This is a genomic window from Microbacterium sp. CFH 31415 (assembly GCF_022538185.1).
GTDB lineage: Bacteria > Actinomycetota > Actinomycetes > Actinomycetales > Microbacteriaceae > Microbacterium.
The window spans coordinates 1-110,980 of sequence record NZ_JAKYXC010000008.1; the positions used below are offsets into that span (position 1 = coordinate 1).

Genomic DNA, 110,980 nt, shown 5'->3' on the forward strand with positions numbered 1-110,980 from the left:
TCAAGGCGCAGCCGCTCGGCGGCGTGCGGCGAGCGCTGGCGATGGTGGCCGCGGCCGGACTCCCGGCCGTCGTGTCGAGCGCGCTCGACACCTCAGTCGGCCTCTCGATGGGGGCGGCCCTCGCCGCCGCACTGCCCGACCTCGACTACGACTGCGGGCTCGGCACGGCGTCGCTCTTCACAGCCGACGTGACCGAGCCCCCGCTCGTCCCGGTGGCCGGCGTCCTGCAGGTCGGGCGCGTGCAGCCCGACCCGGAGCTGCTCGCTCGTCACGAGGCATCCGCGGATCGACGCGACTGGTGGCTCGACCGACTCGCGCGCTGTCACGCCCTGCTCGTGGAGGGCGCCGGCTGAAACCCGGTTCTGCGACGCTCCCGAATCAGCCTTCGGAGGGCGCGATCAGCAGCTGTGCGACCCGGGCGAGCTCTTCGTTCGTCGCTTGGCGCAGCTCGGCCTGATCGGCTCCCGCCATAACCGACCGCACGGCGGCGCCCTCCCAGACGGTGAGCAGCAGGCGCGCCGCGTCGAGGGGCGGCAGCCGGAAGGCGAAGGACTCGGCGCGCCCGATGTCGTCGATGATCTGCGCGACGCTGCGGAGCATCTCGTCGGTCTGCGCCAGATAGGCGGCGGCGAGTGCGGGCGTGCGGAGCGCGTGGATGCGGATCTCGCTCAGGAGCAGGACCCCCAGGCGATCGTCGGCCGACATGTCCAGCACCTGCTGCACGATCTGCAGTGCGTTGGAGGGTACGTCGGCGAAGGCACCGTCACGCTCGAGTTCGGCGACGCGATCCCGTACAGCGGCGACGCGGCCGAGTGACACTCGTCCCGCCAACTCGAGGAAGAGCTCGTCCTTCGTCTCGAAGTTCGAGTAGAAGGCGCCGCGGGTGAAGCCTGCACGCTCGCAGACCGCTTCGACGGATGCCGCGTCGAGCCCCACTTCGGCGAAGACCTGGGCAGCGGCATCCAGCAGCTTCTGGCGCGTCGCCTCGCGGCGAGGCGACGTGACGCTCGTGTCGCTCAAGAGATCCTCCTTCGCCAGTCTCACACGCACTACTCAGTTTCAGGGCGCCGACCCGCTTTACGATACACTCATGTATCCGATACAGCGCTGTATCGACAGATCGTGAAATCGTCCGGAACGCGGAGGCGCTGTGTCCACCCTGTTGTATGCCCTCGGTCGCTGGTCCTACCGTCACCCGTGGCGGGTGCTGGTCGCATGGGTGCTGCTCCTCGGCCTCGCCGGTGGCGGGGCGGTCGCTTTCATGAAGGGCACCGACAACTCGTTCTCGATCCCCGGCACCGAGGCGCAGGAGGGCATACAGCTGCTCGACCGCAGCTTCCCCCAGGCGAGCGGCACGAGCGCCCAGCTGGTGATCGTCGCCGCCGACGGCGACACGGTCGCCGAGGCGCCCTACGACGGTGACATAGACGACACCGTCACGGCGCTGGAGGACATCGACGGCGTCATCGCGGTCACCGATCCCTTCAACGAGATGGTCACCGGGATGGTCTCCGACGACGAGTCGGCCGCGATCATCCGCCTCCAGTTCGATGGGCAGTCCACCGATGTCTCCGACGAGACGAAGGATGCGCTCACGCTGGTCGCCGACGATCTGCGCGACACGCTGCCCGAAGGCTCGCAGGTGGCGATGGGGGGCGACTTGTTCTCGACGTCCGTCCCGGCGCTCTCTCTCATCGAGGCCGTCGGCGTGCTCATTGCGCTGTTCGTGCTCATCGTCACCTTCCGCTCCTTCGCGGTCGCGTGGTTCCCGCTGATCTCCGCGATCATCGGCGTCGGGCTCGCGATCGCGCTCATCTACGTCTCCACGGCGTTCGCGTCGATCTCTTCGACCACCCCCATGCTCGCGATCATGCTCGGCCTCGCCGTCGGCATCGACTACGCGCTGTTCATCGTCGCGCGACATCAGGATCAGGTGCGCACCGGCGTCGAGCCGGAGGAGTCCGCCGCCCGCGCCACCGGCACCGCGGGCTCCGCGGTCGTGTTCGCCGGCGCCACCGTGCTCATCGCCCTCATCGGCCTGGGCTTCGCCGGCATCCCGTTCCTCACCACGATGGGCATCGCCGCGGCCGTGGCGGTCGCCATCGCCGTGGTCGTCGCCCTGACGCTCACGCCCGCGCTCCTCGGTTTCGCGAAGGGTCGCGTCGCGGGCTGGGGCCACGGCAAGTCTCGTGCGGGCGTCGCGCTGCCCGCGCGGCGCCGCTCGTCGAGCGCGGATGCCGACGCGGCGTCAGTAGAGGCGGGTGAAGAGGCCGTCGCCGAGGAACCCGACGCCGTTGCGCCCGTCGGCGCCGTGCCCGTCGGCGCCGCGCCGAAGAAGACCAACCGCTGGGTGATGCTCGTGACCAAGCATCCGGTGATCACCACTGTCGCGGTGATCGTGACGCTGGGTGTGATGGCGATCCCCGCCGCGAGCCTCGCGCTCGCGCTCCCCAACGCGGGTCAGCAGCCCCAGACGAGCCAGGCGCGTCAGGCGTACGACCTCACCGCCGAGCACTTCGGCGCGGGATCGAACGGACCCCTCATCATGACGGGCACCATCGTCACCTCGACCGATCCGCTCGGGCTGATGGCCGACCTCGCCGAGGAGATCGAGCAGGTGCCGGGTGTGAAGTCGATCGCCCTCTCAACCCCCAACGAGACGGCCGACACCGGGCTCATCCAGATCGTGCCCGAGACGGGTCCCGACGACCCGGCGACAGCAGAGCTCGTGCGCGAGCTGCGCGCGCTCGCGCCCGAGCTGGAGGAGGAGTACGGCGTGGACTTGAAGGTGACCGGCTTCACCGCCGTCGGCATCGACATCTCCGACCGCCTGGGTGCCGCGCTGCTGCCGTTCGGCATCTTCGTCGTCGGCCTTTCGCTGGTGCTCCTGATGATCGTGTTCCGGTCGATCTGGGTGCCGGTCAAGGCCGCGCTCGGCTATCTTCTCTCGGTGCTCGCCGCCTTCGGCGTCGTCGCTGCCGTCTTCGAGTGGGGCTGGGGCGCCGAACTTCTGCACGTCGATCGGACGGGCCCGGTGATCAGCTTCATGCCGATCATCCTCATGGGAGTGCTCTTCGGTCTCGCGATGGACTACGAGGTGTTCCTCGTCAGCCGCATGCGCGAGGACTACGTGCACGCGCGCAGGACCGCGTCCGGGCACGCCACCCGCAGCGATCGCGACATCGCACTCGGGGCCGTGCGCTCGGGCTTCTCGGCCTCCGCGCGCGTGGTGACGGCGGCGGCGGTCATCATGTTCGCCGTGTTCGCGGCCTTCGTGCCCGAGGGCGACTCGTCGATCAAGCCGATCGCCCTGGGTCTCGCCGTCGGCATCGCGGTCGACGCGTTCCTCGTGCGGATGACCCTCGTGCCGGCCGTCATGGCCCTGCTCGGCGATAAGGCATGGTGGATGCCGCGCTGGCTCGAGCGCATCCTCCCCCACTTCGACATCGAGGGCGAGGCCGTCGAACGAGAGCTCTCGCTCGCGGAGTGGCCCGAACCGCACACGACCGCCGCGGTCGTCGCGGAGGACCTCGCCGTGCGCGCCGAAGGGGTTGAGGACTCCGTCGCACTGTTCGACGGCGCGACGTTCCGGGTCGAGCCGGGCGGCACGCTCATCGCGACGGGCGACCCCCGTGCAGCCCGGGCGTTCGGGCTCGCGGTCGCCGGCCGAATCTCGCCGAACGACGGGCGCCTGCGCGTCGCCGGCCACCTGCTCCCCGAGCGGGCGGCCTGGGTGCGCGCCCACGTCGGCGTCGCGATCCTCGGCGGCTCCGACGACCCCGTGCGTGAGCTGCGCCGTGCGCTGAGCGGCCGCACCACCCTCGTGGTGATCGACGGCCTCGACACGCTCGACCCCGCCGACCGCGATCAGGCGGCAGCACTGCTGCGGGATGCCGAGGCCGCAGCACGAGCGCGGCCGGGCGCGGCATCCGCTCGCCTCACCCTCGTCGCGACCGCGAAGGCCGACGGCCCCGCGCTCGCCGTCCTGGCCGATGCACGCCGCTCCGACGTCAGCTCGCTGGCGCTGCGCACCGGCACTGCCCCTGCTTCCCCTTCCATCGCCGAGGTGACCGCATGACCCTCCACATCGAACGCGCGCGCTCGCGCCGGCCCGTCACGTGGCTGACGCTGATCGGCGTCCTGCTGCTGCCCGTCGTGATCGGGGGCGTGCTCGTCGCGGCGCTGTACAACCCCGTCGAACGACTCGACGGCCTGCAGGCTGCCATCGTGAACGAGGACGAACCCGTCACGATCGACGACCAGATCGTCCCCCTCGGTCGTCAGCTGACCGCCGGGCTCGTCGAAGGCTCCGAAGACCAGCCCAGCAACCTGACGTGGACGATCTCGAACGCGGATGACGCCGCCGAAGGCCTCGCCGACGGCACGTACGCGGCCGTCGTGACCATCCCCGAGAACTTCTCGACGGCCGCGACATCGACCCAGCCCGGCGAGACGCCGGAGCGCGCGACCATCGAGGTGCAGACGCCGCCCGACAGCCTGATCGTCGACGACGCCATCACGGCGCAGGTGACGACGGCCGCGGCATCCCTCATGGGAGAGCAGCTCTCGCAGGTCTACCTCGAGAACGTCTTCCTCGGCTTCACGACGCTCGGCGACCAGCTCGGCGAGGCCGCCTCGGGGGCGGCTCAGTTGGCCGACGGCGCATCGCAGGCGGCGGACGGCGCGACCCAGCTCGCCGGCGGCATGCCGCAGCTCGCGTCGGGCGCCAGTGGCCTGTCGTCCGGAGCCGGCGACCTGCAGAACGGGCTCGGGCAGATCGCGGGCGGCATCGGGGGCGCGGCCGGCGGTGCGCGCGACCTGGGTGCGGGGGTGAACGCGGGTGCGTCCGAGCTCGAGCAGACCGGGCTCGTTCCGGACCAGCTCACGCAGGTCGCCAGCGGGGCCGAGACCGCGACGAACGCGGCGGCGGGCTACGCCACGACGACGTTCACCGACCTGCAGGCGCTCGCGGCGACCTGCGACCCCACCGTGAACCCGCCCGGGTTCTGCGACCGCCTCGTCGCGGCCACCACCTCCGCCGGCACCGCCGCCGCGGTCCTCAACGGCGACGGCACACAGCAGAACCCCGGCGCTGTGAGTCTGACGACGTACACGGCCGATGGGCTCGCGCAGTTCGACACGCAGGCGACAGCCGAGCTCGCGAGCCAGTTCCGTGAGGTCGGTGCCGGCGCCGTAAGACTCGGCTCGGGACTCGACCAGCTCGCCGCCGCCACCTCGCAGTCGGCCGACGGCGCGGGTCAGCTCTCGTCGGGCGCCGCCCAGCTCGCGGGCGGCATCGGCCAGGCCGGCGAGGGGGCGGACTCGCTCGCCGACGGCGTGTCACAGCTCGCCGAGGGGACCACGACGCTCGCAGACGGCCTGGAGGAGGCATCCACCGCCCTTCCGTCGTACTCGGATGCGGAGGCATCGAGCCTCGCGGAGGTCGTCTCCAACCCGGTCGAGGCCGACGGCGTCGGCACGTCTCTGTTCGGCGCGTCGGCGATCCCGCTGCTGTCCACCCTCGCGCTGTGGTTCGGCGGACTCGCGACGTTCGTCGCGCTGCAGGCCGTGTCGCGGCGAGCGCTCACCGCACGCGAGCCGTCGGTGCTGCTGGCGCTGCGCGGGTTCGCTCCCGCGGCGGCGCTCGGGGCCGCCCAGGGCCTCCTGGTTGCCGGCGTCGTACAGCTCGCCGCGTCGTACGAGTGGAGCCAGTGGTGGGTGTTCGCCGGCGTGAGCGTCGTCGCGGGCATCGCCTTCGCGGCGGTCAACCAGGCGCTCGTCGCCGTCTTCGGCGGCGCCGGCCGCTGGATCTCGGCGCTCATCGGGGTGCTCGCCGTCGCGACCGGCGTCGTCTCCACCGTGCCGGGCGTGCTGGCGGACCTCGCCGCGCTCATGCCGACCTCCCCCGCGTACCAGGGGATGGTCGCCGCGCTCACCGACGCAGGGGGCATCGGCGCGGCGTTCGCCGGGCTGATCGTCTGGGCGCTGCTCGCGTTCGGAGCGACGATCCTCGCCGTCGCCCGCCGCCGCACGACGTCTGCCCGCGCCATCCTCGACGCCGCCCCGGTCACGGCGTAGGGCGCACGCCGGCCGCCCCGGCCCCGCGCTCTGGGGGCCGGGCCGGTGCTCGCGCTGTGCGTGGTCCGGCTCTGCGGGCCGGGCCGGTGCTCGCGCTGTGCGTGGTCGGGCCGGTGCTTGCGCTGTGCGTGGTCGGGCGCTGCGGGCCGGGCCCGCTTGCGCGTCTCGCCCCGCCGCGTGGCCTCAGCTCACCGCACGCACCTTGCTCTCCTGTCACGAAACGCCGCCTGCACCGACACATCGCGACAGGTGAACCCGGGCGGGCGAACGTCGCACGGCCGGCCGGCGACCCGCTGCGCGGCCTCAGCTCACCTGTCACGAAACGCCGCCTGCACCGACACATCGCGACAGGTGAGCACCGCTCCGGGCGCCGCTCCAACACCAGCCGCGGTAAGGCGGGGCGGGGACGAACGCCCGGCGGGCGCGCGGCGCGCACCGCGGGCGCACAGCGGGCGCGGTCGGCGGGCGGCGGTCAGCCGAGTGCGGTCAGCCCAGCCACGATCAGCCCAGCCGCGATCAGCCCAGCCGCGTCGGCCCGCAGGCTCAGCTCAGGCCGGAGTAGGCGTGGAGGCCCTTGAAGAACATGTTCACGATCGTGAAGTTGAACAGCACCGCGGTGAAGCCGATGATCGACAGCCAGGCCGATCGGGCGCCGCGCCAGCCGCGCGTCGCGCGCGCGTGGATGTAGCCGGCGTACAGCACCCAGATCACGAAGGTCCAGACTTCCTTGGTGTCGAAGCCCCAGTACCGGCCCCACGCGTCGTTCGCCCAGATCGAGCCGGCGATGAGCGTGAACGTCCAGAAGATGAACCCGAGGATCGCGAAGCGGTATGCGAGCGACTCCAGCGCCTCCGAGCCCGGAAGGGTGGCGAGGAATCGCGGCCCCGTCTTGACGGGCTGAGCGGATGCCTCGGCCGACGCCGCGAGGAGTGCGCGTCGCTCGCGCCGGGCCTGCATGAGCTGCATCACCGACAGGCCGAAGGCGAGGGCGAAGAGCGCGGTCGACAGCGTCGCCACGAACACGTGGATGACGAGCCACACCGACTTGAGCGGGTCGGCGAGCGGCGTGATCTCGACGTAGAAGGCCAGTGTCGAGGCCCCCAGCAGCACGACGGTGAGTCCGGTGATGAACGAGCCGAGGAACCGCAGGTCGTAGCGGATCAGCACCGCGAGATACACCGCGACGATGAGCATGGTGCCGGTGAGCGCGAACTCGTACATGTTCGACCACGGCACGCGTCCCGCCGCGATGCCGCGCGTGACGTCACCCGCCACGTGGAACAGGAGGCCGAGCACCGTCAGCGACGTGCCGATGCGCGCCCACACGAACCGCTTCCGGCGCCCCAGCGGGGCGTTGAGGTTCTCCTCCGCCGCCTTCTCCTGCGCGCGCAGCTCGCCGATCGAGCCGCCGGTCGCGATGCCGCCTGCCGCGACCATTTCGCGTTCGCGCACCTGCAGCCGGGCGTCCTTGGCGTCGACCGCGTCCGCCCCGCGGCGCGCGAGGTCGACAGCGTACGCGATGAAGGCGAGCGCGTAGATCGCGATCGCGGTCCACACCAGCAGCACCGACACGGAGTCGAGCGTGAGAGCGGAGGATTCAGGCATTGTCTCAGTCTACTTTCGGGGACGTCGGGGACTGCAGGCCGTCGAAGTGGCGCTGAGCGAACTGCGCCACCGCGGCATCGAGCGTCGGGTCCTCGCCGCGGGCGAGTCCCGCATACTCGAGGTGGAGCGACTCGCCTCGCGGCGTCGCCTTCACCCACATGCGGCGGCGCGGCACGAAGAGCGCGGCGAGCAGGCCCGCGGTCGCGAGCACCGCGAACACCAGCACCCACGTGGCCGCGGCATCCCGGTGGATCGACAGCGACACGTACCGCTTCACCGACTCGTCGTAGCCCTGCGCACCCTCGGGCGCCTCGTTCTCGAACGTGATGCTGCCGAGGCCGTCGGGGAGATCGGCGGTCTCGCCGGGGGCGAGCTCGATCGGCTCGACGTCGGTGCCGCGTCCCGCGAGCTGCGTCATCTCGGACGGGTCGAGGGTGTACACGGAGCGGGGGGTGCCATCGTCGATGCCGAGGTCGCCCACCCACACGTTGAGCGACACCACCGGGTTGACCAGCGCGGGGTAGGCCGACGCGAACGCACCCGTGTGCAGGGGCGCCTGGGTCGGGTAGAAGAAGCCCTGCAGCGCCATCTGGTCGGGCAGTCCGTCGGTGATCTTCACGACGCCCAGCGAGGTCATGTTGGTGTCCTGCGGGAGGAACGGCACCGACTCCGAGAAGACGATCTCACCGTCGGCGTCGCGCACGGTGAGCGTCGGCGCATAGCCGTTGCCCATCAGGTAGATGCGGTCGCCGCCCATGTCGAGCGGGTGGTTGACCCGCACCTCGCCGGCGACCGGCTCCTCGCCCGCGTACTGCGTGGTGAGGTTCGCGACGAAGTCTCCGGCCTGACCCTGGCCCTGCGCGCCGAGCGGCTGGTACGTGACGTCGAAGCGGTCGAGGGTCAGCGCGTACGGCTCGAGGGCTTCCTCGTCCACGAACCGACCCGGGTTGAAGGACGTGTAGTCGAGCATCGTGTTCACGAAGGTGCGTCCCTCGAGGATCACGGTCTGGCCGGTGTAGGTGAAGCCGCCGCCGAACCCGACCGCGAGCAGCACGCCGACCAGCGAGGCGTGGAAGACGAGGTTCCCGGTCTCGCGCAGGTAGCCGCGCTCGGCCGACACCGACAGCGTCGCACCGGAGTCGTAGCGCTCGACGCGGTACCCGGCCTTCTTCAGCTGCTGCTGCGCGGCTTCGATCGCGGACGTCGCGGCGGCCGCGGCATCCGCCCTGGAATCGAACTCGACGGTCTCGGAGCGATGCGCGTCCAGACGCGCGAGGCGTGCGGGCGTGCGGGGCGGCTTGGCGCGGAGGGCCTTCCAGTGGTGCTTGGTCCGCGGGATGACGCAGCCGATCAGCGAGATGAACAGCAGGATGTAGATCGCGGAGAACCACGGCGACGAGTACACGTCGAACATGCTGAGGTTGTCGAGCACCGGCGCGAGATCGGGGTTGTCGGCGAAGTACTGGGTGACGCCGTTGGGGTCGGCGCTGCGCTGCGGCACGAGCGAGCCGGGGACCGCGGCGATCGCGAGCAGGAGCAGCAGCACGAGCGCGGTGCGCATCGACGTGAGCTGGCGCCAGCCCCAGCGCAGCCAGCCGACCACGCCGAGTGCGGGCTGCGTGACGTCGGACGCCTCGGCCTCGGCGTGATCCGACGGCCGCAGCGGGTCGACCGTCGCCGTGGTGGATTCAGAGCGGGAGCGGGACATCGGCGAACACCCCCTGCAGGCCGGCCATGAGCTGGGTCCACACACCGGTCACCATCAGCACGCCGAGCACGATCAGCAGAGCTCCTCCGATCAGGTTCACGACGCGGATGTGCCGGCGCATGAAGGTCACCGAGCGCGTCGCCCACCCGAAGCCGAGGGTGAGGAGGATGAACGGGATGCCGAGGCCCAGCGAGTACGCCAGCCCCAGGGTCGCCGCGCGCGCGGCGGAGCCCGAGTCGAACGCCATCGCGAGGATCACGGCGAGCGTGGGGCCGATGCACGGCGCCCAGCCGATGCCGAGCGCGATGCCGAGCAGCGGGGCGCCGATGAGCCCGAGGCTGCCGCGCACCTGCGGCCGCGCGATGCGCTGAGCGAGGCCGAAGACGCCGATGAACACGAGTCCCATAGCGATGACCACGACCCCGAGCACGCGGGTGATGAGGTCGGCGTACTCGATGAAGAACCGGCCCAGCGTGCCGCCGAGCGTCGCGACGCTCACGAACACGAGTGTGAAGCCCGCGATGAACAGCAGCACACCGAGGAGGAGCTTGCCGCGCGTCGGGGCCTCCGGCTCGACATGCTCGGCCGTTCCTGTCAAACGGTCGGGAGAAACCGCCGCATTCTCGCCGGAATCGCCCGCAGCACTCGAAATCTCCCGACCGTTCGACAGCGAAGGCCCGCGAGCCCCCGCCGGCCGCGCGCTCACCGCGCCGCCGATGAAGCCGAGGTAGCCGGGGACGAGTGGCAGCACGCACGGCGAGAGGAACGACAGCAGCCCGGCGAGGATCGCGATCGGCACGGCGATGAACAGCGATCCGCCGGCGACCAGGTCGGCCGGGGTCACGACTCCTCCAGCGCGTCGCGCACGAGCGTCTGCAGGATCGAGGCGCTCTCGAGCTGCCCGATGATGCGCGCGGCGACACGACCCTGCTTGTCGAGCACGAGGGTGGTGGGCGTGGCGTTGATCGGCGTCTTGTCGGCGAACGCGAGCTTGATCGCGCCGTCCTGCGCGGCCATGAGGCTCGGGTAGGTGACGCCGTACTGCTCGGCGAACGCGGTCGCGGTCTCGGGGGCGTCGCTGGTGTTGATGCCGATGAACGAGACGTCGTCACCTTCGAACGACGCGTTCACCTCCTCGAGCGCCTCCGCCTCGGCCCGGCACGGGCCGCACGCGGCGTACCAGAAGTTCACCACCACCACGTCGCCGGCCACGTCGTCGCTTCCGAGGTTCTCGCCGGTCTCGGTCGTGCCGTCGAACACGACGGGCTCGGTGCGCTCGCCCTCGGGGATCTCGACGATCTGGAACCCGTTGGCCGCGATGAAGCCCTTGTTGTCGCCGGCGCGGTACTGCTCCGCGAGCGGATCGTTCGCGCAGGCGGCGAGCCCCCCGATCAGTCCGAAGACGAGCAGAGCGGATGCCACGCCCCGCGCTCGCCGGATGCCCGAGCGCTCACGCGCCGATGCCTGTGACCCCATCACACCGCTCCCACATCGACCGAGCCCGATAGCGACGCCGGCTCGGCGTACGCGGTCTCGGACCATTTGCCGTTCGTCATCTCGAAGCTCGTCACGCTCGACAGCGCGCAGCGTCGCGCGCGGGGATCGTGACGCAGCGGCAGCGAGGCGACCGCGAGATGCGTGATCCAGATCGGGAGCTGATGCGACACGATCACGACGTCGCCGGAGTCCGCGGCATCCCACGCCTCCGTCATCGCCTGATTCATGCGGCCCACGACGTCCGCGTACGGCTCGCCCCAGCTGGGGAGGGCCGGCTTGCGCAGGTGGCGCCAGTTCCAGGGGTTGAGGAGCGCGCGCGCCATGCGCCGCCCCTCGAAGACGTTGGTGGGCTCGATCACGCGCTCGTCGATGCGCGGCTCGAGGCTGAAGAGCTCGGTGAACGGCTCCGCCGACTCCTGCGTGCGCTGCAGCGGCGAGCACACGAGCGCGGCGACCGGACGATCGAGCGACTGGATGTACTCCGCCGCCTGCCGGGCCATGCCGCGGCCGTCCACGCTGAGGCCGTATCCCGGCAGTCGCCCGTAGAGCACGCGGCGGGGGTTGTGGACCTCCCCATGGCGCACGAGATGAAGGCGATCAGCGGGCACCCGTCCAGTCTACGTGGGCGCGTTCTGTGGGGCGGCTGAGCGTCAGTCCCGACGGGAGGAGGTCGACGAGGCGAGCTCGCGGGCGTCCTCCCGCTGCGCAGCGGACCGCCGGTCGCGGGATGCCTCGACCAGGGCACGGGTGCGCACGAAGACGAACCACGCGCCCGCCACCGCGACCACCGCGATCACGACGTACTGCAGGACGTCGACGTACTGCTCGACCACGTGCCACGACTCGCCGAGCAGGTAGCCGGAGAGCACGAAGATCGTGTTCCAGATGAGGCTTCCGGCCGCGGTGAGCAGGCCGAACCTCCATAGCGGCATGCGGGTCACGCCCGCCGGAATGGAGATGAGACTGCGGAAGATCGGGATCATGCGACCGAAGAAGACGGCCTTGCCGCCGTGACGCTGGAACCATGCGACGGTGCGGTCGATGTCCTCCGGGTGGAGCAGCGGCACGCGACCAGCGATGCGGCGGAGCCGGTCCACCCCGAGCCAGGCGCCCAAGCCGTAGAGCAGGAACGCCCCGGCGATCGAGCCGCCGGTGGTCCAGGCGAGTGCCTCGAACAGCGTGAAGGAGCCCGTGCTCGCTGCGAGCCCCGCCATGGGCAGCACGACCTCGCTCGGCAGCGGCGGGAACAGGTTCTCGAGTGCGATGGCCACTCCGGCGCCGGCCGGGCCGATCACGTCCATCAGCGAGACGGACCAGTCCAGAAGTGCGGAGAGCCAGGAGGAGTCGGACGAGGTTTCGGTCATCGGGGGCTTCGCTCTCGGTGATCGGATGCCGCGGCGAGGCCGGGCGGGACTCCTCCACGCTAGGCGCCCCACGTGTGCTCTTCCTGGGTGCTGGCCCCCGGATCCCGCTTCCGGTCAGCCCGTCGGCACTCCCGCCGCGGCGATGAACGCGCCCAGGAACCACGACGCGACGACGAGCGGGGCGGCGGCGAGCGGCACCCAGAAGGCGAGCCTGCGGAGCACGAGCAGCAGGATCGTGACGACCGCGGCCGCGAGCAGGAACACCCACGGCAGGGCGACCGCGGTGATCAGCCCCGCGCCGATCAGCTCCGAGCTGCAGTCGCGGACGCCGCAGGGGTCGGACGCCATCGCGAGGAAGAAGCCGAAGAACGACATCACCGCGGCGAGCAGGGCGAGCAGCACCAGGAGGATCGACGAGACGACGATGTCCCACACGCGCACCGGCCGGCGGGTCCGTGCGGGGTAGGTGGTCACGGCGCCATCCTAGGGCCCACGTACACTGGTTCCTCGTGAGTGAACGCGTCCTCGTCAACCAGCTCCTCGGCCTCGCCGACGGCCCCGTCTCCGTCTCCGGATGGGTCGAGACCGTCCGCGATCAGAAGAAGGTGCAGTTCGTCATCCTCCGGGATGAGACCGGCGCGGTTCAGCTGGTGAATCCCGCCACCCGTCCCGCCGAGGACGGGTCGGAGCAGGATGCCGGGGCCCTCGCTCTCACCGACCTCATCTCGAACCTGTCCACGGGCACGTTCCTCACGGTGCACGGCGAGCTCAAGCACGACGAGCGCGTGAAGCTCGGCGGCGTCGAGATCAAGATCGGCACGCTGGACATCGCCGCCGCGGCCCTGCCCGAGACGCCCATCGCCGCGGACTCGGGTCTCGACAAGCGCATGGACTGGCGGTTCCTCGACCTGCGCCAACGTCGCAACAACCTCATCTTCCGCGTGCAGACGACCCTCGAGCACGCCATGCGCAGCTACTGGATCGAGCGCGACTACATCGAGGTCCACTCCCCCAAGCTCATGGCCTCGGCATCCGAGTCCAATGCCGAGCTGTTCGAGGTCCCGTACTTCGAGGACAAGACCGCGTACCTCGCGCAGTCGCCCCAGTTCTTCAAGCAGATGGCGCAGGTCGCCGGCTTCGGAAAGATCTTCGAGATCGCGCCCGCCTTCCGCGCCGACCCCTCGTTCACGAGCCGCCACGCCACCGAGTTCACGTCGATCGACGCGGAGATCAGCTGGATCGACTCGCACGAGGACGTCGCGAGGATGCAGGAGGAGCTCCTGCAGACCGCGTTCCAGGCCGTCACGGACAAGCACGGCGCCGAGATCGAGGAGCTCTTCGGGCTCGAGGTGCAGGTGCCTGCGATCCCGTTCCCCCGGATCCCGCTCGCCGAGGCGCTCGAGATCGTGAAGAGCCGAGGCTACGAGGTGCCGCGCACCGACGGCGACCTCGACCCCGAAGGCGAGCGCCAGATCTCGGCCTACGTCGAGGAGACCTACGGCCATCAGTTCGTCTTCATCACCGACTACCACCCCGAGATCCGCGCGTTCTACCACATGCGCAATGAGGAGACCGGGCTCACCAAGAGCTACGACCTCCTCTTCAAGGGCGTCGAGATCACGACGGGCGCGCAGCGTGAGCACCGCGTCGACGTGCTGATCGAGCAGGCGAAGGAGAAGGGCCTCGAGCCCGAGCACCTCGAGTTCTACCTCGACTTCTTCCGGTACGGCGCTCCTCCCCACGGCGGCTTCGGCATGGGTCTCGCCCGCGTCATGATGCTGCTGCTCGGTCAGGACTCCATTCGCGAGGTCACGTACCTGTTCAGAGGGCCCACGCGCCTCGCCCCCTGACCGCGATCCAGACGAAGCACCCTGACCCTCTTCCGCGGCCCGACGCACCTCGCGCGCTGACAGCACCCGTCGGCGCCCGATCACGTCGCCGGATCAGGGGATCCTGATGCCGCGGCTCAACCGCCGAGCGCGGCGCGCAGCCGGTCGGGCGAGACGCGCCAGTGGCCGTGCAGCTCGCCGTCGATGAGCACGACCGGGATCTTCTCCCACCACTGGGCGTAGAGGGCGGGATCGTCGGCGATCGACAGCTCGTCGACCTCGACGGAGTCCTCGGGCAGGTCGGCGAGGACCGTCTCGACGACCTCCCGCGCGACGTCGCACAGGTGGCAGTCGGGCTTGCTGATCAGCGTGAGTGTGGTCACGGCGTGCTCATGCCTCGACGGGATACCCGGCTGCGATCCACTCGTCGGTGCCGCCGTCGACATTCGTGGCGTCGTACCCGCGGGCGGCGAGGGCTTCGACAACACGCCCCGACCGGCCGCCGACCTTGCAGATGACCGCGAAGGCACCGTCGGGAAGCTCATCGAGGTGCTCGCCGATCGTCGACATCGGCAGGTTGACCGCGCCGGGCACTCTTCCCCCTTCGAACTCCCAGGTCTCGCGCACGTCGATGACGGGCGTGCCGGGGTTCTCGCGCAGCTGGTGGACGGTGATCGACTGCATGGGCGGCCTCTCGGGGTAGCGGGGTGTCGGGCGCATACACGAAGCGCCCATCCGGAGACAGGCGCTTGGTGTCGATGCCGCTTACTTCTTGTTGCGGCGCTGGTGGCGAGTCTTGCGAAGCAGCTTGCGGTGCTTCTTCTTCGCCATGCGCTTGCGGCGCTTCTTGATGACTGAACCCACGGAAAACCTCACAATGTCGGGGTCTGGGCGCGACGCGTGCGCGCCCGGGAACGGGCAGATGCGGAAAATGCCTCGGGACAGTCTAGCCGACGTCGGCGATGGGCCGTTGCAGAGCCTCGGTGACCGCCGATTCGGGAACCCTGTAGCTGCGACCGAAGCGCACCGCAGGCAGCTCGCCCGAATGGACGAGGCGATAGACCGTCATCTTCGAGACGCGCATGAGCTCGGCGACCTCGGCGACGGTCAGGAAGCGCACGTCGGGCAGTTCCGCCATGTCGACCCTTTCCCCAGAGAGTGATCGGGGTTTTCCCCAGTTCTGAGCACACTCTAGAGCGCCGGAGGGACGCGTGTAAACCTGTGTGACTCGTGGTGATGCTGTGATCTTGCCCAGTCATTTCTCGGGGCGCTGCCGGGCGCGACGCTCGCGCACCTCGCGCGCGACCTGCCGCTCGATCCGGCGGGCGTCACGCAGCGCCTTCTCGGCCTGTCGCACCGCCTTGCGAGCCTCGCGGAACTTCTTGTCGTCGGCGATGTCGGCGTCGTCGAGACCGCCCCACGGTGCGCGCTCGGCACGACGGCCCTTCTCCACTTCGGCGATGTACGCCGCGACGCCGTCGAGGCTGCGGTCGAGGTTGAAGCTGAACGGGTCGGACTCGTCGAGGAAGACGCCGGCATCGATCGCCGCACGGAGGTCGGGGTAGGCGTCGGCGGTGATTAGCTGACGGAAGAGGGCGTCCTCCGCGCGGGTGATGTCGACGTCGGCGACGCCTCGTTCGCGCTGCACTCGCGCGTAGCCTGCGAGGACCATCCCCGTCCATCGTGCGTGGCCGGTGACCAGCAGCATGACCGACAGGCGCTCCTCATGCGTGAGCGGGGTCTCGGCGAGGGCGTGGAGGCCGGCATCCATCCATGCCGCGCTGTTGGGGGTCGTGGGCGAGCCGGTGATGGGCACGTCGAGCACCCACGGGTGCTCGAGGTAGCGCTGGACCTGCTCGCGATACAGCGCCTGCATGCGATCCCGCCACGTACCTGCGGTGCGGCTCGCAGCGGACGGCAGCCCCGTCGCCTCCTCCTGCATGAGCAGCACGAGGTCGTCCTTCGCGGTGACGTAGCGATACAGCGACATCGGCGTGTAGCCCAGCCGCGCGGCGACCGCCGCCATCGACACGGCGGCGAGCCCATCGGCATCCGCGATCTCGACGGCCGCCTCGACGATGCGCTCGACGCTCATCTCGCGCTTGGGGCCCCGCTGCGGGTTCGCTGCGACACCCCAGGCGAGCGCGACTCCGCGCGGGAGCTCGGTCTCGGCGGCGTCCGTCATGCCGTCAGTCTAGGACTGTTTATAGCGTAAACAGTGTGTTAGCGTCATAAACAGTTTCGGCCATACACAGTGGAGGTGTCGCATGACCCCCGAGATCAGCACTCCCGCCATCGACGTCCGCGGCGCACGAAAGGCGTTCGGTGCGCAGGTCGTCCTCGATGGACTCGACCTCGTCGTCCGCCGCGGCGAGGTCTTTGCACTGCTCGGACCCAACGGGGCGGGCAAGACGACGACGATCAACGTCCTCACCACCCTCACTCGCCCCGACGCGGGCGCTGTGGCGGTCGCCGGCATCGACGTCGTCCGCGATGCCGACGGCGTGAAGCGACGCATCAGCCTGACCGGTCAGGCCACCGCCGTGGACGATGTGCTGACGGGCATCGAGAATGTCACGATGCTCGGCCGGCTGTCAGGACTCTCGCACCGCCGCGCGCGGCGCCGGGCCGCGGAGCTGCTCGAGCGCTTCGACCTCGCCGACGCGGCGAGCAAGCGCGTGGGCGCCTACTCCGGTGGCATGCGGCGTCGGCTCGACCTGGCGCTGAGCTTCGTCGTCACCCCCGAGGTGCTCTTCCTCGACGAGCCCACCACGGGGCTCGACACGCGCAGCCGGCGCGAGCTGTGGGACGTGATCCGCTCGCTCGCCGACGCGGGCACGACGGTGTTCCTGACCACCCAGTACCTGGAGGAGGCCGACCAGCTCGCCGACCGCATCGCCGTGCTGAATGGGGGCCGCATCGTCGCCACCGGCACCGCCGCCCAGCTGAAGGCGCGCGTCGGCGGCGACACCGTCGAACTGCACGACTCCCACGGCGCCCGGCTGCGCGAGGTGCCGACCGACGGCACCGTCTCTGGCCTGCGCCGCGCGCTGGACGTGCTCGACGAAGCCGGCGCCGAGGGTGTCGTGACGCTACGGCGCCCGAGCCTCGACGACGTGTTCCTCGCCCTCACCTCACCCGACACCCGCCACACGGCGTCCGCAGCGAAGGAGATCGCATGACCACCCTGACCCTCTCCCCCGAGTCGCCCGCCCTGCGGCCCCGCATCGGCGGACTCGTCGCCGAGAGCGTGTTCGTCGGCCGCAGTCTGCGTCACTCCCTGCGCGACGGCGAGTCGCTCCTGATGGCGATCATGCTCCCCGTACTGCTGATGCTGCTGTTCACCTACGTGTTCGGCGGCGCCATCGACCCCACCGGCGGCTACGTCGACTACGTCGTGCCCGGGATCATCCTGCTGTGCGCCGGGTTCGGAGCATCCAGCACCGCCGTCTATGTCGCGAGCGACATGAAAGCGGGCATCATCGACCGGTTCCGCACCATGCCCGTGCGGGCGAGCGCCGTGCTGACCGGCCACGTCGTGGCGAGCCTGCTGCGCAACCTCGTCGCGACCGGGCTCGTCGTGTGCGTCGCGCTGCTCGTCGGATTCCGTCCGACCGCCGATGCGTGGGGGTGGGTGGGCGCGCTCGGGATGATCGCGCTGTGGATCCTCGCGATCACCTACCTGTTCGCGGCCCTCGGCCTCGCGTCGAAGAGCCCCGAGGGCGCCAACGCCTACGGGTTCATCATCCTGTTCCTGCCGTACCTGTCGAGCGCGTTCGTGCCGGTGGACTCGATGCCGCAGTGGTTGCAGTGGATCGCCGAGAACCAGCCGGTGACGCCGATCATCGAGACCATCCGGGGGCTGCTCATGGGCACCCCGATGAACGGTCAGGCGTGGTGGGGAGTCGGCTGGTGCGTGGCGATCCTGTTCGTGTCGTTCGCGTGGGGCGCCTGGCTGTTCCGCCGCAAGGCAGGGCGCCGCTGAGGCCCCGCCACCTCCGCCGTCAGCGGCCGGGGAGCTTCTTGAACGCGTTCTCGATCGCGTACTTGGCGGATGCCGCGGCACGTCCCACCACGTCGGCGGCATGCGCCGCCGAATCGGGCAGCGTCGAACCGGCGTACTGCGGGGCGTCGTCGTCTCCCAGAAAGGGGAGCAGCCAGTCGTCGACCTCGTCGAGAGGCTCGGCCGACAGACTGTAGTATCGGTGCTGTCCTTCCTCTCGCACTGAGACGAGGTGCGCCTCGCGCAGCACCTTGAGGTGCTTCGACACGGTGGGCTGGCTCGCCCCGAGCTCGTGCACGATGTGCGACACGCTCGTCCCCCGTTCTCCGGCGGCGGCGCGGTCGAGCAGCAGTCGCAGGATGTCGCGACGTGTGCCGTCCGCGATCACGTCGAAGATATCCGCCATGTGCTCAGATTAGTCAAGAGCCCCGCGGAGTACCATGACGGGAGTCTCGGCGAAGGGGGCGACATGGCGACTGACCCGGCAGGGTCGATCGTGCGCCGCGTGCCATCGGCGCTGAAGGCCGCGTGGGACCGCCTGCGCAATCTCACGACATCGTCGCCCGCGCGGTTCGCCGTCCTCGTCTTCGCCTCGCTCGTGCTGCTGTTCACGGCGCTGCTGTCGCTTCCTGCGGCGAGCGCCGATGGCCGTCGGCTGCCCCTCGCCGACGCCCTGTTCACGGCCGTCTCGACGATCTGCGTGACGGGACTCACGACGGTCGACATCGCCACGACGTTCTCGCCACTCGGCAAGGTCATCATCTTCGTCGGCGTCAACATCGGAGGCATGGGCGTGCTCACGCTCGCCTCGATTCTCGGCCTGGTGATCTCGAAGCGGCTCGGCCTGCGCGCCAAGCTCATCGCGGCGAGCGACTCGAACCCGCTGCGCTCGCACGGCGGGCCGGTGAACGAGGGCCAGACGGTGAGGCTCGGCGAGGTCGGCACACTGCTGCGCACGGTCGCTCTCTCGACGCTCCTCATCGAGGCGCTCGTCGCGATCGCCCTCTACCCCTCGCTCGTATTCGCGGGGATCCGGCCCCTCGAAGCCCTGTGGGAAGCGCCGTTCTACGCGGCGATGGCCTTCACGAACACCGGCTTCACCCCGAACCCAGGCGGCCTCGTGCCGTTCGCCGACGACTACTTCCTGCTCACAGTGCTCATGGCCGGTGTGTTCCTCGGCAGCATCGGCTTCCCCGTCATCTACGCACTGTGGAAGCACTACTGGCACGTGCGCCGCTGGCCCCTGCACACGAAGCTCACGATCATCACCACGGTGCTGCTGTTCTTCGCCGGTGCGGCGGCGTTCCTCGCGCTCGAGTACGGCAACCCCAAGACGTTCGGCTCGATGGACGCGTGGGACACGACGTTCCAGGCGTTCTTCCTGTCGGCGATGACCCGCTCGGGCGGGTTCGCCGTAGTCGACATCGGCGACCTATATGGCTCGTCGCTCATCGTGGGCTGCATGCTGATGTTCGTCGGCGGCGGATCGGCGTCCACCGCCGGCGGCATCAAGGTCACGACGCTCGCCGTGCTCGCGCTCGCGGTGTGGTCCGAGGCCAAGGGCCGCCAGTCCGTCGAGGCGTTCGGGCGCCGCATCCCGAGCGACGTCCAGCGCGTCGCGCTCTCCGTCGTCGCCTGGGGCGCCACGATCGTCGCCCTGTCGACGATCACCATCGCCCAGATCAGCCAGGCTCCGGTCTCCGACGTCCTCTTCGACGTCATCTCCGGGTTCGCGACCGTCGGCCTGTCGACCGGACTCACCGCCGAGCTCACCGACCCTGCGGTGTACGTCATGGCCCTGACGATCTTCATGGGGCGGATTGGTACAGTGACACTCGCCGCGGCGGTGGCCGCGACATCCCGTTCGCAGCTCTACTCGCTGCCGGTGGAAAGGCCGATCGTTGGTTGAGCGCATCAGGAGCGACGCACCGGTTCTGGTGATCGGACTCGGGCGATTCGGCGCCGCCTGTGCCGGCGAGCTCGACAGGCTCGACCGCGAGGTGCTCGCGATCGACGAGAACCTCGAGCTGGTGCAGAAGTGGTCCGAGCGCGTCACGCACACCGTGCAGGCCGACGCGCGCAATATCGAGGCGCTCAAACAGATCGGCGCGCAGGACTTCCAGGTGGCCGTGGTCGCCGTCGGCTCGTCGATCGAGGCATCCGTTCTCATCACCGCCAGCCTCGTCGACTTGAAAGTCCCCCAGATCTGGGCCAAGGCGGTGTCGCAGTCGCACGGCAAGATCCTCGCCCGCGTCGGCGCGAACCACGTCATCTACCCCGAGCGCGAGGCCGGCGAGCGCGTCGCCCACCTCGTGAGCGGCCGCATGCTCGACTTCATCCGCTTCGACGACGACTTCGTGCTGGCCAAGATGTACCCGCCGAAGTTCATTCGCGGGGTGGGTCTCAACGAGTCGGGCGTGCGCACCAAGTACAACGTGACGGTCGTGGGCGTGAAGAGTCCCGGCAAGCCGTTCCGCTACGCGGAGGCGAACACCGTGGTGACCAACCACGACCTCATCATCGTGTCGGGCACGAACTCCGACATCGAGCGCTTCGCCGCACTCGACCGCTAGCCGATGTCGCAGGCCGGGAGAATACTCGGGTGATGATCGAGAGAGCTGAAGCGGATGCCGCGGCCCGCCGCTGGATCGCGCGATACGTCACCGCGTGGAACAGCAACGACGAGGCCGACATCCGCAGCCTGTTCACCGACGACGCGCGATACCGGTACGAACCGTGGAGCCCGCTCATCGAGGGGTCCGACGCGATCGTCGCTTCGTGGCTCGAGCGCCGCGACGACCCCGGCACGTTCACCTTCGAAGGCGACGTCGCAGGCATCGATGGGCGAACGTTCTTCTACAGCGGCGTGACGCGTTACGACTCCGGCACCGTCTACAGCAACCTCTGGGTCGTCGCGCTCGCCGACGGACTCGAGCGGGCCGAGTCCTTCACCGAGTGGTGGATGGACCAGGCCGAGAAGAGCGGCGACTAAGAGCCGGCGGCGAGTCTCGATACGCGACTGCGCCGCACTCGACAACCGGTTGGGAGGGGCGCCTACGCGCCCGCGGCCAGCTCCTTGGCGCGGGCCAGGGCGGCGTCGGTCGCCCGGGCGAACACGTCGTCGAGCCGGGCATCGTGCAGCACCGCCACCGCACGCTCGGTCGTGCCCTTCGGGCTCGTCACGCGGCGGCGCAGCTCGGCGGGCTCCTCGTCGGAGGCCTCGAGCAGCGCGGCGGCGCCGATGAACGTCTGCTCGGCCATGAGCCGGGCGTCCGCATCGGAGAAGCCCTTGCCGATCGCGGCCTTGGTGAACTCCTCGACCACCAGGAAGAAGTAGGCGGGCCCCGAGCCCGAGATGGTCGAGAGCGCGTCGATCTGCCCCTCCGGAACCTCCACGACGGTGCCGACCGTCTCGAACAACCGCCGGACGACCGCGACGGCGTCGGCCGCCGCGTGCGTTCCGGCCGCCAGCCCCGTCACCCCCCGCCCGACCAGCGACGGCGTGTTCGGCATCGCGCGCAGCACCGCCACGTCGTCGCCGAGCAGTGACTCGAACGTCGCGATCGGGACGCCCGCGACGAGGCTCACGACGATCGTGCCCGCGCGCAGGCTCGGGGCGATCTCTCGCAGCAGGTCGGGCACCATGGCGGGCTTGACGCCGATGAGCACGATGTCGGCAGCGGACGCAGCATCCGTGTTGCCCGTCGGCTGCGCCTCGAGCGCGATGCTGGTCACACCCGTGAGGCCCTCGAGCTCGGCAGCCTTGGCGGCCGAGCGATTCGTCGCGGTCACACCGCCCGCCGCGAGTCCCGAGCGCACGAGCCCGCGGAGGATCGCGCCGCCCATCGAGCCGGCGCCGAGGATCGCGATCGGAGGAAGGGCAGGGGTGTCGGTCATTGCGCCATCCTACGAGCGTGGGGCGCGGCATCCGCTTGGCTTCAGTCTTGACTTATATAAGTGCCTATGCAAATATGGCCTTGTGCACGCACTCGACGTCCTGGGAGACCCGGTGCGCCGCCGCCTGCTCGAGCTGCTGGCGGGCGGCGAACGCAGCGCGGGCGACCTCGGCGAGGTCGTGCAGCGCGAGTTCGGCATCTCGCAGCCGGCCGTGTCGCAGCACCTCCGGGTGCTGCGGGAATCGGGGTTCGCGACCGTGCGGCCCGACGGCACCCGTCGCCTCTACGCGATCGACCCTGCCCCGCTCGAAGCAGCGGACGGCTGGTTCGATCCGTTCCGCCGGATGTGGCAGCCGAAGCTCGATGCGCTCGGCACCGAGCTCGCGCGCGGGCGGCGGGCGCGACGCCAGACGGCGCATCTTCCCGCCGCCGACCGCGAGGCAGCCGGAGACGACGGCGACAGCAGCAGCAACGATGACGAGGAGAACTGACATGGTGGACGTCAACGCCCAGATCGGTGCGGTCGACCGCGCCCTGCGCACGACCGAGCTCGACGGCCAGGAGGCGCATGTCCAGTCGCTCGCGCAGACGTATCCGTCGCCGATCGACGACGTGTGGGATGCCGTCACCACCGGCGAGCGCATCGCGCGCTGGTTCGCGCCCGTCGAGGGCGATCTGCGCCTCGGCGGCCGGTACCAGGTGGTCGGCAACGCAGGCGGTGAGGTGCTCGCCTGCACTCCTCCGCACGACGGCGTCGCGTCGTACCGCGTCACCTGGGAGTACGGCGGCGGCATCTCGTGGCTCGAGATCGGCCTCACGAGCCTCGGCGACGACGGCACGCACGTGATGCTCACCCACACCGCGAAGACCGAGGGAATCCCGCCCGGCTTCTGGGAGATGTACGGCCCCGGCGCCACCGGGGTCGGCTGGGACATGGGTCTCCTCGGGCTGTCACTGCACCTCACAGGCGGCGAGCGCATCGCGCCGGACGAGGCCGAGGCATGGCAGGTGAGCGACGAGGGCAAGCGCTTCTCGCGCGCCGCCGCCGACGGCTGGGCCAGGGCGCACATCGCCGACGGCGGGGATGCGGATGCCGCGGCCACCGCTGCGACGAACACCTACCTCTTCTATACCGGGCAGACCGCCGACGAGACGCCGGAGGCCTGAGCCGCGGCGACCGCCGCGCACTGAACATGAAAGTCGGTTCACCCGTAGGTCGGGCGGGGCTATAGTCGAGTCAGCGGGGGCGGGGCGTCCCCGGTGCGACAGCGGAGGACCCGATCATGACCCTCTTCGACGGCATCACGCAGCGCGTCATCGAGACGCCGCGGCTGAACGTCAGCATCCTCGAGCGGGAGGGCGACAGCGATACCACGCCCGGCGACCGCACGGTCATCCTCATCCACGGCAACGTCTCGTCGTCGCTGTTCTGGCAGGAGCTCATGCAGGACCTGCCGAGCGATCTGCGGGTGATCGCGATCGACCTGCGCGGCTTCGGCGGCTCCGAGCACGCCCCGATCGACGCGACGCGCGGTGTGCGCGACTTCAGCGACGACGTGCATGCGACCCTCGAGGCCCTCGGCATCGGCCGCGCGCACTTCGTCGGCTGGTCCATGGGCGGCGGGGTGATCATGCAGTACGCGCTCGACCACGGCGCCCTCAGCCTCACGCTGGAGTCCCCCGTCTCACCGTTCGGCGTCGGGCCCACGCGCCGCGACGGTTCGCGGCTCACCGACGACGACGCGGGCTGCGGCGGGGGCGGGACCAACCCGGACTTCGTGCAGCGCATCATCGACCACGACGAGACGGACGAGGCTGCGACCTCGCCGCGCAGCGTGTTCCGCGCGAGCTATGTGGCGCCCGGATTCACCTCCGAGCACGAGGACGTGTGGGTGACGTCGATGCTGTCGACCTCGACCGCGACCGGCAACTACCCGGGCGACAGCACGACGAGCGAGAACTGGCCCGGGTTCGCACCCGGCACCATTGGCGTCCTCAACACGATGGCACCGAAGTACTTCGACGTGTCGGGCATCGTCGACCTCGCCGAGAAGCCTCCGATCCTGTGGGTGCACGGCCTCCTCGACGCGATCGTGTCCGACGCCTCGCTGTACGACTTCAACAACCTCGGCAAGCTCGGCATCGTGCCGGGGTGGCCGGGCGACGAGGTCGCACCCCCGCAGCCAATGGTGTCGCAGATGCGCGACGTGCTGGCTCGCTACTCGGATGCCGGCGGCGAGGTGACCGAGCTCGCCCTCGAGAACGTGGGCCACACCGCGCACCTCGAGCGTCCCGCCGAGTTCCGCCACGCGCTGCTGACCGTCATCGGCTACGTCGGACCGTCCGTCCACCCATCGCCGCCGACGGAGGCGATCATCATCCGCTCCTCCGACTGAGGCGTCGTCAACCCGGCGGACGCACCACGGCGGCATCCGTAGACTCATCGCATGAGTGCTTCCGGCGGCGGCAAGGCGATCATCGCGGCGTTCCTGGCGAACATGGGCATCGCCCTCGCGAAGTTCATCGCATGGTTCATCTCGGGCTCGGCGTCGATGCTCGCCGAGGCGATCCACTCGGTCGCCGACTCGGGTAACCAGCTCCTCCTGCTGCTCGGCGGGCGGCGCGCCAAGCGCGCGGCCGATCGCGAGCACCCGTTCGGCTACGGGCGCGAGCGCTACGTCTACGCCTTCGTCGTATCGATCATCCTGTTCTCGGTCGGAGGCCTGTTCTCGATCTACGAGGGCATCGAGAAGCTCACCCATCCGCACGAGGTCACCAACTACTGGGTGCCGATCGTGGTGCTCGTGATCGCGATCGTGCTCGAGTCGTTCTCGCTGCGCACGGCGATCAAGGAGAGCAACCTCGTGCGCGGTCCGCGCCAGTCGTGGGTGTCGTTCGTTCGGCACTCGAAGGCTCCCGAGCTGCCCGTCGTGCTGCTCGAAGACGTCGGCGCCCTCACCGGACTCGCGTTCGCCCTGTTCGGCGTCGGCATGACGGCCATCACGCACAACCCGCTCTTCGACGCACTGGGCACGCTCATGATCGGCACGCTGCTCATCATCATCGCCATCGTCCTCGGCATCGAGACCAAGAGCCTCCTCGTGGGCGAGGGCGCGACCACCGCCGACCACGACCGCATCGTCACAGCGATCCTCGAGGGCCACGAGATCGAGAAGCTCATCCACATCAAGACGCTCTACCTCGGGCCCGACGAGCTGCTCGTCGCGGCCAAGCTCGGGTTCGCGTCCGACAAGCCGCTCGCCTCGGTCGCCGCCGACATCGACCGCATCGAGACCCGCGTGCGCGAAGCGGTGCCCACGGCCCGCGTTCTCTACTTCGAGCCCGACATCTACCGTCCGGGCGACGATCCCACTCCCCCGACGTCGGACTTCGTCATCCGCTCGGCCGACTGAGCGATGGAGTACTGCCTCTTCACCGAGCCGCAGCAGGGTGCGACCTACGACGACCAGCTCGCATTCGCGCAGGCCGGCGAGCGTCTCGGATTCGACGGGTTCTTCCGCTCCGACCACTATCTGCACATGGGCGCCGGCGATCCGCTGCCAGGCCCGACCGACGCATGGACGACCCTGGCGGGGCTCGCGCGGGAGACGTCGCGCATCCGTCTCGGCACGCTGGTGTCGTCGGTCACCTACCGGCAGCCGGGCATCCTCGCGATCCTGGTCGCGCAGGTCGACGCGATGTCGGGCGGACGAGTCGAGCTCGGGCTCGGCACCGGCTGGTTCGAGCGCGAGCACCGGGCGTACGGCATCCCGTTCCCCGCCAAGCGGTTCGACCTGCTCGAGGAGCAGCTCGCGATCGTCGCGGGTCTGTGGCGCACCCCGGTCGAGGAGACATTCTCGTTCTCGGGGAGACACTACGAGCTGACGGATGCTCCGCCCCTGCCCCGCCCGGTGCAGGAGCGGATCCCGCTGATCGTGGGCGGCGCCGGCCCCCGACGCACGCCCGAGCTCGCTGCCCGGTTCGCCACGGAGTTCAACATCGGGTTCCGTCCCGAGCACGAGATCGCCGAGCGCTTCGCGGGGGTGCGCGCCGCGTGCGAGCGCATCGGCCGTGACCCCGGCACGCTGAAGCTCTCCGTCGCGCTGCCGACGCTGGCCGCGGCATCCGCTCCAGAGCTCGACCGCAGGGCGGCGAACATCGGTCGCACGGTGGACCAGCTGCGGGGCGGCACCGACATCGTCGGCTCGCGGGACGAGATCGTCGCCAAGGTCGAGCGGATCGCCGCGCTCGGCGCCGATCGCCTCTACCTGCAGCTGATGGACCTGCAGGACGTCGACCAGGTCGAGTACCTCGGGCAGGACGTGCTGCCGCATCTCCCCCGCTGAGTCAGTCCCGCGTCACCGGCAGGCGGTACGACGGGAGACCGCGCCTGCGCACGAGCCACTCCGCGACCACCAGGTTCGGCAGCCAGCAGAGGAAGGGCACCGCCGCGTATGCGTTCGCGAACGCCGTGCCCATGTCGACGGACTGCCCGAGCAGCATCGGGGACATCATGAGAAGCGGCAGCCATAGCCGCAGCGTCACGCCCGCGTACGTCAGCGCGTAGTTGCGGATCATCCAGGCCTGATGGCTCGGCACGTCGCCGCGACGGATCGCACGGTAGGCGCGCCAGCCGGTGATGAGCCACAGCACCGCCAGCGCGCCGAATCCGAAGAACCCGACGTAGCCGGCAGGGCTGGACGGAGCGATCACGAGCCCCGCCGCCCCGCCGACGGCGACGCCGGCCAGATAGAGGCGGCCGCTCCAGCGATGCGCGCGCGGTGCGCGCTCGCGCAGTCCGCGCCAGAACTGCAGCGCGCCGAGGACGAGCGCCGTCGCGCCGCCGACGATGTGCGTGTAGAACGCCGCTTGCACGAAGACCGACGTGTCGGCGTACGTCGGGGCGAGTCCGACGCCGTCGCCGGCGAGCTCGCGCAGCGACGCGGTGAAGTACGGCGTCGCCGAGAACGCCACCACGGCGAGGGCCGAGAGCAGCACGAAGGCCCAGCCCACGCGGCCGGCGGTGCGCGACCCCCGGGTGCCGGCGGGAGCGGTGCGGACGGGTTCGATGAGGCGAGTCATGGCTGTCACGGTAGGGACGCCGCGGTGTGGCGGGCAGGGTGCAGGCCCCCGGATGCGCGGTGCGCGAACCCCCGGATCTCGCGCGGAGCGGCGACCACTGTCGCCGAGCCGACTGCGGGAGTACTGTTCGCTCATCGATTGCGGGGGTGCCACCATGCCCGACGGAATCAACGCGCGGCCACTGGGGGCCGCGATCGCAGCGTTCGTCCTGATCACACTGTGCGGCTGCACTGCGGCGTCGCCGATGCCGAGTCCGGGGCACGTCAGCCTCCCGAGCGACCGAACGCTTCGCTCGATCATCGAGGCCGAGCCGGAGCATCCCGTGTTCGAGGTCGTACAGGAGACCACCGACTTCGATGGCGATCACGCCGACGTCGTCTCCTACGAGAGCGGCGGCCTGCTCCTGCGGGCGGTGATCCGCCGGCCGCCGAGTGGCGCACCCGAGAGTCCCGCCATCGTGTTCGTGCACGGGTCGGTGGATCCCGACGAGTACTCGGGCCTCACGGAGTACGACGAGCTCGCGGATGCCCTCGTCGACAGCGGTTACACGGTGGTGGTCCCCGATCTGCGCAACCACGGGGAGTCGGAGGACGACCCCGCGTGGGAGACGGACATGGATGTCGGGGCGACCCTCGACGTCGTCAATGCCGCGCGGGCGACCGCGTCCGATCCGCAGGTGGATGCCGAGCGGGTGGCGATCGTCGGGCACTCCCTGGGCGGGGCGATGGTCGTGAAGGCCGCCGTCGTGGCGCCCGACGTCGCTCGCGCCGTCGTCGCGTTGGCGCCGTCTCACGTCTCGCCGTGGGAGGACGTCACGCGCTTCGCGTCGGGAACCCCGTTCTACGACACGATCATGGCCGCGCACGGCGACCTCGAGGAGTCACCGGACTACTGGCGTGACGTGTCGGCGCTCACCTTCGTCGATCGAATGGCGTCGCCGCTGCTCGTCGTCCACGGCACCCATGACGACGTCGTTCCCATCGGCTGGTCCAGACTCCTCACCGCCCAGTGGACCGGTGCCGGCAAGGACGTGGAACTCATCGAGGCCGAGGGTGCGGACCACTTCTTGAACGGCACCGCGCCGGTAGCCCAGCGGATCACCGAGTTCCTCGCCGAGCGCATGCCCTGATCCAGCGGCGCGGGTCAGTGCCGCGCGTCAGCGGCGCGCGTCAGCGGCGCACGTCGGCGGCGCGCGTCAGCGGTGCGGGTCAGCGGCGCGCGTCGAAGAAGGCGCGGAGGAGCGCGGACGCCTCGGCCTCGCGCACGCCCGGGATGACCTCCGCGCGGTACGGCAGGCGCCGGTCGCGCACGACGTCGTACATCGACCCGGCCGCGCCCGCCTTCTCGTCCCAGGCGCCGAAGACCAGCCGCGAGACGCGCGACTGCAGAACGGCGCCGGCGCACATGACGCACGGCTCGAGAGTCACGACGAGTGTGCACCCTTCGAGGTTCCACGAGCCGACGGCGGCCGCAGCCGCGCGCAGCGCGACCACCTCCGCGTGCGCCGTCGGATCGTGCTCGACCTCGCGGAGGTTCCGGCCCTCGCCGATCGGCCGGCCGGCGGCATCCGTCACCACTGCCCCGACAGGGACGTCGCCGGCCTCACCCGCAGCGGCGGCCAGCGCGAGCGCGCGGTCCATCGCGGCGAGGTCGGCGGGGTCGAACGTCACAGCACGAGCGTACGGCCGTCGGGCTCGCGCGCGAACCCGCTTCCGGCGCGCGGCCCGCCACGCACTACCCTGGGCGTATGCGCCTGCACGTCGCCGATCACCCCCTCATCACCCACAAGCTCACGGTGCTGCGCGACGAGCGCACGCCGTCGCCGGTGTTCCGTCAGCTCACCGAGGAGCTCGTGACGCTCCTCGCCTACGAAGCGACCCGCAGCGTTCGGGTGTCGCCCCTCGAAATCCAGACGCCGGTCACGACGACCACAGGCGTCAAGATCAGCGAGCCCCGCCCGCTCGTCGTGCCCATCCTGCGCGCCGGCCTCGGCATGCTCGAAGGCATGGTCAAGCTCATACCCACCGCCGAGGTGGGCTTCCTCGGCATGGTGCGCAACGAAGAGACCCTCGAGCCGTCGACGTACGCCGAGCGCCTGCCCGACGACCTCAGCGATCGGCAGTGCTTCGTGCTCGACCCGATGCTCGCGACGGGCGGCTCGCTGGGCGCGGCGATCGAGTTCCTCTTCGCGCGCGGCGCACAGGACGTCACCGCGATCTGCCTGCTGGGCGCCCCCGAAGGGGTCCAGGCGATCGAGAAGCAGGTCGAAGGCCGTGACGTGACCCTCGTGCTCGGCGCGATGGACGAGCGCCTCAACGACAAGGGCTACATCGTGCCCGGACTCGGTGACGCCGGCGACCGCCTGTACGGGACGGTCTGACCGACCCTCACACGATGCTGACGGCACGCGGGTCGGATGCTCCGACCGCCGTCACCTCGCCGGTGGCGAGTCCGCGCCCCATGACCGCGATGGGCGTGAGCGCGCGGCCGTTGAACCGCGTCGCGGTCACCGACGTGTAGGCGCCCATCACCGGGCTCACGAGAAGATCGCCCAGGGCGAGCTCGGGCAGCAGGGTCTCTCGCGCGATCACGTCGGTCGAGTCGCATGTCGGCCCGCCCAGCGTCGCCCACCGGTGCGTCTCGGTGCCGGACGGCCCGTCACGCAGCTCCTTCTCGGCGAACAGGAGCGGATGCACGTCTTCGGCGACGACGTTCGAGTACGAGCCGTACACCCCGTCATCGAGGTAGTACCAGCGTCCGTCGGCGCGTTCGGCGACGCCGACCACGCTCGTCACGAGGGTCATCGCCTCGGCGACCAGCACACGGCCGGGCTCGGCGATGATGTCGAGTCGCCCGACATGCGGTTCGAGGATCGGCCGCAGGAGGGCGGCGACCTCCTCGATCGTTGCGCTGGGCCGGTCATAAGAGACGGGGAACCCGCCGCCGATGTCGAGCGTGTCGAACCGCACACGCAGCCGTCGCTCGAGGTCGACCATCAGCGCGAGGGTCTCGCTCACTGCGGCGGCGAACCGGCCGGGATCATCGAGCTGGCTGCCGACGTGGAAGCTGAACCCGGCGATGCGAGTGCCCTGCCGCTTCGCCTGCTCGACCAGGCGGGCCGCTTCGAACGGCCCGACGCCGAACTTGCTCGACAGGTCGCTCTTCGCGTGCGGGCTGCGATAGGCGAGCCGTACGAGGAGGCCGACGTCGGCGGGTGCGCCGGCGAACTTGGCCAGTTCGGCGTCGTTGTCGACGACGAACGTGCGCACTCCCGCGGAGAGCGCCGCCGCGATCTCGGACGGCTTCTTGACGGGATGCGTGTGGATGATCCGTGCCGCGCCGATCCCGCGCCGGGTGAGCAGCTCCAGTTCCTCTCCCGTGGCGATGTCGAAGCCGCTGCCCGCGTCGTCGAGCGCACCGACGACAGCGTCGTGGGAGAGAGCCTTCACCGCGTAGTGGAAGCGCGCGAACGGCAGCGCGTCGCGCAGCCGGCGGTACTGCCGCCGCACTCGCTCCGGATCGAGCAGCAGCAGCGGGGTGCCGTGCAGCGCGAGCGCGGCGCGGGCGGCGTCGGTGGAGAGGAGAGCGGATGCCTCGGCCCGCCGCCGTTCGACGAGCGTGCGGGTTGCACGGCGGTCGGCACGCGTGTCGGTGGCCGCGACGGCGACGGCGACGGCGACGGCGCCGGCGCCGGCATCTGGGTGGGGGTCGGGGCCGGTCATGAGACCTGCTCCTCGCTGCGCGATCCGCCGCGGAGACCTATGCGGGCGGTGATCGTGAACGCCCCGGCCGCGATCGCGTAGAAGACGATGTCGGCAACGACCTTGCCGGCGAGCAGGCCCCACAGCGGGTCGGCCAGCAGCCAGACTCCCGCCATCAGCAGAGCGGGCCGGATGAGCAGGGTGTCCAGGATCTCGGCGACGCCGAACTCGGCGACGAGCAGCATCATGGTGCGCCCGAGCGCCACACGGCGGTTGCGCGAGACCGGCGCCTGCTCGATGAAGATGGTGATCGTCAGCACGGCGTAGAACCCCAGGGTCTCGCCGAGGAGTCCGGCGAGGGCGATGACGGCCGCGTTGCCTGTCCAGATCGTCACGCCCAGCCCGGCGATGAGCATCGCCGCGGTGCCGACGATCTCGGCCGGGAGGTACCGCGTGATCCAGAAGCCCAGACCGCGGCGCCGTGCGCCGGGCGCAGCGTCGTCGTGGGTCTGCTCCGTTGTGCCGGGGCTGTGGGCGATCGTGGTCATGTCGCACCCCCTCACCCGTGGAAGAGGGCAGGGCGGAGCGCGTGATACCGACGCCGGCGACCTAGAACACCGGCAAGAAAAGGTGCGGCATCCGCCCCTCGCCGAACGAATGCCGCACCCGCGCCTATGCGACGCTACGTCAGCGTACGCGTGCGAGCGGAACCTCGAGACGGGGTTGACATGCTCGCCGTGGTTGTCTAGAGGATCAGTTGTCGAGAAGGGGTTCCTGGGGGTTGCGCCGGCCCGTCTCCTGCTCCCAGAACTCCAGCTGCTGGGTCAGCGCCTTGGCGAGTTCGAAGACCTGCTCCGGGGGGATCCGGATGCGGCTCACGACCCGCGCGGGGACGATGGTGTGCCGTTCGCCGGTCTCGGCGTCGACCTGTTCGCGCGGCGGCTGCGCGAGGGTGAGGAAGTCCATCACGAACACGGTGGGCGTGTGCCACACGTTGGCGAAGTCGGCGTAGGCGCCGCCGATGTGCTCCGGCGGAAGGTCGATCTCGAACTGGCGCGGCGCTTCGTCGGCCATGCGCACCTCCTGGGTCGCTGTCTGCGCGAGTCTACGCGCGGCTCAGCTCCGACCGACCAGCCGGGCGAATCCGCTGAGCCGCGCCACGCCCTCGGGCGTGTACGGCAGGTCGTCGAGCAGCGCCGGCGAGTGCACCAGGTAGGCGGTGTGCTTGGCGCGGGAGATCGCGACATTGAGCCGATTGCGCAGCAGCAGGAACTCGAGGCCGCGCGGTGCGTCGCGCCCCGCGGACGCCGCGAGCGACACGATCGCGACGGCGGCCTCCTGCCCCTGGAAGCGGTCGACCGTTCCCACCGGGATGTCGGAGAACCCGGCGGCCGCCAGAGCCTCCTCGACCGCAACCTGCTGGGCGTTGTAGGGCGTCACGACGATGATGTCGCGCTGCTGCAGCGCCCGCGGCGCCAGCGGTGTCGTCACGCCGTCGTCGTCGACGCTGATATCGGTCCATGCACGGCCGACGACGCCTCTCACGATGTCGACGACGGCCGCAGCCTCCTCGACGGACTGTGTGGCGTTCCCGCGGTGGCGGACCGGCACCGGATGCAGCCCGGGCTCGACCCCCTGGAGGGTGCGCAGTGCGGTCGACGGATGGGCGGCGAGCTCGCCCCGATACGACAGCCGCGAGACGGGCTCGGCGACCGCGGGATGCATGCGCCACGTGCGCGCGAGGAAGTAGCCGTACTCGGGCGGGACGACGTCGGCGCCGTCCATGACCCAGCCGAGCGCCGACGTGTCGACGGGCTCCGGGTGGGTGCCCTGGCTGACCTGCGGAAGCTGCTGCGGGTCGCCGAGCAGCAACAGGCGCGGCGAGGCGAGTGACACCGCGATGGTCGACGCGAGCGAGAACTGCCCGGCCTCGTCGATGACGAGGAGGTCGAGACTGCCGCGCGGGATGCGCCCCTCGTGGCTGAAGTCCCAGGCCGTGCCGCCGACGACGAATCCCGAATCGGCCCGCTCGGCGGTGAACTCGGCGACGCCGTTCTTGCGCAGCGGGGTGAAGCAGTAGTCCTCGCGCTCGGTCTTGGGCGCCTTGCCTACGAGATCCTTCGGGACGCCCGCTGCGACGATGCGCTCGAGCATGTTCTCGACCACGGCGTGCGACTGCGCGACCACGCCGACCGTGAATGCGCGCTCGCGGACGAGCCGGGCGATCACATGCGAGCCGACGTAGGTCTTGCCGGTACCCGGCGGGCCCTGCACTGCGAGGTAGCTGCGGTCGAGGTCGACGACGGCGCGCACGATCGCGTCGACGTCGTCGCCCGTCGACGCGGGCAGTCCTCCGCCGACGGTGCGCGGGGGACGCCGAGCGAGGATGTCGGTCGCAGGGTCGGCGGGGAGCGACGGCGCGGCGTCGACCACGGCGTCGGCCCACGCGTCGATCGCCGACTGCTGGTTTCCTGCGGACGGCGGCGCCATCGGCGTGAGCGCGATCGGCAGTCGCGACCAGGTCACGCCGTCGACCGCCGTCTCTTCGACGATCGCCCCGTCGTCGAGTACCTCGAGCACCGTGATCGACCGGTACGAGTGGATCCACCGTGGCGACCCTTCGAACGGGTATGGTGCCGGCAGCTCGTAGAGCGCGAAGGGCTGGCTGCCCTCGCTCAGGCGCGTGCCGGGTGCCAGCTCACCGCGCAGCTCGATCGTGCGCCGCTCGCCGCCGCGGCCACTCTCGGCGAAGTGCCAGTCCTCGACCACCCGTGAGCGAGCAGGGTCTATGACGACGACATCGCGCGTCTCCTCCCACAGCGACACCGGCTCGCGCAGCCGCAGGAAATGCGTCGCCCAGAAGGTCTTCGATTCACGCGGGTAGTAGTCGATCGCAGCGGCACCCAGTCGCAGCGACTGTGCGTCGGCGGAGTCGGCGGGGTGCGCGACAGCGAGCCGCGCCAGGGCGAGCGCGCGGTGCGACGGCTCGTACGCGCGGTCGTCGGCCTCGCCGTTGGGCGAAGGGCGCAGACCCGCCTCGCGGGCACGGTCGACCAGCCAGTCGCGCAGGCGTCGCGTGGACACGCAGTCGTAGCGGTTGTAGTCGGCGAGGTCGTCGAGGATCTGCTGCGCGGCCGCCTCGTCGCCGTCGGCGGCGAACGCGCGGGCCTCGACGTAGCGGACGATCGAGTCGTCGCCCTTCTGCACGTCGCTCGTGCGCACCTCGGCACCCATGTAGAGCGGCTCGAGCTTCTTGATCGAGTACGAGCGCGAGCCCACGCGCAGCGCGCGCCGCACGATGGGATACAGGTCGACGAAGACCCCGTCGCGCAGGAGGCGGTCGACATCGGCCTCGCGGACTCCGTGCCGAGCGGCCATGGCGAGCAGGTGCGACGGCTCGTAGGGCGCGTAGTGGTAGATGTGCATGCCCGGATGCTGCCTGCGGCGCAGGTCGACGATGTCGAGGAACGTCTCGAGGGCGCGCTTCTCATCGGCGAACGAGTGCGCCCACAGCGCGCTGTACTGCTCGCGGTCGTCGACCCAGCCGAAGAGGTAGTCGATCCCCCACTGCGTCGGCTCGCCCTCGCGGCCCGGCGGCTGCGGCTCGCTGTGCAGCGGGTCGCCCTCGAAGTCGAAGAACAGATCGCCATGGTCGGGGCGGGGCAGCGCGCCCAGCGCGGTCGGGGCCACGACCTCGAAGGTCGGCAGCGGTGGGGGGCCGGCGTGATCCGACGGTGGTGGCGCGAGCGGGGGCGTCCCCGCGGGACTGTCGAGCTGCAGCCTGGCCTGGGTGCGCAGCATCCCGAATGTGTCGGGGTTCATGCCCGAGGGACCCCGCGGCGCGACGGCGAGCTCTTCGATCGTGTGCACCCCGGCCGCGCGCAGCCGCTGTCGCTGAACCGGTCGCATGCCGGCGACGAGGAGGAGGTCGCGGGATGCCACGACCTCGGCGTCGCAGGTCGCGCAGCGTCCGCATGCGACGACGTCGAGCTCGCCGCGCGGGTCGCCCCAGGCGATCGCCTCGCCGGCGACGCGCAGGTCGAGGCGGCGGTCGGCGATGAGCGCGGCAAGGCGCTCGCGCCGCAGACGGAACACCGGCAGCAGGTCGTCGACCTCGTGCTCGCTGACGCTGCCGTCGCCGAGGAGGAGCTCGACGCGATCGGATCGCGGGACGCGGAGCCGGTCGAGCTGGTCGACGTACGCCGCGAGCTGCATGAGCGCGGTGACCCGCGCATGACGGGCGAGCTTGGTGTCTTGCACGACCCACCGGCCGTCGGCGTCGCGCACGAGGAAGTCGGCGAACCCGACGAAGTCGGTCGTGGCGAAGGCGGCCTGGTAGACGACGTCGGCGTCGGAGACCAGGGCGGCGTTCGTGAGCGCGACGGCCTCGGCGAGCGCCACGGCGTCGGACGACCGCGCCTCGGGAACCTCGACGACCCCGTCGCCGAACCGCTCGATGTACTCGGCGAGCACACGGCGCTCGTGCAGGGTGCCCAGCCGCCCGGCACGGAGAAGAGTGAGGTCTTCGGGCTCTTCGACCGCCGCCACCCGCCCCAGCTTCGCGTCGATGGCTCGCAGCCAGGCGAACTCGCACTCGGCCGCCGCCTTGAGGTCGCTCGCGCTCCAGACGATCCGGCCCTCGTCTTCGATGTATCGCATTCCCGCCCTTCTCCTCCACGACCCTAGCCGCGGCCGCCGACACCCCCGTCCGCGCCTGCCCCCCGGCTCGGCGCGCAGGCGCGGCGCAGGCCCCGCGCGCAAGGCCTCGCCGGCGGCCGAGCGCGCCTGACAGACTGAAGGCATGAGCCTCCCCTTCGAGAGCGCCTACCGGCACGGGTTCGCACGCATCGCGGCCTGCACGATCCCGATCACGATCGCCGACCCCGTCGCGAACACCGACGCCGTGCTCGCCACGGCGCGCGAGTGCGACGCCGAGGCCGTGGCGGTCGCCGTCTTCCCCGAGCTGTGCCTCACCGGCTACTCGATCGAGGACCTGGTGATGCAGGATGCCGTGCTCGACGCCGTCGAACGCGCGATCGAGCGGCTGGTCGAGGCATCCGCTGATCTCTTCCCGATGCTCGTGGTCGGCGCGCCGCTGCGCCACGGCAACCGGCTCTACAACTGCGCCGTCGTCATCCACCGCGGCGAGCTGCTGGGCGTCGCGCCCAAGTCCTACCTGCCGACCTACCGCGAGTTCTATGAGCGCCGCTGGTATGCGCCGGGCGATGACCAGGTGGGCGAAGACATCCGCGTGGGCGAACTGGAGGCTCCGTTCGGTCCCGATCTTCTCTTCGAGGCGCTCGATGTGCCCGGGCTCGTCGTTCACGCCGAGGTGTGCGAAGACGTGTGGGTGCCGATCCCGCCGTCCGCCGGTGCAGCCCTCGCCGGCGCCACCGTGCTGCTGAACCTCAGCGGCAGCCCGATCACGATCGCCCGCGCCGAGGACCGCAAGGATCTGTGCCAGTCGCAGTCGCTCCGCTGCCTCGCCGCGTATGCATATGCCGCCGCGGGAATGGGCGAGTCCACGAACGACGTCTCGTGGGACGGCCAGACGATGATCTACGAGGCCGGCAACCTGCTGTCCGAGACGGAGCGGTTCCCCGACGGACCTCGCCGATCGGTCGCCGACGTCGATCTCGACCGTCTGCGGCAGGACCGCCTGCGCCAGGGCACCTTCGACGACAACCGCCGCACGCACGACCCGCGGTTCCGCGTCGTGCACTTCGAACTCGACCCGCCCGCCGCCGACATCGGGCTGCGTCGCACGCTCGACCGCTTCCCGTTCGTGCCCGACGACCCCGACCGGCTGGCGCAGGACTGCTACGAGGCGTTCAACATCCAGGTCTCGGGGCTGGTTCAGCGCCTGCAGGCGATCGGTGAGCCCAAGCCCGTCATCGGTGTCAGCGGCGGGCTGGACTCGACGCACGCGCTGCTCGTCGTCGCGCGCGCGATGGACCGCATGGGCCGCCCGCGCAGCGACATCCTCGCGTACACGATGCCGGGATTCGCGACCAGCGCACACACCAAGTCGAACGCCATCGCCCTGGCCGAGGCGGTGGGGGCCTCGATCGAGACGATCGACATACGACCCCTCGCGACCGAGATGCTCGAGCGCCTGGACCACCCGTTCGCCGACGGCGAGCCGGTGCACGACATCACGTTCGAGAACGTGCAGGCCGGCCTGCGCACCGACTACCTCTTCCGCCTCGCGAATCACCACGGCGGAATGGTGATCGGCACGTCCGATCTCTCGGAGCTCGCGCTCGGCTGGGCGACATACGGCGTCGGCGACCACATGAGCCACTACGCGGTGAACGCGGGCGTGCCGAAGACGCTCATCCAGCACGTGATCCGCTGGGTGATCTCGCACGAGGGCGAGGGCTCGACCGATCTGTCGTCCGAAGCCAAGCGCGTGCTGCAGTCGGTGCTCGACACGGAGATCTCGCCGGAGCTCGTGCCGGCGGGGCAGGACGGCAAGCTGCAGTCCACCGAGGACCGCATCGGCCCCTACGCGCTCCACGACTTCGCGCTGCACCACATCCTGCGGTTCGGGTTCCGCCCGTCGAAGATCGCCTACCTCGCCGCGCACGCGTGGGGGGACAAGGATGCGGGCGCCTGGCCGCCCGGGTTCCCCGCCGAGGACCGCTACGCCTATGACCTGCCGACGGTCGCGAAGTGGCTGCAGGTCTTCCTGCGGCGCTACTTCGCGTTCGCGCAGTTCAAGCGCTCGGCGATCCCCAACGGCCCGAAGGTCTCGCCGACCGGCTCGCTGTCGCCCCGCGGCGACTGGCGCGCGCCGTCGGACGGCAACGCGAACGTGTGGATCGCGGAGCTCAAGGCCGCTCTTCCCGAGCTCGTCGAGGAGTGAGCGGGAGGACGCGGCCGCGTCCCGTGCACAGAGTCGGCGATCTCAGCCGACACGCCACCTTCCCTACATGGTGCGCGGCGTATCGGCGGAATTCGCCGACGTTGTGCTCGGCCGGCGCACGGGCGACGCCGGATCGGGGGGTCAGACCGGCGCTGCGCCGTAGGCGAGCGTGATGATCCAGCTGTCGCGCGACAGGTCGGCGAGCTTGTAGTAGACGCGGCGATCGGGTATCCAGCCCCTCGTGCGCGGACTGTCGAGGCGCACATGGTCGGCGGCGACTCGGGCACCGCGGCCGTCCGCGTCGCGCACGGCCTGCACTCGCGTCCAGTGCGCGAGCAGCTGATCGACGTCGCTGTCATCGTACAAGTGGGAGTGCCGCTTCATCTCGCGCAGCGTCGGCTCGTCCGGGTGGGCGTCGCGCAGGTCGAGGCCGAGCGGGATCGCCGGGTCGGCGACGGCGACCACCGTGGCCGCACGATAGTTGGCGTTGCGGATGCGCAGCGGCACCTCCTGGCCCTCGACCTCGGCGATGAGCTGGGTGTGGAAGCCGAAGGTCCCCGGTGCCTCGCGCTCGACGCGCACGGTCCTGGGATCTACGCCGAGCTGCGCTGCGACGATCTCCTTCGCCAGAGTGCGCTTGCGATCGTGCTCCGGAAGCTTCGGGTCCCAGCCGAGCCGAGCCGTGATCCCCTCCGGAGTGTCCAGCAGCACCGATTCCATGGTCCACCTCTTCCCGCGGCCTCCCGCTTCCTTCATCATGTCGCGGGTTCCCGGAACGAGGAAGTGCGCCGCGCGACGGATGCCGCACCCCCCGGCTACGCCCACGTGCCGGGTCCCGCAACCCCCGGGCTACGCCCACGCGCCGGGTGGCGCAACCGCCCGGCTACGCCCACGCGCCGGGTGGCGCAACCGCCCGCAGACCCAGTGTGCGGCGCGCCGGGGGCGGTGCCAGGATGGTGCCATGGCCAGACGTGCGACCGTGGTCGGCAGTGGGCCGAACGGGCTCTCCGCCGCCGTCGCGCTCGCCCGCGCGGGCTTCGAGGTGCGCGTGCTCGAGGCCGCCCCCACGGTCGGCGGCGGCGTGCGCAGTGCGGAGCTGACGCTGCCCGGGTTCGTCCACGACGTGTGCTCGGCGGTGCATCCCGCCGCCCTGTCGTCGCCGGTCTTCCGCGCCTTCGGGCTCGGCGAGCGCATCGAATGGATCCACCCCGAGGCGTCCTACGCCCAGCCGCTCGACGACGGGCGGGCCGCGATCGCGTGGCGCGACATCGAGCGCACGGCGGCGGGGCTCGGCCGCGACGGCCGGATGTGGCTCGCGGCGCTGCGCCCGCTGAGCACGCACCTCGACGCCGTAGTCGATTTCACCGGATCCCAACTGCTGCGCTGGCCGCGGCATCCGGTCACCACCGTCCGCTACGGACTGCGCGCCCTTCAGCTGGGCTCGCGCCTCGGCCGCGGCACGTTCGCGACGGAGGAGGCGAACGCCCTGCTCGCGGGTGTGCTGGCGCACTCGAACTCACGGCTGCCCAGCGTGGGCGCGTCGGCGTCCGGGCTCTTCCTCGCGGCGCACGCGCACGCGGCGGACGGCTGGGCCTTCCCCCGCGGCGGGGCGCAGCGCATCGCGGATGTGCTCGCCGACGATCTAAGGGCGCACGGCGGCGCGATCGAGACCGGGCAGTACGTGACCACGCTCGACGGTCTCGACTGGGGCGACCCCGCCGCGGGCGATGTGCTGCTGCTCGACACGACGCCGCGGCTCGCGCTCACTCATCCCGGCATCCCGGCGCGGTATGCGAAGGCGATCCGCCGCTACCGCTACGGGGCCGCCGCCGCCAAGGTCGACTTCGCGCTCGACGGCCCGGTGCCGTGGGCGCACCCCGCTGTGGCGCAAGCGCCGACGGTCCACCTCGGAGGGACCCGCGCCGAGGTCGAGGCGAGCGAGAACGCCGTCGCCCGCGGTAGGGTCACCGACCGCCCGTATGTGCTCGCCGTACAGCCGACGGTGCTCGATCCGAGCCGGGCGCCCGAGGGCAAGCACGTGCTGTGGGCCTACATCCACGTGCCGGCGCACTCGACGCTCGACGCCACCGAGCTCGTGACGCGTCAGGTCGAGCGCTTCGCCCCCGGCTTCCGTGACCGGATCCTGGCGTCGAGCTCCATGACCGCGGCGCAGCGCGAGGCCTACAACCCGGCCGACATCGGCGGCGACATCCTGGGCGGCGCGTTCACCTTCGCGCAGGCGGTCCGCCGGCCGACGGTCTCGCCGACCCCGTGGCGCACGCCGATGCCCGGCGTGTACCTCGCATCGGCCGCCTCACCGCCCGGCCCCGGCGTGACGGGCATGCCGGGGTGGTACGCGGCGCGGCAGGCGCTGCGCGACACGCAGGGGCTCCGGCTCGAGCCCGAGGACCTGTTCCGGACGTGACGGCATGGATGGCTTCGCAGCAGTCGACTTCGGGGTCGCGCGGGAGGTGCTCCAGCGGGGCATCGCCGCGATCTACGTCGTCGCCTTCATCTCGACGGTGAACCAGTTCCGGCCGCTGCTCGGCGAGCGCGGCCTGTTGCCCGCCCCGGAGCTGCTGGCGTGGGCGAAGGCTTCGGCGGCCGGGCGGGGCCAGGACGCCCGCAGCGCGCGCAGGTCGGCCTGGCGGCTGCGCCCGACGCTGTTCCGCTGGGTGACGTACACCGACCGCCGGCTGGCGGCGCTCTGCTGGACGGGCTGCGTCGTAGCGGCGGCTCTGGTGTGCGGCATCCCGCAGCTGTTCACTCCGTGGGCTCCGATGGCCTGCTTCCTGGCGCTGTGGCTGGGCTACATGTCGATCGTCAGCATCGGGCAGACCTTCTACGGCTTCGGCTGGGAGATGCTGCTGCTCGAGGCCGGCTTCCTCGCCGCGTTCCTGGGGTCCGCCGCTGAGCCGCCGCCCACGGTCGTGATCGTGCTCTTCTGGTGGCTCGTGTTCCGGCTGGAGTTCGGCGCGGGGATGATCAAGATCCGCGGCGGACGCGAGTGGCGCGACCTGACGGCGCTCACCTACCACCACGAGACCCAGCCGATGCCCGGTCCGCTCAGCCGGCAGGCGCACCTGCTCCCCCGCTGGTTCCACAAGGGCGAGGTGGTGGGGAACCACATCGCCCAGCTGATCGTGCCGTGGTTCCTCTTCGCTCCGCTCCTCGGGCTGTGGGTTCCCGGACCCGTTCCCGCGATCGTCGGTGCTGTGGCCGGCGCGATCGTGATCGCGACGCAGCTGTGGCTGGTGATCACCGGCAACTTCGCGTGGCTGAACTGGATCACCATCGTGCTCGCCTTCTCGGCCATCGGGCTGCCCTTCGAGCGCGACTCGACCCTCGCGCACGGACCGCCGTGGATCGTCGACGGGCTGCCGCTCCCCTGGCTCGTCGTCACTTGCGCTGTCGGAGTGGTCTACGCCGTGCTGAGCTGGTGGCCGCTGCACAACCTCTTCGCGCACCGGCAGCTCATGAACGCGAGCTTCAACCGCTGGCAGCTGGCGAACGCCTACGGTGCGTTCGGCACGGTCACCAAGCAGCGGATCGAGATCGTCATCGAGGGGACGACAGACGAGGATCCGGATGCCGCGACCTGGCGCGAGTACTCCTTCAAAGGCAAGCCGGGCGACGTGCGGCGCGTGCCCCGGCAGTTCGCTCCGTATCACCTTCGCCTCGACTGGCTGATGTGGTTCCTGCCCCTCGGCCGCTCTCTCGACGACTGGTTCACGGTGCTCCTGATCAGATTGCTCGAAGCGGATGCCGCGACCCTGCGGCTGCTCGCCGGCGATCCGTTCCGCGGTGAGCGGCCGGTGTGGGTGCGCGCGGTGGCCTATCACTACCGGTTCACCACGCACGCGGAGTTCCGCACCGCCCGAGAGCGGTGGCACCGGCAGCGGCGCGGCGACGTGCTGGGCCCGATGGCCTTGCGCCGCGGCTGAAGGCGCATGCCGGCGGGGACCGGGTCGCAGGGTCGCGGAGGCGGCCGGCGGACGCGACCGTCGGAGGCGACCGTCGGAGGCGACCGGCGTACGTTCAGGTAGGGCCGGGGAGAATAGGGGGGTGAAGCTCCTCGTCGCGGCCCTCGAGGCCGAACTCGTCGCGTTCCCCGCCGACCTCCCCGGCTTCGACCGGCTCGTGACCGGTCCCGGGAAGCTGCAGGCCACGTACGCGCTGACGCGCGCGCTCGACGCCGGCGCGTATGACGAGGTCGTCGTCGTCGGCACGGCCGGCGCCATCGACGCGACCCTCGAGGCGGCCGTCTACGACATCGAGGCGGCGATCCAGCACGACGTCACCGACATCGACGGCAAGGTCGGCCAGCACGTGTCGCTTCCCCCGCGCGTGGAGCTCGGTCGCGACGGCGTCATCATCGCCACCGGCGACCACTTCGTCGACGACGCCGAGGCCGTGTCGGTCATCCGCCCGCTCGGAGCGCGCCTCGTCGACATGGAGACCTACGCGTACGGGTGGGTCGCCGAGCAGTTCGGCGTGCCGATCCGCGTGCTCAAGGCCGTGTCGGACCGCGCACAGGACGACGCGATCACGGACTGGCGCGCCACCGTGACGGCCTGCAGCCACCAGCTGCGCGACACGATCCGCACCGAGTACGGCGTCTGACCGTCAGTCAGTCCTTGCGCGAGAACAGCCCGCGGAGGATGAGGAAGACGATCGCGGCGACGACGGCGACGATGACGAGTTTGCCGATGAACCACAGCAGCGAGAACAGCACGTCGACGAGCACCCAGGCGATGACGATCGCGGCGATGACTCCCAGAACGGTCCACACAGTGCTCTTGTTCACCCTGACAGCCTAGATAGTCTGAGAGGCCGCGGGGATCGTCCTGGCTTCCGCGCGACCTCTTCTCGGCAGCAAGGAAACCATGAGCGACCCCACCCCTCCCCCCTCCGACGACGCGACCCCGGCCGACGCGCAGCCCACCCCGGCGTCCGACGCGCAGCCCACCGAGGCGTACGGGGCGCAGCCCACTGAGGTGTACGGGGCGCCCGCCGACGCCCAGCCCACCCAGGCGTACCCGCCCGCCGACGCGCAGCCCACCCAGGCGTACCCGCCCGCCGACGCGCAGCCGACCGCGGTGTACCCGCCCGCGTACGGCCAGCCGACCGCCGGTCAGCCCGCCCCAGGTCAGCCGTACGGACACCCGTCCGACCCGGCCGTCTATGGCGGGGCGGCCTACGGCCAGCCGGCGTACGGGCAGCCGGCGTACGCCGCCCCGGCGCCCGCGGATCTCGCCGCCCGCCCGCGCACGCTCGGCTGGGTCTCGCTCGGTCTCGCGATCGGAGGCCTCGTGCTCGTCGGCGCGGCCTACCTCCCGCTGGCATGGGTCTCGCTCGTCCTCGCGATGATCGGCGGTCTGCTGCTGCTGGCGGCGCTCGTCTTCGGCATCGTCACCCTCGCGAGCAAGAAGCAGGGCGCCAAGGGCCTCGGCATCGGCGCGATCGCGGTCTCGGTGCTGGGCGGGCTCGCCTGGATCGGCGCCATCACGCTCGCCTTCGTCTGGATCGGACTCGCCGCGGTGGGGTCGGACTCGGCCGGCGGCCTCGACCCCGCGCCGACCGTCTCGGAGTCGGCACCCGTCGAGGACGGCAGCGACGAGGGGACGGAGGGCGAGGCGACCGGGACCTACGACGAGGCCGCATACCTCGCCGCCGTGCGCCCCGAGATCCTCGCGATCATGCAGGAGATCGAGCCGAGCATCACCGAGGAGGTCACGGCGCAGTTCTACACCGACGAGATGCTGATCTCGATCGGTCAGAGCACGCTGGTCATGGGCGACGCCGGCGTCGAGGCAGCGATCGACGGCATCGTGGAGGGCTCCGACGGCATGTTCGGCGAAGAGCAGGCCACCCGGTTCATCACCACGATCTACGACGCAGCGCAGCAGCACCTCGTCGAGTAGTCGACGAACGGGGAGGGCGGGCCGGTGTGTACCGGCCCGCCCTTCCGCGTCATCGCCTCACGACGCCCACTGCGTCCTCGGCCAGGTGATGGCGGCCAGATTCGCCTGACCCGACAGTGACGGGTGGAAGTAGTCGCGCGTCGAGATGTCAGCCCGGGTGAACGCGTAGTTCGCGACGGCCCCGCCGTCGTACCGGCACCACGCGTACGCCGCACATGCCTCCGCGAGCGCCTGGTTGTACTCATTGACCCGCTGCTGCACTGCGGCACGACGCTCGACGTCGACTGCTTTCGTGCTCGTCGGATTCGCCAGCATCGACTTGCAGATGCCGAGCAGAGCCCACGTGAGTCGCGCGCTGGCGCTGGACTTGTTGACCTCATACATCCGCAGCAGGTTCGGGACGCTCGCGATGAAGACCTGCGGCGCGGCAGCGCTCGTCGACAGCGTGACGAGTGCGTTCTGCACGTTGGTCTTGAACGTGGCGGTCGGCGTCATGGCCCCGACGGTCTTGGTGCACGCGTCGTTCGCCCCGATCTCGATCGTGACGTACTGCGCGCCCTGCGTCACCGCCTTGGCGGCTTGCGCGTTCAGGGCTCCGGAGGCGGCCCCGGCGACCGCGTCGTTGTAGCCGACGGCGTTGTCGGGCGCGGCGGTCGCCCGAAGGCGGAGCAGATGCGAGTTGACCGAGGTCGTAGATCCGGTGGCCCAGCTGTTCGCCGGACAGTTGACCAGACTGCTGCAGGTCATCGACGCCTGGGTGATCGAGTCGCCCAGCGCGGCCATGACGCGCACGTTGTCCGGTGGAAGCGGAGCCGCGTGGGCGGCGGACGCCGTGAACAGGCTGCCGGTGGCGATGATCGCCGAGGCGGCGAGGGTGGCGAGGGCGCGGCGCCCCCAGGATGAGGTGCGCATGTGGAGGTACTCCGTACGACGGTGTGGATGGAGCGTGCGCGGCGCGCAGCCGCGGCCGGACAGGGCCGGCGGTTCGGGCGTGATCGGTCCCCAGGAACGATCCTGCGCGAACGCTACACCCGCGTATCCAGACGGGGCAATGGGTGTCGCGTCACGCGCGCAGTGCGGCCTCTTGGCGGATGACGCTCGGCCCCTGAGGCGTGGCCTCGACGGCCAGCTGCGCGGGAAGCTGCTCCTTCATCGCCGCGACGTGACTGATGAGCCCGACCGTGCGGCCGCCCTGCCGCAGCTCGTCGAGCGTGCGCATCGCCAACTCGAGCGTGTCGTCGTCGAGCGAGCCGAACCCCTCGTCGATGAACAGAGTGTCCAGTCGCACTCCGCCGGCTCGTGCGGTGACGACCTCGGCGAGGCCGAGCGCCAGCGCAAGCGACGCGAGGAACGTCTCTCCACCCGACAGCGACTGCGCCGGACGGGCGAGGCCGGTGTGCGCATCCATGATCGAGAGTCCGAGCCCGGACGACGCGCCGCGCGCCGCGAGAGCGTCGCTGTGCTGCAGGCGATAGCGCCCGGAAGACATGTCGTCGAGCCGCAGGTTGGCGGCCTCGACGATCTCCTCCAGCTCAGCGGCCAGGACGAAAGACTCGAGGGTCATGCGATGCGTGTTCGGTGCTCGGCCGGCGACGGTGTTCGCAAGCCGGGCGATCACGGCGTGGTCGGCGGCGAGACCGCTGATCGCGTCATGCGCGGTCGTCGCGCGCCGGACGAGGTCGGCGAGCCGCTCGGCGACCTGTGACGCGTGCGCCGCCCGGTCGACGGCGGCGCTCCACCGGTCACGGGCCGCCTCGAGCGTGAGGGCGGTCGCCGCGACGTCGATCAGCTCTTCGGGCGCCCCGGCAAGCTCGAGCTCGAGGTCGCGCAGACGATCGCGCTCCGCGCGGAGGGCGGCGTCGTGCTCTCGGATGCGCTCGTCGAGGGAGCTCCTCGCCTCGCTCGCGCGCAGGGCTGCCGCCGCGTCCAGGACGTCGGAGAAGGCGGATGCGGCGATCCGGGCGTCGCGGTCGTCGGCAGAGCGCCGGACGGACGCCTGCGCGGCGTCGGCCTCCGTCAGTGCGTCGTGCAGCGCGATCGCGAGGGAACGTCTCGCTGTGGCGTCGGCGATGCGGTCGGCGACGCCGGCGAAGGCGCCGCGCGCGTCGTCGACCGCACCGCGCGCGGAGGCCGCGTCGGCCGTGAGCGCGGCCAGGCGCTCCCGCAGCGCACTGAGCTCCGCCGCCAGCGACTCGCGCTCTGCCCGCGCCTCGGCCTCGGCGGCCGCGAGCTGCGTGCGCTCCCTCGTCAGGCGATCGCGACGTGCGGCCGCCTCGGACGCCGCGATGACGGACGTCTCGGCCACGGCGAGCTCGGTCGTCAAGGTGTCGGCATCGGCACCGCCCGCCCGCGCGGCGGCCTCCGCGCAGCGCTCGCGTGCATCCTTCGCGCGCGCGACCACCACCTGCTCCGCCTCGGCGGCGACATCGCGCGCATGCTCGGCAGCGGTGATCTCGTCATCGGAGACGGGGCAATCGGAGGGCGGGGCGGGAGCCGGATGCTCTGTCGCGCCGCAGACGGCGCACGGCTCGCCGTCGACGAGCTCCGCGGCGAGCTCGCCGGCGCTGCCCTCGAGCCGGCGCCGCAGCAGCGAGGTGACGGCCGCACGCGCAGCGTCGAGCTCGGCGCTCGCCTGCAGATACGCCGCTTCCGCCGCGCGTGCGGCGGCGTCGAGGCGTGCGGCCTCCCGCGCGGCGGCGAGGCGGGCCGCGAGGGCGTCGCGGTGCGCGATCGCCGCGTCGAGAGCGCCTGCGGCTCCTTGCGCAGCGCTCAGGTCGGCGTCGAGCTCGGCGAGTCGTGCGGGGAATGCGCCTCGCAGCTCGTCGATCCGGCCGAGGTTCCGGGTGTGCTCCGTCGCGCGCGCCTCGCCCTCGGCGAGCTCGGCGGTCAGTCGGGCGAGATCGCGCTCGCGGGCCTCGGCGGCTGACCACACGGCGAGATCACCGGTCTGCTGCTCTATGAAGGCCGCGAGGGCTTCGACCGAGAGCTCCGCGTCATCGGGGCCTGCGGCCTCAGCCCAGGCCGCACGGGCACGCTCCACCTCGGCGACGGCGGCCGTCGCCGCCTCGGCCGCACCGGCAGCGGCCTCGATCGGCGCCCGGAGCGCTTCGGCCTCGAGTGCGCGCCGCAGCGTCTCACGGTCAGCAGCGATAGCGGGTTCGGCCGCCTCGCGGGCCTCGAGCGCCGACCGGGATCGCGCGCGCTGCTCCTGCTTGCCGCGCAGCGTCTTCGCCGCGGAGTGGGCGCTCTCGGCTGCACGATGCGCAGCGTCGGCGTCGGCGCGCTCGCGCACGAGCGTCTCGCCGCGGTACACGGCGCGCTGCACCCCCACGCCCGCCGCCGCGAGGCGCTCGGCCGGGGCGCCCGCCTCGACGGGCGACCCGCCCTCGAGCTCCTCGGCCGCGAGAAGTCGCTCGGCCTCCGCCAGCAGCATCTCGACGCCGTCACCGGCCGCAGCGAGCGCCCGTTCGGCGTCTTTCCTCCGCTCCTCGAGCGCGAGCTGATACGCCTCGTAGGTGCGCGTGCCGAACAGCCGGCGCAGCAGCCGCTGCCTTTCGTCGTTCTTGGCGAGGAGGAACTCGGCGAATCGGTTCTGCGCCAGCAGGATCACCTGGAGGAACTGCTGCTGGCTGAGTCCGAGGACCTCATCGAGCGCATGCGCGACGTCGACGGGGCGCGCGGCACGGCCGACCCACTCCCCCTCGACCTGCTCGTCGAGCTGAGCCCGGTGGGGCTCTGTCGTCATGCCGGTGCCGCGCTGCTTCGGGCGCTCGTACTCCGGCGAGCGCGTCACGCGCCAGCGGCGTCCGCCCGCGCTGAACTCGACGGTCACGCCGGTGGGGTCTTCGGGGGCGCAATGGTCGCTGCGCAGCCGCTTGTCGGCTCCGTCGTAGCGCGGTACCCCGCCATAGAGCGCGAAGGTCACCGCGTCGAGCACGCTCGACTTGCCCGCGCCCGTGCGGCCGGCGATGAGGAAGATGCCGTCGTCGGCGAACGCGTCGAAGTCGACCACCTGCCGCTCGCGGAACGGCCCGAAGCCCGTGACCTCGAGTCGGTGCAGCCTCACGCTCTCGCCTCCGCGAGCGTGCGCTCGTCGATGACGTCGCGGATGACCTCGGCCTCGCGCTCGGAGGCCCCCTCGCCCTCGCGCACGTGAACGAGGAAGGCATCGACGAGCTCGGCGTCGCTGCGGGCCTGGCGCACGCGGCGCGAGTAGGTGAGGCCGTCGTCGCCGCGCAGACCCTCGGGCGTGTGCATGACGGTGGCGCAGTGCGGGAACCGCGCCTGCAGCCGACGCATGGGATCGAGCTGCGGGGTGGCGTCGGTGTACTGCGCGCACACCCACGCGTCGCTGGCATCGGCGAAGCGCTCGTCGCCGAGCAGTTCGTCGAGCGAGCCTCGGATCGTGATGAGCCGGCGCGGCACCGGCAGGTCGAGCCACTCCACCGCGGCGAGACCGTCGGCATCGAGGTCGATCAGCCAGGAGCCGCGGGGCTTGTCGCCCTCGCCGAAGCTGTAGTGCAGCGGGGCGCCGGCGTAGCGCACGCGGTCGGACAGACGCTGGCGGCCGTGGATATGGCCGAGCGCGACGTAGTCAGGCCCGTCGAACGCGGCCAGCGGAACGACGTCGAGGCTTCCCTGCCGGATCTCGCGCTCGACGCCGGGCGTGGCGTCGACGCCGGCCGCGAAGCAGTGGGCGATCGCGACGGAGCGTCCGCCGCGACGCTCGGCGTCGGCGCGGACGAGCCCCATCGCGTGCTCGATCGCGAGACGTTGCGAGCGGATCTCGGCGTCGGGCCAGAGGTGGCGCACGAGCGCGGGCTCGAGGAACGGGATGCCGTAGAAGTGCACCGGCCCGTGCTCGTCGTCGACGGTGACGGGCGTGCCCGTCGCCATCGGGTCGGTCATGACGTGGATGCCCTGCCGCAGCAGCGAGGATTGGAACCCGAGGCGTGCCGACGAGTCGTGGTTGCCGCTCGTCACCACCACCGTCGCGCCGGCGTCGGAGAGTGCGGCCAGCGCGTCGGTGAGTACGCCGTAGCAGGCGGCGGCCGGCGCAGCGGAGTCGAACACATCGCCCGCGACGACCACGACGTCGACCTCGTGCTCGCGCACCTGAGCCACGAGCGCATCGAGCACACCGCCGAGCGCATCGAGTGTGGCGTGGCCGTGGAACGACCGCCCGATGTGCCAGTCCGAGGTGTGCAGGATCCGCATGCTCACACCGTACGTTCGCGCGCCGACATCGCGGTCGAGGCAGGCCGGGTGATGCCGACGGGAGGGCGCGTCGGCAGGGCGTAGCCTGCTCCCATGCCCTTGCCCGAGGTGTGCGTCGTCTTCGTGATGCGCACCGGCGCGGACGGCCTCGAGGTGCTCCTGGGCGAGCGGCTGACGGGCACCGCGCGGGGGCGGATCGTCGGGGTGGGCGGCGCTCTGCAGGGGGAAGAGACAGCGCGCGACGCCGCGGTGCGCGGCCTTCTCGAAGAGGTCGGCGTCGGGGTCGCGGCATCCGATCTCCGTGAAGCAGGCGTCGTGGAGTGGCACTTCCCGACACGGCGGACGCTGTCGGAGCAGGCGACGGTGTTCGTCTGCCGGCGCTTCACCGGCGTCCCGGCGGCGACCGCGACGTTCGCGCCCCGGTGGTTCGCGCTCGCCGGGATCCCCTACGGGCGCATGCGCGCCGACACCGTGCGGTGGCTGCCGGGCGTGCTGCGGGGCGGCGGTGTCGACGCGCGGTTCACGTTCGGGGCCGACCTTTCGACGGTCGTGATGGAAGCGAGCTGAGCGGATGCCGCGACCCGGCGGCGCGTGCCGCCCGCCCGCGCGCCCGCAGACGTATCGTGGAATATGGCGCCCTCGACGGAACCCGCTCCGCGATCCACGGTCGTCGCCCTGGTCGGCGGCGACAGCGAGCCGCTGCTGAGCGGACTCGCAGACGTTCCGGCCGTCCGCGCGCTGTCGCTGCGCGACGCCGATCCCGCCGACGCCGCCCGTGCGGTCGTGTCGGCGGTCTCTCCCTATGTCGTGCACGATGCCGACCCCCTCGAGCACGTCGCCGCGGCCTGGGTCGAGCTGTACGAGGAGCGCGCCACGCTCGGCACGCTCGAGATCGAAGTGCAGACCTGCCTCGGCCTCTTCGCCCACGGCGATGCGGTCATGCCCGACTACTACGTGGTCGTCGAGCCCGAGTCGATCGAGGGGACGTGGCGGCACTGGTGGCTCGGCGCGCTCGCGCATCGCGCGCCCGCGCGCGTGCTGCCGGTCGAGGCCTCGCCGGCCGCGCTGCGCGCCCGCCTGCGCGCGCTTCCCGCGTCGCGGCCGTGGCCGGATCCGGAGTGGCTGCGGCGGGTGCAGTTCGACATCCCCGACCGGGTGGGGCTGCGCGACGAGTCCGGGGCCGAATGATCCGGTCGAATACGCTTCTGGGGTGAGTCCGGCCCGAGAGTTCTCCTTCGCCGGCGCGACCCTCGTGGTGGAGCGCCGCGGTGCCGGCGAGCCGGTCTACCTGCTCATCCACGGCATCGGCATGGGCCGGAGCGTCTTCGCCGACCTCATCGCCCACCTCGACGATCGCGCCGAGGTCATCGCGATCGACCTGCCCGGATACGGCGAGGCGCCCGAGCCCCGCCGTGTCCTCACGATGGAGCGCACGGCGGATCTGATCGCGGCCTATCTGCGCGGTCATGCCGACCGACCCGTGATCGTGATCGGCCACTCGATGGGCGCGCAGATCGCCCTGGAGCTCGGGGCGCGGCATCCGTCCGCCGTCGCCGCCCTCGTGCTCGTGGGGCCGACGGTGGATCCGGACGCACGGTCGGGACCCCGGCAGCTGTCGCGGCTGCTGCGCGACATCGCTGGCGAGAGCCCCCGAGTGATCGCCCGCGGTGCCCGCGAGTACGTGCGCGCCGGCCCCAAGCTGATCACGAAGTTCCGGGCGATGCTCGTCCACCGCCCGGAGGACGTGCTGCCCGCCGTCCCGGCTCCGACGCTCGTGCTGCGCGGCGAGGACGACCTGGTCGCGCCCCGCGCGTGGTGCGAGCGCATCGTCGCGTCGATGCCCGATGCGCGCCTCGCGGAGGTGCCCGACCGCGGTCACGAGACGATGATCCGGGATGCCGCGCCCGCCGTCGCGCTCATCCGGACGTTCGCCGGCGACCGCTGACGGACTGCCGCGATCGAGCGGATTCCTGCCACTCCGGCGAGACCCGGCAATGTCGGACCCCCGGCGTACGTTCGAGTCATCGGAACCAACGGAGGAAACAATGCTCTCGCTCGTCACCGCCGCCGAACAGCAGTACCGCCACGAGACCGAGTGGCGCGATCGTGAACTCGCCCTGCTGCGCGCCATCCGCGCACGCCGCGAGGCGCAGGCCGCCGCGCTCACCGCGCCGGAGGTCGCGCCCGCACCGGCCGCCCCCGCCCGCCCCCGCGGCGTGTGGGCCCGACCGATCGGGGTTCATGCCGCTGCCGCCGACGCCTGCCCCACCGCCTGCGCGATCGCGTGACGCCACTGCGGCCACGCCCTCGCGTCGAGGGCGTGGCCGCAGGGCTGGGCGATGCCCGCCCTCGCGTGGAGGTCGGGCATCGCTCGTTCTACGCCTGCTCGGGCGACGCGGCGTCACCCGTGGCGATCTGGTTCGCCAGTTCGTCCACGTCCGCCGCCGGAAGGTCCACACCGGCCTGATCGAGTCGCTGCTGCAGCACCTCGGCGATGCGTCCCACCGGTTCCGTGCCGACGTCGGCTCGCGTCTGCGCGGCGATGCCCGCCACCTTGTCGATCGCGCTGGCATCGTTCTGCGACATCGCGGGCAGCCGCTGCTCCTGCTCCGTCCCGAGACCGCCCTCCTGGCGCTGGGCCTCTCCGACGGTGAGCGTGTCGCGCCCTTCGTCCTGACCGTGATGGTCCTGCCCGTCTGCGGATCCCACCACGCCGATGCCGACGGCCTCGTGGCTCGGCTCCGCGGCCGCGGCCGCCGGCTGGGCGTCCTGTGCGGGTCCGTCCGCCGCCGTCGGCGCACCATCCGCGCCGTCCTGGGCCGCCTCGAGGTGGCCGCCGCTCGTCCGCTCGGGCGTGACGCCGCCGTCTCGCTTCGGCTCCTCCGAATCGGGGGTTCCGGTCGCGCCGGTCGCGTCACCCCGGTCGGGGTAGTTGACGCCGGGCTGCTCGAACTCGTTGCCTGTGGTGCTCATCACGGCTCCTCCTCGCCTCGTTCTTCGGGAACCCCGAGATCGGGGTCGGCTCCCTGCCGCGCGGCCTCGCCCTCGATGGGGTCGTCGGGCTGCAGCGCGGTGTCGGTCAGCAGCGTCTCGGAGTCGGCCTCCTCAGCGCTGCGCTCCTGTGCTTCGGTGTCGCCGACCTCGTCCCACCCGCCCGGCGGGTCTGCGTCGATCACTCCATCGGGAAGATCACGGTCCATGAGGCGCTCCTCTCGTCACCCTCCACCCTGCGGGGAGCCCGGTGCGGGCATCAGGGGGTTGACAAGCCGAGTCAGCGACTCCCGGCGGCGCCGACCGCATCCGGGCCCGACGCGGCGCGGCCGGCCGCCCGATCGCGGGCGACGGCATCGCCCAGCATCTGACCGCCGGTGCGGGTGAGGGCGCGACGCCACGGCAGCGTGCCCTCGATCTCGATCTGGATCGACATCGACAGCAGTGTGCGGATCAGCACGATCAGTCCGAGGATCGCGGCGTCTTCGAGCGATGGCTTGGACGTGATGGTGCGGATGAGGTCGGCGGCGACCAGCACCTCGAGCCCGAGCAGGATCGCGGCGCCGAGCGTCGTGCGCAGGACGGTGAACGCCGCACCTCCGCCCTCGTGGCGCGCCAGCGACCGGGCGCCGAGCACGACGGCGATGACGAAGCCGACGATCATTGCGGCGGCGCCGACGGCCTCGAACCCCACGGCGACGGCGGCGAACACCTCTTCCATGCGCACGCGGCCAGCATAGGGCCGGCGGCGCAGCGAGTGGCTAGGCGGAGCGGCGTCCGGCGAGGATGCCGCTGCGACCGGGGTGGGCCGCGAACCAGTCGGCCACGTACCAGCAGACCGGGATGACGGCCCGCGAGCCCGAGCGCTCGAGCTCGGCGACCGCCCGGTCGACGAGCTCGCCGGCGTAGCCGTGCCCGCGGAACGTGGGCACGGTGTATGCGCGCGTCATCGCGACGGTGCGGCCGTCGTCGCGATAGTCGAGCACGCTCACCAGGTCGTCGCCGCGGTGCAAGGTGTAGCGCGAGGCATCCGGTTCGTGGGTGAAGCGAAGCTCAGTCACCCCGTCAGGGTATGCCCGCCCGCGCACGCCGGGACGCGGGCGGGCGGGATGTCGCGGCGTTCGCTCGGCGACCTCCCGGGTCGCGCCCAGGTGCCGGTGCAGAGAATCGGAGATTGTGCGCGACACGCCGGCTGCGGCATCCGTCACCCGGCGTGTCGACGAAGATCTCCGATCCTCTGCGACAGGCCTCAGGCGGGGAGCACTCCGGTCGTCGCCAGCTCGGCGTACCAGCGTCCGCTGTCCTTGACCGTGCGCTCGAGCGTGTCGAAGTCGACGCGCACGATCCCGAAGCGCTTGGCGTAGCCGTAGCCCCACTCGAAGTTGTCGAGGAGCGACCACACGAAGTAGCCCCGCAGGTCCACCCCCTGCTCCATCGCGCGGTGAGCCGCTGTGAAGTGGCGACGCAGGTAGTCGAGCCGCTCCGGGTCGGGCACCGTCCCGTCGTCGGCGACGACATCGGCGAAGGCCGCGCCGTTCTCGGTCACCATCAGCGGCTGGTCGGGGAACTCCGCCTTCAGCGCCAGCAAGAGCTCCTCGAGGCCCTCGGGAGCGATGTTCCAGCCCATCTCGGTGTACGGGCCGGGCTGTGCGACGAACTCGACGAGCTGATCGCTTCCCGGCCACGCGGTGCCGCCGGCGGCGCCCTTGTGCCCGTCGTTCATCTGCTTGGGCGAGACGCCGTCCCACAGCTGAACGGTGGCCGTCGAGTAGTAGTTGACGCCCAGCACGTCGATCGGCTGATGGATCGCGGCGAGGTCGCCGTCGCGCACGAACGACCAGTCGGTGACGGATGCCGTGTCCGCGACGACGTCCGACGGATACTCGCCCTTCAGCAGGGGGTGCGTGAAGACGCGGTTGGCGAGGCCGTCGATGCGGCGCATGGCCTCACCGGCCCCGTCGCCCACGCCGCGCAGCACATGGAAGTTGAGGGTGATCGAGTAGTCGGGGTCGCCCGCCGACGTCGCGCGCAGCGCCTGGACGGCGCGGCCGTGGCCGAGGTTGAGGTGGTGCACCGCGGCGAGCGCAGCGGCGGGCTCGTGCCGACCGGGCGCATGCCCGCCCTGACCGTAGCCCAGGTAGGCGGAGCACCACGGCTCGTTCAGCGTCGTCCAGGTGTGCACGCGGTCGCCGAGCGCGGCGCCCATGACCTCGGCGTAGCGCTCGAAGGCGTCCGCCGTCGCGCGCACCGGCCAGCCGCCGGCATCCTCCAGCGCCTGCGGCAGATCCCAGTGGTAGAGCGTCGCCACCGGGCGGATGCCGCGCTCGAGCAGACCGTCGACCAGCCGGGAGTAGAAGTCGATGCCGGCCCGGTTCACCTCGCCGGTGCCCGTCGGCATGATCCGCGGCCACGCGATCGAGAACCGGTAGGCGCCGAGTCCGAGCTCCTTCATCAGGTCGAGGTCGGCCTCGACACGGTGGTAGTGGTCGCAGGCGACGTCGCCGGTGTCGCCGTTCCAGACCCTTCCGGGCGTCTTGCTGAAGGTGTCCCAGATCGAGGGCCCGCGGCCGTCCTCGTCGAAGGCGCCCTCGACCTGGTACGACGCCGTCGCCGAGCCGAAGGTGAAGCCGGGCGGGAACACGAGGCCCGCGTCGCGGTAGTCGGGGCTGCCCTGGGTGATCGTCGCAGAAGTCACGGGTGTCATCGTGTCACCTCCGACAGGTCGGCCGTGAACGTCTCGCTCCGGCCGTCGGGGGTCGTGACCGTCACGTCGCGGGCTCCCGAGCCGCCGGGGAACACGCGCAGCGTGAGCCCGTCGAGGTAGTCGTAGTCGGGTCGGTCGCTGCGCGCGCCCCACGGGATGACCGCTCCTGGCCGCACATACAGCGGCAGGCTGTCGAAGCCATGCGTCTCACGACGCCATCCGCCGCCTGTCACCGTCTCGCCGGTGAGCAGGCTCGTCCACTCGCCGGCGGGCAGGTAGAACTCGACCTCGCCCGCCTCCGAGAAGACGGGAGCCACCAGGATGTCGCCGCCGAGCATGTACTGACGGTCGAGGTGCCGCACGGCGGGGTCGTCGGGGAACTCCAGCAGCATCGGCCGCAGCAGCGGCAGGCCCGTGGCCGCGGCATCCACTCCCGCCTGGAACAGGTACGGCATGAGGTGCATCTTCAGGTGCGTGAAGCGCCGGGTGACCTCGACGGCCTCCTCGTCGAACGCCCACGGCACGCGATACGAGCCCGAACCGTGGAAGCGGCTGTGGCTGCCGAGCAGGCCGAACGCGGTCCAGCGCTTGTAGACCGCGGCATCCGGGGTCCCCTCGAACCCGCCGATGTCGTGACTCCAGTGCGCGAACCCGCTGTACGCGAGCGACAGGCCCCCGCGCAGCGTCTCGGCCATCGACACGAACGTCGATGTCGAGTCGCCGCCCCAGTGCACGGGCATCGTCTGACCGCCCGCGGTCGCCGAGCGGGCGAAGAGCACGGCGTCGCCCTCGCCCCGCTTCTCGACCAGCACCGCGTGGACGGCCTCGTTGTAGAGCTGCGTGTACAGGTTGTGCATGCGCTGCGGGTCGGAGCCGTCGGCCCACTCGACGTCCACGGGGATCCGCTCGCCGAAGTCGGTCTTGAAGCAGTCCACGCCCTGGTCGACCAGACGTCGCAGGTGCGACTGGTACCAGGCCGTCGCGTCGGGGTTCGTGAAGTCGACGAGGCCCATGCCGGCCTGCCACAGGTCCCACTGCCAGACCGAGCCGTCCGCGCGCTTCACGAGGAAGCCCCGCTCGGCGGCCTCGGCGAACAGCGGCGAGCGCTGGCCGATGTAGGGGTTGAGCCACACGCAGACGCGGAGGTCCTTGGCGTGCAGGCGGGCGAGCATGCCGTCGGGGTCGGGGAAGGTGCGCGGATCCCACTCGAAGTCGCACCAGTTGAACTCGCGCATCCAGAAGCAGTCGAAGTGGAACACCGACACCGGCAGCTCGCGCGCCGCCATCTCGTCTATGAACGAGGTCACGGTCGCCTCGTCGTAGTCGGTGGTGAACGATGTCGACAGCCACAGCCCGTACGACCAGGCCGGCACGACCGGCGGACGCCCGGTCAGCGCGGTGTAGCGGGTCAGCACGTCCTTCGGCGTCGGGCCGTCGACCACGAAGTACTCGAGCACCTCGCCGGGCGTCGAGAACTGCACGCGCTCGACGGCCTCCGAGCCGATCTCGAACGAGACGTGGCCCGGGTCATTGACGAGCACGCCATAGCCGCGATCCGACAGGTAGAACGGCACGCTCTTGTAGGCCTGCTCGCTCGAGGTGCCGCCGTCGGCGTTCCAGATCTCGACGGTCTGGCCGTTCTTCACCACGGGTCCGAACCGCTCGCCCAGCCCGTAGATGAGCTCGCCCACCCCGAGGTCGAGCTGCTCGTGAACGAACACGCGCTCGATCGGCGCCGGTGCGCCGGTGCGCGCGCTGTCGACGATGCCGCGGTCGACCTGGGCGCCCGGCGCCAGCTTCACGTAGCCCTGCGCCTTGTGCCCGCTCGAGGTCAGCACGCGGTCGCCGTGCGCGAACGACAGCGACCACGGCGCGCCCGCGGCCACGCGCGCGGTGAGGCCCCCGGTCGTGAGGACCCCGCCGTCGTCGGTCGCGACGGTCTCGCCCGCACCTCCCTCGACGGCGCCGGGCAGCGTGAATCCGCCGTGCCACCGGCCGCCCTCGTGGTGGGCGATGCGCACGCGCACCACGCCCTCGAGCGGGGACGAGAGGGTGACCGTGAGCACCGGGCGATTGAGGGTGTCGCCGCGTTTGCCGATCACGGACGTCGGCGCGGTGACCACGAGACCGGGGCCGTCCGGGGTGCGATCGGTCTGCCAGACGTCGTACGCCTCCTGGGCGTACAGCGCCTCGACCCCGGGCCGGAGCTGCCAGAACCCGTCGGTGAACTTCATTACTTGACTGCTCCTGCCGTGATGCCCCGGGTGAGGGTGCGCTGGAAGATGAGGAAGAAGATGATCGTCGGGACGATGCTGATGAGCGCCGCTCCCGCCGTGGTGGTGACGTCCATGAGCCGGTCACCGGTGAGCACGCTGATCGCCACCGGCACCGTCTGATTGGCGTTGGAGGGCAGGAAGGTCAACGGGATCAGGAACTCGTTCCACGTCCAGATGAAGAAGAAGATGAGCAGCACCGACAGCGTCGGCCGGCTGATCGGGAACACGACCCGCCACAGGATCTGCCACCGCGTCGCCCCGTCGATCGAGGCGGCCTCGAGGATCTCCTTGGGGAAGGTGCCATACACGGACGCCAGCAGATACGTGCCGAACGCCGCCTGGACGACGGTGAAGACGATGATGACCGACCACACGCTGTCGTAGAGCCCGACCGACTTGAACATGTAGTAGAGCGGGTAGAGGAGCGCCTCCTGCGGGAGCAGGTTCGCGAGCAGGAACAGCAGCACGATCCACGTGCGGCCGCGAACGCGCCCGATGCCGATCGCGAAGGCGTTGAGCACCGAGATCAGCACGGCGAGCACGGCCACGACGCCGGAGATGAAGATGGAGTTCCACACCTTCTGGGGGAAGTTCACCCGCTCCCAGAACGCCTGGATGCCCGAGAAGTCGATCGCCTGAGGAAGGGCGAACGGACCCGACGTCGCGTAGTCGACCGGCGACTTGAAGGCGTTGACGAGGATCAGGTAGAAGGGCACCAGCACGATGAGTGCGCCGACGATCACGGCGGCGAGCAGCAGCCAGTCGAGCGCGCGCTTCTTGGTCATGCCGCCGCGCGGGCGCACGCGGGTCTTGCCCGAGGTGATGATTGCGGTCGTCGCGGCCATCAGAGTCCGGCCCTTTCCTTGCGCTCCAGCGAGTTCTGCACGCGGATGAAGATGATCGAGACGACGACGACGAGGATCGTGAGCACCGTCGCGATGGTCGCGCCGTAGCCGATGTTCCGCTTCGTGAAGAACTCCGTGTAGGCGTAGTAGGCGGGGACGAGCGTTGCTCCGGCGGGCCCGCCCTGGGTGATGACGTACACCGGCCCGAACACCTTCAGGGCGGCGATCGTGCAGGTGAGGGTGACGACGAAGACCTCGGGCCGGATGATGCTGAGGGTGATCGCACCGAAGCGCTGGAACCAGTTCGCACCGTCGAGCTCGGCCGCCTCGTAGAGCTCGGGGTCGACGCGCTGGAGCGCGGCCATGAACACGACGATCGGATAGCCGATCTGCACCCACACGAGCACGAGCATGAGGACGAGCAGCGCCGACGGCATCTGCCCGAGCCAGTCCACGGCGGGGACGCCGACCACGCTCAAGATCTGGTTCATCGCGCCCGTGTCGCCCGGACGGAAGAGCCAGCCGATGACGATGCCGGCGACGGCGATGGGAAGGATCTGCGGGAGGTAGTAGCTCGCGCGGAGGAAGCTGCCGACCTTGCCCCCGAACTTCCGGCCGACGACGTCGAACAGGAGGGCGGCGACGATGAGGCCGACGACCGTCGGGACGACGACCATCGCGATGACCATCCAGATCGAGTTCGCGAACGAGGTCCAGAACTTCTCGTCGGTGAAGATCTTCAGCCAGTTGTCGAGGCCGACGAACTCCGGCTCGCGCACTCCGCGCCACTTCGTGAACGTCAGATAGACGTTGAAGAGGAGCGGGATGACGATGATGACGAGCAGCAGGACGAAGCCGGGCAGGAGATAGATCCAGTACCCCGCAGTCCCCCCTCGGCGCTGCGGGATCGCCGGTTCTTCGGCGGGCGTCTTCGTGCGGGTGCTCCGCTCGGCGCGCGTGATGACGGTCATGATGACTCCTCTGGGGCGGTGGGCGGCGCTGCCGCCGCCCACCGCCGTCGGGTCAGCGGAAGTCCGCTGTCCCTGCTTCGTACTCGGCGCCGAGGTTGGCGTTGGTCGCCTCGGCGTCCTGCGTGCCGGTCACGAGGCCCTGGAGCTGCTGGACGATCACGTCGTAGAAGCCGGCCGCGGGCCAGTCCGGGTAGAACGACAGGCCGTCATCGTCGAGCACGCCGTTGAAGGCCGCGATGAGCTCCTGGCTCTTCGGGTCGGTGATGTCGGCCGGGTCGGCGGCGACGGGCACACCACCGTTGTTGCCGATGATCGCCTGGATCTCGGGACGCATCGTGATGTCGATGAACTCGTAGGCGAGCTCCTTGTTGGCGGCGTTCTCCGGGACGACCCAGAGGTTGCCCGACGAGCCGAGCGACAGCTGCGTGTCGGGGAACGCCTGCAGCGTCCAGTCGAAGCCGGCCTCCTCGACGAAGCGGCCGTACCACCACGAGCCCGACACGAAGATGGGCGCGGTGCCGTTGATGAACGAGACACCCGCGTCCTCGGCCTTGACCGACGAGACGTCGGAGGCGATGTAGCCCTTGTCGACGTACTCGGCGAGCGTCTCGGTCGCGTAGGTGAGCTCGGGGCCCTGCCAGTCGATCGGGTTCTCGTACAGCTGGTAGTCGTTGACGAACTGGCGGTCGCCCTGCGTCAGCGCGAGCTGGTACCAGAGCTGACCGAGCGGGTACTCCGCACCCGCCTCGGCGAGCGGCGTGACGCCCTGCGCGACGAACGCGTCGAGCACGTCCACGAACTCGTCGTAGGTGGTCGGGATCTCGAGGCCGGCCTCGGCGAAGGCATCCGTGTTGTAGTAGACGCCGACGAACTCGCCGTAGTTGGGGATGCCGTACCAGGTGTCACCGCCCATGACGCCGTCCTCGGAGTACTTCGCGGTCGTCTGCAGCGACGGCGCGAGCTTGTCGGCCCAGCCGTACTCGTCGACGGCGTCCGAGATGTCGGCGATGAGCCCCGTCGACGCGAGGAACCCCGCGGTCGCGTTGCCCTTGTTGAACTCCATCAGGTCGGGCGCAGCATCCGAGTCGAGCACCTGACTCGCCGTCTTCTGGATCTGCTCGAACGACTTCTGCTCGAACTCGACGGTCGCCCCTGTCTCCTCCTCGAAGACCTCGATCGCCTCGTTCCAGGCCTTGGTCATCGCGCTGTCTTCACCCTCGTAATGCCACAGCTTGAGGGTGTCGCCGCCGGAGGAGTCGGACGAGCCGCCCGCGCAGCCGGCAAGCGCGAGCGCGCCGACGGTGAGGGCGCCGACGGCGGCGAGGCCGCGCCGGGCGTTGTTGCGTGTGAATCGTGCCATCAGTGGCACTCCTTTCATGGTGACCTGCGTCGGTCGAGGTGGAGGATTCAGTTGTGTCGAAGCGCTTCGATGGCGGGCAGCGAAGCGAGGATCGGATGCCGCGGCCTCAGTCCGCCGCGGCTCCCGACGGCCGGGAACCCGGCGGCGCGGCGATCGTGCCCCGGGATTCGTAGGTGGGCGGGATCAGGCGCAGCCCGGGCTCCGGGCGGCTCGGCCCGAGCATCTCGAGCGCAAGCTCGACGGCGAGGTCGCATGACTCCTCCGGGACGAGTGGGATGGAGTCGAGCGGCACGGCCAGCGTGCTCAGGTCGAAGGACGCGCCGACCGAGATGACCGAGACGTCTTCGGGGACACGCATCCCGCGGGTGTCGAGCTCGGCGAGCACCGCGGCGTGCGCCTCGTCGGCGCAGTGCAGGATGAGCGCGGTCGCGCCCCCGTCGAGCAGCTGTGCGGCCGTCCGCCGGGCGGCAGCGCGGTCGGCATGCTTCTTGCCGGTGGTGCCGTACGCAACCTCGAGTCCCTGCTCGGCCGCACGCGCGAGCACGCTCGCCCGCACGCGCGGCGGGAAGTTCGACTTCACGTACGCCGTTTCGGTCTGGCCGACGAGCCCGATCGAGCTGTGCCCCGCAGCGGCGAGCAGGTCGACGGCGCGGGCGGCCGCCGCCTCGAAGTCGAGGTCGACGCAGACGAGGCCCTCGTTGTCGTCGGGGATGCCGATGAAGACGGTCGGGGTCGCGATCTGCCGGGCGAGCGCGACGCGAGCGTCGTCGGGGGCGACGTCGAGGACGAGGATGGCGTCGACCAGGCCGTTGGCGGCGACCCGGCTCATGCCGGCCTGGGCCTGCTCGTCGGTGAGGAGCAGGATGTCGTAGTCGTTGCGCCGCGCGGCGACCGCCGTGGCGAGCACGAACGACATGTGCGTGGGCGCGTGCGTGTCTTTGCGCAGCGGTTCGGTGAGGGCGAAGATCTGCGTGCGCGAACCGGCGAGCATCCGGGCGCCGGCGTTCGGGCTGTAGCCGAGCTCGCGCACCGCCTCCTCGATGCGACGACGGGTGTCGGGAGCCACGGGGCGCTTGCCGCTCAGCGCATACGAGACGGTGCTGATCGACACCCCGGCGGCTTCGGCCACCTCGTTGATGTTCGCCACGTTCGACCTCGTCGTCTGTCGGAAGTTAGTGCTCGAAGCGCTTCGCGGAAACGCTTCGACAGGCATGTTACGCACAGCTCGATCGTGCGCGCAACACATTTGTGGAATTTGGCAACATATCCCCGGACGCACGGCATGCAGAAGTCCGCCGGCGCCTGGCTGCCACCGCTGCCTCGGTCGACTGAGCAATGTGTCACATTTCGTCATCCTCGGGATGCCGCGCCAGGGCGATTTGACGCATTGCGACGCACTCCGTCATAATCGGCCACATGACTGACAACGCACGCTCACTGTCCGCCTGGGAGGCGAACGGAGCTGCCGGCATGATGATGGCCGGCCGCGTTGCCATGTGTTGTCGAATGTGCCACTAGCACGGTGACCCCCGCCGGACCCGCACGCCGCTTCTGAACCACGGCCCAGCGAGTCCCCCGAAGCACCGGGATTCGTGCGTAGATCACGCGCACCCGTATGCCTCGAACATCGCCCGACGACGGGCCGCCCGCATCGGGCACCGCCCTCCCTGGGCATCGCCCTCTCCGGGCATCAGCACATCCGAACCTGTTCGCGCCGCATCGGCCCGGGTTCCCTCCCGCAAGGACCATCATCATGTCGACCACCGCTCTTCTCGACCGCCCCGCCGCCGCCCCCGTCCGCCACCTGCGCGCGGTCACGCGTCCCGTTCCGACCATCGACACGTCGGTTCCGACCATCGACACGACGGCGCCCGCCGCCGCTCCGGCCGCTCCCGCCCCGGCTGCCGCGCAGCCGGCACGCCACCTGCCTCCGGGCACCGCTCCCCGCGGGTTCGCGCTCTACGTCGGAATCGACGAGGCGAAGGCCGCGGCATCGGGTGTCAGCCTCGGCGTCCTCGTCGAAGCGCTGCGCCGCACGCTCGGCGAGCTCGCGCCCGGGGCCGAGACGTACGCCACCGTGGCCCTCGCCCCAGTGGGCTCCGGCGGCCGCGACGTCGACGTGGTGCGCCTGGCGCTGCATGAGCCGTCGGCCATCGCCCGCACCAAGAGCGAGGAGCCCGAGGACGAGGACCGCGCCGCCGGAGGCGTCGTCGTCGACATCTCGCGCAAGCGCGTGCTCATCGACGGTGAGTCGGCCGCCTTCACGTTCAAGGAGTTCGAGCTGCTGCAGTACCTCGTGCTGCGCGAGGGCCGCACGATCGAGCGCACCGAGCTGGTCGCCTCGCTGTGGCAGGGCGCCACCGAGGATGAGGCTCCCGGTGAGCGCACGATCGATGTACACGTGCGCCGCCTGCGCGCGAAGCTCGGCCGGTACGAAGACATCGTGCGCACGGTCCGAGGCGTCGGCTACCGCTTCGACCGCCACGCCGACGTCGTCATCCGCTACGGCCACGGCACGCCGTCGCCCGACCGCTTCTGACCCGCGCTCCTCGTCGGCACCGCCTCCCCACCGCTCCCCTGTCACGACACGCCGTCACACCCGGCACTTCGTGACAGGTGAGCCCCAGCACGTCCAGAGCCCCCAGGCTGCTCCTCTGTCACGACACGCCGTCACACCCGGCACTTCGTGACAGGTGGGCCCCAGCACGTCCAGAGCCCCCAGACCGCTCCCCTGTCACGACACGCCGTCACACCCGGCACTTCGTGACAGGTGAGCCCCAGCACGTCCAGAGCCCCCAGGCTGCTCCTCTGTCACGACACGCCGTCACACCCGGCACTTCGTGACAGGTGAGCAGAACGGAGGGAGGGGATGTCGGAACCCGAGGCGTATCGTCGAGGCATGACCTTCGTCGCGCCGACCCGCCGCTCGGGTGCGGTCGTGCGCGACCCGCGGCCCGACCCGGGCCGGCCCCTCGAGACCGAGTACCGGCCGCGGCATCCCCTCGATCTCGCCCGCACCCTGCTGTTCCTGCGGCGCGGCGCGAACGACCCCACGATGACCGTGTCGGGCTCCGTGATCTGGCGGGCGAGCCGCACTCCCGAGGGGATCGCGACCCTCGCGATCCGCGAGACGAGTCCGGGCGTCGTCCGTGGCGCGGCCTGGGGCCCCGGCCGCGACTGGGCGCTCGCGCAGCTGCCCGAGCTCTGCGGCGCCGCCGATGATCCATCGTCGTTCGACGGGTCGCGGCATCCGCTCATCGCCGAATCCCACCGCCGCAACCCCGGCCTGCGACTGGCGCGCACCGGGCTCGTCTTCGACGCCCTCGCGTGCGCGATCTTCGAGCAGAAGGTCACCGGCATGCAGGCCTTCGCCGCATGGCGGCGCGTCGTGACCTGGCACGGCGAGCGCGCCCCGGGGCCGACCCCGCGACCGATGTTCGCGCCCCCGTCGATCGACGGCTGGCGCGACGTGCCGTCCTGGGCCTGGCACCGCGCCGGCCTCGAGCCGCCGCAGTCGAAGACCGTCGTGCGCGCCGCCCGCCGCGGCGACCCACTGGTGCGCGCCGTGCTCGCCGCCGAAGACGGCGAGGCCGTCGACCGCGTGCTGGTCAGCCAGCCCGGCATCGGGCCCTGGACCTCGGCCGAGACCCGCATCCGGGCGCTCGGCGACCCCGACGCCGTGAGCGTCGGCGACTTCCACCTGGCCCACGAGGTCGGCTACGCGCTGACCGGCGAGCGCGTCGACGACGATGGGATGCTGCGACTCCTCGCCCCGTGGGCCGGCCAGCGCCAGCGCGTGGTCCGGCTGCTGTACGCGAGCGGCGTCCGCGAGCCGAGGCGCGCTCCGCGCCTGCACCCCGAAGACCACCGCGCCCGCTGAGCGGCGCAGCAGGGGCAGCCTCGCTCGCTACGCGAAGGCCGGCATGACGCGGTCATGGACGAGCCGGAGCTGGCTGTCGACGTCCGGGACCCCCTCGACCTCACGACCCATGAGCGCCCTCACCAGCGCGGCATCGGTGATCGCGAGGATCATGTGGTTGATCCCGGCGGGCTCGATCTCGCGCTTGATCTTGTCGGCGCACTCCTCAGGCGTTCCGGCGATCGACAGGCGCTCGGCGACTTCGGGTGGGGTGAGGTCGATCGCACCGCCCAGATCGCCTGCGCCGAGCGCGGCGATGGCCGGCGCGAGCTCCTCCGGCTCGACACCGTTTCGCCGCAGCTGCTCGGGCGGCATCGCCGAGGCGTACAGCCCGACCATCGACCGGGCGGCCTCCTTCGCGGCGGCCGAGTCCTCACTGACCGAGAACACGACCCACGCCCCGAGGTCGAGATCCTCGACGTTCTTGCCCGCACGCTCGGCTCCGATACGGCAGTGCTCCACCATGTAGTCGTACGCCTCGCGCGTATAGCTGAGGGCGTGGTGGCAGCCGTCGGAGAACTCCGCGCTGGCCTCGAACGACTTCGGGCCGCGCATGGCGCCGATCTTGACCGGCATCCGCTCCTGCACGGGGCGCGCGAACGTGAACAGTCCCGCGTACTTGAAGAACTCGCCGTCCATCGTGATCGCGCCGTCGTCGAGGAGGGTGCGGATCACCTTGACGCCCTCCAGCACACGCGAGAGCGGCTTCGTGCCGGACCAGTCGATCTTGTACTGCGCGAGCAGGCCGAAGTTGCCGCTGCCGATCACGACCTCGGCGCGCCCGTCCGTCAGCTCGTCGAGTGTCGCGGCAGCCTGAGCGATGAGCGTCGGCTCACGCAGCACCACCCCGGACACACTCGGACCGAGCCGCACGTTCTTGGTCTTGTCGGCGGCCGCCGCGAACAGGAGCCACAGGTCCTTGTGCCAGGTCTCGTCGGCGGCGTACACCGCGTAGTAGCCCAGCTCGTCCGCGAGCTGGATCGAGCGCAGCGACTGGTCGAGCGGATAGTCCGGAAGCATGACATAGCTGAACTTCATCGTTCTCTCCTTCGGGTGAGTGGATGCCGGATGTTCAGTCCGGCGAGAGGCTCGGGCCGCTGGCGGGTGGGAGCGCGGAGTCTAGGCCGGCGTCCCCGGCGTCGATCTCGGCGAGCAGGTCGGACCCGGTCACGACGGTCGACGCGAAGTGCCGGTGCATCCATGCCAGGTGGTCGCCGCGCGCGTTCATGATGCGCAGGGAATCCCAGTTGGGGAACTGCTGCTGCAGCACCCAGCGCTCCATGAGGCGTGGGTCGACCTCGAAGACGTGCTCGTGCGTCGTGATCGCGACATCCGTCACCCGCTGCGGCTCGGGCGGCTGCATCTGCTCGTCGTAGCGGAACGGCATCGCTCAGCCCTCCCCCGCGTAGGCCCGATCGAGCAGGTACTTGCCGGGGTTCATGATGTTGTTCGGATCGAGCGTGCGCTTGATGTCGAGCATGACGTCGAACCCGCGGCCGAGCTCCTCCGGCACGAGGTCCACCTCACCCTCGCGGCACGAGCCGTGGCAGGCGCTGATCGAGCCGCCGTGGTCGAGGGCGACGCGCGCGATGGCGCGCTTGGCGTCGACCCACAGCGCCCACGCGCGGTCGTCGAGCTGCTGCTCCCAGATGCCGACGTCGATCTCGGTGAGATAGTCCACGCCGGTGCTGCCCTGCGTGTAGGCGAACATGCCCCAGTCGTCGAAGACGTCGGTGCGCCGGCGCAGGTCGGCGATGATCTCGTGCCAGGCCCGCGTGACCGACTTCAGTTCGGAGAAGTTCACGGCAGCGTCCTCGCAGTGCCAGCTCATGGGCACTACCTGACCATCCTTCGTGCGGCCGTGGAGCGGAGTCGCATAGCGATCGTGGCGCGCCGCCCAGTCCCCCTCGGAGATCTCGTCGCCGAGGTAGCGCGCGCCGTGCTCCTTCGCGATGCGGAAGAGCCGCTTGCCGCCCGCGCGCACCTCGTCGTCCCAGCCGTACATGACGGCGCACACCAGCGCCCGCACGTCGGCGGGCTGCGGGATGTAGGCCTCGTCGTCGCGGCGCAGGTACGCCACTTTGTGCTCGTCGAACAGCACGGCGCCCGCGAACGTCGCCACCCCGGCACGGGCCAGGGCGCCCGTGCAGGCATACGCGTCGTCGTAGTTGTCGAACGCCCAGAACGGCGAGAGCTCTGCTTCGGGCTTGGGGAAGAGCTTGAGCGTCGCGCGCGTCGCGATGCCGAGCGTGCCCTGGTGCCCCATGAAAAGGTGCTTGAGCTGGTAGCCGCTGGACGACTTCGACACCTTGCGCCCGATGCCGTCGCCCACGTGCATGATGTCGCCGGTCGGCAGCACGAAGTCGAAGCTCAGGACGAGGTCGCGCGTGTGACCGTAGCGCGAGCCGATGAGCGACCAGCCGCTCGTGCCGATCCGTCCGCCCACGAGCGAACACGGGTACGACGCCGGGTCGTCGGGGTAGAAGAGCCCGTACGGCGCGAGGTACTCGTTGAGCTTGAGCATGTTGATACCCGTGCCGACCGTGACGGTGCGGTTGACGAGGTCGAGCTCGTGCACCTGGTTCATGCGCTTGACATCGACCAGGATGCCGCCGCGCAGCGGCACGGCACCGTCGGTGAGTCCGGTTCCGCCGTCGCGCGGGACCACCGGGATGCGCAGGTCGTTCGCGATCCGGACGATCGCAGCGACCTGCTCGGTCGAGGTGGGCAGGACCACCAGGTCGGGAACGCGTTCGGACCACCGATGCACCGGGAAAGGCGCCGGCACGCGCGCCCGGTTGTAGCGGTCGCCGCGTCCCGTGAGGATCTGCTCCTCGGCGAGCACCGTGCGCAGCGCTCTGACGGCGGTGTCGACATCCTCGGTCAGCATGGTCATCAGTGCGCTCCCCCGCAGCCGCAGGCCCCACCCGAGCCGCAGCCTCCGCCCGAACCACACCCTCCGCCCGAGCCGCAGCTCCGTGCACTGCGCCCCCGGCCGGGTGCACCGGTGCGCGCCTGGGCGAGTCTCCGGTCCCCGGTCGATCCGCGCGAGCCGCCGACCTCGATGCCGAGCGCGGTCGCCAGCAGCTCGTGGATGTCGAGCACGTCGATGTCGACGTCGTTCCCGGCCTCGGTGAGTGGCCGCTCCGACCAGGGACAGGCGCTCACGAGCGTGTCGACGTCGAGCTTCTGGACGTGGCTGAGCCTGCGGGCGCTGATCGCCGCCGTGAGCTCGGGCTTCTCGACGGCCAGGCCCCCGCCGGCGCCCGAGCAGTACGACCACTGCGTGACACGGTCGACATCCTCGAACCGCAGGCCAGGGATCGACCGCAGGATCTCGCGCGGCTCCTGCCAGATGCCCTTGCGCTTGTTGAGCCGGCAGGGGTCGTGGTACGTGATCGCACGGTCGACGGTGACCGAGGGCACGAGTCGGCCGTCGCGGATCATCTCGGCGAAGAGCTCCACGACCAGCACGACTTCGAGATCGAAGTCGGCGCCGAAGTACTTCGGGTAGTCCTCGGTGAACGAGATGTAGTCGTGGGGATCGAGCACCAGGATGCGCTTCGTGCCGGTGGCGCGCCAGGAAGCCATGTTGTGCTCCGCGAACGCGCGCGCCTGATCGACGTAGCCCATCTCGGCCGCCGGCCCGCCGCAGCACCACTGCTCGCCCATGAGGCCGAACTCGTAGCCCGCCTTCTGCAGGATCTGCGCGACCGCGCGCGGCACGGAGGTGCGGTAGAACGCGGCCTCGCAGTCCACGAAGAGGATCGTCTCGCCGCCGATGGGGATGTCGAGACCCGCCGCCCAGTCCCGCACGGTGTCCTGGCCGACGGGCGCCTCGCCGAGCACGGGCTCGTGGCTGCGCGCGGCGGTGAGCTCGTTCCACGCCTTGTACCCGGGCTGGTGGATGCCGGAGTCGACGGCGAGCGCCCTCGCGGCCTTCACGACATCGACGGTGCGGGTGCGGAAGCGGTAGAAGTCGCCGGTGAAGAGGGTGTTGGGGCACCGCAGCTCGCACGCGCCGCACTGCGTGCAGTTCACATAGTCGGCTGCGACGTCCTCGATGGTCAGCTCCCCGCGCTCCATCGCCACGACGTTCGCGTGGAATGCGGTAGGCGTCCACGACTCGTTGCGCGTCTCGGTCATGACCGGACAGACCTCGCGGCAGAACTTGTGGCCCGACGAGTAGCAGTTGTACGAGGCGTTGCGCCATTCCTCGACGAACTCCCGCGTCTTGATGTCGGCGACCGGGATCAGCACATGGGGCACGATCTCGTCGTGGCGGGTCAGCTCGGCGAGTTCGGGCGGATTTCCCTGCATCCCGGGCGTGAAGGGCTGGACGAGCACGTCGTCGGACGGCGATCCGTCCGGAGCGAGGTCGGGCACGGGAACCCCCTGGGCGTGGATCCGACCCGGCGTGTCCAGCGTCGGACTGCGTTGAGTCACATCCTGGCCGCCCGGCCCGCCAACTTCAAGAGATCGGGAGGGATGCCGCGACCCGGCCCGAAGGCGCGGGCCGCGGCATCCGCTCAATCGCCCTTCACGTTGACGAGCTGGCGCAGCGTGTGGCGGATCGACACGAGGTCGGAGGCGTCCGCCATGACCCGATCGATCGGCTTGTACGCCTGCGGGATCTCGTCGATGAAGGCGTCGGTGTCGCGGAACTCGATCCCCGCCATCGCCTCGCGCAGCTGCGCGTGCGTGAAGGTCCGCCGGGCGGCCGACCGCGAGTACTCCCGGCCGGCACCGTGCGGCGACGAGTTCAGCGACATCGGGTTGCCGAGCCCCTCGACCACGTAGGACGCCGTGCCCATCGAACCGGGAATGAGACCGGGCCGGCCTGCGTCCGCCTGGATCGCCCCCTTCCGCGAGACCCACACCTGCTTTCCGAAGTGCTTCTCGGACTCGGTGAAGTTGTGGTGGCAGTTGATCCGCTCGTGCTCGACGACTGTCTCGCCCATCACCTCGGAGAGCTGCCGCGCGACGCGGTCCATCATCTCCTCGCGGTTGAGGAGCGCGAAGTGCTGCGCCCACCGGAGCTCTCGGATGTAGCGCGTGAACTCCGGGGTGCCCTCCACCAGGTATGCGAGGTCGGGGTCGGGGAGCGCGATCCACCACTGCTTCGCGAGCCGCTGCGCGACCGCGATGTGATGCGTCGCGATCTTGTTGCCGACGCCGCGCGAACCCGAGTGCAGGAACATCCACACGCGGTCGAGCTCGTCGACCGACACCTCGATGAAGTGGTTGCCCGAGCCGAGCGACCCGAGCTGCAGGCGCCAGTGCCCGGCGTACATCGACGGGTCGAACCCGGCCCTCTCGGCCAGGGCCTCGAGCTCGGCTACCCGGGGCTCGGCGGTCGCGACGACCTTGCGGTTGGCGTGACCCGCCGACAGCGGGACGGCGCGCTCGATCTGCTCGCGCAGCACGCCGAGGTCGCGCGCGACGAGCTGCTCGCGCGTGAACTGCGTGCGGACGGCGATCATGCCGCAGCCGATGTCGACGCCGACGGCGGCCGGCATGATCGCGCCGAGGGTCGGGATGACCGATCCGACGGTCGCGCCCTTGCCAAGGTGCGCATCCGGCATGAGGGCCAGGTGCGGGTGGATGAACGGCATGTTCGACGAGGTGCGGGCCTGCTCGACGGTCTTGTCGTCGAGCATGCTCGCCCACGAGAGCAGCCGGGTGGAGAGCCTCTCCATGGTTCCTTTCCTTCTGGAGGGTCCTGGCGGACCAGGGCGGCGGACTCACGGCCCGCCGCGCACCTCTGGAGAAGAGGAACGCCCCGGACCTGTGCGGTGCGGGGCGTGGAGAGCGGATGCTGCTACACGGCCTGCGCCGGAGGGGACGACTCGTGGCGGTCGCCGGGCTGCGTGCCCAGGACCGGCTCGACACGGAGTTCGCGCTGCGCGTTCATCCGTCGTCCTCTCGGCTCGCCTGTGGTTCCGTGCCGGCCGGCACGGACTCGCCAACATAGTGGAGTCGTTCCCGCCGGGTCAAGCGCGGCTCGCGGATGTCGGTGGCCCGGACGACACTGGGTCATGCCACGCGGCCGGGCGCGGCATCCCATCCCCCATCGTCGTTCTGGAGTCGTCATGCCGAGCCTCAATCCGTACCTCTCGTTCAAGAATCAGGCCCGCGAGGCGATGACGTTCTACCAGAGCGTCTTCGGCGGCGAGCTCGACATCTCGACCTTCGGCCAGTACGAGGGCATGGTGCAGGACCCGTCCGAGAACGACCTGGTGATGCACTCGCAGCTGTCGACGCCCGACGGCTTCGTGCTGATGGGGGCCGATACCCCCAGCGGCGTCGAGTACCGCGAACCCGCCGGCATCTCGGTGTCGGTCAGCGGCGACGACGAGGCCGCGCTGCAGGCCTACTGGAACGCTCTGACTGAGGGCGGGACCGTCGTCATGCCGTTCGAGACCCCGCCGTGGGGCGGTCGCTTCGGCATGCTCACCGACCGGTTCGGCATCGACTGGATGCTCGCGCTCAACGCCCCGCCGCAGTGAGCCGGGGCACGGTCCCGATCGTAGCGGCGCGCCCTAGGCTGTCGCCATGACCACACCTCGCAAGCGCTGGACCCGCGGTCACTCCGGGTGGGCATTCGGCACCGCCCTGATCTTCACCGTCGGCATCGTCTTCGGGCTGATCTGGGGCCAGCTTCTCGTGGGGCTGTTCCTCGCGCTCGCCGTCTCGATCGGCTGGCTGATCGCGTACGAGTCGTGGCGCGGCCGCAACGTCGGTCTCGAGAACCGCGACGACGACGGCGCGCAGCTGTAGCGGGGTCACGCCTACCGCTCCCGGCGTGCGCGTCGTATCGTGAGCGCCAGGAGGTGATCTGAATGCAAGCCAGCGTGGGCGACCGCGTGATCATCCACGGCCGCATCGTCGGTGCGGCCGAGCGCGCCGGCGAGGTCATCGAGGTGCGCGGTGACGGTGACACGCCATTGCTCGTCGTGCGGTTCGACGACGGGCACGAGGCGATCCTCTCACCCGGCAGCGACTGCGAGATCCGCCACGAGTCCTGAGAGGACGGCGATCGTCAGCCGAGCAGCTCCGGACGCGTCGGCTCCTTCCCGAGCACGTGCTCGGCGAGGAAGGCGAACACCGTCTCGTACCAGATGACGGCGTGCTGCGGCTTGAGGATCCAGTGGTTCTCGTCGGGGAAGTACAGGAACCGATGCGGCATGCGACCGTCGTCGTCGGCATGGTGCTCGGCGAGCTCCGACCACAGCCGCAGGCCCTCGCCGATCGGCACGCGATAGTCCTTGTCGCCGTGCACGACGAGCAGCGGTGTCCGGATGTCGCGCACAAACCGGTGCGGCGAGTTCTCGGCCATGGCCTCAGGCGTGAAGATCTCCTGCCAGTACACCGACATGTCGGTGGTGCCGGCGAACTGATCGAGCGCCCACAGGCTCGCGTGGGTCACGATCGCGCGGAAGCGGTCGGTATGCCCTGCGACCCAGTTCGCCATGTAGCCGCCGAACGACCCGCCCATCGCGGCGGTGCGCTCGGCGTCGATGTCGTCGCGCGCCTCGACCGCGTCGGTGATGGCGAGCAGGTCGGTGTACGGCGCCGCTCCCCACGCGTTCCACCCGCGGGCGATGAAGTCCAGGCCGTACCCGGTCGACAGCGCGGGGTCTGGCAGCAGCACGGCGTAGCCGCGCGCGACCGCGAGCAGTGGCGCCCAGCGCCAGCTCCAGGCGTTCCAACTGCTGAGCGGGCCGCCGTGGATCCACAGCAGCAGGGGCGCGGGGGCGTCGGCCGAGGCACCGTCGGGAAGCAGCAGCCAGCCGCGCACACGGACGCCGTCGTCGGCGGTCGTCTCGACCTCGACGATCGAGCCGGGGCCCTCGGGGGCCGCGGTGGGCGTCGCGAGCGGCGTGACCGCGCCGTCGCGCGCGATCCGCACCGGGTGCGGCGGTGTCACCCACGACGATCGCAGGGCGACGAGGTCGCCCGACGCGCGGTCGACCGACACGTGCGAGTAGGTGAAGTCGTCCGTGGTGAGCGCCTCTGCGGCGCCGCCGTCGAGCGGGATGCGGAACACCGGGCCGCGGCCCTCGTCGTCGGCGGTCGCGATGAGCGCCGCGTCGCCGGCGTCCCACGCGAGACTCGTCGCCCAGCGATCCCAGTCCGCGACGAGGCGGCGCGGACTCGAGCCGTCGACGCCGGCCAGCCACACCTCGGCGTCGGTGGGGCCCTCAGGGGTGGACTTGGCCGAGCGCAGGTACGCGACGGTCGATCCGTCGTGGCTGACGACCGGGCTGTCGAAGTCGACTCGCGCCTCGTCGAACAACACTGTCTGGACGCCGGTCTCGGTGTCGATCGACACCATGACGTACCGGCCGCCGCGCTGCTCGTGCCGCTGCATCGCCGCGATGAGCGTCGTGCCGTCTGGCGTGAGGGATGCACCGGCGATATCGGCGGATCGGCCCGGACGCGGGGTGAGATCGCGCGGCCGGGGCAGCGTCGCGGGGTACGGCTTCTCGTCGGAGTCGGCGGCCTTCGGGGATGCGGCCGCGGCGGCCGCGGCATCCGGCTTCTCCTCCGTCTCGGCGGCGGTGTCGGCCACCGCTGCGGCGATCGTGTCGGCGAGCGCGTCGGTGTCGAGGGCGAGCAGGTGCGGCTCGGCCGGCCCCAGGTCGTGGTCCCAGAATCGCACCGGATACGTCTCGTGCAGGATCGCCGAGACCTTCTTCTCCTTGCGGCGCGCCCGCAGGCGGGCCTCGGCCTCGAGCGTCTCGGCGCCGGGGAGCAGGGAAGCCGAGACCACGATGCGATCGGACGCCTCGGCGGTCGCAGCAATGGCGTCGACGCCGCCCGCGAGCCTCGTGACCGGGCGCGCCTCGCCGCCCGCGGCGGGCAGCAGCCACAGCTGGCCCGACTCGTCGTCGGCGTCGCCCTCGGCGTCGGGGCGGGCGGATACGAAGAGCAGGTCGCCGCTCGCTGTGAACGCCGCTCCGGCCTCTCCCTTCGCCGAGCGCGTCAGCCGGCGGGGCGTGCCCGAGCCGTCGGCGGGGACGCTCCACAGCGAGCGGTCGTAGCCGGTGCCGTCCTTCTTCAGCGCCGCCACCGTCAGCACGGCGGTGCGGCCGTCCGGGGAGAGCGCCACCGCTTCGGTCCGGGGAAGTGCGATGAAGTCGTCGAGGGAGTCGAAGGGGGTCGCCATCCGTCCACGCTAACCCGCGGGCGTGCGGACGTCAGCGCCAGAGGGTCAGCTTGTGAGGATTCCGCACGATGTAGACGCCGGTGACGCGGCCGACTGCGACCTCGAGCGTCATCACCGAATCGGCGCGCCCGTCGACCGTCACGAGGAACGCGAGCCCGTCGGCCGTCACCGTCGGCTCGACCTGCGCCTCGGGCAGCAGGTGCGGCAGGCCGAGCAGGAAACGGGCGACGCGGTCGGCACCGAGCACCGGGCGCCGTGCCGCCGAGACCAGGCCGCCGCCGTCGGCGCGCAGCACCACGTCGGGGTCCAGGAGTGCGACGAGTGCGGAGAGGTCTCCGGTCGTGGTGGCGTCGGCGAACGCCCGCGCGACCGCGTCGTGCTCCTCGCGCGTGGCCGCGCCGGCGCGACGCTCGCGGACGCGGCGCCGCGCCTGCGAGGCGAGCTGGCGCGCGGCATCCGGTGTCCGCCCCACCGCCTCGGCGATCTCGGCGAACGGCACGCCGAACACGTCGTGCAGCACGAACGCCACGCGCTCGGCCGGCGTGAGCGATTCGAGCACCACGAGCAGCGCCGTGGACACGGAGTCGTCCAGGGTCACGCGGTCGAGCGGGTCGAGCGGAGCGGATGCGGCGATCGCCGACTCCCCCGGCACAGGCTCGGGCAGCCATTCACCGACGTACGACTCGCGGCGCGCCCGCGCAGAGCCCAGCATGTCGAGGCACACCCGGCTCGCGACGCGCGTGAGCCAGGCACCGGGATTGCGGATCGCGGCGCGCTCCTCGCCGGTCATCCGGTACCAGCGCACGTACGTCTCCTGCACGGCGTCCTCGGCGTCGGCGACCGTGCCGAGCAGGCGATACGCGAGGCCGATCAGTCCCCGGCGCTCGCTCTCGAGCGCATCGACGTCTTCCATGTCGGTCTCCTCCCGCATCATCGACGACGCTGCGACCCCGGATGTGAGCCCGCACCTCACATTCTGGGGCCGCGCATCGTCGGAGTGACAGGAGCGCACACCGCGCCGAAGGGAGAGAACCTGATGAGAATTGCCGTCGCCGGAGGAACCGGCACCGTGGGAGGGCCGACCGTCGACGCCGTCCGGGCGGCCGGGCACGAGCCGGTCGTGCTCACACGCGGCGCCGGGGTCGACCTGATGAGCGGGAAGGGATTGGATGCCGCGCTCGACGGCGTCCACGCCGTGATCGACACCGCGAACGTCACGACGCTCTCGGCCGACGTCGCCACGGAGTTCTTCACGACGGCGACGGGGAACCTGATCGCGGCAGCAGGACGTGCGGGCGTCGGCCACCTGGTGCTGCTCTCGATTGTCGGCATCGACCGGATCCCGTACGACTACTACGCGGGCAAGGTCGCGCAGGAGGGAGTGGTCGAGGCATCCGCGGTTCCGTGGACGATCCTGCGGGCGACGCAGTTCCACGAGTTCGCCGGCCAGCTCTACAACCGGGCGAAGCTCGGCCCGCTCCACATCGCACCACGCGCCCGGGTGCAGCCGGTGGCCGCGGCCGAAGTGGGTGCGCGGCTCGCGGCGCTGGCCGCAGCCCGGCCGCAGGGCCGCGCGGACGACTTCGCCGGGCCGCGCGAGGAGCGGCTCGACGAGATGGTGCGCGCCTACGCGCGCCACCTCGGCAACCGCGGCTGGGTGCCGTCGATTAGCCTCCCCGGACCGCAGATGAAGGGTATGCGCGCCGGCGCCGCGCTGCCCCGGCCCGGCGCCGCGCTCGGCACCGAGACCTTCGCGTCGTGGCTGGCACGCCAACCCGGGAAGGCGTAAGCGCGCGGCTCCGCCGCAGGGGCGCGGGAATGCCGGGCCGGATCAGCGCGCCGGCGGGGGACCGCTGCTCTCGCGCACGACGAGCTCGGTGGGGATGAGCGTCGTCTGGGACGGGGCATCAGGATCGTCGATCTGCGCAAGCAGACGCTCCATCGCGATGCGGCCCACCTCGCGGAAGTTCTGGCGCACGGTCGTGAGCGGGGGCCAGAAGGCACGCGACTCGTCCATGTCGTCGAACCCGACCACGCTGACCTGATTCGGGATGTCGCGCCCGAGCTCGTGCAGCGCCTTCATGGCTCCGAGGGCCATCTGGTCGTTCGCAGCGAAGATCGCGGTGACGTCGTCGCGGCCGGCCAGCTCGAGGGCGGCGCGGTGGCCCGACTCGGTCGTCCAGTCGCCGTGGACGAGCGGCGGCGGGGTGATGCCCGCCTGCTCGAGCGTCGCCCGCCACGACTCGGCGCGGTGGCCCGCCGAGAACGACGAGGTCGGCCCCGCGATGTGCCAGACCTGCCGATGGCCGAGACCGAGCAGGTGCTCGGTCGCCTGGCGTGCACCGAGTGCCTGATCGGTGTCGACGACGGCGAAGCCCGAACCCGCGTTGGAATCGATGACGACGACGGGCAGTCCCGGCGGCAGCGTGATCTCCACGCGGTCGAGCAGACTCGCCTCGAAGATGATGATGATGCCGTCGACGGCCTGTTCGCTGAGCCGGCGGTACGCGCCCGACACAGCACCCATGGTGGGATCCGGCACGGGCATGAGCGTCACGGTGTAGTCCGCCGCGGCGGCCTCGGTGGCGATCGCGTCGAGGGTGCGCACATTGCCGAGCGTCTCGAGCGTGAACATGATCACGCCGATCGTGTGGAAGCGCCCGTACTTGAGGGCGCGAGCCGCGCCGTTCGGACGGTAGCCCACGGCGCGCATGGAGGACAGCACGCGCTCGCGCGTGGCGTCGTCGACGTTGGTGAGGCCGTTGGCCACGCGTGACACCGTCTGCGACGACACTCCCGCGTGACGTGCGACATCCGCCATCGACGCAGGTCGCCGCCGCGCGGCCTCGATGTGCCCGTTCCCCGTCATCTCTCCCCGATCCGTTTCCCCGTGTGCACCACAGTCTTGCATGGTTACGCAAACATGCTAGGCTCGCCCGCATCATGTTCGCGTAAACATGCCTGCAGGTCGACGAACGGACTTCGAGATGACGACGGCGTCAGCACCACCCACCGCACGCCCCCTTCCACGGCGGTCGTCCCGTGCGCGCCGCGACTGGCGCGGCTGGGCCTTCGTCGGCCCGTTCATGATCGTGTTCCTCGCGGTGCTCGTCGCACCGGTCGTCTACGCGCTGATCCTCACGCTCTTCCGCCAGCAGCTGGTCGGCGGCACCGCGTTCGTCGGCCTCGCCAACTACGCGCTGCTCTTCCAGGACCCGAAGTTCTGGGAGTCGCTCTTCCGGGTGACGCTCTTCCTGCTCATCCAGGTGCCGATCATGCTCGCGCTGTCGCTCGTCGCGGCGCTCGCGCTCGACAGTGCGCGGCTGCACGGGACCGGGTTCTTCCGCATCGCGATCTTCCTCCCCTATGCCGTCCCCGGCGTGGTGGCGGCGCTCATCTGGGGCTTCATCTACGGCAACCAGTTCGGCTTGACCGGCTCGCTCAACGACCTGCTCGGCGCCGAGATCCTCCGCCCGTTCAGCGCCGACTGGGTGCTCGCCTCGATCGGGAACATCGTCACGTGGGAGTTCATGGGCTACAACATGCTCATCTTCTACGCGGCGCTCAAGGTCGTGCCGACCGAGCTGTACGAGGCCGCTGAGATCGACGGCGCCGGGCAGTTCCGCATCATCTCGGGCATCAAGATCCCCGCGCTGCGCGGGTCGATCGTGATCGCGACGATCTTCTCGATCATCGGCAGCTTCCAGCTGTTCAACGAGCCCAACCTGCTGAAGAACCTGGCACCCAACGTGATCTCGAGCTACTTCACCCCCAACATGTACGCCTACAACCTGTCGTTCGCCGGCCAGCAGTTCAACTACTCGGCGACCGTCGCGATCGTCATGGGTGTGATCACGGCGACCATCGCCTACATCGTGCAGTTGCGCGGCTCCCGTCAGGAGGTGCGCTGACATGACCGCGACCGCCACCCTCACGGCTCCCCCGCAGCGCCGCTCGTCGACTCGACGGCCGAACTACGTACGTCGCTCGCCGTCGCGCCAGCGCAAGTCGATCGTCCTCACGATCGTCATGGCCGTGTTCGTCATCTACTCGATCGTGCCGCTCGTCTGGCTGCTCGTGAACGCCACGAAGGACCAGGGCGACCTGTTCTCCACCTTCGGGCTCTGGTTCGGCTCCGACTTCAACCTGTGGCAGAACATCGTCGACACGCTCACCTACCGCGACGGCATCTTCGTCCAGTGGTTCGGCAACACGCTCCTCTACGTGATCGTCGGCGCCGGCGGAGCGACGCTGCTCGCCACGGTCGCCGGCTACGGCATGGCGAAGTACAACTTCCCCGGGCGGCGCGCGGTCTTCGCGGTCGTGCTCGGTGCGATCGCCATCCCGGGCACGGCGCTCGCCGTGCCGACCTTCCTGATGTTCAGCCAGCTCGGTCTCACCAACACGCCGTGGGCGGTCATCCTGCCGTCGCTCATCAGCCCGTTCGGCCTGTACCTGATCTGGACGTACGCGGTCGACGCGGTGCCGACCGAGCTGCTCGAGGCGGCGCGCATGGACGGATCGGGCGAGTTCCGGACGTTCTTCACCATCTCGCTGCGTCTGCTCGCCCCGGGCATCGTGACCGTGCTGCTCTTCGCCGTCGTCGCCACCTGGAACAACTACTTCCTGCCGCTCATCATGCTGAGCGAGCCCACCTGGTACCCGCTCACCGTCGGCCTCAGCCAGTGGAGTGCGCAGGCCAGCGGCGTCGCCGCCCAGCCCATCTACAACCTGGTGATCACCGGCTCGCTGCTCACGATCGTGCCGATCGTCGTCGCCTTCCTCGTACTCCAGCGCTTCTGGCAGTCCGGCCTGAGCGCGGGAAGTGTCAAGCAGTGACCGGGAGCTCACCGCTCGAACCCGCATCCGCTCCCACGGGCCCACAGCCCACCCGCTCCACAAACGCACTGAACCAATGAAAGGAACACCGATGTCGACAATCACACGGTCTCGTCGCCTCCGCACGGTCGCGGTGGCCACAGCATCCGTCTTCGCCCTCGGCCTCACCCTCGCGGGCTGCGCCGGCGGCGGCGACGGCCCGGCCGCCGGCGGCAGCGCCGACGAGCTCGAGGCGGCGCTCGAAGAAGGCGGCGAGATCACGTACTGGTCGTGGACGCCCTCGGCCGAGGCGCAGGTCGCGGCGTTCGAAGAGGCCTACCCGAACGTGGACGTGAAGCTGGTCAACGCCGGCACCAACACCGAGGAGTACACGAAGCTCCAGAACGCGATCACCGCGGGCTCAGGTGCGCCCGACGTCGCCCAGGTCGAGTACTACGCCATCCCGCAGTTCGCGCTGTCGGATTCGCTCGTCGACCTCGCGCCCTACGGCTTCGGCGACCTCGAGGACCAGTACACCCCCGGCCCGTGGGGCGCGGTCACGGTGGGCGATGCCGTCTACGGCCTGCCGCAGGACTCGGGCCCGATGGCGATGTTCTACAACGCGACGGTCTTCGACGAGTTCGGCATCGAGGTGCCGACGACCTACGACGAGTACGTCGCGGCAGCCGAGAAGCTGCATGCGGCTGACCCGACGAAGTTCATCACGTCCGACACCGGCGACGCCGGCTTCACGACGAGCATGATCTGGCAGGCGGGCGGGCGCCCGTTCTCGGCCGACGGAACCAACGTGTCGATCGATCTGCAGGACGAGGGCTCGAAGAAGTGGGCCGACAGCTGGAACCGCCTCGTCGAGGGCGGCCTGCTCTCCGACACGCCCGGCTGGAGCGACGAGTGGTACCGCGCCCTCGGCGACGGCACGATCGCGACCCTGCTCACCGGCGCCTGGATGCCCGGCGTGCTGGAGTCGTCGGTCGCGGACGCCGCGGGCGACTGGCGCGTGGCTCCGATGCCGACCTACGACGGCACCCCGGTGACCGCGGAGAACGGCGGCGGCGGCCAGGTCGTGCTCAAGCAGAGCAAGAACCCGGCCCTCGCGGCGGCCTTCCTCAAGTGGCTCAACTCCGACCCGGCCTCGATCGAGGTCTTCCTCGCGTCGGGCGGCTTCCCCGCGACGACCGCCGAGCTCGAGTCGGACGAGTTCCTGAACGCCGAGTCGGAGTACTTCGGCGGCCAGAAGATCAACGAGGTGCTCGTGGATGCCGCGAAGAACGTGCCGAGCGGATGGCAGTACCTCCCCTACCAGGTGTACGCGAACAGCATCTTCGGCGACACCGTCGGCCAGTCCTACCTGAACTCCGGCGACCTCAACGAGGGTCTGCAGGCGTGGCAGGACCAGCTGGTCGACTACGGCAACCAGCAGGGCTTCACCGTCGAGTGACGCCTCGCGGAGGCGGCGGCCCTTGGGGACGCCGCCTCCGCTCCCCTGCCCTCCGGCGCACACCGCGCGGACGACACGAGAGAACGGTTCGATGAGCGAGTTCCGCATCGGCGACGACGACTTCCTGCTCGACGGGAAGCCGCTGCGCATCCTGGCCGGGGCGCTGCACTACTTCCGCGTGCACCCAGACCAGTGGCGGGATCGCATCCGCAAAGCCCGACAGATGGGCCTCAACACCATCGAGACGTACGTCGCCTGGAACGCCCACGCACCGCGCCCGGGCGAGTTCGACCTCACGGGCGGCCTCGATCTCGGCCGCTTCCTCGACGAGGTCGCTGCCGAGGGCATGCACGCGATCGTCCGGCCCGGCCCGTACATCTGCGCAGAGTGGACCAACGGCGGCCTGCCCGCCTGGCTCTTCGCCTCGGGGCCGGTGGGCGTGCGCCGCGACGAGCCGCAATACCTCGCCGCCGTCGAGGATTACCTGCGCCGGCTCGCGCCGGTGCTGGTCCCCCGGCAGATCGACCGTGGCGGACCGATCATCCTGGTGCAGATCGAGAACGAGTACGGCGCGTACGGCTCCGACCCCGTCTACCTCGAGAAGCTCGTCGATCTGAACCGCGCGATCGGCATCACCGTGCCGCTCACGACGGTCGACCAGCCCGAACCCGCGATGCTCGACCGCGGCAGCATCCCTGGCCTGCACAAGACCGCGTCGTTCGGCTCGCGGTCGGTCGAACGACTCGCCACGCTCCGCGAGCACCAGCCGACCGGACCGCTCATGTGCTCGGAGTTCTGGGACGGCTGGTTCGATCACTGGGGGGCGCACCACCACACGACGTCCGTCGCCGACTCGGCGAAGGACCTCGACGATCTCCTCGCCGCGGGCGCCTCGGTGAACATCTACATGTTCCACGGCGGCACCAACTTCGGCTTCACGAACGGCGCCAACGACAAGGGCGTCTTCCAGCCGATCGTGACGAGCTACGACTACGACGCCCCGCTCGACGAGGCAGGACACCCCACCGCGAAGTACTGGGCCTTCCGCGAGGTGCTGCGCCGCCACAACCCCGAGGCCGACGCAGCGGCGCCGGCCGAGGCATCCGCTGCCCCCGCTCTTCGCACCCGGCTCACCCGCACTGTGTCGCTCTCGGCTGTGGCCGACGTGCTCGGCGACTGGTCGACGCACGACGACGTCCCGACGATGGAGGTCCTCGGCCGCTACGAGGGCCTCGCGATGTACCGCACCGAGGTCGATGCGACCGGTCCTGCTGTCCTGGAGTTCGGCGAGGTGCGCGATCGGGCGCTCGTGTCCCTCGACGGCCGCCCGATCGGCGTTCTCGCCCGCGACCACCACGACCGCACGCTCGCCCTTCCGGCCGACGCGCGCGGCACGCTCGAGGTGGTGCTCGAAGACCAGGGCCGCGTCAACTACGGCCCGCGCATCGGCGAGCCGAAGGGCCTCATCGCTCCCGCTGTCCTCAACGGCCGCCCGCTCGGGCCATGGCGCGCGGCGGGGCTCGATCTCACCGACCTGACGGCGGTGAGGGATGCCGCATCCCCGATCGATCCGGCACTGCCGGCGATCCCGGGGGCGACGTTCGCCGTGGGGGCGTTCGAGCTCGATCAGCCCGCCGATCTGTACCTTGCGACGCGCGCGTGGGGCAAGGGCTCCGTCTGGATCAACGGGTTCCACCTCGGCCGCTACTGGTCGCGCGGACCGCAGCACACGCTCTATGTGCCCGCGGGGGCGCTGCGCGCGGGCACGAACGAGATCATCGTGCTCGAGCTGCAGTCCGGCTCCGCGGAGGTCGAGTTCGTGCCGTGGCCCGACCTGGGGCACACCGACTTCTGAGCGGGTCGCGGGCGCGGCATCCGCTCGGCCGGCGTGTGTGCTGGCGCTACATCTCTTCGTGGATCTCGGGATCGCCGTCCCACAGGCGACCGCGCTCGAGCGCCGAGATCGCCGCGACGTGATCGTCGGAGAGCGTGAATCCGAACACGTCGGCGTTCTCGCGCTGACGGTCCGGGTCGCTCGACTTGGGGATCGGCGTGCTGCCGAGCTGCACGTGCCACCGCAGCACGATCTGGGTGGGCGTGACGTCGTGGACGACGGCGAGCTCCTGAAGCAGCTGCTCGGTGAGCAGCTCGCTGCGGCGGGCCAGGGGGCTCCAGCTCTCGGTCCGGATGCCGTGCTCGGCGTGGAACGCGCGCAGCGCCGCCTGCGGGAAGTAGGGGTGCAGCTCGACCTGGTTCACAGCGGGCGTGACGCCGGTCGCGTCGATGAGCTCGGTCAGCATCGCCTCGGTGAAGTTCGACACCCCGATCGAGCGCACCAGGCCGCGCTCGCGGGCCTCGATCATGCCGCGCCAGGTGTCGACGTACCTGCCGACGCTCGGATTCGGCCAGTGGATGAGCTGCAGGTCGATGCGGTCGAGCCCGAGCAGTCCCAGCGAGCCCTGGATGCTGTCGATCGCCTGCTCGAACCCATGATGACGACCGGGGATCTTCGAGGTGACGATGAGCTCGTCGCGGGCGACCGGGCTGCGGCGCACCGCCTCGCCGACCTCGTGCTCATTCTCGTAGTTGACCGCCGTGTCGAGCAGCCGGTACCCGGCGCCGACAGCCTCGACCATCGCCTCGATCCCCTCCTCGCCGCGGAGGTTGTAGGTGCCGAGCCCGAGTTCGGGGAAGGCGGTGCCGTCGTTCAGGGTCACGCTGGGGATGGCGATCATGGATCCATCCTGCCGTGCTCCGGGCGCTGCGGGGCGGAGGTCGCTGCACCGGCTTGCGGGCGTGACGCCGACAGGTTGGCGGTTGCCGGTGTCGGCGCCCACGGCTATCGTCTCGGCGTGCGCACGCCGCACACGAGACGGAGGACGACGATGACCTACGCACAGAGCGAGCAACGCGACGGAGCGGATGCCGCGGCCCGGCCGCGGTCGAGAGTCACGGCGAAGGAGTTCCACGACTCCCCCGGCGTCGAGGACTGGCGGGTGCTGTTCTGGGGTGCGCACGTCCACTACTCGACGTCATCGTTCGCGCAGGCGTCCGCGCTGGTCGCCGCGATCGCCGAGGTGGTGGACGAGGTCGGGCACGAGCCCGACGTCGACGTCCGGCCGCACGGCGTCACCGTCCGCACGTTCTCGCGTGCGGACGGCGCGCTGGGGCCGGTCGATGCGGTGCTCGCGGCCGCGATCTCGCGAGCGGCCCGCGGGCTCGGCCTCGAACCCGATCCGTCGCATCTCCAGACGGTCGGCATCGCGGTAGCGGAGGGAGAGGGGGTCGATACGCGTCCCTTCTGGGCTGCGGCGCTCGGCTACGAGAACAACGGCGACGAGGACGCGACCGACCCGCTGCGTCGCGGGCCCCACCTGTGGTTCCACCCGCTCGATCCGGCCAAGCCCGGGCGCGGGCGCACGCACATCGACGTGTCCGTCCCGCGCGACGTCGCCGAGGCCCGGGTGGCCGCTGCCGTCGCCGCGGGCGGACGGGTCGCGCGGTCGAACGCACCGCACTGGTGGACGATCGCCTCGCCCGACAACCACGGCATCGACGTCGCGGCGTGGGCCGACTTCGAGGACGGCGAAGAGGGCTGAGCGCCCGGGCCGCGTTCGCGCCCGGAGTCGTCCGGCGGGCGCGTGGCTGTCGTGCCCGCGGGGTGGCGAGCTCGGAAACCGCGCGGTGGTCAGGGAGCCGGATCGCCGGTCGTCACGACCCCGACATCCCCTTCAGGCCCGGCGTCGCCGCGACGTCGACGGCCGCGGCATCCGCTCCGCTCTCGTCGTCGGTGTGCAGAGACGGTGGCGCCGACGCATAGGCCTCGGACAGCTGGCGGTACGGCTTCGACATGAACGCCAGGAGCACGACGACCAGCAGCACGGCGCTGGCACCGACGAAGGCCAGCGCGATTCCTCTGGCCTCGCCGGGTCCGAGCAGCCAGCCCAGGGAGCCCTGGCCGGCGTCCGAGTCCATGAACGGGATGAGCCAGAACTGCGCCAGCGGGCCGACGACGAAGGCCGAGATCGGCGCGGCGGCCGACTCGACGCTGGCGGCGAATCCGAAGACGCGACCCTGCTTCTCGAACGGCACGACGCGCTGCACGATCGTCTGCTCGGACGCCTCGGCGATCGGCATCAGGCACATGAACACGAGGATGCCGAGGGCGTACAGCCACCACACCTCGCGGATCGCGAAGGTCATGCCGAGGACCGCGATCCCGACGTTGACGAGCAGCATCGTGCGCACCGGGTTCTTTCCGAGGCCGAACTTGGCGACCAGCCCGCCTCCGATGACGAACCCGATGCTGGTGATGCCGAGGATCACGCCCCAGATCTCGACCGAGAAGAGCTCGAGCCCGTACGGGTCCATGAGCGCCATGAAGACCCCGCCGACCAGATTGTTGAAGGTTGAGAACAGGATCAGTGCAAGAAGGCCGGGTACGACCAGGACGGCGGGAATCACGCCCCTGAAGCCAGTTGATCGGGGGGCTGCGCCTTCGACGTGCGCGACACCGCGCTCGGGGATCGGGACGAACAGGAGGTGGGTGAGTGCGATCGCCGTCGTCGCGATGGCGATGACGACGGTCGGGCCCATACCGAGAAGGCCGACCGACAGACCCGAGAACACGCTCGTCACCATGAACGCGATGCCCTGGACCGCGCCGACGAGACCATTCGCCCGATCCCGCCGGTCGGAGGGGACCAGGAGCGTCACCGTGGTCGACAGGGCGATGTTGCGGAGGTTCTCGACCACACCGCCGATCAGGATGACGCCGGCGAACACCCAGAACCACGGGCCGCCCCAGTCGATGAGCACGGTCTCGGGGAAGGCCAGGTAGAGCGCGCCGGCGATCAGGTAGGTCGAGAGCGTCACGACGCTTGAGAGCACCATTACCGCTTTCTTCTTCATGTGATCGACGAGCACGCCGAACACCACGCCGAGCACCGCGACGAGCAGCATGTACGAGCCGCCGATGATCGCGGTGGCCAGCACGGACCGCGTCTCGAGGTAAGCCCAGAACGTCAGCGCCCACCACAGGTAGCTCGAGGTGACGTTGGCCACCGCCGTGTTGGCGAGCACCTGGTAGAACGCGCGCATCGTGTGCGGGCCGGGGCGAACCTGGACGGCGTCGTCGTTCTCCTGCGTCGCGGCGGACGGCTGGCTCATGGGTTTCCTTCTCGCGTGTCGTGGGACGCCGCCGGTGGAGCGGTAGGCTCGATGTGGACACCGTGCACATCGATGTTCACACCGTACACATCAGAGGAGGGCGATGCAATGGTCGCGGCGACGCAGCCCTATCATCACGGCGACCTCCGACGTGCACTGGTCGAGCAGGGTCTTCAGCTCGCGCGCATCGGCGGCCCGGCGGCGATCTCGCTGCGCGAAGCAACGCGCGGAGTCGGCGTCTCGCCCAACGCCGCGTACCGGCATTTCGTCGACCGCGACGATCTCGTCCGGGCGGTCGCCGCCGAGGCGCAGACCGCCCTCGCCCGCGCGATCCTCGAGCGCGTCGACGCGACCCCCTCCGGACTCTCGGCCGCGGAGGCATCCGTCGAGCGCCTCCGGCGCGTGGGCCTGGCGTACATCGACTTCGCCCGCGCCGAGCGCGGCTGGTTCGAGCTGGCCTTCGCAACGCAGGATCCGCAGCCCAGCGAGGGCATCGTGACTCTCGACCACGAAGTGGTGGCACCGTTCCAGCTGCTCCTCGACACGCTCGACGCGATGGTCGACACGGGCGCGCTCTCCGCCGAGCGGCGCCCCTACGCCGAGTGGGCGTGCTGGTCGGCCGTGCACGGCTTCGCCGACATCGCCGTCCACGGCCCGGTCCAATGGCAGCCCGCACCCGTCATCGACGCCCTCGCGGCGGCGGTCGTCGAAGCGGCGATCGTCGGGGTGCGGGGCGCGACCGAGCCGGTCGGCGCCGCACCCGCCGCGTCTTGAGCGGCCGCGGCATCCGCTCGCCCTTGCCTCCCGCCCTGCCGGGGGACGACACTCGGAGTGGATGAGGAGAGCGAATGACAGGTGACCGCCCCGGCGCCGTGCGGCGAGCGCTGTGGTGGGCCGCCGATTACCTCTATGCCGCCCGGCGACAGCTGACGGTCGTGTCGCTGCCGTGGACCTTCGGCCGGCCACGGCCCGCGCCGGCCGCCTGGGCGCACGGATCGACGGGCCTGCCCGAGGTGGTGCTGCTGCCCGGGGTGTACGAGCACTGGACGTTCCTGCGGCCGCTCGGCGACGCACTCTCCGCCGCGGGGCACCGGATCGTCGTCGTGCACGGACTGGGCATGAACCGCCGCAGCATCCCCGACACGTCCGACCGTCTGGGGCGGCTCCTCTCGGCACGACCCGCACCGGCGAGCGGACGCGTCTTCGTAGCGCACAGCAAGGGCGGGCTGATCGCCAAGCACCTGCTCGTCACGTCCGGCGCCGCCGGAGCCGCCGCCGTCGAGGCGACCACGGGCGGCGATCCCGCCGAAGCCGCGGCGAGCGCGACGCCCGAGACCGGCGGAGCGCCGATGGGAGTGCTGGGGCTGGTCGCGGTCGCCACGCCCTTCGGGGGCGCACGCCGCGCTCGACTGTTCGTCGACCCGAGCATCCGTGCGTTCCTCCCCGGCGACGAGACCATCGTGATGCTGGGGCGCGAGACGTCCATCAACGGGCGCATCGTGTCGGTGTTCGGACCCTACGACGCGCACATACCCGAAGGGAGTGCGCTCGAGGGCGCCACGAACGTCGCGGTGCCCACGGCCGGCCACTTCCGCGTGCTCGGCTCGCCGAAGACGCACGCCGCCGTGCTCGAGGGCATCCGCCTGCTCACCGCCGGGTGAGCACCTGACCGTCGTTGCGGTCGAGGATCAGCCGGTGCGGACGGCCGGCCGCCGGGCGAGCGCGCGACGGCGTGGCGGTCGAAGGATCAGCCGGATGCCGCGGCCGGCCGCCACACGAGCGTGTGGCCCGTCGCCTGGAACGCCTCGTTGCCCGCGAGCTTGCCCGTGGTCGTGGTCTCGAGCACGAAGCCCATCGCCTCGTAGAACGCCCGCGCGCTGTTGCCGTCGAGCACCTCGAGCTCTACCGGTCCGGTCGCACGGTCGAGCACGTGCTGCACGAGCGTGCGCCCGATGCCCCGGCGGTAGAGCGCCGGGTCGACGTACGCCCAGGTGATCTCGCCCCGCGAGCCCGCGATGAAGCCGGCGACCCGCCCGTCGACCTCGGCGACCCACACATCGTCGTCGAACAGCCCCTCGTTCTCGTAGGTCGCCTCGAGTCGGAGGTACGCGTCGAGCAGTCCCGCGCCGCCGAGCTCGTCGAGACGGGCCGCATCGTGGATGCGGCAGATGTCGGCCCAGTCGCGATCCTCGTAGGGACGGACGGTCACGGTCATGCGAAGTCTCCTGTCGATCGGGGGGCAAGTCGGTCGGGTGCGTCACGATCCCCAGGCGCGCAGGATCTCGACGTGCCGCAGCAGGAACGCCCGCTCGTCGAGGCGCTTGCGGCGCAGCCAGCCCGTGACCTCGTCATTGCTCTTGCTCGCGTTGCAGGATCGGCACGCGGGCACCACGTTCTCGAACGTGTAGCGCCCGCCCCGCGAGATGGGCAGCACGCAGTCGCGCTGGAAGGGTCCGATGGTCAGACCGCAATACGCGCAGGCGCCCCACGCCTCGACGATGGCCTCCCACTCGTCGACCGTCAGGTCGTTGTCAGCTGCCGCCACGCGACGTGCGCGACGGCGGGACGCGCGGGCTCTGCGGGACTGACTGACGGCCACGCGAGAAGCGTACCGAGGCTGCCGGACAGTGACGGGGAGGGATGCCGCGGGCCGCGGCATCCCTCCTTCCGATCTCTCTCTTCGGCAGCCTCGTGATCAGCCGTTCGCGGTCGGACGCTCTCATGGTCCGTCCAGGCTCCACTGCGGGTTCGTCCAGAACCGCGAGGCAGACTCGGTGCTTTGCGTCCGACCCGAGGATGCCCAGCGCCGCGTCGCCGGCGCGCAACACCGAAGGATTCAGCGTTCCCCTATGCCCCAGAAGCACTCCGTCGCGCCCGCGCGCGCACCCCGTTCCCGTCGCCGCACCTCGCTCCTCGTCGCGGCAGGACTCGTCGTCGGCGTCGCCGGCGCGAGCGCCCTCGCCGCCGCCACCCCCGCCCTCGCCGCCCAGACGGCCGCCGCCGCACTCGCCCCGGTGACCGCCGCCACCCCGGCCGTGCTCGCCGCGACCCCCGGCGCGACGACGCTGCGCGAGGTCGGCGACGACGCCCGCGATGCCGTGGGCGCAGCGCGCGCCGCCTTGGCCGATGCCGGCGCACTCGGTGCGGACGTCGCCGCGGCGAAGCTCGACCTCGGCGTGGCGGACACGTCGGTCGACACCTCTCCCCTGCTCGACGCCATGGAGGAGCTCGACGACATCGAGCTCATGCCGGTGCTCCTGCTGCCCGAGGTGACCGAGAAGCTCGTCGACGCCACCGACGACGTCGAGACCCGCGTGCGTATCCTGCGCGACCGCCTCGACACGGCGCTGGAGAAGAAGGCCGCCGAGGAGGCCGCTGCCGCAGCCGCAGCCGCAGCCGCGGAGGCGAAGCGCATGGCGGCAGAGGCCGCCGCCGAGGCGGCCCGCATCGCGGCGGCCGCGAACACCCCCGAGGGCGCCAAGGCGACCGCACGCTCCATGGCGTCGTCGCAGTACGGCTGGGGCGCCGACCAGTTCTCGTGCCTCGAGTCGCTCTGGACCAAGGAGTCGGGCTGGAACTACCAGGCCTACAACGCCTCCAGCGGCGCCACCGGGATCCCCCAGTCGCTGCCGGGGAACAAGATGGCGAGCGCGGGCGCCGACTGGCAGACCAACGCCACCACCCAGATCGCGTGGGGCCTGCAGTACATCGCCGCGGCGTACGGCACGCCGTGCAGTGCATGGGGTCACTCGCAGGCGACCGACTGGTACTGAGCCGGACGCGGGGCCGGGCCCCCGGCCTCGGGCCTCGGGCCTCGGGCCGAGCCCGCCCGCGCCGCGCTCGCGCTGTCGAAACCTGCATCCGCGGTCGCCGGATCGGGACGCGAATGCCGGAAAGGACAGCGCGAGCCGGATACGCCGAGCCGGATACGCCGAGCCCGAGCCCGCCCAGCCCGATACGCCGAGCCCGAGCCCGCCCCGCCCGCGCTAGCGCACGCGTGGCCGGGCCCGGCCTCCCCGCGACCGGGGAAACGCGTCAGGCGTAGCTGTCGCCGGCCGGGTGCGTCTCCTCCGCGACGTCGCGTCCAATGCCGCCCGGCTGCTCGCGCCGGGTACCGCGGGTGAGGGCGACGTGCGCTCGTCGCCGGTCGTGCACACCCGTGACGATCGTCACGATCCCGTAGACGAACAGCCCCACGACCACGACGGGCAGCGCCCACGCCCGTGCCTCACCGGTGACGACGCTGTTGATCCAGCCGATGTAGGGCACGGAGTACCAGAGCTTGCCGACGATCTGCACGCCCCGGACCGGGTCGGCGTCATCGGCGTCGTTCGCATCGCCGCGGGTGATGAGGAGCGGCTCTCCGTCGGCCGCCGCGCCGATTCCCACGACGCGGTGCGTGACGACGTCGGGCTTGCCGGACTCGAGCTGGTAGGTGATGACGTCGCCCAGGCCGATCTCGCTGATGTCGGCGGGCTTCACCACGACGAGGGTCCCCGGCGAGTACTGCGGCACCATCGACCCGGTGAGCACGGTGTAGGGCTTCGAACCGCTCACGAGCGGCACGATCACGACGACGACCGCGAGCAGCGCGACCAGGGCGAGCACGGCCCAGGACAGCGCGGTCACCAGCATCCGCGGGACCGACACGCGCTCCTCGGCGGAGCGACGATTGCCGGAGCGGGATGCCGCGGCTGTGGCATCCGTCACCGAATCGATCCGCTCATCCGAAGGACGGCTGACGGCGTCGAGGGTGGTCATCGAGAGAGTGTTCATGCGCATGCCAAGCTCTTGTTGAAGAAGATCACGAGGAAGTACGACGAGCGGAACGAGAGGTTCGCGACGGCGACCACGGTGCCCTGCGCGTTGCGGACGGACACGTAGGTCTCCGCCGTCTCGACGCCGCGGGTCGCGGGGTTCGAGAGGGTGAGGGTCTTGCCGTTCGGCGAGATGCTCGCGGGGAAGGCCGCGCCCGTGTCGTCACGCGTGACGGTGTACGAGCCGGACGGCAGGCCATTCGGAAGCGTCAGGACGACGTTGCTGCCACTCGCGGAGCACGCGGCCCATCCGGCGCTCGTGATGGTGAGCTGGGCCTGTTCCTGAGCGGTCCAACTGCGCTGAGCGGCGGTCGCCGTCGTGGTGAGGGTGAGGGTCGGTGCGGGCGCACCCTCACCGGCGAGGGTGTGGGTGTCGGTGTCGGCGACGACGAGCTTGATGCAGGCGTACGTGGTGCCGCCGGCAGCGACGGGCGCGGTCGAGGACCACGAGGAGGACGCAAGCGCGTTGCGCGCGGGGACGCCGGCGTACGTCGCATCGGTGTGGCAGACGCTCGCGGAGGCGGTGAGGGCGACCTGTACGGTGGCGGCGGCAGAAGGACCGAAACCGGATGCTGCGGCCACGGCCACGGAGTGGGACGCCCACGGCGTCGACCCGCTGTTGACGAGCGGGGCGGCGTAGTACTGCGTGGTCTCCCATCCGACGAAGCTCGTCGACGACCCCGCGGAGGCCGGCGCGACCGAGAAGGGCGAGACGGCGAAGGTGCTCGCCGTGGCCGTGAGCGCGACGGGCGCGGTCACCGACCAGTACGCGACGGCCGAGAGCGGCGCGATGACGACCAGTCCGATCGCCGCGATCAGCGCGGTGAGGATCTTCGCTCGCTTCGTCATGGGGAGGGCCTTCTGGGTGCGGGTGGGCGTGGGCCGGGTCAGGGGGCGATCTGCGTGCCGGTGAGCGTGACGCTCACCGCAGCAGACTGGCCCTGCGTGCCGTTCGGCGCGTTCGGGTCGAGGCTCTGCCAGATGCACAGGGTGCGGGTGGCGCCGACCGCCAGCGCGGTCGGGACGGCGATCGTGGTGGTCGCCGTGGTGGCTTGCCAGCGGCCGCTGTCGGCGGGCCACGTCGCGGGCGGAGTGGCCGCGCACGCACCCGTCTGGACGCTGACCGTCAGGACGACGCTGGTGGCGAGACCGCCGGTGGCGGTGAAGGCGGAAGCCACGCTGAGCGGCACGTCGCCGGTGTTGGCGATGGAGCGCGACGCGATCAGCTGTGCGGGCCCGCCGGGGTAGACGCCCGAGTTCGAGCCGCCGGTGCCGGTGATCGTCAGCGCCGCCTCCCCCGTCGACACCGAGACGGCGGGCGCCGCGGTGCTCGAGACGAATGCGCTCAGCGTGCCGGGTGCGAGAACGACCGCGACCGCGACGACGCCGGCGAGGAGTCCGGCGACCCCGAGCGGGGCCTTGACCTTGCTGCGCGGCATCCGTCTACCCGATCTGTGCGAGGTGTGAGTGGGGAGGTGGCGGGAGAGGCCGGGCGCGATTCGGGTTCGCACCCGGCCCTTCCCTGTCTGGGCAGCCGGCTCAGGACGCGCCGTTGGCGGTCTGCGTGACCGTCACGGTGGTCGCGCCGAGGTTCCAGGTCTGGTTCATCGTGGCGGCAGCGGTGTCGCTGGAGGCGCTGGTGCCGAAGGGCCAGCTCAGCGTGAAGACGAGCTTGCCGTCGGCCGTGCCGCTCGCGACAGTGAAGGCGCTGCCGGTGATCGCGGTGCTGTTGTACGTGCCCGCGACGCTCGAGGTGAGGTGCGCGGGGACGGCCGCGTATCCGCCCCAGTTGATGGCGCCGGCGGCGGTGAGGTTCGTGCCGTTCGCCTTGGTCTGGAAGGGCACCGTGTAGATGACGGTGTCACCGGGGACCATCTTGAACGATGCCAGCGTGCTGGTGATGTCCGTCGTCGCGCTGCCGCGCTTGACCTGCCAGGTGGCGCCCGAGGTGAGCGCGACGTTCAGCTCGCCGGTCTGGATCGTGGCCGAGCCGACCTGCGCCGAGCCCTGCCAGTAGGCGAGCGACCCGCCGCCGCCGAGCAGCAGCGCGATTCCGGCGGCGATGGCGATCGTGCCCTTCGTGGACTTCTTCATGATGTTCCCCCCAAGGGATGTTGTGCGGGTCTGGGGCCCGTCTGGTCTGGGGCTCTGCGGTGTTGCGCGGCCTGATGGGAACAGTCTGGAAAAGCGACCGCGTCGTTCACGCACGGGATCCGCAACGTTTCCGCAAGAGAACCCCGAGGGTTCGGGCGAAGCGCAAGACGAAGGACGGTGATTGCTCAGGAGAGCGATCACGCGGAGCTTTCGGCGCGTTCTGCGGCGGATTCGCCGACCTCGAGATCAATCACGAAAAGATAACGCCCAGCCCTTGTCACCGTTACCTTCTCGTTATAGAGTGCTCTCAACGGTCAGCTGTTTTGCTGTGGCAGCTGCCGGCATGTGATTGCAGGACACTCTTGGTGCAAGGGACAAGGGCCGGTCGGGAGCCTCTCCGACCGGCCCTTACTCTCGCCCGTTCCGGGCGTTCGTTCCGATACCGCTCGCGGCTCGGGTCAGACTCCCCCGCCGCCTCCGCCACCGCCTCCGCCGCCGGCCGAGCCGCCTCCGCTCGATCCGCCCGACGTCGATGACGACGAGGCCGTGCTCGACGAGAGGGTCGAGATGCCCGTCGAGAACGCGGCTGCGTTGAAGGCGCTCGAGCCGGAGTACCACCCCGGCGAGTTGCCCTCGCCGTAGAGCACGGCGAGCTGGCGCGCCCACTCCTTCTCCTGCCCGAAGACGACGGCGTACGGCAGCAGGGTCTCGTACAGGCGCAGCATCGCCCGAGGATCGGTCGTGTCGACCTGCACGCGCTCCGCACCCTGCGGCGACTGGAGCATGCGGATCCGGTCGGCTTCGGCCCATTCGATGAACAGCTTGAGCCCGGCGAGGTGATCGCGCGTCTCCGCACCGGCGGCCGTCAACGGCTTGCGTGCGACCATGCCTCCGACGATGACCGTCACGAGCACCGACGCGATGATCAGCACGATGGGCACCCACGGGGTCACCATCGCCTCCAGCGCGGCGAAGCCGGTCAGGAAGACGGCCACGGTCGCGACGATCGCGGCGAGAAGGGGCCACACCCGCACCCGGGCCGGCACCGGACGCCGCAAGCCGCGGTTCACCAGCTCCTGGTTCGCCGCTTTCAGGATGCCCTGCGCGGCCGACGAGAAGCGCGTGTCGGAGCGGCCGAACTCGAACTGCTCACCGACCATCCCCGACGGGAAGAGGCCGTCGAGCAGCATCCGTCCGTCGCCGTCCGCCCGCGACGGGTCGACCAGTTCGGCGCGCAGCTTCACGCCGCCGAACATCTTGCGCTCACCTTCGACGATGCGGATGCTGCCCACCACCGCCTGCTCGAGCACTTCGGCGGGAATCGCCTTGGTCATGAGGCCCAGCAGCAACGCGCTCTCGAGGGCGTCGACGGCGCGGGGCGGCGAGTACTCGGCGATGATCACCGGGCGACCGGGCTCGTCGCTCAGGTGGCGCGCCCGCGTCACGCCGGCGAACACCGCCGCGGCACCGACGCCGAGTGCGGCGATCCCCTGCAGCCAACCCCACGGCGACGCGAGCGGCGAGGGATCGAACGCGGTGAACGTGCCGGCCTCGAACCCGATCGCGACTGTCATCGTCTGATACGGAGCGACAGGAGAAGCGGATGCCTCGACCGCGCCGTCGACGACCGCGATGGGGCAGGTCCGGGTCGACCCCTCATAGCCCACGTAGCAGGCCTGAGCGCCCGTGAGCCGGTCGGCGAGCTCCGCCGGCATCGTGACCCGCGCGCTCACGCGCCCGAACGGCTGCTGCCACTCGGTGCCGTTGACGTTCCAGTAGAGCTCGTCCACACCGGTGTCATCGAAGAACCGCGTGACGTTCTGCAACGTGTACGTGAAGACGTACGTCTGGCGGCCGTGGACGTAGTCGCCGGCGCGCGACGTCATGACGTAGTAGTCGTCGACCGACTCCACCTCGCTCTCGCGCCGCGCTCCGTCGCCGTCGGTGATCGAGGCGAGCTGCGGATGCAGCGGAGCGCCGAGGTACGAATCCGGGATCCGCCGCTGCATCCCGCGGTTCTGGTCGACATCGGGGAACACGGCGACGAACCGCTCGACGACGGTGAGCACGCTCGTGCCGTCGTCAGCCCGGTCGAGTCGATACTCCACGTCGAGACTCTCGAACGAGAAGTCGTTGACGTCGGCATGCGCGGGCGACGCGGCGATCCCGGCGAGGATCGCGCCGGCGCCGAGCAGGAGCGCGAGCAGCCAGACCGCGAGCGCGCGTCCGAGCGGACGCGCGCTCCGGGACACGGATGAGACAGTCCCCATGCGCCCCAGCCTAGGGGTCGGCTTTGGTCGTACTCTTGTCGTCATGACGGATCGCCGCCTCGCTATCGACGCCTGGGAGAGCCTGTTCCGGGCACAGCACGAGGTGTTCGGCGACATCAATCAGGACTTCCACGACGACACCCTGAGCCAGGCCGAGTACGACGTCCTGCTCACCGTGACGCGCGGCGAGAACATGACCGCGCGCCTGCGCGACGTCACCGCGAACATGCTCATCAGCCAGCCGAGCGTGTCGCGGCTGGTCGAGCGCATGGCGACGCGCGGCCTCATCGAGAAGTGCGCCGATCCCGACGACGGCCGCGGCGCGCTGGTGCGCGCGACGGACGCCGGAGCCGCGATCTTCCGCAAGCTCGCGAGCGCGCACGGCAGGGCGATCGCCGAGCGGATGTCGCTGCTCAGCGACGAGGAGCTCGCGCAGCTGCGCGACCTCACCGGCAAGCTCCGCAAGCGCCTTCCCGAGACCTGACCGACCCCGCTGACCGCGCTACGGGGTGCGCCGGCGGAGGGTCGACGACGCGAGGACCAGTGAGCCGACCAGGAACGCCGCGACCACCAGCAGCGGGCCGTACACGTCCCACCCCTCGTCGCCCGCGGTCACCGCGTTGATCGCGTCGATCGCGTAGCTCAGCGGCAGCACGTTCGAGATCGCGTACAGCGCCTCGGGCATGTCCTCGCGAGGCATGAACAGCCCGCCCAGCAGGATCTGCGGGAAGACGATGAGCGGCATGAACTGCACCGCCTGGAACTCGGTGCGGGCGAACGCACTCGCCAGCAGCCCGAGGGCCATCCCCAGCACGGCGTCGGTCACGGCGACGAGCCCGAGCTGCCAGACCGGTCCGTCCGTCCCGAGACCGCACACCCACACGGCGAACGACACCGTCACGACGGCCTGCAGCATCGCCATGAACCCGAAGGCGAGCGCATACCCGACGATGAAGTCCGCCTTGCCGAGCGGGGTGGTCATCAGCCGCTCGAGGGTTCCCGACCGGCGCTCTCGCAACGTGGTGATCGAGGTGATGAGGAACATGATGATGAAGGGGAAGAGCGCCAGGATCGGGGGGCCATAGATGTCGAAGACGCCCTCCTGGTCGCTGAAGAGCCACGCGAAGAGCCCGACCAGCAGGCTCGGTGCCACGAGCATGAGGGCGATCGAGCGAGGGTCGTGGCTCAGCTGACGGAGGATCCGCGCCGCCGTCGCGAGGGTACGCGTGCCGTTCATTCGCCCGGCTCGTCTCGCGCCTCGCGCCGGGTCGACGGCCGGTGCTCGGCGGCGCCCGCGGCATCCCGCTCGATGAGCGCGAGGAACGCCGCATCCGGATCCGTCTCTCCTGTGTCGGCGATCAGCCCCTGCGGAGTGGTGTCGGCGATGATGCGCCCCGCGCGCAGGAGGATGAGCCGATCGCAGCGCAGCGCTTCGTCCATCACGTGACTGCTGACGATGATCGTGGCGCCGGTCTCGGAGATGCCGCGGAACATGTCCCAGAGCTCGGCACGCAGCACGGGGTCGAGGCCGACGGTCGGCTCGTCGAGCACGATCAGTTCGGGCGTCCCGAGCATCGCGACCGCGAGCGATACACGACTCTCCTGCCCGCCGCTGAGCGAGTCGACGGTCTGCTTCGCCTGGCCCTCGAGCCCGACCTTCTCGATCACGCGTCCCACGTCGGACCGCGGGGCGCCGATCACCTGCGCGAAGTAGCGGAGGTTCTGCTCGATCGTCAGGTCGCCGTACACGGACGCGGCTTGTGTGTCGTATGCGACCCGACGGCGCTGCGCCGTCGTTCCCGCGGGCGATCCGAGCACCGTGACGGTGCCGCCCGCCACCTTCTGCACGCCGACGATCGACCGCATGAGCGTGGTCTTGCCGGAGCCCGACGGGCCCATCAGACCGGTGATCTGCCCGCGCGGGATGTCGAAGTCGAGGCCGCGGAACACGTCGGTCGAGCCGCGGCGCACTCGCAGGCCGCGCACCTCGACGGCGTGGCCCGATGCTTTATTCACCACGCGATGAATTATTCGCCCGGCCTGCCCGCCCGTCAAGGGCTAGGAGCTCGGATTGGTCGCCTTGCCGTCGAGCCAGAGCATGTCGGACGGATCGGAGTGCGCGGTGCCGGTGCCCACATGCTTCGCGCTGATCTGCGGCCCCTTGGTGATCACGTGCACGAGAGCCATCGCGTGACCGCGCCCGAGCCCGTAGTCCTCACCCAGCCACGTCACGATCTCCCCTGCCTTGGTGCCGGGACCGAAGCCCCTCTCGGAGGCGAGTTCGATGAACTGGCGCGGAGTGAGCCCCGTCTTCTCCTCGACGTTGTCGAGATATGCCTGGAACGTCATGTCTTCCTTCCGTGTCGTCGTCAGTCGTACAGGTAGTGCTGGACGGTCGGGCCGACTCGCTCGACGATGTCGTCGAGCGATGCCTCGGCCAGGCCGGGCAGGCGCAGCACATGGCGCGCGATCAGCATGCCCGCGATCTGCGATCCCGCAAGGGTCGCGCGGAGCTCGGCGTCGGGCACTTCGAGCGTCCGGGCGATGCGCCCGATCAGCTCTCGCGAGAGGAACCCCGCGACGAGGGGTGTCGTCAGCTTGTTGCCGATCGCCGTCCGCAGCAGCGCCACACCGCGTCGCCTCGCCTCGGGCACCTCCCACGTCTCGAGGACGTAGCGCACGATCCGCTCGCCCACCTCGTGTCGCGGGCCGGCGAGGATCTCGGGCAGCGCGAGGTCGGGCCGCATCGGCGCGTCGATGACGGCGCCGAAGAGGTCGGTCTTGGTGCCGAAGTGGTGGTGGATCAGCGCCGAGTCGACGCCGGCGCGCGCCGCGATCCCCCGGATCGTCGCACCGTCGTAGCCGGCGCTGCCGAACTCCTCGATCGCCGCCGCGAGGATGCGGTCGCGCGCATCCGACTCGCCTGCTCGGGGTCGACCGCGGCGCCGCTTCGGCGCGGGAACGACGTACTCCACCACGCGCTCAGCCTACGACCGCCCCTCCGACACGGGCCACCGCGGCGGCAGAGAGGCGCGGCATCCGCTCACCAGCGGTTGTGCACCTCTTCCGCCCAGCCGACGATGCCGTCGAAAGCGATCTCCTCGCCCTCGGCGGTGCGGAACGTGCCGCTCCACGTTCCGAAGCACTGATCGGTGCTCGATGCGACGACGCCGAGATCGGTGCGAGTGCGCTTGTCGTAGAAGGGCGCGAAGGATGCCTCGAGCCCGCCGCCCGACACACGCCAGGGCTGGCGCCAGCGCCACAGGTCGTAGTCCCAGGCGAGCTCGTCATGGATCTTGTGCAGCCGGCCGTCGATGAGCATCGAGTTCTCGGTCGAGCCGGTTCCCTCGGTCCACCTGCCGCCGACCTGGATGCCGATGACCCGGCCGTCCGAGACGCCGGATCCCGCTCCCCAGTTCCATCGGATGTCGTAGGGCCAGCGGCCGCGACCGTGGTCGAGCACGGCCCAGGACTCCCCGGCCGGCACGTCGAAGACCTCGCCGTCGAACGCGACGCGTCCTGACGCCGGTCGCGCGACATCCTTCACTGTGTACTGGAACCGACGCCGGCTCCACGGCACGACGACGGCCAGGCGCTCGTGTGCCTGCGGCAGCTCGGCGACGACGTCGAACGACGCACGGAGTGTCGCCGCGCGCAGCCGGGTGCCGCCGTCGACCTCGTCGATGTCGATCGCCAGGTCCTTCGCCCGCGCTCGGGACGGACCCTGCTCGAGACTCGACGGCAGCGTCGCCCGGCCGAGTACGGCCGAGACGTTCGTGCCGATCGCGCGCTGCGTCGCGCGGTCGAACACCCACACCTCGCTGACCGCCGCGTAGTCGATCGACGACACCGTCAGCGCCATGATGTGCGTCGGGGTGATGACGTTCCAGTACTCCCACCGCTTGTTGCGGCCCCACCCGCGCCCGATCCCGCGGGTGTCGACGAGGGGCTGCCTGGCCCATCCGATCGCGTCGGGATTCAGCTCGCCGTTCGGGAGCGTCAACGGCACGGGGGTGGTCAGTTCGCGTTCGGACACGGCTCGATCCTAGGCACGCACGACACCGCCCCGCGGCCGGAGGGCTGCGGGGCGGTGGCCGGCGTCAGGTCCCGCGTCACCCGGGTCACGGGTCGCCGGGGTGGCCGGGTCGTCGCTTGCGGTCACTGCTCGATCGGCTGCGGCTCCTCGCGGCTCTCCTGCGCGGTGATGGTCTGCGCTCCGGTGCCGGCTTCGACGCTGGAGCGGACCTCGATCTTGCGAGGCTTTGCCTTCTCGCTCACCGGGATCGTGACGCTCAGCACGCCGTTGCTGTAGTCGGCGGTGATGCTGTCGGTGTCGATGCCCTGACCGAGGTTGAGCTGCCGCAGGAAGCTCACGGCCTCGCGCTCGCGGGTGATCCACTTCACACCTTCGCCGGTGGTGAGGGACCGCTCGGCGCGGATCGTCAGCAGCTGCCCGTCGACGTCGATGTCGACCGATCCGGGGTCGATGCCCGGCATGTCGGCGGTGAGCACGTAGTGGTCGCCGTCGCGGTAGAGGTCCATCGGCATGCGGCGGGGTCCGCGACGCCCCTCCATGAGGCTCGACGCGAGGCGGTCGAAGTCGCGGAACGGGTCGTACGTGGCCATTGTCTACTCCTTCTGTTGCGATGTGCGGATTGATCTCAGAGTTGAGTCGACTCGACTCAACTACTCACAGATTAGCACTCTCGCATGGAGAGTGCCAGCCCTTTCAGCGCCTGAAGGATGGGCGGTCAGCACTCGATGACGTTCACCGCGAGGCCGCCCTCGCTCGTCTCCTTGTACTTGTGCGACATATCGATCCCGGTCTGCCGCATCGTCTCGACGACCGCATCGAGAGAGACGTAGTGCGAGCCGTCGCCGCGCAGCGCGAGCCGGGCCGCCGTCACCGCCGTGGACGCCGCGATCGCATTGCGCTCGATGCAGGGGATCTGCACGAGGCCCCCGACCGGATCGCACGTGAGGCCGAGGTGGTGCTCCATCGCGATCTCCGCAGCGTTCTCGATCTGCCGGTTGGTGCCGCCCATCACGGCGGTCAGCCCGCCCGCCGCCATCGCGCACGCCGATCCCACCTCGGCCTGACAGCCACCCTCCGCTCCCGAGATCGACGCGTTTGCCTTGAAGAGCGAGCCCAGAGCGCTGGCCGTGAGGAGGAATCGACGGATGCCGCGGCGACGGTTCGCTTCGGCGACTGCCGCGTCATCCCACCCGGACGTCTCGTCCGGCGCCGCGGCGTGCCCGTCGTAGCCGAGCAGCGCACTGCCCACGAGCTCGCCGTACGGAGTGACGGCGTTGCCGGCGCCGAGACCGGAGTCGGCGAGGAACCGCCACCAGTACATCGCCACGGCGGGAAGGATGCCGGCCGCCCCGTTCGTCGGAGCGGTGACGACGCGGCCCCCTGCGGCGTTCTCTTCGTTCACGGCGAGCGCGAACGCCCCCAGCCACTCGCCAGGGAGCTCGCGGCGCCCGTCCGACTCGGCCTCGTCCAGCTGCACGCGGATGGCTCCGGCCCGGCGCTTCACCTGCAGCATGCCGGGCAGCACGCCCTCGGCGTGGAGTCCGGCGTCGACACAGCCCGCCATGGCGTCCCAGATGGCATCGAGCCCGCTCGCGATGTGCTCGTCGTCGCGAAGCGCCTCCTCATTGATGCGGGCGAGCTCGGCGATCGTCAGCCCGTGCTCGTCGCACAGTGCGAGCAGCTCCTCGGCCGACCCGTAATCCAATGGGAAGCTCGCCGTCCGCACACGTGGCGGCTCGCCTTCGCGCCGGATGAATCCACCGCCGACCGAGTAGTAGGTCTCGCGAAGCACGAGTCCGGGGTCGTCGGCGGCGTGCTCGAGGGCGGTCGCGGCGGCGCCTGCACCGAGCGCGTACGCGGCGCCGGTCTCGCGGACGGCGGCGGTCGCGGCATCCGCTCCGATCCGTCTCGGGCGTCCGCCGCCTGTCGTCGACCAGGCTTCGAGGGTCATGGCGTTCGGGTGCCCGGGCAGCCGGGTGCGCGGCTCGAAGACGACGTCGTCCTTCGCGAAGGGGATCGCGTGCGTGCCTGCCAGCGGCAGCTCCGCACCCTCGCGCCACGCCGCCCACGCCGAGCGCACGACGTCGGGATCGACGGTCTCGGGCTCGAGGCCCATGAGTCCGGCGACGACGGCGTCGGGCGTGCCATGGCCGATCCCCGTGGCGCCGAGCGAGCCGTAGAGCGTGCACGTGACGCGGGCGACGGAGTCGAGGACGCCCTCCTCGCGCAGACGGACGACGAAGTCGAGGGCGGCCCGCATGGGACCGACCGTGTGGGAGCTCGAGGGTCCTACACCGATGGAGAACAGCTCGAACGCCGAGACGTAGGCGCTCACTCCTCCAGGCTACGCGGTCGCGCCGACAGAATGCCCCCCGTGATCACATCGAGATGAGCACGATGCCTCAGGCACCGCTATCGACGTGCGCACAGTGGCGCGTCTGCTCAATCGCGTGTGAAGAAGTCCACCGCGGCCCGGCGGAAGTCGCGCGATCCCGGGGCGTTGAAGTGGTGACGGTCGGGCAGCTCCACGAAGTCTCCGCGCGGTGTCGCCGCAGCGAGGGCGCGCGAGCGCTCGAGGATCGCATCCTCCGAGCCGGTCGCGAACAGGATCGTCTGCTGCGGCGGCCGATCGGGATCGGGATCGGCGTCGCCGAGGCGCATGCCCTCGGCCAGCGCGACGAGGGCGCGCAGATCGTTGCCGGGCACCCGCTCGGCCAGCGTCACGTAGTTGCGCGTGACCTTGTCCTCGACGGGCGTGCCGTGGTCGGCGTAGGCGCGGGCCTGCTCGATCTGCAGGCGCGCGAGCGGGCGTCCGTCGGGGATGCCGCCGAGCACGGCGCGCTCGACGTGCTCGGGCGCGTTCACCGCGAGCTGCCACCCGACGCGTGCGCCGAGCGAGTAGCCCGCATAAAGCACAGTGGCGAGGAGGTACGTGTCGAGAACGGCCACCAGGTCGGCGGTGAGCGCCTCCATGCCGTACGCCTCGGGCTCGTGCGGCTTGTCGCTGAGACCGTGACCGCGCTGATCCACCCCGAGCACGCGGAAGCCCGCGCGGGTGAGGTCGCGAACCCAGCCGGTGTCGACCCAGTTGTCGCGGCAGCTCGATGCGAACCCGTGCACGCACAGCACGGTCGAGGCCCCGTCATCCTCCCCCCACGAGTAGGTGGCCAGGCGGTGCCCCTCCGCCGACATGACGAACTGCGGGGCGGGCATCTCGGTGAGGGCGGGGAACGCGGCATCCACTCGCCCATTCTTGCGCGGGATGGATGCCGCGTCGCCACCCCTACGGACGCTGGAACGCGATCAGCCCGACGGTGTTGCCCTCGGGGTCGCGCAGGAACGCCTGCCATTCGTCGTGCCCGGCCGGGCCGAGCGTGTCGTCCTCGTGACGGAAGATGACGTGTGGATGCGAGACCACCTCGGCGAGCCCGCCGAGGCGCTCGATCACCTCGTGGACGTTGGGCACGCGCAGGTAGATCAGCGACGACGGCGCGTTCCGGTCGAGCAGCAGGCGAACTCCGTCGAGGTCGAAGAACAGCAGTCCAGGCGGATCGAACCGCGCCTTCGGCTCGGTCTGGAGCAGCGCGGAGTAGAAGTCCGCTGCGCGGTCGAGATCGTCGGCATGCTGAGCGATCTGCACGAGTTCCATGGCGGACATTCTCACGCGAGCGGATGCCGCGCACCAGCGCCCTCGTGACCCGTCGACCGCGCCGCGCCGGACGTCGCCTCTTCCGGTCGGCAGTGGCGTGCGCAAGAGTAAGCCTCATCGAGCAAACCGGAGGTCGATCATGCTCTTCGCTCTCTACATCATCCTGCTCCTCGGCGGCATGTATCTGGTGGGCATCTCGTTCGCGTCGCCCATCCTGCCGGGACTGGTGTTCATCGCCGGGATCCTGTGCATCACCGCCGCGGTGGCCGTGCCGATCACGATCCAGCGCGCCGACAGCGGCGTGCATCGCTCACGCGACTGAGTCACGATTCGCGCCCGTCGAACGCAGCGGATGCGGATATTACAGCCTCTCGGCCTCGCAGGGTATAGGTCGGTGTGAATGGTCAGCACCTTGTTAGCGTGACGGACGCATGACGAGCACCGCGTACCCCGGCGGCGCTCACAACGGAGGAGGAATCATGCTCTGGACAATTCTCGGACTCATCATCATCGGCCTGATCGCCGGACTGATCGCCCGCGCGATCATCCCGGGCAAGCAGAGCATGGGCATCCTGATGACCATCGTGCTCGGCATCGTCGGATCCTTCGTCGGAGGCTTCCTCGGATTCCTTCTGTTCGGCGCCGATCCCAACGGCGGCTTCCTTCAGCCGGCCGGCATCATCGGCTCCATCATCGGCGCGATCATCGTGCTCGGGCTGTACGTCTTCTTCGCGCGTCGCCGCAGCACCAGCACCCGCTGACGCAGGGGCACTCACGGGGCCGGTTCCCATCGGGGCCGGCCCCGTCGCCGTGTGCGGGCGGTGGCCTCCTCGACGCCGGTGGGTCTGCCGAAAAAAGCCTCCGACTTGCCTTTTTCTGCTTTCGGGCTATGGTGAGGGGCATGTCAGATCCCATCGTTCCCTTCGCTCCGCTGCGCGGCACCGCCGTCGGCGCGGCGCGGACGGCGATGGAACTCGCGGGAGCGCGGCACGAGGTGCTGCCGCCCCGGATGACCGGCGGAGCTGATGTGCTCTACCGCTCCTTCGCCCGCGCTGCGCCGCCCTGAGTCCCGGTTCGATCCCGGCCATCCGGCTATCCAGCGCGTCGCATCTGCGGCGCGTTTTTTCGTACCCGAAGGAGACACCCATGCCCATCGCATCGTCGCTCCCCGCACGCCCGGGACACTCGGCTCCCCTCCCCGTGACATGGTCGCCGGTGGCACTGAACGCCCGCCTCGACGCCGAGCGTGCCCTGCACGCCGTACCCCGGCTTCCCCTCCGTATCGTCGCCGAGGCCAGGCTCACCGTCGGCCGCATCATCTCGCAGGTCGAACGGCGCGAACTGACGCAGGCAGACGCGACCGAGCTGCTGCGCGACGTGGCGCACCGGCTTGCCGAGGCGCGGCTCGTCGAGGAGGCAGCGCACGCCTCCAGGGCCGACGCGCCGCTCCATCTGGGTTGAACGCGACCCATCCGGCCTCGCAGAGGCCGCCTACCGATACTCCACTGAAGAAAGCAGGACCACCATGCTCGCCGACAACGCAGCCCCCACTCTCGCGGAGCCCCAGCTGGATCTCGACGAGATCCGCCGTGCACTCGACACCGAGCTTCAGCGGCGCGAAGTCATCGTCGAGGAGCTCGCCCCTCGCGCCATCCCCAACGTCGACCCCGTCGCGTACATGACCGCCGCGGCCACGCGTCGTGAGATCGACCAGATTCGATCGGCGCTGGGCAGGCTCGAGGCGGGCACCTTCGGCTCGTGCACCCGTTGCGGCGGAGCCATCGCCGCCGGACGCCTGGAGGTCCTGCCCCACGCCGAGACCTGCATCGATTGCCAGAGCCATGTCGAAAGCTGAGCGCGCCTCGTCGCCGCACCCCTCGGGCACCGGTGCGCTCCGCGCGCTTCAGCTCAAGACGCTGCTCGCGGGACTCCCCGCTGCGTTGGCCGGCCTGCGCGGCGAACGCTCCAGGGAGCGCGTCGCGCGGCATCCCTCCTCCCCTTCCGAGCGCGTCGCCGCGAAGTGGCACGCGCTCGGGTGAGCCCCGCCCGCGTCCGTGCCGGCGCCCGATGATGTGCGCCGGCACGGCGATTCCGTGGGGCCCGGGGGATCAGCCCTCGGACTCGGCGACGAGGTCGGTGGCCGACTCGGCCTCGGCCTTCCGGCGCCCGAGGGGGATCGTCGTGAGGAGTCCCACGACGAGCGCGGCGATGCCCACCCATGCGGCCACCGCGACGCCCTGGGTGAGCGCTTCGCGCGCGGCGTCGGCGATCGCGACGGTGGCCGGGTTCTCGGCCAGCTGAGCGATGAGGGCGCCCGCCGAATCGGCGACCCCGTCGACGAGCCGGCCGATCGCAGGATCGGCGGCGATCTCGTCACTGAGCCGCCACTCGGTCCCTGCGCGCAACGTCGTGAAGAGCGCGGTTCCGAGGATGGCGATGCCCAGCGCCGAACCGACCTGACGGGCGGTGGACTGGGTCGACGAGGCCTGACCGGACTTGTCGAGAGGCACGTCGACGAGGATGAGCTGAGTCAGCTGCGCGGTCGCGAAGCCCACGCCCATGCCGTAGAAGAAGAGCGGGACGCCGGTGACCCACGTGGACGAGTCGGGGCGGATGAGCAGCGCCATCACCGCCAGCGACACGATCTCGAGCAGGATGCCGAGCCGCACCATCTGCACCGCCGAGAGACGCTTGGACAGCGAGTGGACCGATCCGCTCGCCACGAACGAGCCCACTGCAAGCGGGAGGAGCGCGAGCCCGGCCTGGAGCGCGTCCATGCCCAGCACGTACTGGAACCACAGCGGGAGCGAAAGGATCAGCCCGAACTCGCCGAGTGAGACGGTGAGCGCGGTGACGTTGCCGTTGCTGAACGTCGGGATGCGGAACAGCGTGACGTCGAGCAGCACCGACCTGCCCGCGGCGACGCGCGATCGCTCGCGCAGGACGAGCGCTCCGAGCACGACGACCGCGAGCGCGAAGAGCACGGGGATGATGCTGAAGCCGCCGAGGCTGACCGGCGCGGTCTCGGACGCCTCCCACCACCCGTAGGACCGGCCCTCGATCAGGGCGAACACGAGCATGCCGAATCCGACGATCGAAGCCGCCGCACCGATCCAGTCGGTGAAGCGCGCGGTGTCGTGTTGGCGGGACTCGGGCACGCAGATCAGCACGCCGATGATGACGAGGATGCCGAACGGCACGTTGATCCAGAACGCCCAGTGCCACGAGAATGCGGTGGTGAGCCACCCGCCGAGGACCGGCCCGACCGCTGCCATCGAGCCGATCGTCGAACCCCAGACGGCGAACGCGATGCCGCGCTCGCTCCCGCGGAAGGTCGCATTCAGCAGCGCGAGCGTGGTGGGCAGGATCATGGAGCCGCCGACTCCCTGTAGCGCGCGGGCGGCGATCAGCCACGTGCCGGTCGGAGCGAAGGCGCAGAGGATGCTCGCCCCGACGAAGAGGAGGAGACCGATGACGAGCAGTCGTCGTCGTCCGATCCGGTCGCTCATCGTGCCCCACACCATCAGGAGCGCGGCGAACACCAGCGTGTAGACCTCCTGAACCCACTGCACCTGTGTGGTGCTGAGGTCGAGCGAGGAGATGATGTCGGGCATCGCCACGGACACGATGGTCGCGTCCATGATGATGAGGGCGACGCCCAGCGAGATGGCGGCGAGGCCCCACCAGCGCAGGCGATCGAAGCGGTCGGTGTCGTGCGTCACGAACGTACAGGATACTCCTTGTTCCCGACACAGTGTCGGCACCTCTCCCAGACGGCGCACACGTCGTCCGCCTCGCGCGCCACGGCCTCCTGCTCGGCCTCACTCAGCGGCGGGAGGCCGACTACCCGGGCGGCTTCGGTTCGCGCTCCCGAAACCTGCAATCGCGCCCGTGCGGCACGAGCGCGGATGCGGGAAACGACAGCGCGAACCCGCGACGGGCAGGCGTACAGACCAGACGGCGGACACAAGAAAAGCTCCGGAGGCCCGGAGCTTTTCTTGTATCACTGTCTCAACACAGTGCGCGCCCGAAGGGACTCGAACCCCTAACCTTCTGATCCGTAGTCAGATGCTCTATCCATTGAGCTACGGGCGCTCGGCCCGCACTCCCGCGCGGGCCAGCGTCCAGAATACCCGACGGCGCGCCAGGGAGCGAATCGAGCGCCGCCGCGCGGAGATCCCGGGCGTGTCCGCCCTCGCGCCGCTGTCAGTGCGCGTCGAGCGCACGCAGCTGGCGTTGCAGTGCGACCCGCCGATAGGACGTGTCGATCAGCTCCGCGAGGAGCGTCCAGTCCCCCGTGTCGGCTGTGGCCCGCAGCGCCAGCCACCCGTACACGCCCTCGTACGGCGGCACGAAAACGTCGTCCCGTTCGAGGAGCGCCGGCCGCTCCGATGGATCGGGGAGGAACACGACGGCGCCCTCGTCGGCGACGCCGACGAGGGCGAACTGACGCTTTCCGGCACGGAAGGTGCAGCGCCCGTGGGAGATCACCTCCGCAGCCTCCGGATACGCCATGCACAGCGCCCGCACCCGCTTGTTCAGCGGATGGTCCGGCGGAAACCACATCGGATGACCCGCTGCGTCGACCTCCATGGCGTCGAGCGTACGCCGGTTCCCCGGCGTCAGGCGTCGAGTTCGCTCACGTCGATCCCGGCCACGCGCGGCGACGGCGTCGCGTCGACAGGGTCACCGTCCGCCCCCTCCTCGGCCTCCGCGGCGCGACGCCGGTGGGCGGCGAGCCGCGGGAGATCCACGAGGCGCAGCGACTGCATGCGAGCAGCCCGCAGCCTCTCGTAATCGGGGTCGAGGTCGGGGCGCATGCCCTCGACATTGAGCCGCCGCTCCAGATTCGCCTCGACATCGCCCCACGCGGCATCCCTCGCCTGCTCGACCAGCGTGCGCACGGCATGCGGATCCTCGGCGATGCGCCGGAGCTCCTTCGCCACTCCGACGTACTGCTTGTAGCGCTTGCGCAGGTTGCGGGTGTCGCGGTCACGGTAGTCGTGCGTGCCGTCGGGATCGGTGAACTTCCCCCAGGCCTTCTTCCGCTGGCGCTTGGCCAGGTCGGCGGCCTCCTCCTGCTCCACGGCGAGCGCGACGAGGGTGTCGTGCGCGAAGGGCGCGACGCGCGCGAGGTCGAACGCCTCGTCGTGGGCGATCGTCTCGACGAGGATGTGGTTGCGCACCGCCAGCCGCGCCGCGGCGCACGCGATCGACACGCCTTCGGCGATCGCCTCCGCAGTCTTGCCCATCACTCCTCCTCCATCGAGGCTAGCGTTCACGGGCGCTCCGCGAGTCCGCGAGAATCGATGAGCACGGTCGATGGAGACGAGAGGGATGACATGGCGCGGATGCAGCGGCTCGAGGTGCGCGGCAGGACGACGGTGATCACCGGCGCGGCGAGCGGCATGGGTGCCGAGGTCGCCCTCGAGCTCGCGCGGCGCGGGGCGAGGCTCGCCCTCGTCGATCGCAACGCCGAAGGCCTCGAGGCGACGCTCGCGCGACTCACCGGAACGGGCCATACCGTGCACGTGGTCGACCTGACCGACGATGAGGCGGTGTTCTCGCTCGCGGCGGCGGTCGAGGCATCCCACCCGCATGTTCAGGCGGTGATCACGTGCGCCGGGTCGTCCATGCTCGGCGACATCGATCAGCTCACGATGGACGAGATGCGCTGGCTCGTGGACGTGAACCTCTGGGGCACCGTCAACATCACCAAGGCGCTGCTGCCCGCGCTTCGCCGCGAGCCCGCCGCGCACATCACCCACCTCGTGAGCATCTACGGGCTCGCCGCCCCCGCGGGCCGCATCCCGTACGCGATGAGCAAGTTCGCCGTGCGCGGGTTCACCGAGGCACTGCGGCACGAGCTCGAGCGCACGAACGTGAGCGTGGGCGCCATCTACCCGGCGGGGGTCAAGACCGGCATCATCGGCCGCGGACGCTTCGCGGCCGCCATCGACCCGGCCGTAGCGGAGCGCGCCGCCGCCGCACAGGCCGCGATGTACCACACCGAGCCCGAAGACGCCGCGGCGCGCATCGTGGAGGCCACGGTGCGGCGGCGGGCGCGCGTCATGATCGGGCGCGAGGCCCGCCTCGTCGATGTGCTGACCCGCCTGACCCCCACGGGCTACTGGGCGCCGATGCGCCGTCCGCTGCGCGAGGCGACCGACACCACGACGCCGGTGCGCTGATCAGACCGGCTTCGTGTACTGCGCCCGCCCGAAGCCGAGGATGAAGTAGCCGATGAAGGCGAACAGCCACAGCAGGAAGAACGACCAGGCGCCGCCCTTGCCGAAGCCCTTGCCCACGCGCACGGCGACGACGATCGACCACACGATGTTCACGATCGGAATCAGGTACAGCAGGGTCAGCCACGCCGAGTAGCCGGCGATCTTCACGAGGATGACGATGTTCACGATCGGGATGATGGCCAGGATGCCGGGGTACCCGGCCTTGCTGAACACCTTCCAGAGCGCGACGGCGACGAGGATGTACCAGATGAGTCCGAAGATGCCGGTGCCGCCCCAGAGGCTGGTCAGGTCGGCGGTGTCGGTCACTGCGTTGGCGAGGGTCATGCGCCTCAGCATAGGGCGGCATGCGCGCGCCGATGCGTATCAATCACGCGCTCTGCGCGCAAGCCCCCAGGCGCTTCCCGGCCGTGCGCCTAGCGTTGAGGGAAGCAGGGCGCGGTACTCGTCGGGGGGTCGCGCCGCTTTCGGGAACTGCGACGCGGGGAGGTGCCGACCGGGGGGCCGGCACCTCCCTCATCTCGTCTCAGGCGCGCCGATTCAGCCGATCGCCGCGATGCGCCAGGATGCCTCGGCGGCGGCGCCCGGTTCGAGCACGATGAGGCCCGCGTCGTACGCGTAGTTCGGCGCGTTGAAGGCGTCAGGGGCGCAGGTCATCGGCTCGACCGCCAGTCCCAGCCGACTCAGCGCGGCGTCGGGCTTGTCGGCGGTGTGGACCTGCACCCACGGGCACGCGTCATCCCACGCCATCTCGACACCGGCACCGGAGTCGTCGGTCACCCGGACCGTCGCGATGCCGTGCTCGTCTCTGGCCAGGCCCGTGTACGCATGGTCGATCTCGACCGCGCCGATACGGCGCGCCGAGCGGAAGTCGAAGCGCTCGGGCTCGTCGGCATCGACCGCGACGAGGTCTGTCGGAATGAGCCGGTCGGGCGTGACCGCCAGCACTTCGGCCGCCGGGAGCTCGAGGGTCCACTCGTCGACGGGTCCTTCGCCGGCGACGAGGTACGGGTGCGGCCCGGTTCCCCACGGCGCGGGCTCGCTGCTGTCGTTGCGGGCGGTCACGGTCTGCGTCAGTCCGTCGGGGCCGAGCGAGAACGTCGTGGTGACGATGACGCGCCAGGGGTACGCCGTCTGCGGCTGCACGACGGCGGCGAGGGTGACATGGTCGGGGCCCTTGTCGATCGCCTCGAAGTCCAGCCACGCGACGAGGCCGTGCAGCGCGTGCGAGCGCGCGGGCTCGGTGAGGGCGAGCTGGTGCTCGGCGCCGCCGAAGGTGTATCGGCCGTCGACCACGCGGTTCGGCCAGGGAGCGAGGGTCGCCCCGCGGTACGAGGGGCGCACCTCGTCGGCGTCGAACGGCACGACGAGGTCGCGGCCGATGTACGTGAGCGAGCGGAGCGTCGCTCCGACGCTGGCGATGACCGCCTCGTAGTCGCCCGCGCGGAGAGCGTGCTGGATGCCGGACGAGGGAGTGCGTGCCATGGGTCGAGGTCCTCAGATGATGTGGGGGAGAGTTCCAGTATCCCGCGACGGAGCGAGGGCCCGCGACCGGCGTCGCGGGCCCTCGCCGTCGGGTTACTGGCAGGTGGCGGCCGCGACCGTCACCGCGGCGGAGTAGGTGAGGCCACCGGAGGCCCCGCCCGTGATCGTCACGTCGTGCGAGGCGATCGACGCCGCACGGGTCGTGAACGAGGCCGACGCGGTCTTGCCGGCGGCGACCGTGACGGTCTTGCTGCCGTAGGTACCCGCGATCGCGACCGTCGCCGCGACGTCGTCGGCGTTCGTCACGCTGACGATCTCGGTGATCTTGCCCGCGATGCAGCGCGTCGACGCCGTCGCGGACAACTGGAGGCCGAGCGACACCGCCGACGACGTCGACGGGCTCACGAGCCCGTCGGAGTAGCCGTCGTAGTGCGCCGTGACCGAGCCGACACCCGCCGGGACCGTCACGGATGCGGAGCCGTCCTCGAGGTCGACCGTCTCGGTCCACGATCCGCCCGAGAAGGTGACCGTGCCGACGACGTCGCCGCCGTCCTCTGCGGCCACCTCGGCGGTGACGGTGCGGTCCTCGGCCGTCAGCGTCGTGGTCGAGGGCACGGCCTCGACCTCCGTCCAAGCGTGCATGGCCTCGAGCACCGACTGCGTGACGCTCACGAACGCGCCGTGACGCGGGCTCGCCGGCAGACCGCCGACGGGGCGCACGGCCCAGTCGGCGCGCTGCGACAGACGGTCCGACTGCTGGCTCGAGGCTATGGCCCGCTCGTTCGTGACGAACGCGCGGTAGCCGCCCGATCCGTAGTTGTCGACGAGGAACACGTAGCCGTCGCCCTGTGCGTTGTTGTTCGGATCTCCGGCGTTGAGCTTGACGACCTCTGGACCCTCGCCTGCCTGGCCCGTCTCGAGGCTCGTCATGCGCGTGTCGGTGAGCTGCCACGTCGTGTTCGGGTCGGCCGTCCAGCTGGACTGCGTCGTGGGCGCCGTCAGCACCTTCGAACGCTCCATGAAGATGTCCTTGCCCGCCTCGAGGATGCCGGCGGCGCCGCCCTCCTCGTTCTTGGTGAACCGGTAGTAGTAGTCGCCGATCTTCGTCACGGTCGAGTCGATGCGCGCGTACCCGGTGTCCTGCCACGTGGCCGGCGGGTACGTGAACGTCTGGAAGTCCCGTGTGAGCACGTAGAACATGCGGGCGTAGAGCTTGTCGCTGTTCGTGTGGGAGGCGTCGGAGTACAGGCGCGAGGCGAAGAACACCACGTACGACTGCAGCTCGTCGTCCCAGTACGCCTCGGGCGCCCACGTCATGCCGGCGGCCGGCTGGTTGACGGTGATGCCGGTGTTCTCGCCGTTCGTGCGATCCCAGTGCACGAGGTCGGTCGACTCCCAGACCTCGATCTTCAGGCTCCCGTTCGACTGCGCAGGACCCCAGCCGGTGCCGCAGCTGATGCAGAGGTCCGTCGCGACCATGTAGTACTTGTCGCCGTCCTTCGAACGGAGGATGTACGGGTCGCGCAGGCCCCTGGTGTCAGCCGTGGAGGTGATCACCGGGTTGCCGCCGTTGACCGGCGAGAAGGTGAAGAAGTCGTTGCCCGACGTCGCCGCCTGGTAGATCTTCTCGTCGCCGTCGGACTTGAAGTACGCCGATGCGTAGCCGGCGTCCGGCGCCCAGCGGCCCTTCTCGGCGATCGTCACATCGAACGAGCGCTCCTCGGTCTGACCGTTGAGCGTCGCGTGCGCGGTGAGCGTCACCTCGACATCGCCCTCGCCGTAGGCGGGACGCGTCACGAGTCCGCCGCCCCGGAACGGGTCGGCCGCACCGGCGGCAGGCGCCTGGTACGCGGCATCCGTCCCCGTCACGATGGCGGGATTCGACGACGTCCACGTGATCGCGGCGCCGTTGACCGCGCCCTTCG

At 70.7% G+C, this 110,980-nt stretch carries 114 protein-coding genes, 1 tRNA gene and 1 pseudogene (1 of these 116 cut by a window edge); 47 read left to right on the forward strand and 69 right to left on the reverse strand.

Annotated features, from left to right (window positions below; genetic code table 11):
- Positions 1-353 (forward strand): annotated as a pseudogene (locus MK786_RS09890) (O-succinylbenzoate synthase); the annotation flags it as partial.
- Between the two features lie 25 nt (positions 354-378).
- On the opposite strand, the gene MK786_RS09895 reads toward MK786_RS09890, so the two are convergent.
- On the reverse strand, positions 379-1,020 hold the full coding sequence (locus MK786_RS09895; protein ID WP_241112070.1) for a TetR/AcrR family transcriptional regulator: 642 nt from the start codon (positions 1,018-1,020) through the stop codon (positions 379-381).
- Between the two features lie 130 nt (positions 1,021-1,150).
- Between MK786_RS09895 and MK786_RS09900 the strand changes: the two genes are divergently transcribed.
- Entirely contained in the window at positions 1,151-4,078 is a 2,928-nt protein-coding gene (locus MK786_RS09900) for an MMPL family transporter (RefSeq protein WP_241112071.1), read from the forward strand.
- Positions 4,075-6,078 (forward strand): YhgE/Pip family protein, encoded by a 2,004-nt coding sequence (locus tag MK786_RS09905; RefSeq protein ID WP_241112072.1) that lies wholly within the window; start codon positions 4,075-4,077, stop codon positions 6,076-6,078. The genes MK786_RS09900 and MK786_RS09905 overlap by 4 nt, the downstream gene beginning before the upstream one ends.
- A 543-nt stretch (positions 6,079-6,621) precedes the next feature.
- Here MK786_RS09905 and ccsB read toward each other — a convergent pair.
- From ccsB to MK786_RS09940, 7 genes are all read right to left on the reverse strand, one after another.
- Positions 6,622-7,683, reverse strand: a complete 1,062-nt coding sequence (gene ccsB, locus MK786_RS09910; RefSeq protein WP_241112073.1) for a c-type cytochrome biogenesis protein CcsB — start codon at positions 7,681-7,683, stop codon at positions 6,622-6,624.
- A 4-nt stretch (positions 7,684-7,687) separates the two neighbouring features.
- Positions 7,688-9,391, reverse strand: a complete 1,704-nt coding sequence (locus MK786_RS09915; RefSeq protein ID WP_241112074.1) for a cytochrome c biogenesis protein ResB — start codon at positions 9,389-9,391, stop codon at positions 7,688-7,690.
- A complete protein-coding gene (locus MK786_RS09920) occupies positions 9,372-10,235 on the reverse strand; it encodes a cytochrome c biogenesis protein CcdA (RefSeq protein WP_308220038.1) in 864 nt (287 codons plus the stop codon). Before MK786_RS09920 ends, MK786_RS09915 begins: the two co-directional genes overlap by 20 nt.
- A complete protein-coding gene (locus MK786_RS09925) occupies positions 10,232-10,867 on the reverse strand; it encodes a TlpA disulfide reductase family protein (protein ID WP_241112075.1) in 636 nt (211 codons plus the stop codon). Before MK786_RS09925 ends, MK786_RS09920 begins: the two co-directional genes overlap by 4 nt.
- On the reverse strand, positions 10,867-11,496 hold the full coding sequence (locus MK786_RS09930) for a histidine phosphatase family protein (RefSeq protein WP_241112076.1): 630 nt from the start codon (positions 11,494-11,496) through the stop codon (positions 10,867-10,869). The genes MK786_RS09925 and MK786_RS09930 overlap by 1 nt, the downstream gene beginning before the upstream one ends.
- A gap of 42 nt (positions 11,497-11,538) precedes the next feature.
- Complete coding sequence (locus tag MK786_RS09935) at positions 11,539-12,252, reverse strand: DedA family protein (RefSeq protein WP_241112077.1); 714 nt, start codon at positions 12,250-12,252, stop codon at positions 11,539-11,541.
- A 114-nt stretch (positions 12,253-12,366) separates the two neighbouring features.
- A complete protein-coding gene (locus MK786_RS09940) occupies positions 12,367-12,726 on the reverse strand; it encodes a hypothetical protein (RefSeq protein WP_241112078.1) in 360 nt (119 codons plus the stop codon).
- Positions 12,727-12,761: 35 nt separating this feature from the next.
- Between MK786_RS09940 and aspS the strand changes: the two genes are divergently transcribed.
- On the forward strand, positions 12,762-14,102 hold the full coding sequence (gene aspS / locus MK786_RS09945; protein ID WP_241112079.1) for an aspartate--tRNA(Asn) ligase: 1,341 nt from the start codon (positions 12,762-12,764) through the stop codon (positions 14,100-14,102).
- A 116-nt stretch (positions 14,103-14,218) separates the two neighbouring features.
- Here aspS and MK786_RS09950 read toward each other — a convergent pair whose 3' ends face one another.
- The 5 genes from MK786_RS09950 to MK786_RS09970 all read right to left on the reverse strand — a co-directional run bounded on the left by MK786_RS09950 (position 14,219) and on the right by MK786_RS09970 (position 16,266).
- Entirely contained in the window at positions 14,219-14,464 is a 246-nt protein-coding gene (locus MK786_RS09950) for a glutaredoxin family protein (RefSeq protein ID WP_241112080.1), read from the reverse strand.
- A gap of 7 nt (positions 14,465-14,471) precedes the next feature.
- Positions 14,472-14,765 (reverse strand): rhodanese-like domain-containing protein, encoded by a 294-nt coding sequence (locus tag MK786_RS09955; RefSeq protein WP_241112081.1) that lies wholly within the window; start codon positions 14,763-14,765, stop codon positions 14,472-14,474.
- Between the two features lie 81 nt (positions 14,766-14,846).
- Positions 14,847-14,945: a 30S ribosomal protein bS22 gene (locus tag MK786_RS09960; RefSeq protein WP_003792170.1), complete on the reverse strand. Its 99-nt coding sequence runs from the start codon at positions 14,943-14,945 to the stop codon at positions 14,847-14,849.
- 82 nt (positions 14,946-15,027) lie between these two features.
- Complete coding sequence (locus MK786_RS09965; RefSeq protein ID WP_019182077.1) at positions 15,028-15,219, reverse strand: helix-turn-helix domain-containing protein; 192 nt, start codon at positions 15,217-15,219, stop codon at positions 15,028-15,030.
- A 117-nt stretch (positions 15,220-15,336) separates the two neighbouring features.
- Positions 15,337-16,266, reverse strand: coding sequence for a TetR/AcrR family transcriptional regulator (locus tag MK786_RS09970; protein WP_241112082.1), 930 nt, complete (start codon positions 16,264-16,266; stop codon positions 15,337-15,339).
- A gap of 82 nt (positions 16,267-16,348) precedes the next feature.
- Between MK786_RS09970 and MK786_RS09975 the strand changes: the two genes are divergently transcribed.
- Complete coding sequence (locus tag MK786_RS09975) at positions 16,349-17,263, forward strand: ATP-binding cassette domain-containing protein (protein WP_241112083.1); 915 nt, start codon at positions 16,349-16,351, stop codon at positions 17,261-17,263.
- On the forward strand, positions 17,260-18,066 hold the full coding sequence (locus tag MK786_RS09980; protein ID WP_241112084.1) for an ABC transporter permease: 807 nt from the start codon (positions 17,260-17,262) through the stop codon (positions 18,064-18,066). Before MK786_RS09975 ends, MK786_RS09980 begins: the two co-directional genes overlap by 4 nt.
- Before the next feature lie 19 nt (positions 18,067-18,085).
- On the opposite strand, the gene MK786_RS09985 is transcribed toward MK786_RS09980, so the two are convergent.
- A complete protein-coding gene (locus MK786_RS09985; RefSeq protein ID WP_241112085.1) occupies positions 18,086-18,490 on the reverse strand; it encodes a metalloregulator ArsR/SmtB family transcription factor in 405 nt (134 codons plus the stop codon).
- 63 nt (positions 18,491-18,553) lie between these two features.
- On the opposite strand from MK786_RS09985, the gene MK786_RS09990 reads away from it, so the two are divergent.
- From MK786_RS09990 to MK786_RS10000, 3 genes are read left to right on the forward strand one after another with little or no spacing between them, the layout of a single operon-like run.
- Positions 18,554-19,993, forward strand: a complete 1,440-nt coding sequence (locus MK786_RS09990) for a TrkH family potassium uptake protein (protein WP_241112086.1) — start codon at positions 18,554-18,556, stop codon at positions 19,991-19,993.
- On the forward strand, positions 19,986-20,657 hold the full coding sequence (locus MK786_RS09995) for a TrkA family potassium uptake protein (RefSeq protein ID WP_241112087.1): 672 nt from the start codon (positions 19,986-19,988) through the stop codon (positions 20,655-20,657). The genes MK786_RS09990 and MK786_RS09995 overlap by 8 nt, the downstream gene beginning before the upstream one ends.
- A 32-nt stretch (positions 20,658-20,689) precedes the next feature.
- Positions 20,690-21,076 (forward strand): nuclear transport factor 2 family protein, encoded by a 387-nt coding sequence (locus MK786_RS10000; protein ID WP_241112088.1) that lies wholly within the window; start codon positions 20,690-20,692, stop codon positions 21,074-21,076.
- A 62-nt stretch (positions 21,077-21,138) separates the two neighbouring features.
- Here the strand turns inward: MK786_RS10000 and proC are convergent, their stop codons facing one another.
- Positions 21,139-21,981, reverse strand: coding sequence for a pyrroline-5-carboxylate reductase (gene proC, locus MK786_RS10005; RefSeq protein WP_241112089.1), 843 nt, complete (start codon positions 21,979-21,981; stop codon positions 21,139-21,141).
- A gap of 82 nt (positions 21,982-22,063) precedes the next feature.
- On the opposite strand from proC, the gene MK786_RS10010 reads away from it, so the two are divergent.
- From MK786_RS10010 to MK786_RS10030, 5 genes are all read left to right on the forward strand, one after another.
- Complete coding sequence (locus MK786_RS10010) at positions 22,064-22,471, forward strand: helix-turn-helix transcriptional regulator (RefSeq protein WP_241112090.1); 408 nt, start codon at positions 22,064-22,066, stop codon at positions 22,469-22,471.
- Between the two features lies 1 nt (position 22,472).
- Entirely contained in the window at positions 22,473-23,147 is a 675-nt protein-coding gene (locus MK786_RS10015; protein ID WP_241112091.1) for an SRPBCC family protein, read from the forward strand.
- A gap of 116 nt (positions 23,148-23,263) precedes the next feature.
- Positions 23,264-24,376 carry an alpha/beta hydrolase gene (locus MK786_RS10020; protein WP_241112092.1) on the forward strand — a complete coding sequence of 371 codons (1,113 nt, stop codon included), beginning with the start codon at positions 23,264-23,266 and terminating at the stop codon, positions 24,374-24,376.
- Positions 24,377-24,427: 51 nt separating this feature from the next.
- The gene (locus MK786_RS10025; RefSeq protein ID WP_241112093.1) at positions 24,428-25,393 is read left to right on the forward strand and encodes a cation diffusion facilitator family transporter; all 966 of its coding nucleotides are present in this window, start codon (positions 24,428-24,430) and stop codon (positions 25,391-25,393) included.
- A gap of 3 nt (positions 25,394-25,396) precedes the next feature.
- Complete coding sequence (locus MK786_RS10030) at positions 25,397-26,326, forward strand: LLM class F420-dependent oxidoreductase (RefSeq protein ID WP_241112094.1); 930 nt, start codon at positions 25,397-25,399, stop codon at positions 26,324-26,326.
- A gap of 1 nt (position 26,327) precedes the next feature.
- Here the strand turns inward: MK786_RS10030 and MK786_RS10035 are convergent, their stop codons facing one another.
- Complete coding sequence (locus MK786_RS10035) at positions 26,328-27,062, reverse strand: DUF2306 domain-containing protein (protein ID WP_241112095.1); 735 nt, start codon at positions 27,060-27,062, stop codon at positions 26,328-26,330.
- A gap of 154 nt (positions 27,063-27,216) precedes the next feature.
- Between MK786_RS10035 and MK786_RS10040 the strand changes: the two genes are divergently transcribed.
- Positions 27,217-28,191, forward strand: a complete 975-nt coding sequence (locus MK786_RS10040) for a S9 family peptidase (RefSeq protein WP_241112096.1) — start codon at positions 27,217-27,219, stop codon at positions 28,189-28,191.
- 79 nt (positions 28,192-28,270) lie between these two features.
- Here the strand turns inward: MK786_RS10040 and MK786_RS10045 are convergent, their stop codons facing one another.
- Positions 28,271-28,702, reverse strand: coding sequence for a nucleoside deaminase (locus tag MK786_RS10045; protein ID WP_241112220.1), 432 nt, complete (start codon positions 28,700-28,702; stop codon positions 28,271-28,273).
- 107 nt (positions 28,703-28,809) lie between these two features.
- On the opposite strand from MK786_RS10045, the gene upp reads away from it, so the two are divergent.
- Positions 28,810-29,442, forward strand: coding sequence for a uracil phosphoribosyltransferase (gene upp / locus MK786_RS10050; protein WP_241112097.1), 633 nt, complete (start codon positions 28,810-28,812; stop codon positions 29,440-29,442).
- 7 nt (positions 29,443-29,449) lie between these two features.
- Here the strand turns inward: upp and MK786_RS10055 are convergent, their stop codons facing one another.
- The 4 genes from MK786_RS10055 to MK786_RS10070 form a co-directional block, all read right to left on the reverse strand.
- Positions 29,450-30,784, reverse strand: coding sequence for a type III PLP-dependent enzyme (locus tag MK786_RS10055; protein ID WP_241112098.1), 1,335 nt, complete (start codon positions 30,782-30,784; stop codon positions 29,450-29,452).
- A complete protein-coding gene (locus MK786_RS10060; protein WP_241112099.1) occupies positions 30,781-31,311 on the reverse strand; it encodes a hypothetical protein in 531 nt (176 codons plus the stop codon). The genes MK786_RS10055 and MK786_RS10060 overlap by 4 nt, the downstream gene beginning before the upstream one ends.
- Before the next feature lie 205 nt (positions 31,312-31,516).
- Positions 31,517-31,837 carry a DUF3467 domain-containing protein gene (locus MK786_RS10065; RefSeq protein WP_241112100.1) on the reverse strand — a complete coding sequence of 107 codons (321 nt, stop codon included), beginning with the start codon at positions 31,835-31,837 and terminating at the stop codon, positions 31,517-31,519.
- 42 nt (positions 31,838-31,879) lie between these two features.
- Entirely contained in the window at positions 31,880-35,422 is a 3,543-nt protein-coding gene (locus MK786_RS10070) for a TM0106 family RecB-like putative nuclease (protein ID WP_241112101.1), read from the reverse strand.
- Positions 35,423-35,564: 142 nt separating this feature from the next.
- Between MK786_RS10070 and MK786_RS10075 the strand changes: the two genes are divergently transcribed.
- Positions 35,565-37,631: an NAD(+) synthase gene (locus MK786_RS10075; protein WP_241112102.1), complete on the forward strand. Its 2,067-nt coding sequence runs from the start codon at positions 35,565-35,567 to the stop codon at positions 37,629-37,631.
- 141 nt (positions 37,632-37,772) lie between these two features.
- Here MK786_RS10075 and MK786_RS10080 read toward each other — a convergent pair whose 3' ends face one another.
- Complete coding sequence (locus MK786_RS10080) at positions 37,773-38,351, reverse strand: hypothetical protein (protein WP_241112103.1); 579 nt, start codon at positions 38,349-38,351, stop codon at positions 37,773-37,775.
- A 241-nt stretch (positions 38,352-38,592) separates the two neighbouring features.
- Here MK786_RS10080 and MK786_RS10085 point away from each other — a divergent pair, with 241 nt between their 5' ends.
- From MK786_RS10085 to MK786_RS10095, 3 genes are all read left to right on the forward strand, one after another.
- The gene (locus tag MK786_RS10085; protein ID WP_241112104.1) at positions 38,593-40,056 is read left to right on the forward strand and encodes an NAD(P)/FAD-dependent oxidoreductase; all 1,464 of its coding nucleotides are present in this window, start codon (positions 38,593-38,595) and stop codon (positions 40,054-40,056) included.
- Between the two features lie 4 nt (positions 40,057-40,060).
- Positions 40,061-41,575: a lipase maturation factor family protein gene (locus tag MK786_RS10090; RefSeq protein WP_241112105.1), complete on the forward strand. Its 1,515-nt coding sequence runs from the start codon at positions 40,061-40,063 to the stop codon at positions 41,573-41,575.
- 121 nt (positions 41,576-41,696) lie between these two features.
- Entirely contained in the window at positions 41,697-42,254 is a 558-nt protein-coding gene (locus tag MK786_RS10095; RefSeq protein WP_241112106.1) for a nucleoside phosphorylase, read from the forward strand.
- A 7-nt stretch (positions 42,255-42,261) separates the two neighbouring features.
- Here the strand turns inward: MK786_RS10095 and MK786_RS10100 are convergent, their stop codons facing one another.
- Positions 42,262-42,438 (reverse strand): hypothetical protein, encoded by a 177-nt coding sequence (locus tag MK786_RS10100; RefSeq protein ID WP_241112107.1) that lies wholly within the window; start codon positions 42,436-42,438, stop codon positions 42,262-42,264.
- 79 nt (positions 42,439-42,517) lie between these two features.
- Between MK786_RS10100 and MK786_RS10105 the strand changes: the two genes are divergently transcribed.
- Positions 42,518-43,555, forward strand: a complete 1,038-nt coding sequence (locus tag MK786_RS10105; protein WP_241112108.1) for a hypothetical protein — start codon at positions 42,518-42,520, stop codon at positions 43,553-43,555.
- A 57-nt stretch (positions 43,556-43,612) separates the two neighbouring features.
- Here MK786_RS10105 and MK786_RS10110 read toward each other — a convergent pair whose 3' ends face one another.
- From MK786_RS10110 to MK786_RS10120, 3 genes are all read right to left on the reverse strand, one after another.
- Positions 43,613-44,467: an SGNH/GDSL hydrolase family protein gene (locus tag MK786_RS10110; protein WP_241112109.1), complete on the reverse strand. Its 855-nt coding sequence runs from the start codon at positions 44,465-44,467 to the stop codon at positions 43,613-43,615.
- 151 nt (positions 44,468-44,618) lie between these two features.
- Complete coding sequence (locus MK786_RS10115) at positions 44,619-47,621, reverse strand: AAA family ATPase (RefSeq protein ID WP_241112110.1); 3,003 nt, start codon at positions 47,619-47,621, stop codon at positions 44,619-44,621.
- Positions 47,618-48,772, reverse strand: a complete 1,155-nt coding sequence (locus MK786_RS10120; protein ID WP_241112111.1) for an exonuclease SbcCD subunit D — start codon at positions 48,770-48,772, stop codon at positions 47,618-47,620. The genes MK786_RS10115 and MK786_RS10120 overlap by 4 nt, the downstream gene beginning before the upstream one ends.
- 93 nt (positions 48,773-48,865) lie before the next feature.
- Between MK786_RS10120 and MK786_RS10125 the strand changes: the two genes are divergently transcribed.
- The 4 genes from MK786_RS10125 (at position 48,866) to MK786_RS10140 (ending at position 51,060) form a co-directional block, all read left to right on the forward strand.
- On the forward strand, positions 48,866-49,339 hold the full coding sequence (locus MK786_RS10125; RefSeq protein WP_241112112.1) for an 8-oxo-dGTP diphosphatase: 474 nt from the start codon (positions 48,866-48,868) through the stop codon (positions 49,337-49,339).
- A 63-nt stretch (positions 49,340-49,402) separates the two neighbouring features.
- Positions 49,403-49,960: a hypothetical protein gene (locus MK786_RS10130; RefSeq protein WP_241112113.1), complete on the forward strand. Its 558-nt coding sequence runs from the start codon at positions 49,403-49,405 to the stop codon at positions 49,958-49,960.
- A 22-nt stretch (positions 49,961-49,982) separates the two neighbouring features.
- Positions 49,983-50,717, forward strand: coding sequence for an alpha/beta fold hydrolase (locus tag MK786_RS10135; RefSeq protein WP_241112114.1), 735 nt, complete (start codon positions 49,983-49,985; stop codon positions 50,715-50,717).
- 100 nt (positions 50,718-50,817) lie between these two features.
- Positions 50,818-51,060, forward strand: a complete 243-nt coding sequence (locus MK786_RS10140) for a hypothetical protein (protein ID WP_241112115.1) — start codon at positions 50,818-50,820, stop codon at positions 51,058-51,060.
- 88 nt (positions 51,061-51,148) lie between these two features.
- Here MK786_RS10140 and MK786_RS10145 read toward each other — a convergent pair whose 3' ends face one another.
- The 10 genes from MK786_RS10145 to MK786_RS10190 all read right to left on the reverse strand — a co-directional run bounded on the left by MK786_RS10145 (position 51,149) and on the right by MK786_RS10190 (position 61,066).
- Positions 51,149-51,745, reverse strand: a complete 597-nt coding sequence (locus MK786_RS10145; RefSeq protein WP_241112116.1) for a hypothetical protein — start codon at positions 51,743-51,745, stop codon at positions 51,149-51,151.
- A complete protein-coding gene (locus MK786_RS10150) occupies positions 51,745-51,972 on the reverse strand; it encodes a hypothetical protein (protein ID WP_241112117.1) in 228 nt (75 codons plus the stop codon). The genes MK786_RS10145 and MK786_RS10150 overlap by 1 nt, the downstream gene beginning before the upstream one ends.
- A gap of 71 nt (positions 51,973-52,043) precedes the next feature.
- Complete coding sequence (locus tag MK786_RS10155; RefSeq protein ID WP_241112221.1) at positions 52,044-52,484, reverse strand: DUF1622 domain-containing protein; 441 nt, start codon at positions 52,482-52,484, stop codon at positions 52,044-52,046.
- Between the two features lie 40 nt (positions 52,485-52,524).
- Positions 52,525-52,824: a GNAT family N-acetyltransferase gene (locus MK786_RS10160; protein WP_241112118.1), complete on the reverse strand. Its 300-nt coding sequence runs from the start codon at positions 52,822-52,824 to the stop codon at positions 52,525-52,527.
- A 188-nt stretch (positions 52,825-53,012) separates the two neighbouring features.
- Entirely contained in the window at positions 53,013-54,467 is a 1,455-nt protein-coding gene (locus MK786_RS10165; RefSeq protein WP_241112119.1) for a GH1 family beta-glucosidase, read from the reverse strand.
- Positions 54,464-56,701 (reverse strand): alpha-xylosidase, encoded by a 2,238-nt coding sequence (gene yicI, locus MK786_RS10170; RefSeq protein ID WP_241112120.1) that lies wholly within the window; start codon positions 56,699-56,701, stop codon positions 54,464-54,466. The genes MK786_RS10165 and yicI overlap by 4 nt, the downstream gene beginning before the upstream one ends.
- Positions 56,701-57,588, reverse strand: coding sequence for a carbohydrate ABC transporter permease (locus MK786_RS10175; RefSeq protein WP_241112121.1), 888 nt, complete (start codon positions 57,586-57,588; stop codon positions 56,701-56,703). Before MK786_RS10175 ends, yicI begins: the two co-directional genes overlap by 1 nt.
- A complete protein-coding gene (locus tag MK786_RS10180; protein WP_241112122.1) occupies positions 57,588-58,559 on the reverse strand; it encodes a carbohydrate ABC transporter permease in 972 nt (323 codons plus the stop codon). Before MK786_RS10180 ends, MK786_RS10175 begins: the two co-directional genes overlap by 1 nt.
- 52 nt (positions 58,560-58,611) lie before the next feature.
- Positions 58,612-59,919 (reverse strand): ABC transporter substrate-binding protein, encoded by a 1,308-nt coding sequence (locus tag MK786_RS10185; protein ID WP_241112123.1) that lies wholly within the window; start codon positions 59,917-59,919, stop codon positions 58,612-58,614.
- 106 nt (positions 59,920-60,025) lie between these two features.
- Positions 60,026-61,066, reverse strand: coding sequence for a LacI family DNA-binding transcriptional regulator (locus MK786_RS10190; protein WP_241112124.1), 1,041 nt, complete (start codon positions 61,064-61,066; stop codon positions 60,026-60,028).
- Between the two features lie 606 nt (positions 61,067-61,672).
- Here MK786_RS10190 and MK786_RS10195 point away from each other — a divergent pair.
- Entirely contained in the window at positions 61,673-62,458 is a 786-nt protein-coding gene (locus MK786_RS10195; RefSeq protein ID WP_241112125.1) for a winged helix-turn-helix domain-containing protein, read from the forward strand.
- Positions 62,459-62,818: 360 nt separating this feature from the next.
- On the forward strand, positions 62,819-63,799 hold the full coding sequence (locus tag MK786_RS10200; RefSeq protein ID WP_241112126.1) for a DNA-3-methyladenine glycosylase 2 family protein: 981 nt from the start codon (positions 62,819-62,821) through the stop codon (positions 63,797-63,799).
- A gap of 27 nt (positions 63,800-63,826) precedes the next feature.
- Here the strand turns inward: MK786_RS10200 and MK786_RS10205 are convergent, their stop codons facing one another.
- The 5 genes from MK786_RS10205 to MK786_RS10225 all read right to left on the reverse strand — a co-directional run bounded on the left by MK786_RS10205 (position 63,827) and on the right by MK786_RS10225 (position 69,537).
- Entirely contained in the window at positions 63,827-64,876 is a 1,050-nt protein-coding gene (locus MK786_RS10205) for an LLM class flavin-dependent oxidoreductase (RefSeq protein ID WP_241112127.1), read from the reverse strand.
- Positions 64,877-64,910: 34 nt separating this feature from the next.
- Positions 64,911-65,225 (reverse strand): hypothetical protein, encoded by a 315-nt coding sequence (locus MK786_RS10210; protein WP_241112128.1) that lies wholly within the window; start codon positions 65,223-65,225, stop codon positions 64,911-64,913.
- A gap of 3 nt (positions 65,226-65,228) precedes the next feature.
- On the reverse strand, positions 65,229-66,734 hold the full coding sequence (locus tag MK786_RS10215; RefSeq protein WP_241112129.1) for an FAD-binding oxidoreductase: 1,506 nt from the start codon (positions 66,732-66,734) through the stop codon (positions 65,229-65,231).
- Complete coding sequence (locus MK786_RS10220; protein WP_241112130.1) at positions 66,734-68,224, reverse strand: (Fe-S)-binding protein; 1,491 nt, start codon at positions 68,222-68,224, stop codon at positions 66,734-66,736. Before MK786_RS10220 ends, MK786_RS10215 begins: the two co-directional genes overlap by 1 nt.
- Positions 68,225-68,367: 143 nt before the next feature.
- Positions 68,368-69,537 carry an RtcB family protein gene (locus tag MK786_RS10225; RefSeq protein WP_241112131.1) on the reverse strand — a complete coding sequence of 390 codons (1,170 nt, stop codon included), beginning with the start codon at positions 69,535-69,537 and terminating at the stop codon, positions 68,368-68,370.
- Positions 69,538-69,930: 393 nt separating this feature from the next.
- Between MK786_RS10225 and MK786_RS10230 the strand changes: the two genes are divergently transcribed.
- From MK786_RS10230 to MK786_RS10240, 3 genes are all read left to right on the forward strand, one after another.
- Positions 69,931-70,347 carry a VOC family protein gene (locus MK786_RS10230; protein ID WP_241112132.1) on the forward strand — a complete coding sequence of 139 codons (417 nt, stop codon included), beginning with the start codon at positions 69,931-69,933 and terminating at the stop codon, positions 70,345-70,347.
- Positions 70,348-70,393: 46 nt separating this feature from the next.
- Positions 70,394-70,618, forward strand: a complete 225-nt coding sequence (locus tag MK786_RS10235) for a hypothetical protein (protein WP_241112133.1) — start codon at positions 70,394-70,396, stop codon at positions 70,616-70,618.
- A gap of 62 nt (positions 70,619-70,680) precedes the next feature.
- On the forward strand, positions 70,681-70,866 hold the full coding sequence (locus tag MK786_RS10240; protein WP_241112134.1) for a DUF1918 domain-containing protein: 186 nt from the start codon (positions 70,681-70,683) through the stop codon (positions 70,864-70,866).
- Positions 70,867-70,880: 14 nt separating this feature from the next.
- Here MK786_RS10240 and MK786_RS10245 read toward each other — a convergent pair whose 3' ends face one another.
- Positions 70,881-73,010 carry an alpha/beta fold hydrolase gene (locus MK786_RS10245; protein WP_241112135.1) on the reverse strand — a complete coding sequence of 710 codons (2,130 nt, stop codon included), beginning with the start codon at positions 73,008-73,010 and terminating at the stop codon, positions 70,881-70,883.
- 31 nt (positions 73,011-73,041) lie between these two features.
- Positions 73,042-73,923: an RNA polymerase sigma factor SigJ gene (sigJ, locus tag MK786_RS10250; protein ID WP_241112136.1), complete on the reverse strand. Its 882-nt coding sequence runs from the start codon at positions 73,921-73,923 to the stop codon at positions 73,042-73,044.
- Between the two features lie 123 nt (positions 73,924-74,046).
- Between sigJ and MK786_RS10255 the strand changes: the two genes are divergently transcribed.
- The gene (locus MK786_RS10255; protein ID WP_241112137.1) at positions 74,047-74,799 is read left to right on the forward strand and encodes an SDR family oxidoreductase; all 753 of its coding nucleotides are present in this window, start codon (positions 74,047-74,049) and stop codon (positions 74,797-74,799) included.
- 42 nt (positions 74,800-74,841) lie between these two features.
- Here MK786_RS10255 and MK786_RS10260 read toward each other — a convergent pair whose 3' ends face one another.
- Positions 74,842-75,879, reverse strand: coding sequence for a LacI family DNA-binding transcriptional regulator (locus MK786_RS10260; protein WP_241112138.1), 1,038 nt, complete (start codon positions 75,877-75,879; stop codon positions 74,842-74,844).
- Between the two features lie 118 nt (positions 75,880-75,997).
- On the opposite strand from MK786_RS10260, the gene MK786_RS10265 reads away from it, so the two are divergent.
- From MK786_RS10265 to MK786_RS10280, 4 genes are all read left to right on the forward strand, one after another.
- Positions 75,998-76,921 carry a carbohydrate ABC transporter permease gene (locus MK786_RS10265; protein WP_241112139.1) on the forward strand — a complete coding sequence of 308 codons (924 nt, stop codon included), beginning with the start codon at positions 75,998-76,000 and terminating at the stop codon, positions 76,919-76,921.
- Between the two features lies 1 nt (position 76,922).
- Entirely contained in the window at positions 76,923-77,849 is a 927-nt protein-coding gene (locus tag MK786_RS10270) for a carbohydrate ABC transporter permease (protein ID WP_374200465.1), read from the forward strand.
- A 91-nt stretch (positions 77,850-77,940) separates the two neighbouring features.
- The gene (locus MK786_RS10275) at positions 77,941-79,287 is read left to right on the forward strand and encodes a sugar ABC transporter substrate-binding protein (RefSeq protein ID WP_241112140.1); all 1,347 of its coding nucleotides are present in this window, start codon (positions 77,941-77,943) and stop codon (positions 79,285-79,287) included.
- 91 nt (positions 79,288-79,378) lie between these two features.
- Complete coding sequence (locus MK786_RS10280) at positions 79,379-81,142, forward strand: beta-galactosidase (RefSeq protein ID WP_241112141.1); 1,764 nt, start codon at positions 79,379-79,381, stop codon at positions 81,140-81,142.
- 46 nt (positions 81,143-81,188) lie between these two features.
- Here MK786_RS10280 and MK786_RS10285 read toward each other — a convergent pair whose 3' ends face one another.
- Positions 81,189-82,022, reverse strand: coding sequence for an aldo/keto reductase (locus MK786_RS10285; RefSeq protein ID WP_241112142.1), 834 nt, complete (start codon positions 82,020-82,022; stop codon positions 81,189-81,191).
- Positions 82,023-82,172: 150 nt separating this feature from the next.
- On the opposite strand from MK786_RS10285, the gene MK786_RS10290 reads away from it, so the two are divergent.
- Positions 82,173-82,886 carry a VOC family protein gene (locus MK786_RS10290; protein ID WP_241112143.1) on the forward strand — a complete coding sequence of 238 codons (714 nt, stop codon included), beginning with the start codon at positions 82,173-82,175 and terminating at the stop codon, positions 82,884-82,886.
- A gap of 112 nt (positions 82,887-82,998) precedes the next feature.
- On the opposite strand, the gene MK786_RS10295 is transcribed toward MK786_RS10290, so the two are convergent.
- On the reverse strand, positions 82,999-84,456 hold the full coding sequence (locus MK786_RS10295) for an MFS transporter (RefSeq protein ID WP_277397478.1): 1,458 nt from the start codon (positions 84,454-84,456) through the stop codon (positions 82,999-83,001).
- Between the two features lie 108 nt (positions 84,457-84,564).
- Here MK786_RS10295 and MK786_RS10300 point away from each other — a divergent pair, with 108 nt between their 5' ends.
- Both MK786_RS10300 and MK786_RS10305 read left to right on the forward strand, forming a co-directional pair.
- Positions 84,565-85,230, forward strand: a complete 666-nt coding sequence (locus MK786_RS10300) for a TetR/AcrR family transcriptional regulator (RefSeq protein WP_241112144.1) — start codon at positions 84,565-84,567, stop codon at positions 85,228-85,230.
- Positions 85,231-85,304: 74 nt separating this feature from the next.
- Entirely contained in the window at positions 85,305-86,117 is an 813-nt protein-coding gene (locus tag MK786_RS10305; protein ID WP_241112145.1) for a hypothetical protein, read from the forward strand.
- Positions 86,118-86,203: 86 nt separating this feature from the next.
- Here the strand turns inward: MK786_RS10305 and MK786_RS10310 are convergent, their stop codons facing one another.
- Both MK786_RS10310 and MK786_RS10315 read right to left on the reverse strand, forming a co-directional pair.
- Positions 86,204-86,671 (reverse strand): GNAT family N-acetyltransferase, encoded by a 468-nt coding sequence (locus MK786_RS10310; protein WP_241112146.1) that lies wholly within the window; start codon positions 86,669-86,671, stop codon positions 86,204-86,206.
- 42 nt (positions 86,672-86,713) lie between these two features.
- A complete protein-coding gene (locus MK786_RS10315; RefSeq protein WP_241112147.1) occupies positions 86,714-87,055 on the reverse strand; it encodes an HNH endonuclease in 342 nt (113 codons plus the stop codon).
- A gap of 250 nt (positions 87,056-87,305) precedes the next feature.
- Here MK786_RS10315 and MK786_RS10320 point away from each other — a divergent pair, with 250 nt between their 5' ends.
- The gene (locus MK786_RS10320; RefSeq protein WP_241112148.1) at positions 87,306-88,229 is read left to right on the forward strand and encodes a phospholipase; all 924 of its coding nucleotides are present in this window, start codon (positions 87,306-87,308) and stop codon (positions 88,227-88,229) included.
- A gap of 262 nt (positions 88,230-88,491) precedes the next feature.
- Here the strand turns inward: MK786_RS10320 and MK786_RS10325 are convergent, their stop codons facing one another.
- The 5 genes from MK786_RS10325 to MK786_RS10345 all read right to left on the reverse strand — a co-directional run bounded on the left by MK786_RS10325 (position 88,492) and on the right by MK786_RS10345 (position 93,637).
- Positions 88,492-89,217 (reverse strand): signal peptidase I, encoded by a 726-nt coding sequence (locus MK786_RS10325; protein ID WP_241112149.1) that lies wholly within the window; start codon positions 89,215-89,217, stop codon positions 88,492-88,494.
- Between the two features lie 11 nt (positions 89,218-89,228).
- On the reverse strand, positions 89,229-90,122 hold the full coding sequence (locus MK786_RS10330) for a hypothetical protein (RefSeq protein WP_241112150.1): 894 nt from the start codon (positions 90,120-90,122) through the stop codon (positions 89,229-89,231).
- 38 nt (positions 90,123-90,160) lie between these two features.
- A complete protein-coding gene (locus MK786_RS10335) occupies positions 90,161-90,712 on the reverse strand; it encodes a hypothetical protein (RefSeq protein WP_241112151.1) in 552 nt (183 codons plus the stop codon).
- 100 nt (positions 90,713-90,812) lie between these two features.
- Entirely contained in the window at positions 90,813-91,367 is a 555-nt protein-coding gene (locus tag MK786_RS10340) for an alternate-type signal peptide domain-containing protein (RefSeq protein ID WP_241112152.1), read from the reverse strand.
- Positions 91,368-91,825: 458 nt separating this feature from the next.
- Positions 91,826-93,637, reverse strand: a complete 1,812-nt coding sequence (locus MK786_RS10345; RefSeq protein WP_241112153.1) for a DUF2207 domain-containing protein — start codon at positions 93,635-93,637, stop codon at positions 91,826-91,828.
- A gap of 43 nt (positions 93,638-93,680) precedes the next feature.
- On the opposite strand from MK786_RS10345, the gene MK786_RS10350 reads away from it, so the two are divergent.
- Positions 93,681-94,121, forward strand: a complete 441-nt coding sequence (locus tag MK786_RS10350) for a MarR family winged helix-turn-helix transcriptional regulator (RefSeq protein WP_241112154.1) — start codon at positions 93,681-93,683, stop codon at positions 94,119-94,121.
- A gap of 18 nt (positions 94,122-94,139) precedes the next feature.
- On the opposite strand, the gene MK786_RS10355 is transcribed toward MK786_RS10350, so the two are convergent.
- The 9 genes from MK786_RS10355 to MK786_RS10395 form a co-directional block, all read right to left on the reverse strand.
- Positions 94,140-94,874: an ABC transporter permease gene (locus MK786_RS10355; RefSeq protein WP_241112155.1), complete on the reverse strand. Its 735-nt coding sequence runs from the start codon at positions 94,872-94,874 to the stop codon at positions 94,140-94,142.
- The gene (locus MK786_RS10360; RefSeq protein ID WP_241112156.1) at positions 94,871-95,656 is read right to left on the reverse strand and encodes an ABC transporter ATP-binding protein; all 786 of its coding nucleotides are present in this window, start codon (positions 95,654-95,656) and stop codon (positions 94,871-94,873) included. Before MK786_RS10360 ends, MK786_RS10355 begins: the two co-directional genes overlap by 4 nt.
- A 39-nt stretch (positions 95,657-95,695) precedes the next feature.
- Positions 95,696-95,986 carry a DUF4287 domain-containing protein gene (locus MK786_RS10365; protein ID WP_241112157.1) on the reverse strand — a complete coding sequence of 97 codons (291 nt, stop codon included), beginning with the start codon at positions 95,984-95,986 and terminating at the stop codon, positions 95,696-95,698.
- Between the two features lie 20 nt (positions 95,987-96,006).
- Positions 96,007-96,615 carry a TetR family transcriptional regulator gene (locus tag MK786_RS16455; protein WP_241112158.1) on the reverse strand — a complete coding sequence of 203 codons (609 nt, stop codon included), beginning with the start codon at positions 96,613-96,615 and terminating at the stop codon, positions 96,007-96,009.
- 65 nt (positions 96,616-96,680) lie between these two features.
- Positions 96,681-97,673: a DUF2804 domain-containing protein gene (locus tag MK786_RS10375; protein WP_241112159.1), complete on the reverse strand. Its 993-nt coding sequence runs from the start codon at positions 97,671-97,673 to the stop codon at positions 96,681-96,683.
- 122 nt (positions 97,674-97,795) lie between these two features.
- Complete coding sequence (locus MK786_RS10380) at positions 97,796-98,263, reverse strand: Hsp20/alpha crystallin family protein (protein WP_241112160.1); 468 nt, start codon at positions 98,261-98,263, stop codon at positions 97,796-97,798.
- A gap of 125 nt (positions 98,264-98,388) precedes the next feature.
- Positions 98,389-100,008, reverse strand: a complete 1,620-nt coding sequence (locus MK786_RS10385) for an L-serine ammonia-lyase, iron-sulfur-dependent, subunit alpha (RefSeq protein ID WP_241112161.1) — start codon at positions 100,006-100,008, stop codon at positions 98,389-98,391.
- Between the two features lie 107 nt (positions 100,009-100,115).
- Positions 100,116-100,916, reverse strand: a complete 801-nt coding sequence (locus tag MK786_RS10390) for an alpha/beta fold hydrolase (RefSeq protein WP_241112162.1) — start codon at positions 100,914-100,916, stop codon at positions 100,116-100,118.
- 40 nt (positions 100,917-100,956) lie between these two features.
- Positions 100,957-101,322 (reverse strand): methylmalonyl-CoA epimerase, encoded by a 366-nt coding sequence (locus MK786_RS10395; RefSeq protein ID WP_241112163.1) that lies wholly within the window; start codon positions 101,320-101,322, stop codon positions 100,957-100,959.
- Between the two features lie 139 nt (positions 101,323-101,461).
- Between MK786_RS10395 and MK786_RS10400 the strand changes: the two genes are divergently transcribed.
- The 6 genes from MK786_RS10400 (at position 101,462) to MK786_RS10425 (ending at position 103,361) form a co-directional block, all read left to right on the forward strand.
- Complete coding sequence (locus MK786_RS10400) at positions 101,462-101,644, forward strand: hypothetical protein (protein ID WP_191764108.1); 183 nt, start codon at positions 101,462-101,464, stop codon at positions 101,642-101,644.
- A 157-nt stretch (positions 101,645-101,801) separates the two neighbouring features.
- The gene (locus MK786_RS10405; protein ID WP_241112224.1) at positions 101,802-102,083 is read left to right on the forward strand and encodes a GlsB/YeaQ/YmgE family stress response membrane protein; all 282 of its coding nucleotides are present in this window, start codon (positions 101,802-101,804) and stop codon (positions 102,081-102,083) included.
- A 140-nt stretch (positions 102,084-102,223) separates the two neighbouring features.
- Positions 102,224-102,388: a hypothetical protein gene (locus tag MK786_RS10410; RefSeq protein ID WP_241112164.1), complete on the forward strand. Its 165-nt coding sequence runs from the start codon at positions 102,224-102,226 to the stop codon at positions 102,386-102,388.
- A gap of 80 nt (positions 102,389-102,468) precedes the next feature.
- Positions 102,469-102,783 (forward strand): hypothetical protein, encoded by a 315-nt coding sequence (locus MK786_RS10415; protein ID WP_241112165.1) that lies wholly within the window; start codon positions 102,469-102,471, stop codon positions 102,781-102,783.
- A gap of 64 nt (positions 102,784-102,847) precedes the next feature.
- Complete coding sequence (locus MK786_RS10420) at positions 102,848-103,177, forward strand: TraR/DksA family transcriptional regulator (RefSeq protein WP_241112166.1); 330 nt, start codon at positions 102,848-102,850, stop codon at positions 103,175-103,177.
- Positions 103,164-103,361: a hypothetical protein gene (locus tag MK786_RS10425; RefSeq protein ID WP_241112167.1), complete on the forward strand. Its 198-nt coding sequence runs from the start codon at positions 103,164-103,166 to the stop codon at positions 103,359-103,361. The genes MK786_RS10420 and MK786_RS10425 overlap by 14 nt, the downstream gene beginning before the upstream one ends.
- Before the next feature lie 69 nt (positions 103,362-103,430).
- Here MK786_RS10425 and MK786_RS10430 read toward each other — a convergent pair whose 3' ends face one another.
- The 4 genes from MK786_RS10430 to MK786_RS10445 all read right to left on the reverse strand — a co-directional run bounded on the left by MK786_RS10430 (position 103,431) and on the right by MK786_RS10445 (position 106,574).
- On the reverse strand, positions 103,431-105,044 hold the full coding sequence (locus tag MK786_RS10430) for an MFS transporter (RefSeq protein WP_241112168.1): 1,614 nt from the start codon (positions 105,042-105,044) through the stop codon (positions 103,431-103,433).
- Positions 105,045-105,344: 300 nt separating this feature from the next.
- Positions 105,345-105,417, reverse strand: a tRNA-Arg gene (locus MK786_RS10435).
- Positions 105,418-105,528: 111 nt separating this feature from the next.
- The gene (locus MK786_RS10440) at positions 105,529-105,915 is read right to left on the reverse strand and encodes an MmcQ/YjbR family DNA-binding protein (RefSeq protein ID WP_241112169.1); all 387 of its coding nucleotides are present in this window, start codon (positions 105,913-105,915) and stop codon (positions 105,529-105,531) included.
- Positions 105,916-105,944: 29 nt separating this feature from the next.
- Positions 105,945-106,574, reverse strand: a complete 630-nt coding sequence (locus MK786_RS10445) for an asparagine synthase (protein ID WP_241112170.1) — start codon at positions 106,572-106,574, stop codon at positions 105,945-105,947.
- A gap of 57 nt (positions 106,575-106,631) precedes the next feature.
- On the opposite strand from MK786_RS10445, the gene MK786_RS10450 reads away from it, so the two are divergent.
- The gene (locus MK786_RS10450; protein WP_241112171.1) at positions 106,632-107,513 is read left to right on the forward strand and encodes an SDR family oxidoreductase; all 882 of its coding nucleotides are present in this window, start codon (positions 106,632-106,634) and stop codon (positions 107,511-107,513) included.
- On the opposite strand, the gene MK786_RS10455 is transcribed toward MK786_RS10450, so the two are convergent.
- The 3 genes from MK786_RS10455 to MK786_RS10465 all read right to left on the reverse strand — a co-directional run.
- Positions 107,514-107,897: a DUF5684 domain-containing protein gene (locus MK786_RS10455; RefSeq protein WP_241112172.1), complete on the reverse strand. Its 384-nt coding sequence runs from the start codon at positions 107,895-107,897 to the stop codon at positions 107,514-107,516.
- A gap of 213 nt (positions 107,898-108,110) precedes the next feature.
- On the reverse strand, positions 108,111-109,055 hold the full coding sequence (locus MK786_RS10460; RefSeq protein ID WP_241112173.1) for an aldose 1-epimerase family protein: 945 nt from the start codon (positions 109,053-109,055) through the stop codon (positions 108,111-108,113).
- A gap of 93 nt (positions 109,056-109,148) precedes the next feature.
- On the reverse strand, positions 109,149-110,980 hold the 3' portion of the coding sequence (locus MK786_RS10465; RefSeq protein WP_241112174.1) for an immunoglobulin-like domain-containing protein. Its footprint extends 1,153 nt past the window's final position; 1,832 of the gene's 2,985 nt are visible here — the last part of the coding sequence; its start codon lies beyond the right edge, outside the window; it ends in the stop codon at positions 109,149-109,151.

Bases quoted from the DNA above. Each gene is read 5' to 3' on its own strand.
- MK786_RS10145 (WP_241112116.1), bottom strand. From the start codon at position 51,745: ATGAGCACCACAGGCAACGAGTTCGAGCAGCCCGGCGTCAACTACCCC.
- MK786_RS10255 (WP_241112137.1), top strand. From the start codon at position 74,047: ATGAGAATTGCCGTCGCCGGAGGAACCGGCACCGTGGGAGGGCCGACC.
- MK786_RS10040 (WP_241112096.1), top strand. From the start codon at position 27,217: ATGCCCGACGGAATCAACGCGCGGCCACTGGGGGCCGCGATCGCAGCG.
- proC (WP_241112089.1), bottom strand. From the start codon at position 21,981: ATGACCGACACCCCTGCCCTTCCTCCGATCGCGATCCTCGGCGCCGGC.
- MK786_RS10235 (WP_241112133.1), top strand. From the start codon at position 70,394: ATGACCACACCTCGCAAGCGCTGGACCCGCGGTCACTCCGGGTGGGCA.
- MK786_RS09925 (WP_241112075.1), bottom strand. From the start codon at position 10,867: ATGGGGTCACAGGCATCGGCGCGTGAGCGCTCGGGCATCCGGCGAGCG.
- MK786_RS10410 (WP_241112164.1), top strand. From the start codon at position 102,224: ATGTCAGATCCCATCGTTCCCTTCGCTCCGCTGCGCGGCACCGCCGTC.
- MK786_RS10020 (WP_241112092.1), top strand. From the start codon at position 23,264: ATGACCCTCTTCGACGGCATCACGCAGCGCGTCATCGAGACGCCGCGG.
- MK786_RS10085 (WP_241112104.1), top strand. From the start codon at position 38,593: ATGGCCAGACGTGCGACCGTGGTCGGCAGTGGGCCGAACGGGCTCTCC.
- MK786_RS09935 (WP_241112077.1), bottom strand. From the start codon at position 12,252: ATGACCGAAACCTCGTCCGACTCCTCCTGGCTCTCCGCACTTCTGGAC.
- MK786_RS10240 (WP_241112134.1), top strand. From the start codon at position 70,681: ATGCAAGCCAGCGTGGGCGACCGCGTGATCATCCACGGCCGCATCGTC.
- MK786_RS09985 (WP_241112085.1), bottom strand. From the start codon at position 18,490: ATGGCGGATATCTTCGACGTGATCGCGGACGGCACACGTCGCGACATC.
- MK786_RS10075 (WP_241112102.1), top strand. From the start codon at position 35,565: ATGAGCCTCCCCTTCGAGAGCGCCTACCGGCACGGGTTCGCACGCATC.
- MK786_RS10325 (WP_241112149.1), bottom strand. From the start codon at position 89,217: ATGACCACCCTCGACGCCGTCAGCCGTCCTTCGGATGAGCGGATCGAT.
- MK786_RS10045 (WP_241112220.1), bottom strand. From the start codon at position 28,702: ATGGACCGCGCGCTCGCGCTGGCCGCCGCTGCGGGTGAGGCCGGCGAC.
- MK786_RS10090 (WP_241112105.1), top strand. From the start codon at position 40,061: ATGGATGGCTTCGCAGCAGTCGACTTCGGGGTCGCGCGGGAGGTGCTC.
- MK786_RS10445 (WP_241112170.1), bottom strand. From the start codon at position 106,574: ATGGGCAAGACTGCGGAGGCGATCGCCGAAGGCGTGTCGATCGCGTGC.
- MK786_RS10200 (WP_241112126.1), top strand. From the start codon at position 62,819: ATGACCTTCGTCGCGCCGACCCGCCGCTCGGGTGCGGTCGTGCGCGAC.
- MK786_RS10280 (WP_241112141.1), top strand. From the start codon at position 79,379: ATGAGCGAGTTCCGCATCGGCGACGACGACTTCCTGCTCGACGGGAAG.
- MK786_RS10340 (WP_241112152.1), bottom strand. From the start codon at position 91,367: ATGAAGAAGTCCACGAAGGGCACGATCGCCATCGCCGCCGGAATCGCG.
- MK786_RS10260 (WP_241112138.1), bottom strand. From the start codon at position 75,879: ATGACGGGGAACGGGCACATCGAGGCCGCGCGGCGGCGACCTGCGTCG.
- MK786_RS10110 (WP_241112109.1), bottom strand. From the start codon at position 44,467: ATGCGCACCTCATCCTGGGGGCGCCGCGCCCTCGCCACCCTCGCCGCC.
- MK786_RS09980 (WP_241112084.1), top strand. From the start codon at position 17,260: ATGACCACCCTGACCCTCTCCCCCGAGTCGCCCGCCCTGCGGCCCCGC.
- MK786_RS10450 (WP_241112171.1), top strand. From the start codon at position 106,632: ATGAGCACGGTCGATGGAGACGAGAGGGATGACATGGCGCGGATGCAG.
- MK786_RS10195 (WP_241112125.1), top strand. From the start codon at position 61,673: ATGTCGACCACCGCTCTTCTCGACCGCCCCGCCGCCGCCCCCGTCCGC.
- yicI (WP_241112120.1), bottom strand. From the start codon at position 56,701: ATGAAGTTCACCGACGGGTTCTGGCAGCTCCGGCCCGGGGTCGAGGCG.
- MK786_RS10420 (WP_241112166.1), top strand. From the start codon at position 102,848: ATGCTCGCCGACAACGCAGCCCCCACTCTCGCGGAGCCCCAGCTGGAT.
- MK786_RS09955 (WP_241112081.1), bottom strand. From the start codon at position 14,765: ATGCAGTCGATCACCGTCCACCAGCTGCGCGAGAACCCCGGCACGCCC.
- MK786_RS10140 (WP_241112115.1), top strand. From the start codon at position 50,818: ATGCTCTCGCTCGTCACCGCCGCCGAACAGCAGTACCGCCACGAGACC.
- MK786_RS10120 (WP_241112111.1), bottom strand. From the start codon at position 48,772: ATGCGGATCCTGCACACCTCGGACTGGCACATCGGGCGGTCGTTCCAC.
- MK786_RS10035 (WP_241112095.1), bottom strand. From the start codon at position 27,062: ATGACTCGCCTCATCGAACCCGTCCGCACCGCTCCCGCCGGCACCCGG.
- MK786_RS10060 (WP_241112099.1), bottom strand. From the start codon at position 31,311: ATGACCACGATCGCCCACAGCCCCGGCACAACGGAGCAGACCCACGAC.
- MK786_RS10310 (WP_241112146.1), bottom strand. From the start codon at position 86,671: ATGACCGTGACCGTCCGTCCCTACGAGGATCGCGACTGGGCCGACATC.
- MK786_RS10455 (WP_241112172.1), bottom strand. From the start codon at position 107,897: ATGACCCTCGCCAACGCAGTGACCGACACCGCCGACCTGACCAGCCTC.
- MK786_RS10125 (WP_241112112.1), top strand. From the start codon at position 48,866: ATGCCCTTGCCCGAGGTGTGCGTCGTCTTCGTGATGCGCACCGGCGCG.
- MK786_RS10105 (WP_241112108.1), top strand. From the start codon at position 42,518: ATGAGCGACCCCACCCCTCCCCCCTCCGACGACGCGACCCCGGCCGAC.
- ccsB (WP_241112073.1), bottom strand. From the start codon at position 7,683: ATGCCTGAATCCTCCGCTCTCACGCTCGACTCCGTGTCGGTGCTGCTG.
- MK786_RS10150 (WP_241112117.1), bottom strand. From the start codon at position 51,972: ATGGACCGTGATCTTCCCGATGGAGTGATCGACGCAGACCCGCCGGGC.
- MK786_RS10300 (WP_241112144.1), top strand. From the start codon at position 84,565: ATGGTCGCGGCGACGCAGCCCTATCATCACGGCGACCTCCGACGTGCA.
- MK786_RS10180 (WP_241112122.1), bottom strand. From the start codon at position 58,559: ATGACCGTCATCACGCGCGCCGAGCGGAGCACCCGCACGAAGACGCCC.
- MK786_RS10000 (WP_241112088.1), top strand. From the start codon at position 20,690: ATGATCGAGAGAGCTGAAGCGGATGCCGCGGCCCGCCGCTGGATCGCG.
- MK786_RS10350 (WP_241112154.1), top strand. From the start codon at position 93,681: ATGACGGATCGCCGCCTCGCTATCGACGCCTGGGAGAGCCTGTTCCGG.
- MK786_RS10275 (WP_241112140.1), top strand. From the start codon at position 77,941: ATGTCGACAATCACACGGTCTCGTCGCCTCCGCACGGTCGCGGTGGCC.
- upp (WP_241112097.1), top strand. From the start codon at position 28,810: ATGCGCCTGCACGTCGCCGATCACCCCCTCATCACCCACAAGCTCACG.
- sigJ (WP_241112136.1), bottom strand. From the start codon at position 73,923: ATGGAAGACGTCGATGCGCTCGAGAGCGAGCGCCGGGGACTGATCGGC.
- MK786_RS09915 (WP_241112074.1), bottom strand. From the start codon at position 9,391: ATGTCCCGCTCCCGCTCTGAATCCACCACGGCGACGGTCGACCCGCTG.
- MK786_RS10365 (WP_241112157.1), bottom strand. From the start codon at position 95,986: ATGACGTTCCAGGCATATCTCGACAACGTCGAGGAGAAGACGGGGCTC.
- MK786_RS10065 (WP_241112100.1), bottom strand. From the start codon at position 31,837: ATGGCCGACGAAGCGCCGCGCCAGTTCGAGATCGACCTTCCGCCGGAG.
- MK786_RS10070 (WP_241112101.1), bottom strand. From the start codon at position 35,422: ATGCGATACATCGAAGACGAGGGCCGGATCGTCTGGAGCGCGAGCGAC.
- MK786_RS10205 (WP_241112127.1), bottom strand. From the start codon at position 64,876: ATGAAGTTCAGCTATGTCATGCTTCCGGACTATCCGCTCGACCAGTCG.
- MK786_RS10175 (WP_241112121.1), bottom strand. From the start codon at position 57,588: ATGGCCGCGACGACCGCAATCATCACCTCGGGCAAGACCCGCGTGCGC.
- MK786_RS10165 (WP_241112119.1), bottom strand. From the start codon at position 54,467: ATGACACCCGTGACTTCTGCGACGATCACCCAGGGCAGCCCCGACTAC.
- MK786_RS10230 (WP_241112132.1), top strand. From the start codon at position 69,931: ATGCCGAGCCTCAATCCGTACCTCTCGTTCAAGAATCAGGCCCGCGAG.
- MK786_RS10215 (WP_241112129.1), bottom strand. From the start codon at position 66,734: ATGACCATGCTGACCGAGGATGTCGACACCGCCGTCAGAGCGCTGCGC.
- MK786_RS10265 (WP_241112139.1), top strand. From the start codon at position 75,998: ATGACGACGGCGTCAGCACCACCCACCGCACGCCCCCTTCCACGGCGG.
- MK786_RS10295 (WP_277397478.1), bottom strand. From the start codon at position 84,456: ATGAGCCAGCCGTCCGCCGCGACGCAGGAGAACGACGACGCCGTCCAG.
- MK786_RS10355 (WP_241112155.1), bottom strand. From the start codon at position 94,874: ATGAACGGCACGCGTACCCTCGCGACGGCGGCGCGGATCCTCCGTCAG.
- MK786_RS10345 (WP_241112153.1), bottom strand. From the start codon at position 93,637: ATGGGGACTGTCTCATCCGTGTCCCGGAGCGCGCGTCCGCTCGGACGC.
- MK786_RS09975 (WP_241112083.1), top strand. From the start codon at position 16,349: ATGACCCCCGAGATCAGCACTCCCGCCATCGACGTCCGCGGCGCACGA.
- MK786_RS10290 (WP_241112143.1), top strand. From the start codon at position 82,173: ATGACCTACGCACAGAGCGAGCAACGCGACGGAGCGGATGCCGCGGCC.
- MK786_RS10055 (WP_241112098.1), bottom strand. From the start codon at position 30,784: ATGACCGGCCCCGACCCCCACCCAGATGCCGGCGCCGGCGCCGTCGCC.
- MK786_RS10305 (WP_241112145.1), top strand. From the start codon at position 85,305: ATGACAGGTGACCGCCCCGGCGCCGTGCGGCGAGCGCTGTGGTGGGCC.
- MK786_RS10185 (WP_241112123.1), bottom strand. From the start codon at position 59,919: ATGGCACGATTCACACGCAACAACGCCCGGCGCGGCCTCGCCGCCGTC.
- MK786_RS10080 (WP_241112103.1), bottom strand. From the start codon at position 38,351: ATGGAATCGGTGCTGCTGGACACTCCGGAGGGGATCACGGCTCGGCTC.
- MK786_RS10025 (WP_241112093.1), top strand. From the start codon at position 24,428: ATGAGTGCTTCCGGCGGCGGCAAGGCGATCATCGCGGCGTTCCTGGCG.
- MK786_RS10015 (WP_241112091.1), top strand. From the start codon at position 22,473: ATGGTGGACGTCAACGCCCAGATCGGTGCGGTCGACCGCGCCCTGCGC.
- MK786_RS10030 (WP_241112094.1), top strand. From the start codon at position 25,397: ATGGAGTACTGCCTCTTCACCGAGCCGCAGCAGGGTGCGACCTACGAC.
- MK786_RS10270 (WP_374200465.1), top strand. From the start codon at position 76,923: ATGACCGCGACCGCCACCCTCACGGCTCCCCCGCAGCGCCGCTCGTCG.
- MK786_RS10405 (WP_241112224.1), top strand. From the start codon at position 101,802: ATGCTCTGGACAATTCTCGGACTCATCATCATCGGCCTGATCGCCGGA.
- MK786_RS09990 (WP_241112086.1), top strand. From the start codon at position 18,554: ATGGCGACTGACCCGGCAGGGTCGATCGTGCGCCGCGTGCCATCGGCG.
- MK786_RS10155 (WP_241112221.1), bottom strand. From the start codon at position 52,484: ATGGAAGAGGTGTTCGCCGCCGTCGCCGTGGGGTTCGAGGCCGTCGGC.
- MK786_RS10285 (WP_241112142.1), bottom strand. From the start codon at position 82,022: ATGATCGCCATCCCCAGCGTGACCCTGAACGACGGCACCGCCTTCCCC.
- MK786_RS10225 (WP_241112131.1), bottom strand. From the start codon at position 69,537: ATGGAGAGGCTCTCCACCCGGCTGCTCTCGTGGGCGAGCATGCTCGAC.
- MK786_RS10380 (WP_241112160.1), bottom strand. From the start codon at position 98,263: ATGGCCACGTACGACCCGTTCCGCGACTTCGACCGCCTCGCGTCGAGC.
- MK786_RS10330 (WP_241112150.1), bottom strand. From the start codon at position 90,122: ATGACGAAGCGAGCGAAGATCCTCACCGCGCTGATCGCGGCGATCGGA.
- MK786_RS10335 (WP_241112151.1), bottom strand. From the start codon at position 90,712: ATGCCGCGCAGCAAGGTCAAGGCCCCGCTCGGGGTCGCCGGACTCCTC.
- MK786_RS10210 (WP_241112128.1), bottom strand. From the start codon at position 65,225: ATGCCGTTCCGCTACGACGAGCAGATGCAGCCGCCCGAGCCGCAGCGG.
- MK786_RS10400 (WP_191764108.1), top strand. From the start codon at position 101,462: ATGCTCTTCGCTCTCTACATCATCCTGCTCCTCGGCGGCATGTATCTG.
- MK786_RS10415 (WP_241112165.1), top strand. From the start codon at position 102,469: ATGCCCATCGCATCGTCGCTCCCCGCACGCCCGGGACACTCGGCTCCC.
- MK786_RS10395 (WP_241112163.1), bottom strand. From the start codon at position 101,322: ATGGAACTCGTGCAGATCGCTCAGCATGCCGACGATCTCGACCGCGCA.
- MK786_RS10440 (WP_241112169.1), bottom strand. From the start codon at position 105,915: ATGGAGGTCGACGCAGCGGGTCATCCGATGTGGTTTCCGCCGGACCAT.
- MK786_RS10460 (WP_241112173.1), bottom strand. From the start codon at position 109,055: ATGGCACGCACTCCCTCGTCCGGCATCCAGCACGCTCTCCGCGCGGGC.
- MK786_RS10130 (WP_241112113.1), top strand. From the start codon at position 49,403: ATGGCGCCCTCGACGGAACCCGCTCCGCGATCCACGGTCGTCGCCCTG.
- MK786_RS10245 (WP_241112135.1), bottom strand. From the start codon at position 73,010: ATGGCGACCCCCTTCGACTCCCTCGACGACTTCATCGCACTTCCCCGG.
- MK786_RS10320 (WP_241112148.1), top strand. From the start codon at position 87,306: ATGCCCCAGAAGCACTCCGTCGCGCCCGCGCGCGCACCCCGTTCCCGT.
- MK786_RS09965 (WP_019182077.1), bottom strand. From the start codon at position 15,219: ATGGCGGAACTGCCCGACGTGCGCTTCCTGACCGTCGCCGAGGTCGCC.
- MK786_RS09970 (WP_241112082.1), bottom strand. From the start codon at position 16,266: ATGACGGACGCCGCCGAGACCGAGCTCCCGCGCGGAGTCGCGCTCGCC.
- MK786_RS10425 (WP_241112167.1), top strand. From the start codon at position 103,164: ATGTCGAAAGCTGAGCGCGCCTCGTCGCCGCACCCCTCGGGCACCGGT.
- MK786_RS09905 (WP_241112072.1), top strand. From the start codon at position 4,075: ATGACCCTCCACATCGAACGCGCGCGCTCGCGCCGGCCCGTCACGTGG.